Origin of the sequence: Chryseobacterium binzhouense (genome assembly GCF_007474545.1) — a bacterium.
GTDB classification, from domain to species: Bacteria; Bacteroidota; Bacteroidia; order Flavobacteriales; family Weeksellaceae; genus Chryseobacterium; species Chryseobacterium binzhouense.
Genome location: NZ_VKOG01000007.1, coordinates 57,672 through 159,239, shown reverse-complemented (window position 1 = coordinate 159,239; position 101,568 = coordinate 57,672). Strand labels below are relative to the sequence as shown.

The 101,568-nt window shown below is 35.1% G+C and carries 95 protein-coding genes, 2 tRNA genes and 1 pseudogene (1 of these 98 cut by a window edge); 40 read left to right on the top strand and 58 right to left on the bottom strand.

What is annotated here, in order from left to right:
- Positions 1-567: 567 nt before the first annotated feature.
- From fmt to folK, 5 genes are all read right to left on the bottom strand, one after another.
- Positions 568-1,515, bottom strand: a complete 948-nt coding sequence (gene fmt / locus FNE73_RS15265; RefSeq protein ID WP_143885421.1) for a methionyl-tRNA formyltransferase — start codon at positions 1,513-1,515, stop codon at positions 568-570.
- Positions 1,516-1,590: 75 nt separating this feature from the next.
- Positions 1,591-3,492, bottom strand: coding sequence for a RecQ family ATP-dependent DNA helicase (locus FNE73_RS15260; RefSeq protein ID WP_143885420.1), 1,902 nt, complete (start codon positions 3,490-3,492; stop codon positions 1,591-1,593).
- A gap of 72 nt (positions 3,493-3,564) precedes the next feature.
- Positions 3,565-5,028: an OmpA family protein gene (locus FNE73_RS15255; RefSeq protein ID WP_143885419.1), complete on the bottom strand. Its 1,464-nt coding sequence runs from the start codon at positions 5,026-5,028 to the stop codon at positions 3,565-3,567.
- 33 nt (positions 5,029-5,061) lie between these two features.
- Complete coding sequence (locus tag FNE73_RS15250) at positions 5,062-6,555, bottom strand: OmpA family protein (protein WP_143885418.1); 1,494 nt, start codon at positions 6,553-6,555, stop codon at positions 5,062-5,064.
- A 24-nt stretch (positions 6,556-6,579) separates the two neighbouring features.
- The gene (gene folK / locus FNE73_RS15245; protein WP_143885417.1) at positions 6,580-6,993 is read right to left on the bottom strand and encodes a 2-amino-4-hydroxy-6-hydroxymethyldihydropteridine diphosphokinase; all 414 of its coding nucleotides are present in this window, start codon (positions 6,991-6,993) and stop codon (positions 6,580-6,582) included.
- An 18-nt stretch (positions 6,994-7,011) separates the two neighbouring features.
- Here folK and sppA point away from each other — a divergent pair, with 18 nt between their 5' ends.
- Positions 7,012-8,766: a signal peptide peptidase SppA gene (gene sppA, locus FNE73_RS15240; protein WP_143885416.1), complete on the top strand. Its 1,755-nt coding sequence runs from the start codon at positions 7,012-7,014 to the stop codon at positions 8,764-8,766.
- A 56-nt stretch (positions 8,767-8,822) separates the two neighbouring features.
- Here sppA and FNE73_RS15235 read toward each other — a convergent pair whose 3' ends face one another.
- From FNE73_RS15235 to lnt, 6 genes are all read right to left on the bottom strand, one after another.
- On the bottom strand, positions 8,823-9,074 hold the full coding sequence (locus tag FNE73_RS15235; RefSeq protein WP_143885415.1) for a GlsB/YeaQ/YmgE family stress response membrane protein: 252 nt from the start codon (positions 9,072-9,074) through the stop codon (positions 8,823-8,825).
- A 52-nt stretch (positions 9,075-9,126) separates the two neighbouring features.
- Positions 9,127-10,080: a signal recognition particle-docking protein FtsY gene (gene ftsY, locus FNE73_RS15230; protein WP_143885414.1), complete on the bottom strand. Its 954-nt coding sequence runs from the start codon at positions 10,078-10,080 to the stop codon at positions 9,127-9,129.
- A gap of 174 nt (positions 10,081-10,254) precedes the next feature.
- Positions 10,255-10,404, bottom strand: coding sequence for a DUF4295 family protein (locus FNE73_RS15225; RefSeq protein WP_089742301.1), 150 nt, complete (start codon positions 10,402-10,404; stop codon positions 10,255-10,257).
- A gap of 20 nt (positions 10,405-10,424) precedes the next feature.
- A complete protein-coding gene (gene rpmG, locus FNE73_RS15220; protein ID WP_027379950.1) occupies positions 10,425-10,607 on the bottom strand; it encodes a 50S ribosomal protein L33 in 183 nt (60 codons plus the stop codon).
- A 3-nt stretch (positions 10,608-10,610) separates the two neighbouring features.
- Positions 10,611-10,853 (bottom strand): 50S ribosomal protein L28, encoded by a 243-nt coding sequence (gene rpmB / locus FNE73_RS15215; RefSeq protein ID WP_002976757.1) that lies wholly within the window; start codon positions 10,851-10,853, stop codon positions 10,611-10,613.
- Between the two features lie 191 nt (positions 10,854-11,044).
- Positions 11,045-12,685 carry an apolipoprotein N-acyltransferase gene (gene lnt / locus FNE73_RS15210; RefSeq protein ID WP_143885413.1) on the bottom strand — a complete coding sequence of 547 codons (1,641 nt, stop codon included), beginning with the start codon at positions 12,683-12,685 and terminating at the stop codon, positions 11,045-11,047.
- 55 nt (positions 12,686-12,740) lie between these two features.
- On the opposite strand from lnt, the gene FNE73_RS15205 reads away from it, so the two are divergent.
- Positions 12,741-13,166 carry a VanZ family protein gene (locus tag FNE73_RS15205; RefSeq protein WP_143885412.1) on the top strand — a complete coding sequence of 142 codons (426 nt, stop codon included), beginning with the start codon at positions 12,741-12,743 and terminating at the stop codon, positions 13,164-13,166.
- A gap of 25 nt (positions 13,167-13,191) precedes the next feature.
- Here FNE73_RS15205 and proC read toward each other — a convergent pair whose 3' ends face one another.
- From proC to FNE73_RS15180, 5 genes are all read right to left on the bottom strand, one after another.
- The gene (gene proC / locus FNE73_RS15200; protein WP_143885411.1) at positions 13,192-13,995 is read right to left on the bottom strand and encodes a pyrroline-5-carboxylate reductase; all 804 of its coding nucleotides are present in this window, start codon (positions 13,993-13,995) and stop codon (positions 13,192-13,194) included.
- A gap of 17 nt (positions 13,996-14,012) precedes the next feature.
- Positions 14,013-14,573 (bottom strand): hypothetical protein, encoded by a 561-nt coding sequence (locus FNE73_RS15195; RefSeq protein ID WP_143885410.1) that lies wholly within the window; start codon positions 14,571-14,573, stop codon positions 14,013-14,015.
- 103 nt (positions 14,574-14,676) lie between these two features.
- Positions 14,677-15,690 carry a UDP-N-acetylmuramate dehydrogenase gene (gene murB, locus FNE73_RS15190; protein ID WP_143885409.1) on the bottom strand — a complete coding sequence of 338 codons (1,014 nt, stop codon included), beginning with the start codon at positions 15,688-15,690 and terminating at the stop codon, positions 14,677-14,679.
- Positions 15,690-16,190 carry a hypothetical protein gene (locus tag FNE73_RS15185; protein ID WP_143885408.1) on the bottom strand — a complete coding sequence of 167 codons (501 nt, stop codon included), beginning with the start codon at positions 16,188-16,190 and terminating at the stop codon, positions 15,690-15,692. The genes murB and FNE73_RS15185 overlap by 1 nt, the downstream gene beginning before the upstream one ends.
- 11 nt (positions 16,191-16,201) lie before the next feature.
- Positions 16,202-17,407: a pyridoxal phosphate-dependent aminotransferase gene (locus FNE73_RS15180; RefSeq protein WP_143885407.1), complete on the bottom strand. Its 1,206-nt coding sequence runs from the start codon at positions 17,405-17,407 to the stop codon at positions 16,202-16,204.
- A 263-nt stretch (positions 17,408-17,670) separates the two neighbouring features.
- On the opposite strand from FNE73_RS15180, the gene FNE73_RS15175 reads away from it, so the two are divergent.
- Positions 17,671-20,157 carry a fibronectin type III domain-containing protein gene (locus FNE73_RS15175; protein ID WP_143885406.1) on the top strand — a complete coding sequence of 829 codons (2,487 nt, stop codon included), beginning with the start codon at positions 17,671-17,673 and terminating at the stop codon, positions 20,155-20,157.
- A 148-nt stretch (positions 20,158-20,305) separates the two neighbouring features.
- Here FNE73_RS15175 and FNE73_RS15170 read toward each other — a convergent pair.
- Both FNE73_RS15170 and FNE73_RS15165 read right to left on the bottom strand, forming a co-directional pair.
- Positions 20,306-20,392 (bottom strand) — tRNA-Ser (locus FNE73_RS15170).
- Positions 20,393-20,450: 58 nt separating this feature from the next.
- Complete coding sequence (locus tag FNE73_RS15165) at positions 20,451-21,467, bottom strand: asparaginase (RefSeq protein WP_143885405.1); 1,017 nt, start codon at positions 21,465-21,467, stop codon at positions 20,451-20,453.
- Positions 21,468-21,522: 55 nt separating this feature from the next.
- Between FNE73_RS15165 and FNE73_RS15160 the strand changes: the two genes are divergently transcribed.
- Positions 21,523-22,194 carry a TrmH family RNA methyltransferase gene (locus tag FNE73_RS15160; protein ID WP_143885404.1) on the top strand — a complete coding sequence of 224 codons (672 nt, stop codon included), beginning with the start codon at positions 21,523-21,525 and terminating at the stop codon, positions 22,192-22,194.
- On the opposite strand, the gene FNE73_RS15155 is transcribed toward FNE73_RS15160, so the two are convergent.
- From FNE73_RS15155 to tsaD, 3 genes are read right to left on the bottom strand one after another with little or no spacing between them, the layout of a single operon-like run.
- The gene (locus FNE73_RS15155; RefSeq protein WP_143885403.1) at positions 22,191-22,886 is read right to left on the bottom strand and encodes an RsmE family RNA methyltransferase; all 696 of its coding nucleotides are present in this window, start codon (positions 22,884-22,886) and stop codon (positions 22,191-22,193) included. The genes FNE73_RS15160 and FNE73_RS15155 overlap by 4 nt on opposite strands.
- A 56-nt stretch (positions 22,887-22,942) precedes the next feature.
- Positions 22,943-23,353 (bottom strand): hypothetical protein, encoded by a 411-nt coding sequence (locus FNE73_RS15150; protein ID WP_143885402.1) that lies wholly within the window; start codon positions 23,351-23,353, stop codon positions 22,943-22,945.
- Entirely contained in the window at positions 23,353-24,369 is a 1,017-nt protein-coding gene (tsaD, locus tag FNE73_RS15145) for a tRNA (adenosine(37)-N6)-threonylcarbamoyltransferase complex transferase subunit TsaD (RefSeq protein WP_143885401.1), read from the bottom strand. The genes FNE73_RS15150 and tsaD overlap by 1 nt, the downstream gene beginning before the upstream one ends.
- Before the next feature lie 4 nt (positions 24,370-24,373).
- On the opposite strand from tsaD, the gene FNE73_RS15140 reads away from it, so the two are divergent.
- From FNE73_RS15140 to FNE73_RS15125, 4 genes are all read left to right on the top strand, one after another.
- On the top strand, positions 24,374-29,161 hold the full coding sequence (locus FNE73_RS15140; RefSeq protein WP_143885400.1) for a translocation/assembly module TamB domain-containing protein: 4,788 nt from the start codon (positions 24,374-24,376) through the stop codon (positions 29,159-29,161).
- Positions 29,162-29,295: 134 nt separating this feature from the next.
- Complete coding sequence (locus FNE73_RS15135; protein WP_089742365.1) at positions 29,296-29,766, top strand: Lrp/AsnC family transcriptional regulator; 471 nt, start codon at positions 29,296-29,298, stop codon at positions 29,764-29,766.
- Positions 29,767-29,835: 69 nt separating this feature from the next.
- On the top strand, positions 29,836-30,225 hold the full coding sequence (locus tag FNE73_RS15130; protein ID WP_143885399.1) for a hypothetical protein: 390 nt from the start codon (positions 29,836-29,838) through the stop codon (positions 30,223-30,225).
- A 75-nt stretch (positions 30,226-30,300) separates the two neighbouring features.
- Positions 30,301-30,858, top strand: coding sequence for a thioredoxin family protein (locus FNE73_RS15125; RefSeq protein WP_185147362.1), 558 nt, complete (start codon positions 30,301-30,303; stop codon positions 30,856-30,858).
- A 69-nt stretch (positions 30,859-30,927) separates the two neighbouring features.
- Here the strand turns inward: FNE73_RS15125 and FNE73_RS15120 are convergent, their stop codons facing one another.
- On the bottom strand, positions 30,928-31,347 hold the full coding sequence (locus tag FNE73_RS15120; RefSeq protein ID WP_143885397.1) for an SH3 domain-containing protein: 420 nt from the start codon (positions 31,345-31,347) through the stop codon (positions 30,928-30,930).
- A 6-nt stretch (positions 31,348-31,353) separates the two neighbouring features.
- Positions 31,354-31,836: a BON domain-containing protein gene (locus FNE73_RS15115; protein ID WP_143885396.1), complete on the bottom strand. Its 483-nt coding sequence runs from the start codon at positions 31,834-31,836 to the stop codon at positions 31,354-31,356.
- Positions 31,837-32,045: 209 nt separating this feature from the next.
- On the opposite strand from FNE73_RS15115, the gene FNE73_RS15110 reads away from it, so the two are divergent.
- On the top strand, positions 32,046-33,296 hold the full coding sequence (locus tag FNE73_RS15110) for a dicarboxylate/amino acid:cation symporter (protein ID WP_143885395.1): 1,251 nt from the start codon (positions 32,046-32,048) through the stop codon (positions 33,294-33,296).
- 154 nt (positions 33,297-33,450) lie between these two features.
- On the opposite strand, the gene FNE73_RS15105 is transcribed toward FNE73_RS15110, so the two are convergent.
- Positions 33,451-35,598, bottom strand: a complete 2,148-nt coding sequence (locus FNE73_RS15105; protein ID WP_143885394.1) for an endonuclease MutS2 — start codon at positions 35,596-35,598, stop codon at positions 33,451-33,453.
- A gap of 188 nt (positions 35,599-35,786) precedes the next feature.
- On the opposite strand from FNE73_RS15105, the gene FNE73_RS15100 reads away from it, so the two are divergent.
- From FNE73_RS15100 to FNE73_RS15090, 3 genes are read left to right on the top strand one after another with little or no spacing between them, the layout of a single operon-like run.
- Positions 35,787-36,314: a GNAT family N-acetyltransferase gene (locus FNE73_RS15100; protein WP_143885393.1), complete on the top strand. Its 528-nt coding sequence runs from the start codon at positions 35,787-35,789 to the stop codon at positions 36,312-36,314.
- Entirely contained in the window at positions 36,315-36,986 is a 672-nt protein-coding gene (locus FNE73_RS15095; protein WP_143885392.1) for a hypothetical protein, read from the top strand. It begins immediately after the preceding gene.
- 3 nt (positions 36,987-36,989) lie between these two features.
- On the top strand, positions 36,990-37,631 hold the full coding sequence (locus tag FNE73_RS15090) for a uracil-DNA glycosylase (RefSeq protein ID WP_143885391.1): 642 nt from the start codon (positions 36,990-36,992) through the stop codon (positions 37,629-37,631).
- Here the strand turns inward: FNE73_RS15090 and FNE73_RS15085 are convergent.
- Together FNE73_RS15085 and FNE73_RS15080 are read right to left on the bottom strand one after the other, a co-directional pair.
- Positions 37,618-38,103, bottom strand: a complete 486-nt coding sequence (locus FNE73_RS15085; protein ID WP_143885390.1) for a hypothetical protein — start codon at positions 38,101-38,103, stop codon at positions 37,618-37,620. The genes FNE73_RS15090 and FNE73_RS15085 overlap by 14 nt on opposite strands.
- A 3-nt stretch (positions 38,104-38,106) precedes the next feature.
- Complete coding sequence (locus FNE73_RS15080; protein WP_143885389.1) at positions 38,107-38,598, bottom strand: DUF456 domain-containing protein; 492 nt, start codon at positions 38,596-38,598, stop codon at positions 38,107-38,109.
- Between the two features lie 359 nt (positions 38,599-38,957).
- On the opposite strand from FNE73_RS15080, the gene FNE73_RS15075 reads away from it, so the two are divergent.
- Both FNE73_RS15075 and FNE73_RS15070 read left to right on the top strand, forming a co-directional pair.
- Positions 38,958-39,656 (top strand): TIGR02117 family protein, encoded by a 699-nt coding sequence (locus tag FNE73_RS15075; RefSeq protein WP_143885388.1) that lies wholly within the window; start codon positions 38,958-38,960, stop codon positions 39,654-39,656.
- On the top strand, positions 39,657-40,079 hold the full coding sequence (locus tag FNE73_RS15070; protein ID WP_143885387.1) for a murein L,D-transpeptidase catalytic domain-containing protein: 423 nt from the start codon (positions 39,657-39,659) through the stop codon (positions 40,077-40,079).
- On the opposite strand, the pseudogene FNE73_RS15065 reads toward FNE73_RS15070, so the two are convergent.
- The 7 genes and pseudogenes from FNE73_RS15065 to FNE73_RS15035 form a co-directional block, all read right to left on the bottom strand.
- Positions 40,076-40,537 (bottom strand): annotated as a pseudogene (locus FNE73_RS15065) (IS982 family transposase); the annotation flags it as partial. The gene FNE73_RS15070 and the pseudogene FNE73_RS15065 overlap by 4 nt on opposite strands.
- 269 nt (positions 40,538-40,806) lie before the next feature.
- Positions 40,807-40,953 (bottom strand): hypothetical protein, encoded by a 147-nt coding sequence (locus tag FNE73_RS16940; RefSeq protein ID WP_228430158.1) that lies wholly within the window; start codon positions 40,951-40,953, stop codon positions 40,807-40,809.
- A gap of 85 nt (positions 40,954-41,038) precedes the next feature.
- Positions 41,039-42,925, bottom strand: coding sequence for a molecular chaperone HtpG (gene htpG, locus FNE73_RS15055; protein ID WP_143885385.1), 1,887 nt, complete (start codon positions 42,923-42,925; stop codon positions 41,039-41,041).
- 133 nt (positions 42,926-43,058) lie between these two features.
- Entirely contained in the window at positions 43,059-43,442 is a 384-nt protein-coding gene (gene speD, locus FNE73_RS15050) for an adenosylmethionine decarboxylase (protein WP_143885384.1), read from the bottom strand.
- Position 43,443: 1 nt separating this feature from the next.
- A complete protein-coding gene (locus FNE73_RS15045; protein ID WP_143885383.1) occupies positions 43,444-44,049 on the bottom strand; it encodes a hypothetical protein in 606 nt (201 codons plus the stop codon).
- Between the two features lie 10 nt (positions 44,050-44,059).
- Entirely contained in the window at positions 44,060-45,208 is a 1,149-nt protein-coding gene (locus tag FNE73_RS15040) for a glutathionylspermidine synthase family protein (RefSeq protein ID WP_143885382.1), read from the bottom strand.
- Entirely contained in the window at positions 45,198-45,761 is a 564-nt protein-coding gene (locus FNE73_RS15035) for a nuclear transport factor 2 family protein (RefSeq protein ID WP_143885381.1), read from the bottom strand. The genes FNE73_RS15040 and FNE73_RS15035 overlap by 11 nt, the downstream gene beginning before the upstream one ends.
- A gap of 38 nt (positions 45,762-45,799) precedes the next feature.
- Between FNE73_RS15035 and FNE73_RS15030 the strand changes: the two genes are divergently transcribed.
- Both FNE73_RS15030 and FNE73_RS15025 read left to right on the top strand, forming a co-directional pair.
- Positions 45,800-47,320 carry a polyamine aminopropyltransferase gene (locus FNE73_RS15030; protein ID WP_160812179.1) on the top strand — a complete coding sequence of 507 codons (1,521 nt, stop codon included), beginning with the start codon at positions 45,800-45,802 and terminating at the stop codon, positions 47,318-47,320.
- Positions 47,321-47,372: 52 nt separating this feature from the next.
- Positions 47,373-48,221, top strand: a complete 849-nt coding sequence (locus FNE73_RS15025; RefSeq protein WP_143885379.1) for an alpha/beta hydrolase family protein — start codon at positions 47,373-47,375, stop codon at positions 48,219-48,221.
- Between the two features lie 94 nt (positions 48,222-48,315).
- On the opposite strand, the gene FNE73_RS15020 is transcribed toward FNE73_RS15025, so the two are convergent.
- Genes FNE73_RS15020 through FNE73_RS15005 form a run of 4 tightly spaced genes read right to left on the bottom strand, consistent with a single transcriptional unit; the run spans position 48,316 to position 53,387 of the window.
- Positions 48,316-49,722: a TolC family protein gene (locus FNE73_RS15020; RefSeq protein WP_143885378.1), complete on the bottom strand. Its 1,407-nt coding sequence runs from the start codon at positions 49,720-49,722 to the stop codon at positions 48,316-48,318.
- Entirely contained in the window at positions 49,706-51,022 is a 1,317-nt protein-coding gene (locus FNE73_RS15015) for an HlyD family secretion protein (RefSeq protein ID WP_143885377.1), read from the bottom strand. Before FNE73_RS15015 ends, FNE73_RS15020 begins: the two co-directional genes overlap by 17 nt.
- Positions 51,023-51,026: 4 nt before the next feature.
- Positions 51,027-52,700 (bottom strand): peptidase domain-containing ABC transporter, encoded by a 1,674-nt coding sequence (locus FNE73_RS15010; protein WP_143885376.1) that lies wholly within the window; start codon positions 52,698-52,700, stop codon positions 51,027-51,029.
- Positions 52,701-52,709: 9 nt separating this feature from the next.
- Positions 52,710-53,387 carry a TetR/AcrR family transcriptional regulator gene (locus tag FNE73_RS15005; protein WP_143885375.1) on the bottom strand — a complete coding sequence of 226 codons (678 nt, stop codon included), beginning with the start codon at positions 53,385-53,387 and terminating at the stop codon, positions 52,710-52,712.
- Positions 53,388-53,603: 216 nt separating this feature from the next.
- Between FNE73_RS15005 and FNE73_RS15000 the strand changes: the two genes are divergently transcribed.
- The 9 genes from FNE73_RS15000 to FNE73_RS14960 all read left to right on the top strand — a co-directional run bounded on the left by FNE73_RS15000 (position 53,604) and on the right by FNE73_RS14960 (position 67,190).
- The gene (locus tag FNE73_RS15000) at positions 53,604-54,260 is read left to right on the top strand and encodes a hypothetical protein (protein WP_228430150.1); all 657 of its coding nucleotides are present in this window, start codon (positions 53,604-53,606) and stop codon (positions 54,258-54,260) included.
- Positions 54,261-54,372: 112 nt separating this feature from the next.
- Complete coding sequence (locus FNE73_RS14995) at positions 54,373-55,023, top strand: leucine-rich repeat domain-containing protein (protein WP_143885374.1); 651 nt, start codon at positions 54,373-54,375, stop codon at positions 55,021-55,023.
- Positions 55,024-55,485: 462 nt separating this feature from the next.
- On the top strand, positions 55,486-56,055 hold the full coding sequence (gene rdgB / locus FNE73_RS14990) for an RdgB/HAM1 family non-canonical purine NTP pyrophosphatase (RefSeq protein ID WP_143885373.1): 570 nt from the start codon (positions 55,486-55,488) through the stop codon (positions 56,053-56,055).
- 144 nt (positions 56,056-56,199) lie between these two features.
- Positions 56,200-57,114 carry a ribonuclease Z gene (locus FNE73_RS14985; protein ID WP_143885372.1) on the top strand — a complete coding sequence of 305 codons (915 nt, stop codon included), beginning with the start codon at positions 56,200-56,202 and terminating at the stop codon, positions 57,112-57,114.
- A gap of 7 nt (positions 57,115-57,121) precedes the next feature.
- Positions 57,122-57,889 (top strand): TIGR02757 family protein, encoded by a 768-nt coding sequence (locus tag FNE73_RS14980; RefSeq protein ID WP_143885371.1) that lies wholly within the window; start codon positions 57,122-57,124, stop codon positions 57,887-57,889.
- Between the two features lie 19 nt (positions 57,890-57,908).
- Positions 57,909-58,439 carry a DUF1003 domain-containing protein gene (locus FNE73_RS14975; protein ID WP_143885370.1) on the top strand — a complete coding sequence of 177 codons (531 nt, stop codon included), beginning with the start codon at positions 57,909-57,911 and terminating at the stop codon, positions 58,437-58,439.
- A 159-nt stretch (positions 58,440-58,598) separates the two neighbouring features.
- Positions 58,599-60,959, top strand: a complete 2,361-nt coding sequence (locus tag FNE73_RS14970; RefSeq protein ID WP_143885369.1) for a choice-of-anchor L domain-containing protein — start codon at positions 58,599-58,601, stop codon at positions 60,957-60,959.
- 155 nt (positions 60,960-61,114) lie between these two features.
- Positions 61,115-64,720 (top strand): choice-of-anchor L domain-containing protein, encoded by a 3,606-nt coding sequence (locus tag FNE73_RS14965; protein ID WP_143885368.1) that lies wholly within the window; start codon positions 61,115-61,117, stop codon positions 64,718-64,720.
- 214 nt (positions 64,721-64,934) lie between these two features.
- Positions 64,935-67,190: a choice-of-anchor L domain-containing protein gene (locus tag FNE73_RS14960; RefSeq protein ID WP_228430147.1), complete on the top strand. Its 2,256-nt coding sequence runs from the start codon at positions 64,935-64,937 to the stop codon at positions 67,188-67,190.
- A gap of 57 nt (positions 67,191-67,247) precedes the next feature.
- Here the strand turns inward: FNE73_RS14960 and rsmA are convergent, their stop codons facing one another.
- Positions 67,248-68,018, bottom strand: coding sequence for a 16S rRNA (adenine(1518)-N(6)/adenine(1519)-N(6))-dimethyltransferase RsmA (rsmA, locus tag FNE73_RS14955; RefSeq protein WP_143885366.1), 771 nt, complete (start codon positions 68,016-68,018; stop codon positions 67,248-67,250).
- Positions 68,019-68,109: 91 nt separating this feature from the next.
- On the opposite strand from rsmA, the gene FNE73_RS14950 reads away from it, so the two are divergent.
- The 5 genes from FNE73_RS14950 (at position 68,110) to rluF (ending at position 71,863) form a co-directional block, all read left to right on the top strand.
- On the top strand, positions 68,110-69,006 hold the full coding sequence (locus FNE73_RS14950; protein ID WP_143885365.1) for a cell division protein FtsX: 897 nt from the start codon (positions 68,110-68,112) through the stop codon (positions 69,004-69,006).
- 3 nt (positions 69,007-69,009) lie between these two features.
- The gene (locus tag FNE73_RS14945; protein ID WP_143885364.1) at positions 69,010-69,306 is read left to right on the top strand and encodes a DUF3098 domain-containing protein; all 297 of its coding nucleotides are present in this window, start codon (positions 69,010-69,012) and stop codon (positions 69,304-69,306) included.
- A 95-nt stretch (positions 69,307-69,401) separates the two neighbouring features.
- Entirely contained in the window at positions 69,402-70,220 is an 819-nt protein-coding gene (locus FNE73_RS14940) for an undecaprenyl-diphosphate phosphatase (protein ID WP_143885363.1), read from the top strand.
- A gap of 176 nt (positions 70,221-70,396) precedes the next feature.
- Positions 70,397-71,095, top strand: a complete 699-nt coding sequence (gene truB, locus FNE73_RS14935; RefSeq protein ID WP_143885362.1) for a tRNA pseudouridine(55) synthase TruB — start codon at positions 70,397-70,399, stop codon at positions 71,093-71,095.
- Between the two features lie 45 nt (positions 71,096-71,140).
- Entirely contained in the window at positions 71,141-71,863 is a 723-nt protein-coding gene (gene rluF / locus FNE73_RS14930) for a 23S rRNA pseudouridine(2604) synthase RluF (RefSeq protein ID WP_143885361.1), read from the top strand.
- Positions 71,864-71,890: 27 nt separating this feature from the next.
- Here rluF and FNE73_RS14925 read toward each other — a convergent pair whose 3' ends face one another.
- Positions 71,891-72,976 carry an endonuclease/exonuclease/phosphatase family protein gene (locus tag FNE73_RS14925; protein WP_143885360.1) on the bottom strand — a complete coding sequence of 362 codons (1,086 nt, stop codon included), beginning with the start codon at positions 72,974-72,976 and terminating at the stop codon, positions 71,891-71,893.
- 174 nt (positions 72,977-73,150) lie between these two features.
- Between FNE73_RS14925 and FNE73_RS14920 the strand changes: the two genes are divergently transcribed.
- A complete protein-coding gene (locus FNE73_RS14920; RefSeq protein WP_143885359.1) occupies positions 73,151-73,603 on the top strand; it encodes a nuclear transport factor 2 family protein in 453 nt (150 codons plus the stop codon).
- The gene (gene gloA2 / locus FNE73_RS14915) at positions 73,600-73,977 is read left to right on the top strand and encodes an SMU1112c/YaeR family gloxylase I-like metalloprotein (RefSeq protein WP_143885358.1); all 378 of its coding nucleotides are present in this window, start codon (positions 73,600-73,602) and stop codon (positions 73,975-73,977) included. The genes FNE73_RS14920 and gloA2 overlap by 4 nt, the downstream gene beginning before the upstream one ends.
- Before the next feature lie 73 nt (positions 73,978-74,050).
- Here gloA2 and FNE73_RS14910 read toward each other — a convergent pair whose 3' ends face one another.
- Both FNE73_RS14910 and FNE73_RS14905 read right to left on the bottom strand, forming a co-directional pair.
- Positions 74,051-74,434 carry a DUF1634 domain-containing protein gene (locus FNE73_RS14910; protein ID WP_143885357.1) on the bottom strand — a complete coding sequence of 128 codons (384 nt, stop codon included), beginning with the start codon at positions 74,432-74,434 and terminating at the stop codon, positions 74,051-74,053.
- On the bottom strand, positions 74,431-75,261 hold the full coding sequence (locus FNE73_RS14905; RefSeq protein ID WP_130915219.1) for a sulfite exporter TauE/SafE family protein: 831 nt from the start codon (positions 75,259-75,261) through the stop codon (positions 74,431-74,433). Before FNE73_RS14905 ends, FNE73_RS14910 begins: the two co-directional genes overlap by 4 nt.
- Before the next feature lie 74 nt (positions 75,262-75,335).
- Here FNE73_RS14905 and FNE73_RS14900 point away from each other — a divergent pair, with 74 nt between their 5' ends.
- On the top strand, positions 75,336-75,896 hold the full coding sequence (locus FNE73_RS14900; RefSeq protein ID WP_143885356.1) for a DUF1543 domain-containing protein: 561 nt from the start codon (positions 75,336-75,338) through the stop codon (positions 75,894-75,896).
- A 44-nt stretch (positions 75,897-75,940) separates the two neighbouring features.
- The gene (locus tag FNE73_RS14895; protein ID WP_143885355.1) at positions 75,941-77,050 is read left to right on the top strand and encodes a 5-(carboxyamino)imidazole ribonucleotide synthase; all 1,110 of its coding nucleotides are present in this window, start codon (positions 75,941-75,943) and stop codon (positions 77,048-77,050) included.
- Positions 77,051-77,095: 45 nt separating this feature from the next.
- On the opposite strand, the gene FNE73_RS14890 is transcribed toward FNE73_RS14895, so the two are convergent.
- Together FNE73_RS14890 and FNE73_RS14885 are read right to left on the bottom strand one after the other, a co-directional pair.
- Positions 77,096-77,455: a hypothetical protein gene (locus tag FNE73_RS14890; RefSeq protein WP_143885354.1), complete on the bottom strand. Its 360-nt coding sequence runs from the start codon at positions 77,453-77,455 to the stop codon at positions 77,096-77,098.
- Positions 77,456-77,476: 21 nt separating this feature from the next.
- Complete coding sequence (locus tag FNE73_RS14885; RefSeq protein WP_143885353.1) at positions 77,477-78,382, bottom strand: DMT family transporter; 906 nt, start codon at positions 78,380-78,382, stop codon at positions 77,477-77,479.
- Positions 78,383-78,558: 176 nt separating this feature from the next.
- On the opposite strand from FNE73_RS14885, the gene purE reads away from it, so the two are divergent.
- Complete coding sequence (purE, locus tag FNE73_RS14880) at positions 78,559-79,062, top strand: 5-(carboxyamino)imidazole ribonucleotide mutase (protein ID WP_143885352.1); 504 nt, start codon at positions 78,559-78,561, stop codon at positions 79,060-79,062.
- A gap of 192 nt (positions 79,063-79,254) precedes the next feature.
- On the opposite strand, the gene FNE73_RS14875 is transcribed toward purE, so the two are convergent.
- From FNE73_RS14875 to ahcY, 4 genes are all read right to left on the bottom strand, one after another.
- Positions 79,255-79,464, bottom strand: coding sequence for a helix-turn-helix domain-containing protein (locus FNE73_RS14875; RefSeq protein ID WP_143885351.1), 210 nt, complete (start codon positions 79,462-79,464; stop codon positions 79,255-79,257).
- Between the two features lie 65 nt (positions 79,465-79,529).
- Positions 79,530-80,858 carry a metal-dependent hydrolase family protein gene (locus FNE73_RS14870; RefSeq protein ID WP_143885350.1) on the bottom strand — a complete coding sequence of 443 codons (1,329 nt, stop codon included), beginning with the start codon at positions 80,856-80,858 and terminating at the stop codon, positions 79,530-79,532.
- A 455-nt stretch (positions 80,859-81,313) separates the two neighbouring features.
- Entirely contained in the window at positions 81,314-81,706 is a 393-nt protein-coding gene (gene yiaA, locus FNE73_RS14865; RefSeq protein ID WP_143885349.1) for an inner membrane protein YiaA, read from the bottom strand.
- 298 nt (positions 81,707-82,004) lie between these two features.
- Entirely contained in the window at positions 82,005-83,318 is a 1,314-nt protein-coding gene (ahcY, locus tag FNE73_RS14860) for an adenosylhomocysteinase (RefSeq protein WP_143885348.1), read from the bottom strand.
- A 157-nt stretch (positions 83,319-83,475) separates the two neighbouring features.
- On the opposite strand from ahcY, the gene FNE73_RS14855 reads away from it, so the two are divergent.
- Positions 83,476-84,090, top strand: coding sequence for a 4'-phosphopantetheinyl transferase family protein (locus FNE73_RS14855; RefSeq protein ID WP_143885347.1), 615 nt, complete (start codon positions 83,476-83,478; stop codon positions 84,088-84,090).
- On the opposite strand, the gene FNE73_RS14850 is transcribed toward FNE73_RS14855, so the two are convergent.
- From FNE73_RS14850 to porU, 3 genes are all read right to left on the bottom strand, one after another.
- Complete coding sequence (locus FNE73_RS14850) at positions 84,071-86,332, bottom strand: FUSC family protein (RefSeq protein ID WP_143885346.1); 2,262 nt, start codon at positions 86,330-86,332, stop codon at positions 84,071-84,073. The genes FNE73_RS14855 and FNE73_RS14850 overlap by 20 nt on opposite strands.
- Before the next feature lie 173 nt (positions 86,333-86,505).
- On the bottom strand, positions 86,506-87,669 hold the full coding sequence (gene porV, locus FNE73_RS14845; RefSeq protein WP_143885345.1) for a type IX secretion system outer membrane channel protein PorV: 1,164 nt from the start codon (positions 87,667-87,669) through the stop codon (positions 86,506-86,508).
- A gap of 56 nt (positions 87,670-87,725) precedes the next feature.
- Entirely contained in the window at positions 87,726-91,619 is a 3,894-nt protein-coding gene (gene porU / locus FNE73_RS14840) for a type IX secretion system sortase PorU (protein ID WP_143885344.1), read from the bottom strand.
- 165 nt (positions 91,620-91,784) lie between these two features.
- Here porU and gldJ point away from each other — a divergent pair, with 165 nt between their 5' ends.
- The 3 genes from gldJ (at position 91,785) to FNE73_RS14825 (ending at position 95,402) form a co-directional block, all read left to right on the top strand.
- Entirely contained in the window at positions 91,785-93,374 is a 1,590-nt protein-coding gene (gene gldJ / locus FNE73_RS14835; RefSeq protein ID WP_143885343.1) for a gliding motility lipoprotein GldJ, read from the top strand.
- A 130-nt stretch (positions 93,375-93,504) separates the two neighbouring features.
- The gene (locus tag FNE73_RS14830; RefSeq protein ID WP_143885342.1) at positions 93,505-94,776 is read left to right on the top strand and encodes a UDP-N-acetylmuramoyl-tripeptide--D-alanyl-D-alanine ligase; all 1,272 of its coding nucleotides are present in this window, start codon (positions 93,505-93,507) and stop codon (positions 94,774-94,776) included.
- Between the two features lie 74 nt (positions 94,777-94,850).
- Entirely contained in the window at positions 94,851-95,402 is a 552-nt protein-coding gene (locus tag FNE73_RS14825; RefSeq protein WP_143885341.1) for a DNA-3-methyladenine glycosylase I, read from the top strand.
- A gap of 2 nt (positions 95,403-95,404) precedes the next feature.
- Here FNE73_RS14825 and FNE73_RS14820 read toward each other — a convergent pair whose 3' ends face one another.
- From FNE73_RS14820 to FNE73_RS14785, 8 genes are all read right to left on the bottom strand, one after another.
- Positions 95,405-95,776 carry a glyoxalase gene (locus FNE73_RS14820; protein WP_143885340.1) on the bottom strand — a complete coding sequence of 124 codons (372 nt, stop codon included), beginning with the start codon at positions 95,774-95,776 and terminating at the stop codon, positions 95,405-95,407.
- Between the two features lie 95 nt (positions 95,777-95,871).
- A tRNA-Cys gene (locus tag FNE73_RS14815) sits at positions 95,872-95,942 on the bottom strand.
- 48 nt (positions 95,943-95,990) lie between these two features.
- Positions 95,991-96,395: an RDD family protein gene (locus FNE73_RS14810; protein ID WP_185147361.1), complete on the bottom strand. Its 405-nt coding sequence runs from the start codon at positions 96,393-96,395 to the stop codon at positions 95,991-95,993.
- Between the two features lie 125 nt (positions 96,396-96,520).
- Complete coding sequence (locus FNE73_RS14805; protein ID WP_228430144.1) at positions 96,521-97,882, bottom strand: DUF4403 family protein; 1,362 nt, start codon at positions 97,880-97,882, stop codon at positions 96,521-96,523.
- A 26-nt stretch (positions 97,883-97,908) separates the two neighbouring features.
- On the bottom strand, positions 97,909-98,295 hold the full coding sequence (gene folB, locus FNE73_RS14800) for a dihydroneopterin aldolase (RefSeq protein WP_143885338.1): 387 nt from the start codon (positions 98,293-98,295) through the stop codon (positions 97,909-97,911).
- 113 nt (positions 98,296-98,408) lie between these two features.
- On the bottom strand, positions 98,409-99,428 hold the full coding sequence (nadA, locus tag FNE73_RS14795) for a quinolinate synthase NadA (protein ID WP_143885337.1): 1,020 nt from the start codon (positions 99,426-99,428) through the stop codon (positions 98,409-98,411).
- 70 nt (positions 99,429-99,498) lie between these two features.
- A complete protein-coding gene (gmk, locus tag FNE73_RS14790; RefSeq protein ID WP_143885336.1) occupies positions 99,499-100,062 on the bottom strand; it encodes a guanylate kinase in 564 nt (187 codons plus the stop codon).
- Between the two features lie 91 nt (positions 100,063-100,153).
- Entirely contained in the window at positions 100,154-101,011 is an 858-nt protein-coding gene (locus FNE73_RS14785; protein WP_143885335.1) for a YicC family protein, read from the bottom strand.
- Positions 101,012-101,204: 193 nt separating this feature from the next.
- On the opposite strand from FNE73_RS14785, the gene miaA reads away from it, so the two are divergent.
- Positions 101,205-101,568: the start of a tRNA (adenosine(37)-N6)-dimethylallyltransferase MiaA gene (miaA, locus tag FNE73_RS14780; protein WP_143885334.1), read on the top strand. The gene runs 557 nt beyond the window's last position; 364 of the gene's 921 nt are visible here — the first part of the coding sequence; its start codon is at positions 101,205-101,207; its stop codon lies beyond the right edge, outside the window.

Sequence of the window (101,568 nt, the reverse complement as noted above, 5' to 3'; positions counted from 1 at the left end):
GCGACAAGCGGGAGAGTAGGTCGCCGCCAGTTTTTATTCAAAAGTCTCATACAGTATTTGTATGAGACTTTTTTTATGCCCTTTTTTTACCTTCTCTTTCCTTTTCCTTTTCCTTTTCTTTTTCCTTCTTCTTTATTCTTTCTTCTTTGTTCTTTGTTCTTCTTTATTACTGTCAGGCTTGTCTACTCTGCTATTCTATTCTCCTGTTCAAAACTATTGAAACAACGATACTGCCGGAACTGGATTACAGACCTTCCAAAAGTTTAAACTAAGATTTAATGAAGTTTAAGAAGCTAATTCAAAATTTATACGAGCCTTTGAATCAGAATGAGATTAAGTAATATATTATTGGACATTTTCTATAGCATGGATTTATCTGAAAATAGATTCTTTATCAAGTCGTATAAAACACTCTAAAACAGTATTAATCCCAATAAAAAACCGCCTTGATGACAAAGCGGATATACATTACTTGAAATTTTTAGTAAAAGCTATTACTCTAAGATTATATATTAATAGGAAAAGAATGGAATTGGTTTCTCTATCAAGTTAAAAGAAAAGATACTATTAAGCTAATTTGATTTCATCAAAATTTCTAAAGCCGTTCAGAAAATCTTTTAAATTCATTCTTTTTTTGCCTTCTAATTGTACTTCTAGTGGAAAATATACTCCATCTGTAGTATAGATCTTAAACTCGCTTTTTGAAATTTCTAAACTTCCGCTTTCTTTGTGATGATCGGCAATTTCATATTTTCCTGAAAATATTTTTAAGCTTTTATCTTCTTCAGAAATTTTTAAAACTGTAAAAGCAGCAGGGTATGGAGACATTCCTAGAATAAAGTGATGGATTTCTTTAGAACTTTTCTTCCAATTGATTTTTGTATCTTCTTTAAAGATCTTAAAGGCATTTTTAGGATTACTAACCTCTGGCTGTGCCTTTTCTCTAATTGAGTTTTCGGCGAGACCATCAAGCGTTTTTATGACAAGATCAGCTCCGATCAACATCAATCTATCATGAAGGCTTCCTGCATTCTCATCGGGCAAAATAGTAAGTTCGTGCTGTAGTAGAATATTTCCTTCATCTATTTTTTCATTAATAAAAAAAGTAGTTACTCCTGTTTTTTGTTCACCATTTATAACAGCATAATTAATAGGTGCAGCACCTCTGTAATCTGGCAAAAGTGATGCATGAAGATTGAAGGTTCCCATTTTAGGCATCTCAAATAGAACTTTTGGCATCATCCTGAATGCAACTACCACAAAAATATCAGCTTCTAATTTTTTCAATTCGTCTAAAAATTCGGGATTTCTTAATTTTTCAGGCTGAAAAACGGGAATGTTATTTTCAACCGCAAAAATTTTGACAGGTGATTGGTTTATTTTTTGTCCTCGTCCACTGGCTTTATCGGCAACAGTTACGACACCTACAACTTGGTGATGAGATTTGTGAATGGCTTCCAATGTATGTTTTGCAAACTCCGGAGTGCCTAAAAATACTACTTTCAGTGATTTCATTGTACAAAGATAAAGTTCCTTATTATAAGGAAAAAATGATCGGTTCTAAATTTTAAATTTATTTATCATTAAAAACTATGTTAAAGCATAGGTTTTAAAATTGAGCATTCTTACTTTTCCTGAATCCAGAAGATAAATTAAATGCTCCAGAATGTTTTCTTTAGAATGGAACTGCAGCTGAATAGAAATTTCCTCTATAGTTGAAGATTTTTTGCTTAGTACCCGTATGATTTCTTCAGAAATATTCTTTCCGAATATTGATTGTTTATTTTTTTCACAGACAGTACATTGACCACAGTTTTTTGAATTTTTTTCTCCAAAATAGGACAGGATAAGTTTTATCTTGCAGTATTTGGTATCCTCTACTAAAAACTTCATTTCTTCCCATTTCTGGATTTTATTTTTCTGGATATGTTCGAAAAGTTTCCAGTATATTCCACTATTAGCTCTTTCATCTCTGGGTTTTAGAAATTTGATACTCGCTAAAGCACCATCAATATATTCCAGATAGTTTTTTTGCTGCATTTCTTTTAATCTTTCTTTGATTAAATGAGCACTGATACCAATTTTACTGCTCAGATTTTGTTCGCTAAACATTATTTTATGACTTGTAATCCCTGATAGCGAACGAAGAAGTAATTCAATAAAATAAGCATCTTTTGAAGGAAGCTGATCTATTTCAGAATGATTGATCAAAAGCTCTACAGAAGATAAGCTTTTGTTGTTATTATAGTAAATAATCTCCTGTGTGTGCAGGAAATTGAGTACATTCTTGATTTTTGCCGTTGATAATTTTGTAAAATTCTGTATGCCAGTTGTGTTGAGCTGAAAAACTTTTTCAGGAAGTTCAAACTCTGCGATCTGAAATTTTGAGTATAAATAGCTGATAATCTTTAGAAATTCTGCTTTATTAGGAATCTGATTTTTTAAAATCTGATCGAAATTTGATAGCTCCTGTTGATTCCATAACAGAAAAGCAAAACTTTTTTTACCATCTCTTCCGGCACGACCAATTTCCTGATAATAATTTTCTATTGACTGTGAAGGTGATAAGTGAATTACAAAACGGACGTTGTCTTTATCAATACCCATTCCGAAAGCGTTGGTAGAGATCAATACATTCTCATCGCTGTTATTCCAGAAATTCTGTTTTTCGTGTTTTTCTTTGGCAGTAAGACCGGCATGGTAATAGTCTACATTCTGTATCTTATTTCGATGCAGATATTCTGTAAGTAACTCGGCTTCTTTTCTTGTTCTTACATAGATAATTCCGGATTCTTTAGCATATTTCAGAATATTAAAAACCTTTTGATATTTATCTGAAATTTCTTCTATAAAGATTTTAATATTGTCTCTTTTGAAGCTTTTCTGAAATACATTAGGATTCTTAAGCTCAAGTTTATTTTTTATTTCATTTAAAACTTTGGGTGTTGCAGTAGCTGTTAATGCTAAACATGGAATTTCAGGATTATTCTTCCTAAAATCTTTTATGTTCTGATAGCTAGGTCTAAAATCTTGTCCCCATTCTGAAATGCAGTGCGCTTCATCTACTGCAATAAATGAAAGTGGTATTTCTTCAATATTTTGTACAAATTGTCTGTTGGTTAACCTTTCAGGAGAAATGTAAAGTAACTTTGTTAAGCCATCTTTGCATCGATTGTAAATTACTTCAGCATCAAATTCATCAAGATCAGAACTCAGATATTCTGCTTCAATTCCTCTGAATTTTAACTGATTTACCTGATCTTTCATTAATGCCAGTAAAGGGGAAATTACCAGGCAGGTTCCATGTTGCAAAAGTGCAGGTAACTGATAACAAAGTGATTTTCCTGCGCCTGTAGGAAGCAGAACAAGTGTATCTTTTCTCTGTATAATAGAATCTATAATTTGTTCCTGAGTATCGCGGAAATGATCATAACCCCAAAAATGCTTGAGGGTTTTATTTTTCAATTCATTAAAATCTTGAGAAGAAATCATAAGTAAATGTAAGGAAAGAATTTAAACAAAAAAAGCCACGCATTGCGTGACTTTCTATAATACTATAGTTTATTATTTAGCTTCAAAATAAACTCTTCTGTTTGCTCTGTTTTTCCATTCAGGACATTTTGTAGCCGGGTCACATTCAGGATATTTAAGGTCTTTTTCACCTCTTCCTACTGCATTCAGCTTAGAAGCATCAACTCCGTTTTTGATTAAATAGCTTTTAACGCTGTTTGCTCTTCTTTCGGAAAGTTTTTGGTTATATGCATCAGAAGCTCTGGTATCAGTCGCTCCAATTACCGTATACGAACCATTAGATGAATTAATATAATTTACTGCATTGTTTAGAATCGGAGTATTATTTGGTAAAATTCTGTCAGAATTTAAATCAAATTCAATTCCTTCAAGATTCATTTCACTTATCGTAACCCCACCATTATTTGGTAATGGTTCAGGAGTTAATGGACAACCTTGGTTTTCTACCGGTCCAGGAACAGTAACACACTTATCGTAAAGGTCAATTACCCCATCTAAATCTGTATCAAGAGCTACACCAGCACCATCAACTCTTGCTCCTGCAGGAGTATCAAGCTGTCTGTCCCAGTCATCACACACACCATCATTATCTGCATCACCTTTTTTACAAACTTCAATATCCTGATTTTTGTCAGCCAAAACATCAAGCTTGTAGTACATTTCTTGTAGCGGGTCGTGCCACATCAAGTGAGATTCATGTTTTCCTAGCTTCAAAGACAGACCTAAAGTTGCATTAAAGAAGTTATCTGAAATCTGGTCTTCTCTCTTATTGATAGAGCTATATTGTGCACCACCACCATCAAATTCATCATCACCTGTATAAACATACATTAATCTTGTTTCAAGATCTAATCTTCTGTTTACTTTAAATTTAAGACCAGCTCCGGCTTGTCCGAAGAATGATCCTAATTTGAATGGTTTTATTTCTGTAGCTAATCTCTGACCATTAAGATCTTTTTGATAAGCTCTGTATGCTAAAGTTCCAATACCTGCATAACCGTGTAATGCCCATCTGAAAGTAGATTTGTTATCAACTCTTCTTAATAAATTTGAAAAGTTAATATCACCTAACAAAGAGATTGCATCATACTGAGTTCTTGCACCTACCTGTTGATAAGTTGAACCCGCAGGAGCAGAATCTTTTGTATTGAACCAACCTTGTCTTGTTTCTCCTCTGTCATACTGTAAATTGATACCAAAAGCATGAGTAATGGCTTTATCAATACTTATATAGGCAGAATACCCAAAAAGGTTTTTACCGTTACCGTTTTTAATAGAAGTTAAATCTCCTGACTGAAGTAATGGAACACCCGCTCCGGCAGAAATTGCCCAGTCATTAAACCTTTTTGATTTTTGTGTAAAAGGAGATACATTGGCAGATCCGGAGGAAAATGTATTGGGATAAGTATCATTAGATACTACCATTATTGAATCTTGTGCATAACTTGCCGTAGGTACAGCTAGAGCTAATGCAACAATGGCTAAACTTAATTTCATAGTGTATTTTTTATTTAGTTAATTAAATGATTGTTATTTAGATTTAAAATAAACTCTGCGGTTTGCTTCATTTTTCCACTCAGGACATTTTGTAGCAGGATCGCATTCAGGATATTTCAAATCAGATTTTCCACGACCTTCGGGGATTAACATACCTGCTGGAACGCCTTTACCTGTAAGATAAGAAACAACAGCATTAGCTCTTTTTTGAGATAGTGTCTGATTATATTTTTCTGAACCTCTTGTATCTGTAGCACCAATAACTAAGTATTGAGTATTTTTATCTAAAGTTTTGATAACTTCAACAGCATGGTTTAACTTATCAAAAGATTGTGGTCTTATTTTGTCACCATTTAATTCAAATTCAATTCCTTCAAAATCTTTATTGATTGTTTCTTCGATTGTGGGACCCATATTCTGTACAATTGGAGTAGTAGGACATCCTTGGTTATCAACAGGACCAGGAACTGTTACACATTTGTCATAAAGGTCAATTACACCATCTAAATCCATATCTAAGGCTACCCCTGCTCCGTCAACTCTTGCTCCGGCAGGAGTATTAAGTTCACGATCCCAGTCATCACATACACCATCATTGTCATTATCTCCTTTTTCACAGACAACTAATTCTGTTGATGTATTTTCTAAAACATTGGCTCTGTAGTATACTTCCTGTAAAGGGTCGTGCCATGCGAGATGAGAAATATGTTTTCCAAGTTTAAATGAAAGACCTAAATTGAATGAGAGCATTGAGTCTGAATAAGAATCATTGATCAGGTTATAATTTATTCTGTCTCCGGTCGGTGTTTCTAAAGCTCTCCCTTCGCCACCGCCATCAAACTCTTCGTCAAAACTGTTCAGATACATCACTCTTCCTTCAATATCAATAAGTCTTGATATTTTGTACTTCAATCCTACACCGGCTTGCATGAAGAAAGATTCAATACCGAGTTTTTGATCAATCATGATTGGAATTCTTGGAGGGTTTGTACTCCATCTTGAAGTATCATTGTCAATGAGTTCTGTGTTATAACCCATGAAGCCAATTCCTGCATAACCATGTAAAGCCCATCTGTATGGGGAATGATTGTCTACACGTCTTAGAAGATTAGATAAATTTATATCTCCTAATATTGAAACCTGCTTAAACTCTGTGTAAGCATTAGCAAGTCCTGCAGCGGGGTTGTTGGGTAACATTCCTCTTTGGTTTGTTTTACCCATTTGGTACTGTAAACTCAATCCAAAAGTATGGGAAATCTGTTTGTCAAGACTTACATAAGCATTCCAGCCCCAGTTAATTTTACGATCATAAAAAGAAGTAAGATCAGCAAAAGCCATAAATGCAGGACCTCCTCCTACAGATATAGACCAGTCGTTAAATCTTCTCGCTTTGTTGTCAAATTTCTGAATGTCTGCGGATCCCGATGAGAATGTATTAGGAAATTCATTAGTAGAATTTACGGCAATACTGTCCTGCGCATAAGTAGCAATAGGCAATGTAGCCAATAATAATAAACCTAATTTCATACAATATGTTTTATGTGTTGTTTTTTAAATAATATCTTTTAATAAAAATTTGGAAAATTCTCTATCGTTAAGATGTCTCTGGTGAGGGATTTCTAATCTTTCTGATGAGAATTTCAATTCATTAAACTTTACAATATCAATGTCAATTACCCTGTCTGTATAAATTTTTGTGACCGACGAGTCGTTTTTTCGACCCATACTTATCTCAATTTTTTTCACATAATCAAGCAGTTGAACGGGTGATAAATGAGTCTGTATTATCGTTGCAATATTACAAAAAATATTAGAACTGACAAACTCTACCGGTTCAGATATTAAATATTCACTTTTTTTTAATATTATATTGTCCTGGGATATTGCTTCCAAAGCCTCATCAATATTATTTTTTGTATCACCGATGTTACTTCCGAGTAACAAAACTGCTGTATGTTGCGACATATTAAAAAATGATTATTTATGAAGAGTTTCTTTAAAAATGTATTAGCAAATATAGTAGCTATTGTTATACTATGCTTCGTATTTTTCTTCTTTTTTGTGGTAATGATTGCTTTCGGATCAATGAGCAATAAAGAATCTGTAAAGGTGAAGAAAAATTCTGTTCTGACTATTAATCTTAAAACAGATATTATAGATAGTCCTACAGAAGAGCAGCAAAGTATTTTTGATATTAACAGCAAAAGCACAAATATTCTTATTTATGATGCTATAGAAGCCATTCAGAAAGCTAAAACCGATGATAATATAAAAGGAATAAGTATAGAGGTTGATAATCTGAATGCAGGTATTACTCATATAGATGACTTAAGATCCGCTATTGAAGACTTCAAAAAAACCGGAAAATTTGTTTATGCTTACGGAAATGCGGTTTCTCAGGCTTCTTATTATCTGGGTTCTGTTGCTGATGAATATTATCTGAATCCTGCTGGTGGAATTGAACTAAAAGGACTTTCTACGGAAGTTATTTTTTTTAAAGATTTTGCTGAAAAATATGGAATAGGGATTGAAGTTATTCGTCACGGAAAATTTAAATCTGCGGTTGAGCCCTTCTTAAGAAATGATATTTCACCTGAAAATCAAGAACAGTTAAGTACACTTTTAAATGATATTTGGGGTAACACTTCTTCTAAGATCGCTGCATCCAGAAAAATGAACACAGAAGATTTCAGAATGGTGGTTGACAGTCTTTATGGTATGATTCCTGATCTTACTGTGAAATATAAACTGGCAGATAAACTGATCCAGAAAACTGAATATGATAACATTATCCGTAAAAAGCTTGCTCTGAAAGAAAAAGATAAGCTTAATAAAATTACATTACATAAATATGTAGATTCTTTTAAAGATAAAGATTCGGATAATGAAAAAGTAGCAATCTTATATGCTTCCGGTTCTATAAACAGTGGTAATGAGTACAACCAGATTTATTCTGAAAAATATATTAAATACATAAAAGAATTACAGGAAGATAAAAAAGTAAAGGCGGTTGTTCTAAGAATCAATTCTCCTGGCGGAAGTGCAAATGCGTCTGATGAAATTCTTTTTGAGCTTCAGCAATTGAAAAAAAAGAAACCTTTAATTGTTTCGTTTGGTGATTATGCTGCTTCCGGCGGTTATTACATTGCAATGGCAGCAGATAAAATTTATTCTGAACCTAATACTCTTACAGGATCAATTGGTGTATTTGGTGTCCTTCCTTATTTCAAAGATATTGCTAATAAAAACGGAGTGCGTTCAGATATTGTTTCCACTAATGCCAATTCAGCTTATTATTCTTCTCTTCATGGTCTTACACCTTATGGAGTTAATCTGATGACGAGAAGTGTGGAAGGTACTTATAAAAGGTTTGTACATTTTGTAACTCAAAACAGAAATAAAACTTTTGAGCAGGTAGATAATGTAGGTGGAGGAAGAGTCTGGAGCGGAACACGTGCTAAAGAGATTGGTCTGGTCGATGAATTGGGATCTCTTCAGGATGCAGTGAGATTTGCGGCTCAGAAAGCTAATTTAAAATCTTACAAAGTATCTTCTTATCCGAAAGAAGTAAGTGCATTTGAGCAGTTTTTCAGTAATATGAATGAAGATGATATTTCTGCAAAATTAATTAAGAATAAAATTGGAAAAGCCAATTATGAAATATTGCAGCAGCTTACTGATGAAAAATTAAAATCTGAGGTGAAAATGGAGATGCCTTATAAGATTAATATCAAATAAAAAAAACAATCCCGGTTTGAATTTCAAATCGGGATTGTTTTTATAAAGTATTTAAATTACTTTTTTGTAACCATTCTGTAAATTGCCAGTAATAAAACTGAACCTCCGATAGCTACCAGAAAACTTGAGAAGTTGAACCCTGTAACATCAACTCCGAAAATCATTGATCCGAGCCATCCTCCAAGCATTGCTCCCAGAATACCAATAATGATTGTTATGATCCATCCTCCCGGATCTTTACCGGGGTGTAGTGCTTTTGCGATTGCTCCTGCGATAAGTCCGAAAATTATCCATGTTAAAATTCCCATAGCTTAAATTTTTAATGTTAAAAAGTTGGTTTAAATTTGTTCTCAGAAGAATTTATCTCTTCTTAAAGAACGAATCTACAAACTCTGTACCATTAAAAAGCTGAAGATCCTGCATCTTCTCGCCAACGCCAATGTATTTTACAGGAATCTGGAACTGATCTGATATACCGATTACCACACCGCCTTTTGCTGTTCCGTCTAGTTTTGTTACAGCTAAGGCATTTACTTCTGTAGCTGCGGTAAATTGTTTTGCCTGTTCAAAAGCATTCTGACCGGTAGAACCATCCAGAACCAATAAAATCTCATGTGGAGCATCAGGAATAACCTTCTGCATCACTCTTTTGATTTTGGAAAGTTCATTCATCAGATTAATTTTATTGTGCAACCTTCCTGCGGTATCAATAATGACTACATCTGCATTTTGGGCAACAGCGCTTTGCACTGTATCAAAAGCAACCGAAGCAGGATCAGAACCCATTTCCTGTTTCACAATCGGTACACCCACTCTCTCGCTCCAAATCACAAGCTGGTCTACAGCCGCTGCTCTGAAAGTATCTGCTGCTCCTAAAACTACTTTTTTGCCTTCAGACTTAAACTGATGAGCCAGTTTACCGATGGTGGTAGTTTTGCCTACGCCGTTTACTCCAACAACCATAATAACGTACGGTTTTTTTGAAGCATCAATGTTGCCTGTTCCTCTGTGCGGATTTTCAAGTAAAAGTCCTGAAATTTCTTCACGAAGAATTTTATCCAGTTCATTTACACCCACATATTTATCTCTGGCAACACGTTCCTCAATTCTTTCGATGATTTTGATGGTGGTAGATGCTCCTACGTCAGAGGCAATAAGTATTTCTTCAAGATCATCAAGTACTTCGTCATCTACTTTGCTTTTGCCGACTACGGCTTTCGTCATTTTTTCAAAGAACCCCTGATTAGATTTTTCCAAACCTTTGTCTAAAGTTTCTTTTTCTTCTTTTTTGAAAATGTTTTTAAACCAACTCATCTTAGTCAATTATGGAATTTAATTATTGTTGGATGCAGGATATTAAAAGCTGTGTAATCGCAGCTTCAATATTTATAAAGATCCGGCATCAAGCATCCGACGTATCAAAAGCAAAGATAACAAAAAAACTACCCAATATATGAGTAGTTTTTGTATTGTAAATAAAGTAAATGATTATTTTTTCAAATAAGCGTCTACTTCGTCTGCATTCATTACTTTTTCTTCGAAAATGTAAGCATCAGATTTTGATGACTTCACCATTTTCACCACTTTAGTCATTTTTTTTGACCCGGTTTGTAGAGTTGCTACTACTTTTTTTGCCATGGTAAATTATGTTTTATAAATTACTTGATTTCTTTGTGAACGGTAACTTTTTTAAGAACAGGATTGTATTTTTTCAATTCCAATCTTTCTGTAGTGTTCTTTTTATTTTTTGTAGAAATGTATCTAGACATTCCCGGCATTCCGCTTTCTTTATGCTCTGTGCATTCAAGAATTACTTGAACTCTGTTTCCTTTTTTTGCCATGATTTAGTTCTTTTTAATCAATCCGTTTCTTGTAGCTCTTTCGATAGCTTCCTCGATTCCAATCTTGTTAATTACTCTCAATCCGTGAGCAGAAACTTTTAGTGTTACGTGCTTATCTTGCTCTGGAAGGTAAAATTTCTTCTCCAATAAGTTAATTTCAAAACGACGCTTCGTTTTGTTATTAGCGTGAGAAACGTTGTTACCAACCATTGCACGCTTTCCTGTTATCTGGCAAATTCTTGACATATCTCGATGTTCTTATTTGTATAATATTTGAGGTTGCAAAATAACAAAGAAAAATTTAGATAGACAAGTTTTCTTTAATATTTTTTGTAATATTTATCTGTGATTACAGCCTGATTTGCTGAAATATTTTGAAAGATCCCTTTCTTTAAGGTATTTCAAGTAAATATATCTGTAGCAGGACTACAAATAATTTAATTCTTCTTTTTCTGAATTTTATCCTGAAACCATTTAATCAGAAAATAAAACAATAAAAATCCTAATGAAAACATAGAGATCCTAGAAAGCAGATCTCCTGATCTTACATAAAAAGTTTCGCCTTCATAAAGATTTATTTTGGCAAATAAAGCGGTTTGATCGCCGTAAAAAGTATCTTCAAGTATTTCTCCTTTTGCACTGATATGAGCCGAAATTCCGCTGTTGGCAGACCGGGCAATTTCTCTTCGGGTTTCAATAGCTCTGAGTTTTGCATAGGAAAGAAGCTGCCTGTGACCTTCTGTGACGCCCCACCAGGAATCGTTGGTCATAATAGCCAGAAAATTGGCACCTTTTTTCACGTATTCTGTGGTAAATTCACCGTAAATACTTTCGTAACAGATGATAGGAGCTAGTTTTCCTCTATTGAAAGGGTTTTTGAAGGCAACTCTTTCTTTATCTGTTCCCAATGAGGCTACAGTTCCACCCAGATTGATCATAGCGTCACCCAAAAGAGGCTTCAGAACATTCATGTAAGGAAATATTTCAACACCGGGAACAAGTTTTCCTTTGTGGTAAACTTCTACCTTTTGGTTTGGTATAATCTGCACTGCAGAGTTGTAGCTTTCTACCCAAACTCTGTCGTTGATTTGATAAGCATCTTTTGGTAATTCTTCTTTATTAAAAAAGTATTGATGAGAAGAAATTCCCGTTGCAAAAACAGATTGCGGGTGTTTTGAAAGGAAGTCTTTTACGCTGTTGAGCAGTTCACTTTTTTCAAAAGCTGTTTCGGAAATAGATCCGCGTCCCGGAATGGCTGTTTCGGGAGCAATATAATAATCAATTTTTCCTTTTGAATTATTTTCTGCTAAAGCGAGAAGTTCTTTAAGAATGGTAATGCTGTCTTTGGAATATTTTTCTCCGTAAGGATTAAGATCGGGCTGAAGCAGCAAAACATTTACTTCTCCAATAGGTTTTTCGTCAAACTGATTATATTTGATGGTAGAAATGATCATTGGGAGACCGATAATAACGGTCACAATTGATGCATTAATGATTAAGCTTTTTCTCTTTCGTCCTGCTTCCCAGATTCTTACGGTATAGAAAATTAAAACATTTATAAGTAAGATCCAGAAACTTCCGCCGGTTGCTCCCAATGTATCGTACCATTGAATAATTTTAGGGTAATCTGAAAAAACATTGCCCAGATTCAGCCATGGCCACGTCAATTCCCAATTAAGATGAAATTTTTCAAAACACATCCATATTGCTACAAAAAAAGCCAGTCCCCAATAGGTTCCCTGTGCGTTTTTATACCAGTGATAGCATTGGAAAACCAAAGAATATAAGAATGAATTTACCAGAACCGGAAACAAAACTGCCATCATCGAATGGCTGCCGTCAGGATTTTTTGAACCGTAAAGCCAGCCTGTTGTAACTATATTCCAGATGACAAAGCACAGATATGAAAGCCCGAAAACAATCCAGCTTTTTCTTTTGTAATCTGAGAATTTTGAAACACCGTGTTCCATCATCAGAAGGGGAACCAAAGCTGTAAATATAAAAAACGGGATCCCGTAAGTCGGCCAGGATACAGAAAGCAGCATCGCTGAAATCAACGTAAGCAATAGGTATTTCATTCAAATATTTTAATACACAAATTTACTATTTTTGAAATGAATATTTTTGTGATTGATGTTAAAGAAAATTTATAAGTTAATAATCATTCCTTATACGCTGTTTCTTCTTTACCTGATGTTTTTGGGAATGGGTAGAACGCAGTACGATGATAACCTGATAAGGGTAGAACCTATATTGGCAACGCTGAGTTTTATAGAAAATACGATTCGCTGGTCAGATATCATTAAAATAGTTTTAGGAAATGTAGTCATGTTTATCCCTTTTGGGTTTTTAGGTTGGGTTTTTCCCAAGTTTAATGATCTGAAAAATAATCTTTTTGTTTTTATTTCTGTAATTACGATTGTAGAGGCTCTTCAGTATTTTAGCAGAATGGGGATTTTTGAAATAGATGATATCATCCTAAATACTTTTGGAGTGTTTTTAGGATGGCAGATCAGGAAAATGCTTGAGATCAGATTCTCAAAATATACAATGGAGTAATTTGAAATTTATTATTTAAAATAAATTATCCATTCAACTGCTTTGCCCGTTTTTCAGCGTTTAAAATTCCGTTCAGTAAAATATCTTTTAGGTGATTTTCGTTGAAAGTTTTAAGGGCAGCTTCTGTGGTTCCGCCTTTTGAAGCAACATCTTTTATTAGTTCTTCAAGATTTTTTTCAGAATTATTGATGAGGTGATAAGCTCCTAACATGGTTTGTTTTACAAAAAGTTTTGACAGATTTTCATCAATTCCCATTTCTACACCTGCTTTGATCATGGCATCAACAATATAATAAAAATACGCAGGTCCGCTTCCGGAAAGTGCAGTAACACCGTCCAGAAGTTCTTCATTTTCGAGGTAAACCGATCTTCCTGTTGAATTGAGCAGTCTTTCTATATTGATTAACTGGCTGAAAGAAATTCCCTGAGCTGCAGTGTAGCCGGTAATTCCCATTCCAAGAAGGGTAGGAGAGTTGGGCATGGCTCTTACAACTAAAGGATGATTTAATAATTTCTGAATTTTTTCGATCTTAATTCCAGCCATAATTGATAAAATCATCTGATTTTCTTTTAACTGAAATTGAAAATTTTCCGCTGTGTGTAGGAAATCCTGAGGCTTTACGGCGATGATGACTAAATCTGCATCCAGATTCTTTACTTCTTCAAATACGGAAATTTCAGATTTTGGAAACTCTTCTTTTATTTTTGGGATTTTTGAAATGTTTCTTGTAACCAGATGAAGATTTTCAGGTTTTATCAGTTCATATTTCAGAAACGATTTAGAAAAAGATAAGCCCATATTTCCGGCTCCGATGATAGCGATTTTCATATTTGTGTGTTTGAGATTTATTTAAATATATATTTTCTGAAAACGATAGAATAATTATCATTAAAGTTAATAATCTCTATATTTTTGAAATTAATTTTTCTGGGTTTTTTATTAATTTTACCGGTCGGATTATAGTTATTAATAACGATAGATTTTTCATTTACTTCTAAAATCTCGCCAATTGAAAATAATTCCTGTTCTTTCTTTCTGCTTTCAACAATACAATGAAAATTTTGTTTTCTGATAGACTTGAAAATAGCTTCAAAATCCGTTAACAAAGTATTTTTGATTATCTTCTTGTTAAATCTGATTAATCCTTCTTTAGAATAAATCATTTTTGACACTTTATCAGATAACCCATGTCGAATTCCAGAAACTCTTTCAAGGGGTATAATTTTGATTCCTGCCAAAGAAAAATCGTAGGTTTCTTCGATCATCAGAAAATGATCTGATGCTTTTACTAGAAAACCTGATATTGATGAATCGTCCTTAAGATTAACCTTTACAAAATCAATTCTGTAGATGTGTTTTTGCACTATTTTTCTGAATTCTTTATCGGAATATGTTTTTTCAGCCATGATTATTTAAGAAAAATGAAAACCAAAATACAATATTCTTTTTAAAATGAACCGGAAAATTAATTTTAAAAAACGCTAATTTATAATCTTTATTAAGTATGCTTTAAATAATATTCACCTCTCTTTCCAATTCAATCCCGAATTTTTCCTGTACAGAATTAATAATTTCTGTAGAAAAGTCAAAAATTTCCTGTCCGGTTGCGTTTCCGGTTGCGTTTACAATCACCAAAGCCTGTAATTTGTGAGAGGCTGCATTTCCGATTTGTTTTCCTTTCCAGCCACATTGTTCGATGAGCCAGCCAGCCGGGACTTTTACAAAATCTCCGTTCGGATATCCCGGAATGTTGTTGAATTTCTTTTGTAATTTTTCAAACTGAGCTAAAGGAATAGTCGGATTTTTGAAAAAGCTTCCGGCGTTTCCTGTTTGTTTCGGATCAGGCAACTTGCTTTGTCTGATATTGATGACTGCTTTGGAAATATCCTGAATCGTTGGATTTTTAATACCTAAGTTTTCAAGTTCCGATTTTATGGCGCCGTATTCTGTTTTGATCTGATGATTTCTAACAGTAAGCCGAAACGAAACTTCTAAAATCACATATTTTTCTTTACCTTCCTGCTTGAAAATAGAATCTCTGTACCCGAATCTGCATTTTTCAAGATCAAAGATTTCAATTTCCAGCGTTTCAAGATTTAAAACCGTGCAATTATAAAAAACATCTTTGATCTCTGTACCATAAGCTCCGATATTCTGCATTGGAGAAGTTCCTACATTTCCGGGAATTAAGGAAAGGTTTTCTAGTCCGCCCAAATTTTTCTCCAGACAGAACAAAACGAATTCGTGCCAGTTTTCGCCTGCTTTTGCTGTGACCAAAACTTCATCTTCATTTAAAGGCTGCACAGTAATTCCTTTAAGGCTTAGTTTAATCACCAATCCGTCAAAATCCTTGGTGAATAAAATATTGCTTCCGCCCCCTAGAAATAGAATCGGGAGCGTTTGGGTTTTAGAAATTTTGAGAGTTTCTATTAATTCGTCAGCAGAATTTACCTCAGCAAAATATTTTGCTTTAGCATCAATTCCGAAAGTATTATAAGGTTTTAACGAAAAATTTTCCTGCATTATGGTTGAGGTTTTTTTACGGTTGCCGGCTGTTTTTGAGAAAGAATTTTTTCCAGTTTTTGTTTGAAATTTTCAAACTGGTAATAATTTACATCGTTGTATGCATTTACGTAGATGTGAGATTTTTTATTGGTTTTGATGATAAAAGTTTCATCAATTCCGTCAAGATGCTGTATGCTTGGAGAACTTCGGATGCTGTCAAGGTTTTTCAGCTTAAACGAAGATGTAAGAGCGTCCCATGATGAAATATTTACTGCATTTTTCCAGTTTGTATTTTTGGCTGGCTTTGAAGTTCCGCTTTCAAAAAATAAAGAATCTCTGCGGATTTTTATGATTTCGTAAAAGCCGTTTCTTCCGCCAATATGAGAAACGCTGATAGATTCTATTTTTTCTTCTTTTGTGTTTTGTTTTTGTGTGTTTTTATTTTCACAAGAAAAAAAAATCAGCAGTAAAAACATTGAAAAAAAACTTTTCAAACCTTTTATTTTTACTGCTGACATTGATCTGTTTTTTAGATGTTAAAATCCAATTTATATTTTTCCAGTGCATTTCTAAGAATTTCTGCACTTTTTATCAAATCTTCTTCTTTAAGGACGTAAGCGATTCTTACCTGCTTTTTCCCAAGTTCGGGATTGCTGTAAAATCCTCCTGCAGGAGCAACCATAATTGTTTCATTGTTTAATGAATATTTTTCCAGCAGCCATTGAGCGAACTTTTCGGTATCATCTACCGGAAGTTCTGCTACACAGTAAAATGCACCTTTAGGTTTTGGACAAATTACTCCCGGAATAGAGTTAAGAAGATCTACCAAAACATTTCTTCTGTGAGTATATTCTTCTCTTACTGATCTTATGTAGGCACCGTCATTTTGGTGAGCTGCTGTTGCTGCAATTTGTCCTAAAAGTACCGGACTCAATCTTGCCTGCGCAAAAAGCATTGCTGCATCACGTATTTTTTTGGAACGGGTAATCAGACATCCGATTCTTACACCGCACATAGAATATCTTTTTGATTCTGAATCTATGATAATGCAGTTTTCGCTCAATTCAGGAAATGCAAGCATGGAAACCTGCTGTTTTCCATCGTAAACGTATTCTCTGTAAACTTCGTCAGATATAACAACAATGTCATATTTCAGAGCAATTTCGGCTAATTTTTGTAATTCTTCACGAGTGTAAAGGTATCCGGTCGGATTTCCGGGATTACAGATGACAATTGCTCTTGTTTTTGGGGTGATTTTTTTCTCAAACTCTTCAATAGGAGGCAGGGCAAATCCGGTATCTATAGATGAAGGGATTGCCACCACGTTGACATTGAAAGTGCTTGTGAAACCGTTATAATTAGCATAATAAGGTTCCGGGATAATTACTTCGTCACCGTCATCACAAAGAGTGGATATGGCAAAATTCAACGCTTCTGATCCTCCGTTGGTCACAATAAAATTGTCTGGCGTAAGATCTGTAAAATCTAAAGAATGATAATATTCCGTAAGTGCTTTTCTGTATTCAATATTTCCTTCTGAAAGCGCATATTCTAAAACTTTTAAATCAATATTTTTAAGAGCGTTGATAGCGGTTTCCGGTGTTTCTATGTCTGGCTGACCAATGTTGAGGTGGTAAACTTTTGTACCTCTCTGTTTTGCCTGTAAAGCAAAAGGAACCAGTTTTCTCACCGGTGAAGGCGGCATGTTTTGCGCTCTGTTTGAAATGTTTGGCATTGTCTAAAAATTTGTATGGCAAAAATAGGAAATTATTTTATCTCTGATGATGACTTTTAATGGCTAATTGTTGTTTATTAAGTTTGAATTTTGAATTATGTGATAATTGTTAAATGTTCTCTTTTAAATTATTTGTTTTTATTGTAATGGTGTTTATATTGTTTATATTTTATTAATATTCATTTAATTTTAAAAATAATTTAATTTGCTATGTGTTCGATAAGATTTTATTTATAGTTTTGTGTCAAACTAATAAAATATTTATGAAAAAAATTCAACAAGTTTCTGTTATGGGCTTTTTGGCTTTATTTGCCAGTTCTTCAATATTTGCTCAAAACTTTCAGCCGATGCCTGTACAATCCGGTTTTAACGCAGACGTAATTGCAAATGGAGTTGGATCTTCTATGCTTTCTACTTCTTCGGACGTAGATGGTGTTTCGTTTGCTTTTGTTTCTAAAGACTTTAAACTCACTGCTACAGATGCAGCATTGGCTTATGGATTGCCCGCTGATGGAATTGTGAATAGTGAGGTTGCTACTACTCCCGGCCTTATGTATAATATGGCGAGTTACGGCAGCAATAATTCTCTGAAACTTTCTAATCAAAACGACAGCGGTACTTTAACTTTTGCTGTACCCAAAGCTGCTTTTAGACTGTATATGCTTGCTACCAGCGGAAGCGGGGCATCTACCGTTTCTGTGGTTGTTAATTTTACTGATAATACTTCTCAGACTTTTACAGGGATCAGTATTTCAGATTGGTATAATGGTTCAGGTTTTGCCATTCAGGGATTTGGAAGAATTAACCGAACCAATGATGTTTTAGAGTCAGGAAGTGGTACTAATCCAAGGTTATATCAGTCTTTACTGAGTATTGATGCTGCCAATCAGACTAAGTTAATTCAGAGTGTAACAGTCACCAAAACGTCTACAGCTCAGGGATATTCAAATATTTTTGCGTTTTCTGCAGATGTATATTCAGATTGTCTTCCTCCAACAGTGCAGCCGGCAACCAACATTACAGCAACCAGTGCTACAATAAACTGGACAGCTTCACCAAGTTCTACAGCTGTTTCTTATGATGTCTATTACAGCACAAGTCCTGTAATTCCTACTTCTGCAACAGTTCCCACTTCCAGTAATATAACGGGGTTATCTGTTCCTACAGGAGTTTTGGCATCTAATACGACTTATTATGTCTGGGTAAGATCTAATTGTAATGGTTCTTCAGGGCAAAGCTCATGGTCATTTAGTGGAAATTTCAAAACATTATGCGGTCCAATGGCTGCAATGTTTGAAAATTTTGACTCTATGGCGACCGGAACAAATTTACCTGATTGCTGGGTAAGAAATTACGTTAATGGAACAATGTCTATTTCATCCACAAGTCCGGCTTCGGGAACAAGAAATGTTTATCAGACTAATACATCAGCTCAAACTCCAAGTACAGTAGTTTTACCGGAATTTAATAATATAAACGCGGGTGCACATTGGCTTAAATTAAAAGCAAGAGTTACTTCAGCGAACGGGATTCTGAATGTAGGGTATGTCACCAATCCTTCGGATGCTTCTACTTTTACATTAATTCAAGCATTGAATATTCCAAATACATCATATGGTCCGGAATATTTTGTAAATGTACCCAATACAGTTCCAGCCAATGCGAGATTAGCCATAAGAAATACTGCAGACGGAAAAGGATACTATTGGGATGACGTAAAGTGGGAAGTTATGCCTGCGTGTACACCGCCATTTAATATGATTACATCAAACGCCAGTCCGAATTCCGTAGATGTTACGTGGGGAGCTGCAGGAACGGGAGCAGCTAATGGTTATGAATATTATTATTCTCCGGTAAGTACGGTTTCGCCCATAGCAACAACAACGGTAAGCGGAACATTTTCTCCGAATTCGGTTAATGGAATTGTAACAGGTTTAGTTCCTAATCACACATATAGTTTGTGGATTCGTACTGTTTGCAGTGCTACAGAAAAAAGCGAATGGTCAGGTCCTGTAATTTTCCGTACTACCTGCGCTCCGGGAACTTCTCTTTTCGAAGATTTTGAATCTTATACTGCTACTTCTATCGTTCCTGACTGTTGGGCGAGAATTGTACCAAGCGGTTCGCAGACAATCACTTCTACAAGTCCTGCTTCAGGAATAAGGAATATATATCAGTATGCATCGGCATCCAATACTCCTTCAGTTGTTATTTTGCCTGAATTTTCAAATGTTAATGCAAATACTCACAGATTAAGATTCAAAGCCAGAGTCGCAACGGCAACAGGAAATCTGCAGGTTGGATATGTTACAAGTACCACTGATGCATCAACATTTGTAAGTATAGAAAGTTTAAGTATTCCAAACACTTCTTACGGTGTGGATTATATCGTTGATGTTCCTGCAACAGTTCCTGCAACAGCAAGATTGGCCATAAGAAATACCAATGATGCAAAAGCGTATTATTGGGATGATATTTATTGGGAGCCTAAGAACTCCTTAAGTGTTGCTGAGGTTTCTTCTAAAAAGAAAGTGTCTGTTTATCCCAATCCTTTCAATGATGTATTGTTTGTTTCCGACACAGAGAACATCAAGACAATTAAAATAACTGATGTCTCTGGCAGAGTTTTAAAAGTGATTGATAATCCTACTAAAGGAATTAATCTTAATTCTTTAAACGCAGGATTATACTTGGTTACAATGTATTTCAAAGACGGGTCAGTAAATACTGTAAAAGCAATCAAAAAGTAAATTTTACAACCATAATTTTTAAAAAGCTGTTCTGCAATATTGCTGAGCAGCTTTTTATGTAAAGTAAGATTGCAAATTAGATTTTGTTCTTGCCTTTTTTTGAATTTAGTGTAAATAAAAAAGCGTTGAAAAATCAACGCTTTTTTTGCAGAAAGGAAGGGATTCGAACCCTCGATACAGTTACCCGTATACTACCTTTCCAGGGTAGCTCCTTCAACCACTCGGACACCTTTCTATTTTGAAGACTGCAAAAGTATACTATTTTATCGAATAAAACAATTGAATTTTACAAATTATTCAGTTATTTCGCCACAAAGGTTCTTAGAAAAATTTTCGGCAAAACTTCCCTGATAGTTGGGATTGTCAATCAGGTGCATTGCTTTGGTAATCGCAGATTCTGCAGTCATGTCTTTCCCGCTGATGGCTCCAATTATGGAGAAAATATTACTGTTTTCATATTTTCCAAAAGAAATTCCGCCAGAAATACACTGGCTTACGACGACAATTTCAGTCCCGTTGTTTCTGATCTGCCGAAGGGTTTCCAGTGTTTTTTCGCTGCTGAAAATAGTTCCGGAGCCGAAAACCTGTAAAATAAGCACTTTCATTTTAGGAATTTCCTTAAAATGGTTCAATTTCATTCCAGGGAATATTCTCCAGAACAAAACATCTTCTGAAATATGCTCGTCAATATGAAAATTCTCGTTTTTTGTGTTTCTGAAAAGATTATCCTTATTAATATTAAGGTGTACACCAGACTGTCCCAGAATAGGGTAATTTGGGCTTGCATAAGCATCAAAATATTCCGCAGAATATTTTAAAGTACGGTTTCCTCTCAGTAGTTTATATTCAAAATAAATGGCAACTTCCTGAATAACAGCTTCATCGTTTTCATATAAACTTGCATAATAAATGCTGGTAAGAAGGTTTTCCTTCGCATCAGTTCTCAGATCTCCAATGGGAAGCTGTGAGCCTGTGAGAATAACAGGTTTTTTCAGTCCTTTCAGCATAAAGCTAAGAGCAGATGCCGTGTAAGACATTGTATCTGTTCCATGTAGTACCAAAAAGCCATCGTAATCATCATAATTTTTAAAGATATAGTTGGTGATTATTTTCCATTCATCAGGTCCCATATCTGATGAATCTAGTGGTTTGGCAAAAGGGTGTACAAAAACTTCGCATTCCATCAGCTTCATCTCCGGCATTTTCTCAAAAATATTTCCAAAATCAAATGCGCGTAGACTTCCGGTTTCATAATCTTTTTCCATACCAATTGTTCCACCGGTATATATCAACAGGACTTTTCTTTTCATGTAAACTTTTCTTAGAATTTCAAAATTACGTTAATTTGCAAAGATTTGAAAGAAGATGAAAGATTTAGAAAAAACTTACGAATATTTACAGCAGTTTTTAACAGAGGAAAGGCTGAGGAAAATAGAGCATTTCGCCCCTGAAAGTTCAGATTTTATCCTGCCGGTAATTGAAGATATTTATCAGTTTAGAAATGCGGCGGCAATCGTACGCTCTGTGGAAGCATGTGGATTTCATAAAGTGGTTGCTTTACAGGAAGAATACAGTTTTGAACCTAATTTAAGGGTTACCAAAGGCGCAGATACATGGGTTGAGGTAGAAAAACTTCCCCGGAATATGGAATCTTTTCAGAAAATAAAGGACAGAGGTTATAAAATGGTTGCGGTTTCTTTAGAGAAAAATGCAAAATTTTTACCTGAATATGAAATTAAAGAACCCATTGCATTGGTTTTCGGAACTGAAATGGAAGGTGTTTCGGAAGAAATTTTAGATTTTGCAGATGAAACTCTGGCAATTCCAATGTATGGTTTTACGAGAAGTTTCAATGTTTCGGTTGCAGCTTCCATCTGTATGTATGAACTAAAGCAAAAGCTGATAAAATCTGATTTAGATTACAAACTGAATGAAGAAAAACTTTTGAGAATGAAAATCCGCTGGGCGGTAAACTCTATGCGAAGTGGTGAACAGATTTTTAATAAGTATTTGAAGGATAATAATTTGAATTACTAAAACATCTTATTATAATTCCAGGCGGCAACAAAAATTCCTGCAGTTTCCGTTCTTAATCGTTGATTTCCCAATGAAACAGCTTTAACTCCTTTTTCTGCTAAAAATGTAATTTCTTTATCCGAAAAATCTCCTTCGGGACCAATCAGAAAAGTATAATTTTCTAATTTTGGAATTTCGTTCAAATTAATTCGCTCTAAATTTTCGTTGCAATGTGCTACAAAAATATTTTCTGAATTGATATTTCTTAGAAATTCGGGTAATTTAATCAGATCATTAATGATGGGAAAATGAAATCTCAGACTTTGTTTTGAAGCCGCAATTGCCTGCTTCCTGATTTTATCATTGTTGATGTTTTTTCTTTCTGTTTTTTCGGTTTGAAGAATGGTGATTTCAGAAATTCCCATTTCTACTGCTTTTTCCACGAAAAATTCAATACGGTCAATATTTTTTGTCGGCGCAATCGCAATATGAAGTTTTGGGCTGAAATCAGGAGTTTCAGTTTTAATGTCGGTAATTTCAATTCCTGCCTTTTTTCCTTCGATAATTAGAGTTCCGGAAGCAAGATTTCCTTTTCCGTCGGTCACGTGGATTTCTTCGCCATCTTTCATGCGCAGAACTTTCACAATATGCTGTTGCTCTTCTTCGTTGATGATTGCTTGACCGTTATTTATTTCTCCAAAAAAAAGTTTCATTATTTAGAATTATTTAGAATCTGACAGAGTTATTAAACTGATTTTTGCGAAACTGATTAGAAAAATATCTCATTTTCGCTAATAAATGCCACTCCGGTTTTTATCGTGGTATAAATATCGCCTTCACAATCACGATAAGAACACATGTAAATTTCTTCTTTCCATGAATTATTCATAAAAATCAGATTCAGATATTCATTTTTTCTTAAATTGTTTTTAATCGACAAATAATCTCCTTCTTTTGGTTCATAAGCAAAGCTGAAAACATTTTCGGAATTTATCTTTTCAATAATTTCTTCCTTTACATTCTGAATAAAACCTGTTTCTGAACTCGTCATCTGAAAGTCATCTCCTTCAAATTCTTGTGTAACTTCATTTTTTCCTGTGACTGTTTCTAAAACCCAATAGTATTTTGAGTTCTTTTTAGATTGTGTACCAAGTACTTTTTCTTCTAATAATATTTTCATTACAGGTCGTATTTAGAAGTTGCGGATGTTCTCAAATCAGTAAATTCGCCACGTTCAAATTTTAGCTGGGCAACCATTGCGATCATTGCGGCGTTGTCAGTAGTATATTCAAATTTTGGGATGTAGATATTCCAGCCCAGTTTTTTGTGATTCTCCTGCATTACTTTTCTTAATTCGGAATTGGCAGAAACTCCGCCTGCGATAGCAACTTCTTTTATGTCTAAATCTTTTGCAGCTTTTTCCAGTTTATTCATCAAAATCTCAATAATACATTTCTGAACAGAAGCACACAAGTCATTGATGTTTTCTTTGATGAAATCAGGGTTTTTCTTCACTTCTTTCTGAATGAAATAAAGCACAGAAGTTTTAATTCCGCTGAAAGAATAATCGTATTGATCTAATTTCGGTTTATTAAATTTAAAAGCATCGGGATTTCCCTCTTTTGCCAAACGGTCGATAATAGGACCTGCAGGATAATCAAGATCAAAAATTTTCCCGATTTTATCAAATGCTTCGCCTGCTGCATCATCAGTGGTTTTACCAATAATTTCCATGTCAAAATAATCTTTAACGAGAACAATCATGGTATGTCCGCCGCTTACGGTGAGGCATAAAAACGGAAATTTGGGCGGCACAGGATTTGCATCGTCGATGAAGTGCGCTAAAATATGTGCCTGAAGATGATTTACTTCTATTAAAGGAACATCCATACTCATGGCAAGTGATTTGGCAAAAGACGTTCCCACAAGAAGAGAACCCAAAAGTCCGGGACCTCTTGTAAAGCCTATGGCAGAGATTGCATTTTGTTGTATATTTGCTTTGAGTATCGATTTTTCCACAACAGGGATGATATTTTGCTGATGTGCACGGGAAGCAAGTTCAGGAACCACGCCGCCATATTCTTTGTGGATTTCCTGATTGGCGGCAATATTCGAAAGGATACAATTTCCTTTGATAATAGCAGCTGAAGTGTCGTCACAAGATGATTCGATACCTAAAATTATAGAGTCGCTCATAATAATGGCAAAGTTAGAGAATAATAACGAAAATGAGAACAAAAAATCGGTAGCTGAAAACTTGGGCGATCAGGTACAGAAAACGGTTGAAAATGTTCAGGGAACGGTAAAAGAAGCTGCTGAGTTTGCTTCTGATGCAATAAACCACCCCATAGATACAGCTCAGGAATTTGGAAAGCAGGCTGCAAAAGATGTAGTCAGCTACTCGTGGTGGGCAAAACTTTTGCTGATACTCTTCTGGAAAGTATTATCGCTTGTTATTCTTATTCTTATCGCCATTAATTTACCTGTAACAAAAAGATGGGCGGCAGATCAGGCACTGCAGATTGTTAACAGAGACTTTAAAGCTGAAATGTCTACCGAAAGTGTTGAGGTTAATTTTTTTGGAGATGTAACAATTAAAGGTCTGAAAATAAAAGATTATAAAGGTTTGGATTTTATTACATCCAAAGAATTTATTGCAGATTCTGACTGGTTTTCATTAGCAACAAATATCGGTAAAAATAATTCTTTAAGTTTCAGCAGGCTTACCCTCAACAATGCCGATGTTAAAGTAATCACATACAAAGAAGACAGTATTTCCAATTTCATAAGATTTACACAGCTTTTTGACAGTGGGAAGAAAAGAGATCCGAAAAAGCCTCCATTTCAGCTTAATGCAAGACTAGAGATTCTTAACTCAAAAGTTTCTATTGTTAATCAAAACTCTTCCGGTGAAGCGGGGAAGTGGCTTACTGCAGATAATGTAAATTTAATTGCTCCGAAAGTTAAAGTTAACGGAACGGATATTACCGCACGTATTGATAATTTCACATTTGTCACCAAAAGATGGGGGAAATCTCATTTTGTTGAAACTTTTTCTACCGATTTTTCCATGACTCAGGATTATCTGTCTTTGGCGGATTTAACATTAAATACAGATCATTCGCTTCTTCAGGGATATATTAAATTTAACCTGAATAAAGGTTCATGGGCAGATTTTACAAATAAAGTAAGCTGGGATATGAATATGAAACTGGGAAGTCAGTTAAGCGGATACGATATAAGCTACTTTGTTACCAGTTGGGATAATTTTATTCCGTTTAATGCAAGCGGAAAAATGACGGGACCTTTAAATAATTTTACCCTGGAAAATTTCCTGATACGAAACCCAAGTGTCAATATCGCAACAAAAAAGCTTAAAGCGAAAGATTTATTGAAAGGCAATTTTCTCATTGAAACCAATGATCTTTCAACAGATTTTACTTACAAAGATCTGAAAGCAATGATGCCGACATTTGTTTCGTCAAAAATGAAAAACTTTGCTGATGATTTTGGTAAACTGAAATACAATGGTGCAGCAAGAGTTACACCGAAACAGGTGTATGTATCTTCCGGTAATCTCATGACAGGAATCGGGCAGGCTAAAATTTCTAATTTTTCTTTATCTGATTACAGCTCGGCTCTCCCTAAATATAAAGGATATGCAGAGGTAAATGATCTGAATACTTCTGTAATTACTAAAAATAAATCTTTAGGACTGATTTCGGGTAAATTTAATCTGGACGGACAAAGTTTTGATGTCAATACAATGCGGCTGAGTACAAAATCTCAGATTTCGAGTATTGAAATTATGGATAAAGAAATCAATAATGTGGTATTGGATGGTCTTTTAGATCATAAAAAATACAACGGTTTGATTACAGTAAATGATGAGCAGGCGAAAGCTACAATAAAAGGACTGATAGATTTCAGCACATCAAGAATTTCAGCTAATGTAGATGCCGATATTGCTCATTTAAATATCAATTATTTCTCAGGTGAGGCCGGAAGTCAGATTGTAAGCGGGAAAGTAAATGGCAAAATGGCAATGTCAAACATTAATGATCTTACGCTGGATGTAGAGGCTTCAAACGTAAATTTTGCAACAGCAGATCAGAAATACTATATTCCGACGGCTCAGCTAAAAACATTTACTGAAAACGGCAACCGATCAATCCTGATCAATGCGCCCGGAGCTGTAAACGGAAAAATTTCAGGGAAATACAATCTTGCAGACCTTGCCGGAATGCTAGAAAACGGTCTTGGTAAAATTTTAGTTGGTCCAGAGCCGAGAAAACTGTACCGCGGACAGGATTTTGTAATGGATTTTGATGTGGAGCAAGGCGTTATTGCTTACTTTCTCCCGGATCTGAAGCTGCCACAAGGCGCAAAAGTACAGGGAGAGTATGATGGCGATTCCAACAATCTGATTTTAAACTTAGATGCATCTTCGCTTAAGTACATCATGACAAAAAAGGAAGAAATTTCCGAAGCAGACAGACTTTTAGCGGAAACCAATCCTGAATACAAAATTGATGACCGGATCAGGATAACGAGAGACAGCGCTATGGTTGACAGTGTCATGGTGAGAATTAATACTGCAAATGCAGATCAGCAGCTTTATGCTAAAGTCAACAGATTAGAATACAATAAAAATATTTTCAGAGATCTTATCCTTACCGGGAAGAATGATAATGGTTCTCTGCTCAGAATATCTACAAGTTTTAATCATGGAAGTCCGCAAGATGAAATAGAGGAAAACCTGAAGTCTTACGCTGTTAATTTTAATCAGTCTACCAATTCGGCAGGGGATTATATTTTTAGGTTTGAACCTACAGAAATAACGCTTAACAATACAAAATGGGCAGTTGACACCAGTCCGGAACTGGATCATTACATCAGTTACAGAAAAAATACCGCAGATTTTGAAATCAGAAATCTTAAAATTTATTCTGATGACAGCTCACTGATGATTAATGAATCTACATTCAAGTCAGCAAAAGATTTTTATGTAGATGCTGAGGTAGAAAATTTTGCTATTGAAAAATTGTTTGAAATGCAGGCAGAAGGAAATCTGATGGATATAAAAGGTCTTGCAAACGGAAATGTGAAGATTAAGATGGATCAGAATACATTGCAGCCTTTGGTAGATCTCACGGTAGATAACATTATGATGAATGGTAATGATATGGGAGATGTTACTATTTCAGCAGTTAACGGATTTTCGCTTAATGTATATGATGTAGACGTAAGAGTTGCTTCTGCAGGAGTATTGGGAGGGAATAATCTTCACTTAACAGGTACGGTAAATAACAATACCTCATCACCAACCATTGATTTTAATACCGAACTCAGAGACTTTGATCTTTCTTTTACTCAGCAATTTGTACAGTCTATATTCGGTAATCTGAGAGGTAAGGCTACCGGCGATCTTAAAATCAACGGAACATTAAAAAATCTTGATTATAGTGGTGATATTGCCTTAAAAGATTTTGGACTGAAACTTCTTTTTACAGGGGTAGACTATTCTTTTGATGACACGGTTATTTCGCTTTCGCGTGGTCTTGCAATCTTAAATAATATCGGAGTTCGTGACGGAAGAGCCAATTCGCAAGGAACAATTTCCGGAGCAATCCAGTTTGAAACCCTGTCTTCAATGGGAGTTAACCTTGTAATGAGAGCAGATAATCTTTTGATGCTTAATACTACTCAAAAAGACTATGATTTGTTCTGGGGAAGAGTTTTTGGTCAGGGTGATCTTTATGTGGACGGTCCGGTTTCAGCACTTAATCTTTCCACACCTAACATGAAAGCCTTGAACGGAAGTACCTTTACATTCAACTCCAGTTCTACTTCTAATGTAGATGAGTTTAAGATGCTTCGTTTCTTAAAAGAGGGGAAAGATGGTCTTATTACTTTAGAAGAAAAGAAAAAGACAGGCGCCAATATGAATATTGATTTCAATGTAGATGTAGATAAAGGAACTACGGTGAATGTTTTAGTTGGAGACGATGCAGGAAACATCAGCGTGAAAGGTGCGGCAAGAAATTTGAAATTCCAGATGAGCAGACAGGGAAATATTGCCATGAATGGAGCATATATGGTAGAAAGCGGAACTTTTGTTTCTAAGGCTATCCTCAACAGAACATTTCAGATTCAGAAAAACAGCAGTATAAGATGGGATGGTGATGCAATGAGACCCGCTCTTGATATAACTGCAAACTATGTGAGAACGGTTTCTAACGCAGGACAATATTTGAATATGGGTCAGTTACAGCCAATTAATGTTTTGCTTCAGGCAAAAATTACCAATACTCTAAATGATCCTAAGATTGATCTGAATGTTACGGCACTGGACGTATCCAGTCAGGTAAAAGAAACTTTGGCAGCCAGAATCAATCAGACTGAAGGAGAAAATGTTTTGCAGTTTGGGTCTATTCTTCTTCTTAATTCTTTTAATGTAACCAACTCAGGAGGTGTCAATATTGATGCCGTTGGTGTTGCTGAATCTTCGGGATACAATATGCTCCTGAAACAATTAGGATCGGTTTTGAATACAATGAGTAACGAATTTCAGATTGATTTGAATTATGTAAGAGGAGATCAGTTATCCAATTTTGGTGACAGAGCCAATGCAGGAGTAAGTTTTGATCTTTCTTCGAGGGTTACGGTAAAAACTGGTTTGGGAATTCCTTTAACCAGAACTGAAACTGCCAACAACAATTATTTGTCCGGTGAAGGTTCTATAGAATATGATATATCTAAGAAAAACGACGGAACGCTTGTTGTAAGAGGTTATTCAAAGCCAACCAATATCGGAATGGGAGTGGGAACTGTTGGGACAAATGGTGCTGCAAATCAGGCGTATGGAGGTGGTATTGTATGGAGTAAAAGCTTTAATTCTTTCTTCAAAAAGAAGAAAAAAGATAAAAAGAAAGGAGCCGACTCCGTCTCAATAAAAACAGATTCTGTAAAATCAATGCTTAAATAGTTAGAATTTTTTAATGATTTTTATCATCCGTGTTAATTATTGTTAATGTTTAATATAATTTTTTTAGTTTAATTATTTTTTTTAATTTTGTAAAAAAATTAAAGATTTTTTAGGAAAAATATAATTTCACTAATATGAACTATCAACTGGACGAAATAGACAAGAAAATTCTTGATTTTCTGGTAGAAAATACAAGAATGCCTTTTACAGAAATTGCTAAGCAGATGGACGTTTCTGCGGGTACAATTCACGTAAGGGTAAAGAAAATGGAAGATGCAGGTATTATTTTAGGATCATCTCTCAACCTTGATTATGGTAAATTAGATTATCATTTCACGGCTTTTATAGGAATTCTTTTAACGAAATCAAACCGTACTCAGGAGGTTTTGAAAGAGTTATCAAGCATACCAAATGTTATCGAAGCAAGCGTTATTTCCGGGAAATATAACATTTTCTGCAAAGTAAAAGCTAAGAATACTAACGATGCTAAGAGAATTATTTATCAGATAGATGACATTCAGGATGTAATGAGAACTGAAAGTATGATCTCTATGGAAGAATATCTTAGTGATAAAAACAGATTGATCAACGCAATCTCAATTTAGTCTAAACTTCAAACGATATAAATACCAAAGAACTTATGAAATCATTCATAAGTTCTTTATTTTTGCATTATGGAAAAGGAATATAAAGAATACAGTTATTTTGACGAAGATCCAAAAAAAGGATGGGGTTTTATTCTGGCTCTGGCTTCTCTGCTTGTATTTACATTCATGGGAATCGGACTGGATTTTGACGAATATCTTCAGCATGAAAGCCTGAACATTCCTAAAGGATATTTTTATCTGATTTTCTCGGTAGATATCTTGATGATTGTAGGAATTGTTCTGATGTTTTTTTACCGGAAAGCAGGAATTGTACTGTTTCCTGTAATGCTTCTTGCGCATTTTTTTATGCATAACTATTATCTTTCCACATTTTTATATTCTGATGTTACCAATCTGTTTCTCTTTACAGGATTCGGAATGTTGGCAATTATTCCGAAGTGGAAGTTTTTCAGATAGGAATATAAATTGTTGCATTTAACTAATCTTGGTACTCTCCGTCAGAATCTTTAATTTTGACATTATAAAAATAAAATTATGAACACGCCCTCTAAAATGATAGATCTGGGAACAAGAGCTCCCTTTTTTGAGCTTCCAAACCCATCAAAAAGTAATGAAGTGCAATCTCTTCATGACCTGAAAGGAGAAAAAGGAACACTGGTAATTTTTATGTGCAATCATTGTCCGTTTGTTCTTCACGTTATTGATAAACTGACGGAACTTTACGAGGATTACAATGAAAGAGGAATTGAGTTTATTGCAATCAACTCAAATGATGTAGAAAAATATCCTGCAGATTCTCCGGAAAAAATGATTGAATTTCAGATCGAAAGAAAATTTGATTTTCCTTATTTATACGACGAAAGTCAGGCAATTGCAAAAGCTTATGATGCAGCATGCACCCCGGATTTCTTTTTCTTTGATGAAAAACTGGATCTTGTCTACCGAGGGCAAATGGATGATTCCAGACCTGGAAATAACAAAGATGTAACTGGTGAAGACTTGATCATTGCTTTTGAAAATTTATTATTGGGCGAAGCACAGGAAGAAATTCAGAGACCAAGTATGGGCTGTAATATAAAATGGAAATAGCTATTTTATCCATTAAAATTAAAAATACCCTGAAATTTTTTTCAGGGTATTTTATTATAATTAGAAATACTAAGCTCTCAAATATCTTGAATAAGCATAACCTTCTTCTCCGTCTGCGGTTTTCACTTTCCACCAGTCATCAGAAGTCTGTTCAACCAAAGTAATGGTTTCTCCTTTTGCTGCTTTCCCAACAACAGCCGCCTCAGTAGAAGGCTCCTGTCTGATGTTTAGATTAGATTCTTCGGTAGCAACAGTAAGGCTTGTTCCTGCTGCAAGACCAGTAACCTGCACATCAATATTAATATCTGAAGCAGAGTAAGTAGAATCTATTGCTCCCAAAGCATTCCATACCGCATCTTTCGTCGCAGTATTGGATGCACCTCCGGAAATATAAAGGATTCCGTCCTGCTCCTGAACCTGAAGATTGCTTACTCCGGCAGACTGAGCTGCTGAAACTACGCTTGCATATTTATCTTGTAATGTACTCATGATTTCTTATTTTACAACTAAGTTATTGTTATACTTTCCGATTTTTAAAGCATCTACAGATTCTTTAATTTTTCTAGCCTGAGCAGAAGATACATTTCCTGTCAGAGTTAATTCACCGTTAATTACTTCAACTTTTACAGAAGGGAAATCTTTTACGGCATCCTGTACTTTTTGCTGAATCATAGGGTCTACAGCAGATGCGGTTTCTACCGGCATTGGAGCTGCTTCTACTTTAGCCATATCATGTACATCTTTCACTCCTTTTATTTCCTTCAAAGATTTAATTGCAGCATCTTTTTCTTCCTGCGATGCAAAAGTTCCGCTCAGGTGTGCAACACCATCTTTTATTTCCACACTTGCTCCCGGATTTGCCGTTACAACTGTTGTCGCCTGAGTCTGCAGATCAGCATCAGAAACTTTCTTTTTACACGAAATAGATCCAAACGATACTGCTAAAGCTAAAGCAGATATTGCGATTGTTTTTTTCATAATTGATTAATTTAATGTTTTAATTAGAACCAAATGTAATAATAAATTTTGTACCAACAGATCAAAAATGAAAGAAATATATGGTAGCATTGCTGTAAGTTTTTCATTTTCTGTGTTTTTAATTTATTATTTATTTGGTGAGCAATTTTTTATAAAAATTCAGGCTTAAATAATTAAAGCATTATATTTGCCTTTCTTGAACTATATATATGAAAGGACAAAATAAATTATTCGTTGCTATTATTGTAGCATTAGTAATTGGTGTTGCCATCGGCGGTTTGGTGCATATTAATTATCCTGAAAGCGCAGAGCCGTTTTCTAAAAACATCAAGCTCTTGGGAACCATCTTTATCCGTTTAGTACAAATGATTATCGCTCCGCTTGTATTTACAACGCTTGTTGTGGGAATCGCAAAAATGAGCGATATCAAGATGATTGGAAGGGTAGGTACAAAAGCAATGCTGTGGTTTATTTCTGCTTCATTGGTTTCTCTCTTCATTGGTTTGGTTTTGGTTAACTGGCTTGAACCGGGACATGTTACCAAACTTCCTATTCAGGATGCTTCATCCGCAGAAGAATTAGTGAAATCCAGCAAAGGTTTTTCTCTGGAAGATTTTGTAAAGCATATTATTCCTAAAAGTTTGTTTGAAGCTTTTGCAACGAATGAAGTGCTGCAGATCGTAGTATTTTCTATCATGTTTGGAGTTGCTTTAGCCAACTTAGGGGATGATTATGCACAGCCTGTAATTAAGCTGTTTGATGTTGTGGCACACGGGATTTTGAAAATGGTAGGCTACATTATGTGGTTTGCTCCTTTGGGAGTTTTAGGAGCTATTGCGGCAGTTGTTGCGACCAATGGTTTTGAAATATTTAAAGTCTACGCTATTTATCTGCGGGATTTTTTCTTTGCTTTAGGAATTTTGTGGCTGGTTCTGCTCTTGGTAGGATATATGATTTTAGGACGCCGTCTTTTTGATCTATTAAGAAGAATAAAATCACCGTTGCTTATTGCTTTTTCTACGACAAGTTCAGAAGCAGTTTTTCCAAAACTGGTAGAAGAGCTGGAAAGATTTGGCTGTAATAACCGAGTTGTATCATTTATTTTACCTTTAGGATATTCTTTCAATCTGGACGGAAGTATGATGTATATGACCTTTGCTTCCATTTTTATTGCTCAGATCTACGGAATTGATATGTCTGTCGGACAGCAGGTGACGATGCTTCTAGTTTTAATGCTTACCTCAAAAGGAATTGCAGGAGTTCCGAGAGCGAGTCTGGTAATCATCGTGGCAACTTGTTCCATGTTTGGAATTCCGCCTGAAGGGATTGCGTTGATTTTGCCGATTGATCACTTCTGCGATATGGGAAGAAGTATGACGAATGTTTTAGGAAATGCTTTGGCAACTTCAGCCGTTTCAAAATGGGAAGGTCAGCTTGACAGCCACGGCGGAGATTTGTAGCAGTTCTAAATTTTAATATAAAAAGGCAAAGCTAAATTAACTTTTAAGCTTTGCCTTTATTTTTTGAAATACTACATTATTAACAAGTCGAATGCTTTTAATGTATGCTAGAGTTCATGTTTTCCAATCTAGATTTGCAAATTTTTTTATGTAATTAAATTCTTTCTAATTCGTCTCCGTCAATCGTCGTTTTAAAAGTGCCGTAATTTACAACTACTTTATTTTTAGATATTTTTTCAATCGTTCCCACACTGGTACTTCCGGTTATTCTCACACGCTGACCTATCTTCATCCAGACAGAGCGATCGGTTTTACGTTTTTCCTCAAGCTTTTCGTTGGTTTCAGTAATTTTTTCAATCACATCTTCTTTTTTCAGCTGTTGGGTAATTTTTCTTTTAACAACTTGAAGCCTTTTAGATTCGTCTTTATCCGCACCGATTTTTCTGAATTTTTCCTGTTCCAGAATTTTCACAAAATCTTTTACCACATCTTTTCTGGATTTTCCTTTTACATAGCTGTCAATAAAAGATTCTATCTTATTGCCAAACTGTAATTTACGATGCTCTTCTTCATACAGTTTCTGAAAGTTGAACAGCTTTTGCTGAAGCTGGTCATTCAGCTTTTGCAGATTGTCACGCTTGTCTTCTACAGATTCCTTTCTTTCAGCAAGATCAGTCTTCAGCTTTTCGACCTCGTATTTTTCCTGTTGAAGTTTTACAATGGTTTTATCTAAATTCACAATATCATGTTCCACTTTTTTCTTGGCAGAATGAATGATAAATCTTGGGATTTTATTTTTCTCTGCCACTTCAAAGGTAAATGAACTTCCGGCTTGTCCTACTTCCAGCTTATACATAGGTTCCAGAGTTTCTTCATTGAACAGCATTGCCGCATTTTGAGCATTCGGAAGCTGTTCTACAACCAGTTTAATGTTGGTGTAATGGGTTGTGATGATGGCAAAACTTTTTTTATCATAGAAAAATTCCAGAAAGCTTTCTGCCAAAGCACCACCCAATTCAGGATCTGAACCTGTACCAAATTCATCAATCAATAAAAGGGTTTCGGCATCAGCTTCACGGATGATTCCTCCCATCTTTTTTAATCGTGACGAATAGGTGGAAAGATGATTTTCGATAGATTGATTATCACCAATGTCCGTCATGATTTTGTCGAAGAAAAACATTTCCGACTTCGGATGTACGGGAACCAGAATGCCGCTCTGAATCATTAACTGGAGCAATCCAACAGTTTTCAGGGTGATTGATTTTCCGCCCGCATTCGGTCCCGAGATACAAATAATTCTGTTATGCTCGGTGAACGTTAACGATTGAGGGAAAATCACTTTATTTTCCGCTTTATTTCTTAGAAACAATAATGGGTGGAAAGCATCTTTTAACCTTAATGTTTTATGGCGGTTTATTTTGGGTAAAATTCCGTTGATAAGATTGGCAAATTTTGCTTTGGCTCTAGTTAAATCAAGATCAAAAATGTATTGCTGATATCTCCAAAGCTGAGGTTGAAATTCTGCTAATTCCGCTGTAAGCTGTCTTAAAATTTTATCAATTTCTTTTTTTTCTTCTTCCTGACTTTCGCGAAGTTTAAAATAATGCTTCACTACGCTTTCAGGCTGAATATAAGTAATGGAACCGGTTTTTGAAAGTCCTAAAACCCTTCCCTGAACTCTTTTCTTGAATCCCGATTTTACAGCCAGAACTCTTTGATCGTCAATAATCGTTTCCCGGATATCATCTAAAAACTCACTTTGACCGTAATTGAATAAAGCTCTGTTGAAATTCTCGGTAATCGCTTTTTTAGCATGCTGAATCTCCGTTCTCAGTCCTTTCAGAATAGGGGATGCCTCACTTTTTACTTCTCCGAAACGGTTGAATACTTTATCAATCTTATCAATAATTTCCTTTTTAAATTCCAGCACAGAAACATTCTGCATCAAAGTAGGAAATGTTTCCGGCATTGTCGGGAAAAATTTCTGCAGTTTTCCGATTTGCTCCGTAAGTGTTTTTATTTTGATGAAAGCAGCGTTTTCTAATCGGTAATTTTCGATCAGCATCAATTTTAGCTCACTTTCAATATCTTCGTATTCACTAAACGGAATGGCGTTGGAGCTTTCAAAGCTTGAAAGATATTCTGAAGTTTTTTTCAGGGACAGCTCAGCCTCATCTATTTTCATCGGACGGAGCTGAAGGATTTCTTCTCTTGTTTTCGGAGAATATGCAAAGGGAGAAATTTCCGCGAGCAATTGCGGAAATTCCAATTCGTCTAAATCTTCTTTATCTATATACACATTGCAAAGATAATTAATTTGAAAATTTGAAAATGAGTTAATTTGATAATTAAAAATTCAAATTTTGTTAATATGAGTATTAAAATCAAAAAATATTCTGAAATTCTTATGAAAATTATTAGGGTCGTTTTTAAACTCAGAAAGACGAAATAAATTTAAAGTAACCGTAATATCTGTATATTTGATTGATGAAATTAGAAACAGAAAGACTAAGTTTAAAACCCATTAACGAAAGCCATGTTGAAGATATTTTAAAGATCAGAAGCAATGAAATGGTCAATCGGTTTGTACAAAGAGTTTCGCCAAAGACAAATTACGATGCGCTGGATTTTATTTTGACCATTAAAAAAAGAGTTCAGAATAATGAAACTTTTTACTTCGGAATTACTTATAAAAACCAACAAAATCTTTTAGGAACCATTTGTCTGTACAGATTTTCCGAAGACCGGACTGAAGCAGAAGTCGGTTACGAATTATTGCCCGATTATCACCGAAAAGGAATTATGTCTGAAGCTTTGTCTGCGGTTTTAGATTTTGGTTTTAATGAATTAAATTTGAAGGAGATTTTAGCTTTTACCAATATGTTTAACGAAAATTCAAAAGGACTTCTCTCGAAACATGACTTTGTTTTACAAAAAGGCAGAACTGATGAAGGTTTTCCGGATAATTTGGTTTTTAGTTTGAGGAAGAAAATAATTGATAATTATTCACTTTAAATGTCGAAAAATATTATTGCAATTCTAATAAGTATTCTCATTCTCCTTTTTTCAGTACAGGATTTTGGATATATGTTTATTTCTCTACCATTTTTTGTTTTATTGTCGTACAATTTATCAGATTTAATTCTAAAGTTCAATAATAAAAAATTAGGAAAAAGAACAGATAAAAATTTTGAATGGATACCTTTAATACCCCTATTTATTATTTTGATATTTGGCAGATATTTTGAAAATACCATCGGAGGCTATGAATTGTTTTGGAGATCTGCTTTCGTAAGTCTTATTTTTAGCGTTTTAACAGTTTATATTCTTTCATTTTACTACACCTTTAATGATGATAAATTAAAAAGAAATAATATTCTGGGTCTTTGTTTGTTTTTTTTATTATTGATACCATCTTTAAGTATTTATATTAATTATAGATTTTCTATTTCGAGCGATAAAAAAGAGAGAATTGAAATCAATAAAAAATATATTAATAAAGGCTCAAAAGGAGGTACATCTTATGAGATATTTATTAAAACTGAATTTGACAAAGATGAGCGACTGGATATTGATAAAGAACTTTATGAAAAAATTTCAGATAATCAACTGATTGAGCTGACTCTTTCTGAAGGGATTTTAGAATATAACTATGTTGAGAATATAAAAGCAATTAATAAATATTAAACAATGACCTGGACAGAAATTTTAGCCCCGATAAAAAACACAGAATATTTTACCAATCTTTGGGAAAAAGTAAAACAGGAATACGCCACAACAAAAGTTTTTCCGCCAAAAAATCAGATTTTCAGAGCATTGGAAATCACACCATTTGAAGATATTGAGGTGGTTATCATTGGTCAGGATCCTTATCATAATGATTTTCAGGCAAATGGTTTATGTTTTTCGGTTTCCGAACAGGTAACAGCGCCGCCATCGCTTAAAAATATTTTTACTGAACTGAAAAATGATCTGGGAATTGAAAGAACTTCAAAAGAGCTGGATGATTGGGGAAAACAGGGCGTTTTATTGCTGAATGCTACTTTAACGGTTCGTGCACATTCTCCCAATTCACATAAAGATTTAGGCTGGGAAAAATTCACAGATTTTATTATTAAAGAAATTTCAGATAAAAAAGAAAATGTAGTTTTCGTTTTATGGGGCGCTTTTGCACAAAAAAAAGCCGAACTGATAGATCCAGCTAAACATTTTATATTAAAGTCTGCACATCCTTCTCCGTTTTCTGTTCACAGAGGATTTTTCGGGAGTCAACCTTTTTCAAAAATCAATGAATATTTAATTTCAAAAGGAAAGAAATCTATCTCGTGGTAGTTGTATCTCGTATTTCCGGATCTTTAGTAAGAGAAATCCCTATTTTGTATTGTCCGGGTAACGATTTTACATTACTTTTTTCCGTTGGATAGGGCGTGAGTTTCATCAGCGATATTTTATATCCGTTAAAATAATGCGATTTATGATAGTCTTTTCCTGCAACCTCCTGCGTGGAAAGTCTTACCATTACAGGACGGCTCGTTGTGCTCATCAGTTCTATATCTGCAACAGCAACTCCCGACCAGATACATTGTGTTCCCTGCGGACAACGGCTGTCTTCAGAAATTCCCCTGAAAGTTACATTCATCTGATATTCTTTCAGAAATTTATTTTCACCTTCCTTTAAATAAATAATATTTTGACCTTCCGTAGAAGATTTTTCTGATGCTGCAGATCTTTGAGAAACACTTTTTTGAGAGCTGCAGTTTACCAATAGGATAATCGCAAATAATAAGAGTTCTTTTTCTTTCATAACTTATAAAATATTAAAAACGTCAAGCAAAACTACCAATAACATGGCAATCCCAACTACAAGATTGAATCCTGTTCCGTAAAGAAAACCTATAAAAGCTCCTTTAGTAGATTTCCAGGCTTTGGTAAGATCTTTACTGTCATGCAATAATTCACCTACAAAAACTCCCGCAAACATTCCAAATAGAAAACCCAGCGGAATCGGTAAAAACATTCCTACAATAGTTCCTATCACAGATCCTATGCTTCCCCAACGTGTGCCGCCATATTTCCTGTTTGTTTTTGCCGGAATAACATAATTAAGAACCGCTGAAGCAAGAGTTAAAATAACAAATGCCCAGATATAAATCATGGAGAGATCGGAATCTGTTCCGTATTTGTAGATTAAAAGACCGGCAAGACTCAGTACCAATCCGGGTAAAATTGGTAAGAATGTACCCAAAATTCCTAATATTAAAAGAATAATGCTGAATAAAGTAATTAATGAATGATCCATAAATGTAAAAATAAAATCAAGGTTGTTTCACAAAAAGTATGCTACGGTTTCAAAATAGGAGTTAATAACGAAACATTAATTATTTTCAGGAAATTAAATTCCCTAAAAAATGAGTGATAAGAGACGATGGTATTTGTTGATCTCCGAAAAGATCCGGAGAAATCAGGAATAGGTTTGTATTAAAAAATTAAAGTCAGCGTTTTTTCTGCGATCTTTTGGGAGCTGTTTTTACTCTGATTTTAAACCTTTTCTGAGATTTTGGTTTTTTATGCATATTTGTGAATGTTTGATAACTAAATTTAATCAATTTCTCAATTAAAATAAATACTTTTAGCAAAAAATAAAATTAAATTTTGTTTATGTACATTAAAAATTTGAGTATAAAGTCGGTTGTAATTGTCCTGCTGAAAGTTACTGGTATTTTAATCGGAATTATCCTCATCTACGCACTGTTAGGATATTTGCTGCCGTTTATTGAAGTTTCGGAGAAAGATGATGGAGAAACTAAAGAAATTCCGATTTATATTTATACAAACGGTGTGCATACCGATATTGTGATGCCTGTAAAAAATGATATTCATGACTGGAGTTCCAAAATTCCTTTTTCGGATACAAAATCTGAAAAGACAGATTATCAGTTTGTGGGAATAGGGTGGGGTGACAAAGGCTTTTACTTGGACACGCCGACCTGGGCAGATCTGAAATTTTCAACAGCTTTCAAGGCTGCTTTTTGGATGAGCGAATCTGCAATGCACTGTTCTTTTTATCGAAATATGACGGAAGCTGCTGATTGCAAAAAAATAATGGTCAGCCGAAGTCAGTACAGGAAACTAATTGATTTTGTGGATGCTAAATTTGATAAAGACGATCTGGGAAATTATATTCTTATTCCTACGAATGCTGTCTACGGTGATAATGATGCCTTTTATGATGCTAAAGGCAGGTACAGTTTTCTGAACACCTGCAATACCTGGGCAAATGACGCACTGAAAGCCGCCGAACAAAAAGCCGCATTTTGGACACCTTCTGATTATGGAATATTTTTACATTACAAATAGATGATCTTAAAGTCATATTTTATTATCATATTTTCTTTAGTGCTTTTATCATGCACAAAAGATCAGCTTATCAATACTCAGAAAAAAATAGTTTTTGAAGACGCCAGTATTGCAGAACTGGAAAAACCAAGTATTGATTTAGTTAAAACAACAAACAAAGCAAATGAGGCTTTGGAATTTGCTAAGTCTAAAAAACTAAGCACTGAAATCTGCATCCTGATTGATATGAGCCTCCATTCGGGAGTCAACAGGTTTATAGTGTGGGATTTTAAAAGCCAGAAAACGCTGGGAAATTATCTTGTTGGTCACGGCTGCGGAATAAACTCATGGAGCAAAGACGAGTCAAAAGACCAACCCAAATTCAGCAATGAAGATGGCAGCCACCTTTCCTCTTTAGGTAAATATAACCTGAGTTCGGTTTAAGCGAAGTTTAAAAATAATTGACCGTCATTTACTTTTTTTAAATTGAGTGACGGTTTTTTGGGAAAGAAGCAATAAGCAGTTAGTGCTCCCAAAATGTTGATCATAAAATTATTAACACTTCGATGTCTGGTATGTTCTACTTGACAATGGTTTTTTAATTCATCATTTATAGTCTCAATGATGGCTCTTTTTCTAAGCAAAATCTTGTCTTCCATTTTCATAATATGATTTTTCATATTCTTTCTAAGTTTTGTAAATAGTTGAATTCCATCTGCAAAAAGCACCTCCCAAAGGGCTTTTGAAAGGTATCCTTTATCTGCAAATAATTTTCCAAAAAGCTGCATGGTCATACTCTTAATGTGCTTAAGATCTCTGTCGTCAACATTTCCTTTCGTTACATAGAAGGATAAAAGTTCCCCTTTTTCATTGCATACCAGATGTAATTTGAAGCCATAAAACCTCAAACTCCTTACAAAAATCATCAATTTGTACAAAAATATTTGTAATTTGGTCTTTCAAATCCATAGCAGTAATTCGTTTAAATATTTGAATGTCAGAAACTTAAATATACGAATTATTGCTATTTTATGAAAATTTTATTCACTTTTCTTATCCCGAACTCAGGTTAAATATAAGTTGTCGGGAAGAGGCTACAGCGATTGGGGTATTCATGTAAAATATCTGATGCACGGCATGGAAGATTCAAACAGCAATGCGCTGAAAAGATTTATCGTGTTCCATTCCTGGGAATTGATGAGCGATGAAGAAATTTTCCAAGCGGCTCACCGGAAGGATGGGGCTGTCCTACAGTTTCCAATAACGCCATGAAGGAAATTGATGCGCTTCTGCAAAAACAGAGTAAACCTGTTCTCATGTGGATTTATAAGTAATGTAATCTGAATATTAAAAAAAGAGCCTCGACAAAGTCGAGGCTCTTGCTGATTATAAGTGTATAGTTTTTATAGCTGCTTATAACTTCTCTGGATAAAATCCGTAAGTTCTTTACCTTTCAGCAAATTCTGCGATAATTTTGCGAGATCCAAAGCGTATTTTATCTGATTATTCTTTTCTTCAGCATTTTCGTTTGCTAAAATTTTTGAAGCAAACTCACTGTTGGAGTTTACCACCAAATTGTACATTTCAGGAAAACCTCCCATTCCGAACATTCCGCCGCCTCCTGTCGCCTGCATGTCTTTCATTCTGCGCATAAACTCAGGCTGGGTAATAGTGAAAGGAGCATCTGTACTGTCTAAATCTTCAAGCTGTACGGTGAATTTTTTATCATTGATAGATTCTTCAACCGTTTTCTTTAAAGATTCTTTCTCTGTTTCGTTGAGTTTTGAGATAACAGGCTCATCTTTTTTAATCAGATTATTGATGTGGTCTGCATCCACTCTTGCAAACTGGATCTTCTCTTTAGATGTTTCCAGTTTTTGAATAAGATGAGGAACAATAGGAGAGTCTAATAACAGTACTTCATAGCCTTTATCTTTAGCCGACTGAATGTAAGAATGCTGCTCGTCTGCATTGGTAGAATATAAAATTACCAGATTGCCGTCTTTGTCGGTTTGTATCGGTTTTATTTTTTCTTCCAGTTCGTTCCAGAGGAAATATTTGCCTTCGCTGGTAGGATATAATGCAAATTTGTCTGATTTTTCGAAGAATTTTTCTTCAGAAATCATTCCGTATTCAATAACGATCTTAATGTCATTCCATTTTTTCTCGTAATCTTCGCGGTTTTCATTAATCAATGAAACCATTTTGTCGGCAACTTTTTTGGTGATGTAAGAAGAAATTTTCTTTACCGCACCATCTGCCTGAAGATAAGATCTGGAAACATTCAACGGGATATCCGGAGAATCTATAACTCCGCGAAGCAGCATCAAAAAGTCAGGAACAATGCCTTTTACCTCATCCGTTACAAAAACCTGATTCTGATAAAGCTGAATTTTGTCTTTTTCAATATTCAGATTATTGCTGAGTTTTGGGAAATATAAAATACCTGTGAGATTGAAAGGATAATCTACATTCAGGTGAATATTAAATAAAGGCTCTTCAAACTGCATAGGATACAGCTCATGGTAAAACGATTTGTAGTCTTCGTCTTTTAATTCACTTGGAGCATTTGTCCACGCCGGAGTAGGATTGTTAATAATATTATCAACGTCAACAGTTTCTGCAACCGCATCTTCTGCTGCTCCTTCAGGTAAAGGAAGCGTTTCTTTTTTTGTTCCGAATTTAATTGGAACAGGCATGAATTTGTTGTATTTGGTCAGTAATTCACGGATTCTGAATTCTTCTAAAAATTCGGTAGAATCTTCAGCAATATGAAGAATAATTTCTGTTCCTCTGTCAGTTTTTGCAGTTGTCTCTTCTAAAGTAAACTCAGGACTTCCGTCACAAACCCAGTGTACAGCCGGTTCGTCTTTATAAGATTTAGAAATGATTTCTACTTTTTCTGCCACCATAAATGCAGAATAAAAACCAAGTCCGAAATGCCCGATAATTCCTGAATCTTTAGCAGAATCTTTGTATTTTTCTAAAAATTCTTCAGCACCCGAAAAAGCTACCTGATTGATGTATTTTTCCACTTCTTCGCCGGTCATCCCGATTCCCTGATCAATGATATGAAGTTTTTTGTTTTCTTTATCAATCTTCACTTCAATTTTAGGATTTCCGTACTCTACCTTTGCTTCACCAATTGAGGTTAGATGTTTCAATTTAAGAGTTGCATCTGTTGCATTGGAAATTAATTCTCTTAAAAATATTTCGTGATCGCTGTAAAGAAATTTCTTAATCAACGGAAAAATGTTTTCCACTGAAACATTAATATTTCCTTTAGTCATAATTATTTGATTTTAAATTTTCTTATGTTTCTCAAAAAAAATACCATGGCTTTCAATCTGCCATTTTGACATAACTAATAAAAAAATCACCCGCATTCAGGTGATTTATGTTTTAATTTTTATAAATCGGTAATCAGTTCGGACTTGCAGTTTTCATCCTGGTAAGTTCACCTCTTGTAATGACCTTCGTATTGATCTCGTCAGTTTCAAAAAAATCTTTTAAAATAGAATTAATTTTTTCCGTATCAAAAGGCTTACAGGAAAATACATCTATTGCAGCAAACTCTTTTTCTGGCCATGTATGAATGCTGATGTGGCTTTCTTCCAACAAGATAAAGCCTGTTGCACCAAATGGCTGAAACTGTTTATATGCTTCCTGCACTTTCCCCAACTTTAACTCTTCAACAACTTTGTTGAGAATTATTTTTATTTCCGGAACAAAAGATGACTTCTGAATATTACATCCGTAAATATCCCAAATCGTATGGTAGCCGATGGTATGATAATCTGAAATCATATTAGTTGGTAGATTGGCTTACGGGCGGCGCTGCATTGATGCTGTCGGAAGATATTGAATCTTCGCTGTTGAGTTGTGCTTCTTCAGACGCTCTGGTAATTAAGTTGGCAAACTCATTCAGGTCATATAATTTGACCATAACCTCATATTGTTCTTCCATTTCAAGCATTTCCGGCAGCTCTTCTCTCGGTCCGTAATCCCATGAGATAGGATTGATAAGGTCTTTTACCACATCGAAATTTCCTTCAAGCGGCATTCCGTAAAATTCTATTTTTTTATTGGGAAGTTTATGCGCATAACTGTTCTGAAAAGAAGGACTTCCATAGAATTCTTCAGTTTTCAGATATTCATTTCTGGTCGGATTAAGAAAATAGGCATTCTGGGTAAAATTGTATTTTGTTTTAGTATTGTCTTCCAAGGTTATAAGATGTTCACCTTTTCCCATTTCTACCCATACCACTTCTTTTGCGGGAACTTCTACTGTAAGGGTGTCTACTTTTACAATTATTGAATGATCGGTAGGATTATCAATAGCAAGATCTACACTTCCTTTTCCGCAGGAACACAATGCAAAGGCTGCAAAAAGTATTAAGAATATATTTTTCATGTTTTTAATTTTAAATGATATAATGTGATACAAATTCACAATTATTGGTAATGATTTCTCTGTTTTCTGCTCTGAAATTAATGGCAGATGGCTGGAAAGTATAAAAAATGCCTGCCTGATAATAGTAGTTTTCCCGATCCTTATCTAAAGGATAATATCGCTGATAGATTTTTTTCTGTCCTGCAAAATCTCCTTCAGACTGAATGTTTTTATGCACAATTTTTACATTTTCTCCCATTCTTCCGTAAACAGGTTTTTCTACATAGTCTTTTCCTGCAAGAAAGGAAGAACTGTCGTAAGTTTCTGCAATAAAAGTATTGGGGAAATGCTGGGTAATGTAATTCAGAAATAATTTATTCTGCCATACAGCGGTGTATGGAGGATTAAGAATAATTGCCAGATCTTTTTCAATAATTTCGATAAGCAGCTTTGCGAGTTCAGGTTCTTCGTTGAACATCCAGTCCCACGGAACCATTTTAAACCAGACATCTACAGGCTGAAACTCTCCGCCAATTTCAAAGAAAATGCCTTCGTCAGAAAATGTTACTTTTTCCAAATCAGTATAAAAAACATCATAACCTGCTTTATACGCAGCGTTCAGAACCATATCACAGTTGAGCCTGTCTTCTTTGTGACCAAATGAAGATGCCAAAAAATAGGGTTTTTCGTACGGGATATTTTTCTTAAGATCTGAAAGTGTGCTTTCAAGATCGCGCTCCAGTCTATTCAACTGCCCCATCGGAGATTTGATATGTTCCAGCTGAAGTTTTTGCCATAAAATGGTTTCAGGGAGAGTTGAGCAGGTGTCTGCATTGAATTCGATAACTTTTGCGTTTCTTTCATCAATTCCGCCATTGATGTCAAATCTTCCGTACAAAAGAGGATGCTTTTTTCTGTCATTCCATGTTTTTTCAATGATTCCATGGAAAAACTGCGGGATATCCAAAAGATGGAGATTTCTGTCCCGAATGATTTTATCAGTCGCTTTTTCAAAAACTGAATACGCTTCCTGTGCGATGAAGGTAAATTTGCTGACCTCAGAAGTATGAAGACCCAATACTTCTTCAAACAGATAATCTTCATCTGCAAACCACTGCAGCTGAACCGGCATATCTTTTTTGCGGATCTTTTTTATTTCCTGAAACCTGTTATCCTCCATAAGATCTGAAAGATTTTCCTGCGCCGTATCCTCTGGATGCTCTTCCCGGAGTCATTACTCTGCGGGAGGTTGCTGTTTTTACCATATCATTTTTCAGACCGGTAGATTTGTTATATGCATCTGCACTTTTGTAATAGCTTGAATTGGGAGTTGTGTTGGCGAGATTTCTGCTGAAGAATGCAGAAGCAAGCGAATACATTAATACTCCTCTGAGTGCTGAATGAGTGTGGTTGCCGGATTGTGACTCACTTTTCAGTTTCTGAAGAGACAGGGTGTCTGTTTTTCCGTTGAGATAATGTACTATTGCGGTAGATTTCGTTTTATCGTCAATGATTTTTTCATCAATAATTTTAAAATCATCACCGGGTTTTACTTCTTCAACCTCGGTAACTGTTCCTTTGGATGATTCTTTAATGGTAACCGATTCACCGTCTTTAATTCTGGGACTCCCGTCTCCGCCGCAGCTTTGTAAACTAAGCAGGCTGAATGCCATTACCGGGAAGAGAATATTTTTTTTACAAAATATAGAAATAGTAAAAGAATTTTTCTTCATATTTGGAAATAAGTTTAAAATCAAATATAAAGATTATTTTGAAACCGAAAATAAAAATTTTAGCTTTTTCAGTTTTTGTTGCAGGATTATGCTCAATTATTTACGAGCTGCTCATCAGTGCTACTGCAACGTACTTCCTTGGTAATGGGGTAATGCAGTTTTCTATTCTCATAGGTGTTTATATGTTTTCAATGGGAATTGGGGCTTATTTATCAAAATTTTTCAAAGAAAAGCCATTGGATTTTTTTGTTTTTATTGAAGTCATTTTGGGTTTAATAGGCGGAATTTCAGTTCCTCTTCTTTATTTTCTTTTTGTGAATGTAAGTCCGGGAGTATTACAGGCTTTTTGTCTGGTGATCATGTTTTTTATCGGATTAATTACGGGAATGGAGGTGCCGCTTCTTACCTTTATGAATGAAAGTGAAGAATATAAGGATAATCTTTCCAATTTTTTGTCGCTGGATTATATTGGTGGGCTTATTGCCACCCTTATTTTTCCTTTTATTCTGCTTCCTTTTGTAGGTCTGTTTTATTCATCACTTCTTTTTGGGATTGTGAATATTGTATTGGGGCTTTGGCTGAGTCAGAAATTATTAAAGAAAAGAAACAAAACTTTTTATTTCGGAATTTTCGTTTTGGCTTTTCTTATTGTAATGGTCGTCACTACAGGATCAATGCTTAAAGTATGGGAAGAAAAAATATATAAAAGTCCGATTGTAGAAAACATTCAGACACCGTACCAGAAAATTGTCATTACAAAAAATAATGATGATGTAAAGCTTTTTTTAAACCGCTCAATACAGTTCAGCTCTAAAGATGAATACCGTTATCATGAAATGCTGGTTCACGTTCCGTTACTGATTCATGATAATCCTGAAAATATTTTAATTCTTGGAGGCGGTGAAAATCTGGCGAGTCGGGAAGTTCTGAAGCACCCTACTGTGAAGAGTGTTGATGTGGTAGATATAGATCAGATGATGTTCGATTTGTCAAAAAAAAATAAACATCTTCTAAAAATAAATGATAAAGCTTCTCTGAATCCTAAAGTAAATCTGGTTGCTGATGACGCTTTTACTTTTCTGAAAAACAATATTAAGGAATATGATGTCATCATTGCAGATTTACCTGATCCTTCTGTTGATGCCATTGCAAAACTTTACAGCAAACAGTTTTTTGGTCTTGCCAAAAGAAATCTGAAAGCAGACGGAGTTTTTGTAACGCAGTCCGGAGAAGTGTATTATTCTAACACGGCTTTCAGCTGTATTAAAAATACGGTGAGTTCTATTTTTAATTATACCAAAACCTATCAGGTTTACGTGCCTTCTTTTGGATATTGGGGGTATACTATTGCAAAAAATACTGATTTTAACGAAAAAAAACATCGCAAAATTCCCGAGAATCTGAAATTTCTTACCGAAAATGTTTTTATCAATTCATTTGAACTTCCTAAAGACATCAGCATTGTTTCCACAAAGATCAATACCATAGATAATCCTGTAGTTTTGGACTATTTTCTTGATGACTGGTACAAATGGAAGACAGATATGACGACCAACTGACAGCATGAAGTTTTATTTTTACTAAATTTACATACATTCAAAAAAGATGAGTATGGAAATTATTATCAGTAAAAATAATATACTTTCAAATCCTGAAACAAAAGATTTTCTGGCGGATGCATTTTATCCAAAAGTTGATCATCAGTTGCCGCTGATCATTTTTGTTCATGGATATAAAGGCTACAAAGATTGGGGAGCATGGGATCTGATGGCTGAAAAATTTGCTGAAGCAGGTTTTTACTTTGTGAAATTTAATTTTTCGCACAACGGAACCACCGTTCAGAATCCCGAAAATTTTGAAGATCTTGAAGCCTTTGGTAACAATAATTATTCTAAAGAGCTTTCAGATTTAAGTTTTGTTTTAGATCATTTTGTCAAAGAACCTCAGGTAAATCCCGAGAAAATTATTCTCATAGGTCACAGTAGGGGTGGTGGAATTTCTTTAGTGAAAACTTCTGAAGACACCAGAATAAATGGTCTGATTACATTGGCAAGCGTTGATTCTCTTGCACGTTTCCCAAAAGACGAAGCACTCGAAAACTGGAAAGAAAATGGTGTCTACTATGTTGAAAACGGAAGAACAAAACAGCAAATGCCTCATTATTACCAGTTTTTTGAAGATTTTCAAACCAATAAACTCTGTTTTGATGTGGAAAGAGCTGCCGAAACAGCAAAAGCACATTTTCTGATCATTCATGGAACAAAAGATGACAGCGTAAGTGCAAAAAATGCTGAACATCTCCGGTTTTTAAATCCCAATTCCGAATTGTTTTTAATTGAAAATGCCAATCATACCTTTGGGGCTTCAGAACCATGGAAAAGTAGAGAATTACCTGCAGATCTTAATACAGCTGTAGAAAAATCAATAAAATTTATTCAAGAGAAAATGGTGAATCAATAATTTTAAAACAACAAATCATTTAGATTTTAAAATAGCAAAAGGCTCTAGCGAAAATTGAAATGCTAAAGCCTTTTAGTTTAATATTATTAGAAATTTATCTTAAAAAATTCTCGTTAAGCCATTTTAGTTTGTTATAGCTTTTTAGAAATTTGGCTTTCAGATCCAGGTTTTTTTCACGGGCTTCCAATAATTTGTTTTCCCTTGAGTTGATGAGAAATAAGGAACTTTCACCGTTGCTGAACCTTGTTTCCTCAGCGTTTAATAGTCGCTCATAATTGTTGAGGTTCTGGGATGAAATATCAATCTGGGTAAAATAATTGCTTACTTCGTTTCTGTAAGTTTCAATTTTTGTATTAATTTCTCGAAATTTCAGCTGCGAATCCTGTTGGTTTTGCGAAATTTTCAGTTTGGCAATCTGGTAATCGGCTCTTGCCTGACGCATGAAAACAGGAATTTCCAGTTTTAGTCCGTATTGAAAATTATTATCAAAAAAAGGAAGATAATCTGGTCTGTAATTTTCTTTGTTAAAAAAATTGTAGGTAAAATCTATTTTAGGAAGAAAGCTCTGCCATTTCAGTCGCCGTTCACTTTCCAGAATGTTTTGTTTCTGAAAATAATACTCCAATGACGCATGATTTTCCACCTGTCTGGATTTTACGTTTTCTACCAGGAACTCATAATCATTGTACCCTGAATGCTCATCCAGACTTGATGATGGGAAAATGAGCTGTGAAATTTCATAGAATTCCTGATTTTCTTTCCAGAGAAACATCTGCAAATCTTGGGTACTTTTTACAAAGTTCAAAAAAGCATCCCGTTCCTGAAGTTCAAAACTCTGCAGCTGAGATGCGGCTTCAACAGTATCAATTGCCGGTCTTTCGCCAAACTCGTATGTTTTTTTTGTTAGATCCAGACGTTTTCTATTGATCTGAACGGCAGATTTTTGCAGCTTATATATTTCATAATTTTTTACCCATTCCCAGAACGTATTTTCTGCATCTAAAAGAAGTTCGTTGGTAAGTACCGTCTGTTCTGCTTCTGTCATTCTCAACCCGAATTTCGCCTGATCCAGCATGGCTCTTCTTCGGTCATACAAAAGATTTTTGGCTAACGGAACTGTAATTCCGAACTGGTATAACCCGCCCGGTGTTTCGCTGCTGTTGAGTTTTTGACCTTCCAGATAATTGTAGCTTCCTGTAATGTCTATCCCGTACCATGTGGGAATACCAAGTTCAATATTTCTCTGGGAATAATATCTTGTCCCGTCAATATTTTTTTCGCCCAGTTTTCCAGCAATTACAGGATCGAAATTTCCTCTGGCGCTGGTAATCTCTTCTCTGGCAATCCTGTTTTGAAGCTGATATTTGAAAGCTAACGGATGGTAATTTTTAACAATATTCATAAACTCCTGATGCGACAGTTTCAGAGAATCCTGCGCAAAAGAAAACTGGATAGAAAACAGAATTAGAAAAGCTGGAAATAATTTATTTACTTTTTTCATTTCCTGCAGATTTATCAGTTGTGTTCACTTCGTAATAATCAGGCGGGAACCCGTTGATGTTTCGCCACAATTCGTACCAGATCGGCACATCATTTAAAATAGCAATTCCCTGAACACCGGTTCCTATCTTAATTTTTGGCGGCCATTGTTTTTCATCTTTATCCTGAATGACAAGTGCTTTAAACAAACCATTTGTACTGATGTTGCTTTCTACAGCAATTACTTTCCCTGCAAAAGTTCCGTAGCTTGAGTTGGGCCATCCCGAAAATACAATTGCCGGAAAACCATCAAAGATACACATCACACGCTGTCCTTCTTTTACCAAAGGCAAATCAACGGGTTTAATGTAAATTTCTACTGCATAATCTACATTTTCAGGAACAATTACTCCTATACTTTCACCGTCTTTAAGGATTTCACCGATTCCAGCTTTATTGATCTGTACAACCTGACCATCCTGCGAAGCAATTACGAAATACAGACCTTGTCTTGCTCTGTAATTGGCAACCTGATTCTCAAGTTTGGCAATATCGCCGTCACTGCCTTCAATTTGTCCCATACTCTGGAATCTGTCACCTTCCGTTTTGCTTAGTTTCTCATTATAATCCTGAATAGTTGCATTCTGCTCAATGCTTACGTTTACAATTTCCTGTCTTGTTTGAGCGAGTTTATTTTCAATGGATGTTTTCTTTGCCAAAGCATTTTGGTAAGAAACACTTCTTTGCTGGAACTGTGTGAGTGAAACCAAGCCTTCATCATACATTTTTTTCTGTCGGTCATATTGGTCAGCAGACATTCGAAGCTCATTTCTTGCAGCCTGTAATTCCGCTTCTTCACCTTCTAATTTGTTGTTCAGCTGGCTTATTTTTACTTTAAGCTGGCTCAGTTTCAGATCTCTTGCAGAGTTCAGTGCGTCAATCTGACTGTTTGTAGTTCCTACTTTGGCTTCGTAATAATCTCTTACTCCTTTTTTTGCCTCTACCTGCTGCTCGGTTCGTTTAACCAAGAGCGGATCCAGATAATCTTCTTTTACTTCGGAAAGCTGAAGAATGGTATCTCCTTTTTTTACATAATCACCGTTTTTTACATACCATTTGATGATTCTTCCAGGAATTGGTGAGTTCATTTGCTGCGGACGCTGTTCCTGATAAAGCGTGCTTACATTTCCTTTAACCTGGATATTTTGCGTCCAAGGTAAAAATAAAACGATAATACCGCCAAGAAGGATGAAAAGAAACCATCTTTTCACTCGGGATTCTTTATTGATAAGATATATTTTATCTACTGATTGCAGTTTCATTGTCTTAATGTTTATTAAATAAAATTTTCACCGTTCCGTCTTCTATATGTAGATGTTGATCAGCATCATTGATGAGACTTTCATCTTTCGAAACAATAATGATGGTAGTGTTTTCTTTCAGTTTCAAGAGATAGTCTCTCATTTTTATTTTAAATTCATCATTCATTCCGTCTAAAGGATCTTCCAGAATTAATAGTCTCCTTGCACCAACTACTGCTCTCAGAAGCAGGATTTTCTTTTTGGAGCTGAATGATATTTCCGTATCAGTCTCACTGATGTTGGTGAAGAAACCGTTGCTGAACTGGCTTGAGAAGTTTTCAATTCCTATTTCTTCGGAAATATCCAGAATTTGTTCGGCAGATGTCTCATTGTGACCGAGAATGATGTTTTCATAAACAGTTCCCTTAATGATCGTCATGTCTTCAAGATACATTCCTATCTGATTTCTCAGCGATATTCTGTCGATATTTTTAATTGGAATTTTATCAAATAATATACTTCCGAAACTTGGCTCATAAAATCCTGTCATCATATTAAGCAGTAGCGATTTTCCTGCACCCAATTCTCCCGTAACGATATTAATGCTATTTTCAGAGATTTTAAAATTAACATTTTCCAAAATTTTCTGATAATCGTTGAATGCGAAATTTACATCCCGAAATTCAATTTCAAAACCGACATTTTCTTCTTCAAAATTGATGGCTCCCATATTTTCTTCCGGCAGATCTGTTACTTTATTCAGTTTTGCCAGTGATGCAATTACGTCATAATAGCTTTCCAGACTTATGATAAGCTTTTCAACCGCCATCATGATACTCAAAACTACAATCTCTGTTGCAATGAAAGCACCAATATTCAGCTGTTGATTAACGAGAAGGTAAGTTCCAATTGCGAGCATTACCAATGTAATGATGACCTTAAAGGCAATAATTGTTTTGTATTGGAAAACCAAGACTCTGAAATGTTTTGTACGTCCATTAAGATATTTTACCACTCTCTCATCGGTTCCTGCAAGATGAATTTCTGTCTTGGAATTGAGTTTGAATGTTTTGATAGACGCTGCAATATCTTCAATCCAGGATGCTACTTCGTATTTTTTATCACTTTCTTCGATACTTGATTGGATACCACTTTCCATTGTAAACCTAAAGATTACAATTACACAAATCACAACTAGTGCACCAAAAACCAAAAACCACGGATGATAGAAAGACAACAGTAAAATTCCAAAGAAAATCTGGATTAGTGCTGTCGGAATTTCAAGTAAGATTTTAGAGATTCCTTTCTGGAGGTTTTGTGTATCAAAAAAACGGTTAACCAATTCGGGAAGATAATATTTTCTTGTGGCTGAAAGATTGACCTTAGGGAGCTTTTCTGCAAAGGCAATGGAAAATTCAACAAAAATCTTTTGCTGAATTTTTTCTATAATCTGCATTACTTTCAGCCTGAAATATCCTACAAGCCACGTTCCCAAAACTACAAATCCTATCAGAATATAAATGGATGTTGCCATTGTGGCTCCCATTACAAAACTCACAATTGATTGAATCCCAAGCGGAACACTAAGTTGTACCAAACCGTTCAGAATGGCATAAAAATATATATTGGTAACATCTTTCTTCTCTTTAGTAACGTACTTAAAAAGATTGTAACCGTGCTGTTTAGGAGAAGTTTCCATCGTTCAGTATTATTTTATCAAATTAAAGGTGATGAATCTCAAGTAGTTTAGAACATATTGCTTATGATCTATTCTATCAATATGATTATCGGTAAGTTTAGGAAGATGTTCGCTGAAAAACTGCTGATCATGGGCTGTTTCCAGAAGTGTGCTTGCAAAAGATTTCGGAAACTGAAAATCAGGTTTTGCCTGAATAATCACTTCAGCTAAAAAATTGCAAAGGCTTTTTAGCGGGCTGAAAACCATTTCCTGATTAATCTCATCTACTTCTTTTACAAGATAAGATTTGCTGCTTTCTGCAATCACAATGCTGTGAAGCTTATTAAGGTCATAATCTTCAATCTTATCATCGGTTTCATTATTATGAGTGATGATCTCAAGCATTTTTTCAATTCTTTGGTAAGGATCTTTTATTTCCTGCAGTTTAATATTAGAAATAAATTCTATATAAGACCAATACCAGTTGAGGATATAGGTGAGAAGTTTATGCTTAGAAGAGAAGTATCTGTAAACAGTAGCTTCTGTCGAGCTGATCTTTTGAGCCAGTTTTTTGAAGGTAAAGCTTTCAAAACCGGTTTCATAAATCAATTCGATAGAATTTTTCACAATAGCTTTCCCGATCTCACTGTTTTCGGGATCTTTTAAATATAGTTTTTCGTTGACCTTAAATTTAACCTGAAATTCCATTTTTCAATATATATTGCAAATTTATAACTATTATCAGGTGTAGCAAAACTTATACCAAAAAATATTTTATAATTACATTAAATAGTAATACTATCAATTGGCATAGTATTTGATTTTGTTTTTAAAATCTTACTATCATAAAAAAAGCAACGAGACTTAGATAAAGCACAATAAAAAATCGAAAAACATATACTAACAATTTAAATACTTACAATTATGAAAAAAGCAAAATTATTTTTAGGAAGTTTAATGGTGGCAGCTGCGGTGTATTCCTGTAATAAAGTAACGGAAAAAGCTCCAAGTCAGCCTGTCCAGACAAATGAAAAAGTGCAGAAAGTGATAGATGAACTGGGATTGGTATATGTGGAAGAAGGAGCGCAGGATATTATTACCTATGATGAGGTAAATGCGGCTCAGCAGGCTTGGTGTGATGCACTTGTGAAGATTGGTCAGATAAAAGAAGAAGGGGGCGATTATAAAAAATTTGCAGAACAGGTATTGTCTGATGCTTACAACTATGATCAGGGTAAAGTTTTCTTTAAACCTACTTTGGCGTACGGAGATCAAACTTTCAGAAACGACAAAAAAGGAGCTTTGGCTTATTTTGTAGGAGGAGATCCGGATTATCCTAATGATAAAGGTTTTGCTTTAAAACCATGGGTGAAAGCGAGATACGACAATGCCGGAAATAATAATGAGGGAATCCAGATTTACGGTTCGGTAGCAATTACCATGGGAAATGTCTGGGTAACCGATAAAGAAGGTGATGAGGTAATGGTAGACAAAACATGGGTTTTCAGAAAAGGTGAAGACGGAAAGTTGAGAATTATTGTTCACAAGTCTTCTCTTCCTTACAAACCGGAAACAAAGTAAACTTGAACTTAAAATCCGGCTGAGAAAAAAATCTCTGCCGGATTAATACACTTACAATTGTCAGTAAAATAAGAAATAAAGGCTGGTTAATTTAACAACAAAAATATCCGAAATGAAAACATCTACACTATTATTGATGTTTTTGTGTTTAAGCTTTTTCAATGTAAGCTTTTCACAAAACACGGACTTTTCTCAGGAAACAAAGACCTATACTTCAATAGAAGAAGCATTAAGAAATCCTGAAACAGTAAGAAAACTTGATCTGAGCAATCAGAAGATTGATTTTCCTGAAGGCTTTTGGTCACAATTTAAAAATTTAGAATATTTGAGCCTGAAAAACGACGGTCTCACTTTTTTACCGGAAGGAATTTCGCAGCTTCAGAATCTCAAAATATTAGATATCAGCGGAAATAATTTTAAGAATCTTCCCAAATCTTTCCGCAGTCTGCAAAATCTGGAAGAGCTGTATCTGAATGAAGAAAAAAATATGAATCTGGAACAAACAGTAGAGACACTTTCACTATTACCCAAATTAAAAATTTTACATCTTGAAAATGATCATCTGACGAAACTTCCTAAAAATTTTTCAAAAATTAAAAATTTAGAATCCTTGTATCTGAACAATAATGATTTTAAAAATGTACCAAAAGAAATCATCAATTTGAAAGATCTTAAATATATGGACTTTCAGAATAACCAGATTCGGGATCCGTTGAAAATCAATCAGATTATGAATGACTATGGTGTTGTCATTACATTTTAATACAGAATGCAGATTATAAGATTAAAAGAAAGATTTCCAGTTACAGATGAAAATTTTGGATGCTAAAATTTATATTTGTATCAAATTATAAATGATGTATAGATTTCTGCTCTTTTTTTTAGTTTCATTATTTTCTGCATTTCAGGATTCAGACTATTTTCCACAAAAACCTTTTGAAAATCTTACACCAACAGAAAAGATACTATCTGCTCACAGCTAAGAAAATCAGGACGGTCTGACCAGTCATTTCTCCAAATTCTGATCATTCTCTGCGGTTTCTGATAAAAGAATTGAAACTGATGGTTGATAAAAAATATTCAACTTATAAAGAGCAAAAGGCTTCATATTCCTGTAGAATTTTTATTTAATAAATAAAGTACTAATAAGAATTGTCCTCTTTCAAGCCTTAAAACTCTAATAAAGTTATAAATTTGCCGGACTTAATATCATTATCAATCAAGAATGGAATTATTAGTAGCTACACACAATATTCACAAGAAAGAAGAAATTCAGCAGATTCTGGGAGACAGATTTTTGGTTAAGAGCCTTAGAGATTACAATATTCATGAAGAAATTGTAGAAGACGGTGATTCTTTCCATGCCAATGCTTTAATAAAAGCAAAGTACTGCTTTGAAAAAACAGGAATTCCAAGTTTGGGAGATGATAGCGGTTTGGCTGTGGAGGCTTTAGACGGTAGACCGGGAATTTTTTCTGCCCGCTATGCAGGAGATCATGATTTTGCTAAAAATATTGAAAAAGTTTTGGGTGAAATGGAGGATATTGACAACAGGAAAGCTTTTTTCATTACCGTTCTGTGCTATTATGATGAAAATGGGGCTCAATATTTTGAAGGAAGAGTTTATGGTAATCTTTTGAATGAAAACAAAGGTTTTAAAGGATTCGGATATGATCCTATTTTTGTTCCGGAAGGATATGAAAAGACTTTTGCAGAGATGAATCCCGAAGATAAAAACAAAATTAGTCACAGAAAAAAAGCACTGGATTTGTTTCTGGAATTTTTGAATAAATAAATTTTTGTCGGACAAAGACATTTATCTGGTTGAAAAGCTGTCAGATTTTTTTCTGAAAAATTATTGATTTGAAACAGTCTTAATTTCAGGTCGATTTTCAACCTCAACCTTTTATCGTACATTTGCGTCCTATAATTTTTTGATTTGAGTACTTATTTAACGATATTGGGCTTTAATTCTGCTATTCCGACGGTGAATACATCACCGACGTCACAACTTCTGGAAATGGAAGAACGATGCTTCCTGATTGATTGTGGAGAAGGAACGCAGGTGCAGCTTAGAAAAGCCAAAGCAAGATTTTCAAAGATTAATCATATTTTTATTTCGCATCTTCATGGTGATCATTGTTTTGGTTTGCCGGGACTCATTGCGTCTTTCAGGCTTTTAGGAAGAGAAAATCCGCTTCATGTCTACGGTCCGAAAGGAATAAAAAAAATGCTTGAAACAATTTTTACCATCACTGAAACCCACCGAGGCTTTGAGGTCATTTATCATGAGCTGGATAAGGATTATTCAGAAAAAATTTATGAAGATAACCGGGTAGAAGTGTACACCATACCGCTGGATCACAGGATTTACTGCAACGGATATTTATTTAGAGAAAAACCTAAAGAAAGACACATCAATATAGAAGAAGTCTCTAAATACAGTGAAATTGAAACTTGTGATTATCATCATCTGAAGGCAGGAAAAGATTTTGTATTAAGCGACGGATATGTTTTGAAAAATGAAATTCTGACAACAGATCCTGCACCGCCGGTTTCTTATGCATTTTGCAGTGATACAAGATATTTAGAGTCTGTTGTTTCTATTATTAAAAATGTAAGTGTTCTTTATCATGAGTCTACTTTTCTTCATGATTTGAAAGAAATGGCAGATTATACCGGTCACGCTACGGCTTTGGAAGCGGCTACAATTGCTAAAAAAGCTGAGGTCGGAAAATTGATTTTAGGTCATTTTTCCAATCGTTATGGTGACTTAACGGTCTTTACTGATGAAGCAAGAAATATTTTTCCTAATACGTATCTTCCTAAAGCGCTGGAATGTGTGAAAATTTGATATGGAAATGAATTTTTCAGAATTAAAAGATTTTCTGAACGAGAAGGCAGATTTTTACAACAATCTGGATTTTATTCAGGATGATCCTGTACAAATTCCGCATCGTTTCAGCTTGAAACAGGATGTTGAAATTGCAGGTTTTCTGGCGGCAACTATAGCTTGGGGAAATAGAAAATCTATCATAAGGTCTGCAGATAAAATGTTGGACATAATGGGAAATTCGCCTTATGACTTTGTGATGAACCATACCGAAAGTGATTTGACCTCTTTACAGGATAAAAATATCCACAGAACTTTTAATGGTGAAGATTTTATTTATTTCATCAGGCAGTTTCAAAAAATTTACAGTGAAAATGAAAGTCTGGAAGATTTGTTTTTGATTAATAACGAAGAAACCAATTTCCAGCATTCTATAGAAAGGTTCAGGCAGAAGTTTTTGGGAACAGAAAAACACAGAACGCATAAACATGTAAGTTCGCCCTATAAAAATTCTTCTTCCAAACGGATCATGATGTTTCTTAGATGGATGATAAGAAAAGATAACCGCGGTGTAGATTTCGGAATCTGGCAGAAAATAGATCAACGGTTTTTATCCATTCCTTTAGATGTTCATACAGGGAATATCTCCAGGAAACTTGGTTTGATTTCCAGAACTCAAAATGACTGGAAAACGGTAGAAGAACTTGATATTATTGTGAGAAAGCTGGATGATAAAGATCCTTCAAAATATGATTTTGCACTTTTTGGATTAGGAGTAACCAAAGATTTACTGTAAACAAAAACGAACTGAACTGATGAAAAAGTCACACGAAAAAATAGAATTGCTGGAAAAAATAGCCAACGGAATTACCTGGTGGATAGGCTCAATACCTTCTTTAATTGCTCATACTCTGTTTTTTTTAATTTCATTTTTACTTCCCATTCTCAATATAGTTGAGTTTGACAAAATGCTTTTGATACTTACTACGGTGGTTTCTTTGGAAGCTATTTATCTTGCCATTTTTATCCAGATGTCGGTAAATAAAAGCCATGAAAAAATTGAAGATATCCAGGAAGATATTGAAGACATTCAGGAAGATATTGAGGAAATCAGCGAAGACATCGAAGAAATTAGTGAAGATATTGAAGAGATTAACGAGGATATTGAGGATATTCAGGAAGATATTGAAGAGATCAATGAAGAAGAAGACGAGGACGACCATAATGAACGTGCAAAAAACGTAATCCTGAAAAGTAATGTCAGCAGTAATAAAAACGAAATAAAATTTCTGAAAGATAAAATTACAGAGCTTCAGAATAAAATTGACGAGATGAAAAAAGATTAATCATCTCTGTTTCTAATATAAATTCCTTATTTAGAGATTAAAAAAAGGTTAAATTTTTAAGTTAAAATTTAATTAAATTACTATCTGATTATCAATAATTAGCATATAAGAGTATTTTAAGTCATAAAAAATTGGTATTTTTGGACAAACAATTCCAAAATGTTAAATTATAGATTAAATAATTACTCTAAATTAAGTTTTTTTCTACTTTTTCTTATTGGGTTTACTTCTTATGCCCAGAAAAGATCAGTTAATGATAAGAAAGCAAAGCCTTCTGCTGCAAAAGCAGGCGATTTAATTGATGTAAATGTTGCTTCTTATCCTCAAAGTGCTTTTACTCCTACTCAATTGGTTACCAATGTGCTTGTAGGTGCCGGTTCCACTTGTGCTGCTCCCAATATTTCAAACGTAACAGTTTCTCCTAATCATCCTGTAACTATGAATGACAGATTTTGGGGATACTTTAATAAAACAACGTCTAATTTTCCTTTTCAGGAAGGTATTGTTCTTACAACAGGTTTTGCCAGAAAAGCGGGGAATAATCCTGAGGCAAATGTTTTGAGTGACGGGAATGGTGGAGGAAGTGATCCCGATCTGATTGCAGCTATTGGAACTACTACCACCATTAATAATGCAGCCATTTTAGAATTTGATTTTGTTCCTTCCAGTACGCAAATGAAGTTTAATTATATTTTTGCTTCTGAGGAATATACCGGTTCATTTCCATGTCCGCCTACGCAGTATGATGATGCTTTTGCATTACTGCTGAAGCCTAATACGCCAGGTTCAACTTATACCAATCTGGCTGTTTTGCCAGGAGGAGCAGGACCTGTTTCTGTAACGAATATTTTACCATCAAGTTTTTCTTGCGGACCCATTAATGGAAATTATTTCGGATCTCTTTCTCCTAATGCAACCAATTACAATGGTATTACTGCACCACTTACGGCAGAAGCAACAGTGATACCGGGTCAGTCATACCATATCAAAATGGTTGTGGCAGATGCAAGAGATTCAATATACGGTTCTGCTGTATTTCTACAGGCAGGCTCTTTTGATATAGGACTAAGTATTGTAGACGGGGCAGGAAATCCTTTGCCTGAAACAATTAATGTTTGCGATAATACTCCACAGGTTTTAACGGCTCTTACCTCTGCTGTTCCTGGAACTACATATCAATGGCTGAGAAATGATATTCCTATTCCGGGCGCAACAAATGTATCTTATACAGCGACATTACCGGGAGTCTATAAAGTTCAGGTAACACTTCCGGGATCTACATGTCCTGTAGAAGCAAAGATTACCATTATCGGGGGTACTTCACCGGCTGCACAAAACGCAACATTGAAGCTTTGTGCTACTCCTGCTGTAAGCAGTTTTAATCTGAATGATGCAAAGCCGCTAATCAGTACAGCGACGGGTGCGGTATTCCGTTTTTATACCAATCAGGCAGATGCACAGCTTCAGAACAATAATTTTATTCCGGAAGCTGCTTTGTTATTATATAATGCAAACGATGGTCAGGTTCTGCATGTTGTTGTTTCTGATGGAGGTTTTTGCAGCAGGCTGGTTACTTTAACATTAAGAAAAGAAGATACTCCTGTTGCTCAGCTTGTGAGTACAAAACTCAGCATCTGTGTAGGAGAATCTGCAACACTTACTGCATCTGGAGGCGTTACTTATCAATGGGAAGGATTCTCCGGAACGGGAGCTGTAAGAAATGTTTCTCCAACGCAAACGACAACATATACTGTCTATGCAATCGGAGCTCAGGGCTGCAAATCTTTACAGCCTGCAATAGTTACAGTGGAAGTAGTCCCTGCAATTAAATCAAATTTAGCAGGAGGCTACATCTGTGCAGGTGACAGGATTACTTTAGATGCAGGTGCAGGACCAGGTTATTCTTATACATGGAGTAACGGAGCAACAGGTCAGACTCTTGTTGCTGACAGTCCGGGACTGTATTTTGTAGATATCACCAACGGAGTTTGTACCAAGAGATTTACTACAGAAGTAAAATTAGCTACAATTCCGGAAATTGTAAACGTAGATTACAATCAAAACGGGACTTTAATTGTAACTGCTTCAAGTCTAGGCGGCGGAGTTTTAGAATATTCTGCAGATAATGGGGTAACATGGCAGAATTCAAATTTATTCAATAATATTCCAAGCAACACGATTGTTTATATAAGAGTTAGAGTAAAAAATACAAGCTGTGTAGGTTATCTTGAATACTTTACTTTTATGATGCAGAATGTGATTACGCCTAACGGAGATAATGTGAATGATAAAATTGATTTCAGAGGAATAAGTGATTACAATAAATTTCAGGTAGTTATTTCAGATCGTTACGGAAGAGAAGTTTATAAATCTGATAAAACAAGACCTTTCTGGGACGGATATTTTCAGGGAAAAAAATTGCCAACCGCATCTTATTGGTATCAGATTACATTTGAAGATCCTGCCAGTAAACAGCTTACAGTAAAAACAGGCTGGATTTTACTTAAAAATATAGAATAGCATTTATAAAAATTATTAAAAAGACCGAGAATATCGGTCTTTTTTAATATTATAATTTCAGATAATTTATATTGAAGCTTATAATTGCGATAATGTAATTGATTTTCAACTAAATTTTAATTAAAAAAATAGTATTTTTGTTCAAAATAGCTAAAATGTTGAATAACATATTTAAAAATATACTCTATATTTTCGTTTTTTTACTAATTGGTAATCAGGCTTTTCTTTCACAACAGCGTTCAGTTAAGCAGTTAAGCAAAGCTTCCAGTCAAACAATGAAAGCAGGAGCATTTATTGATGTTAATACTCCTGCTTATGTGGAGTCTTCATACAGTATTACTCAGCTTGTAACAGATGTTTTAATTGCAGGTGGCTCCAATTGCTCTACAGCAAATGTTTCCAATGTTGTTGTTTCTCCCAATCTTCAGGCAAGCAGTCAAAACAGAAGTTGGGGATTTTTTAATAAAGGAACGACCAATTTTCCTTTTGCTAAAGGAATTGTTCTTACCACTGGGCATGCAAGAAAAGCAGGAAATACATTTCAGGCAGCACAGTTGGGTGACGCATTAGGAACACAGGGAGATATAGACCTTGCTACAGCATTAAATATTCCTAATAATATGCTCGAAGATGCAACTTATATAGAATTTGACTTTGTACCTACTTCCACAGAGGTAAGTTTCAGATATTTGTTTGCTTCTGAAGAGTATGACAGCAACTTTCCGTGTCAGTTTGTTGATGGTTTTGCGCTTTTATTAAAGAGAGTCGGCGATCCTACTTATACCAATCTGGCAGTTTTGCCGGGCGGTGCGGGTCCTGTGAGTGTTAGAAATATTCGTCCTGCAACACAGTTTAGTGGTGCACCTCTTTCCTGCGGAGCTTTAAATGCTGCATATTTTGGAGGGTATAATAATGCCGCCATTGAAACGAACTTCAATGGTCGTACAGTTCCATTAACTGCTACGGCAACGGTAATTCCGGGTCAGACTTATCATTTTAAAATGGTCCTTGCAGATTATGATGATTCCACTTATGACTCCGGTGTTTTCTTAGAAGCCGGATCTTTTGATATTGGTGTGAAAATTTTAGATCCTGCAGGGGTGCAGCTTCCTGATTCAATCAATGTCTGCGATAATACACCAACAACATTTACTGCTTCAACGCAGATTGCGGGAGCAACTTATCAGTGGTTTTTGGGTCCTAATCCAATTCCAGGAGCAACGAATGCTTCTTATACCGCCACTCAACCGGGAGTTTATAAAGTTGAGGTTACTATTCCTGGAAATTCGTGTCCCGGAACAGCTACTATAACAGTCATTGGAGGCACATCTCCTACAGTTCAGAACGCTACACTTACAAGCTGTTACGCAGCAGGAAATGTAAACTTTAATCTTACCGCTGCTCAGACAGCTATAAGCACAACTCCGGGAGCAACATTTTCATATTATCTGAATCAATCTGATGCAAACCTGGGAAATACAAATACCATCAATTCTCCAACGACTTTTTCAAGCGCAGGAGGTCAGACTATTTATGTTTTGGTGAAAAATGGATTTTGTTCACGTGTTGCTCAGCTTCAGCTGGTTAAAGCTCCTGAAATTGCTGTAAATATTGCAAATCCGGCAGTTTTAACATGTACTACTAATCAGGTTACGCTCAATGCTTCAGGATCTGTTTTTCCTGCAGGTTCTACATTTTCATGGACTGCAGCAGGGGGAGGTAATATTGTTTCCGGAGCTAATACACTAAATCCTGTAGTAAATTCTGCGGGAACTTATACATTAACAATTTCCAATACTTATCAGCCTGGAAATGTAAGCTGTACAGCTACAGGTACGGTAAATGTGGTTGGAAACAGTACTCCGCCGACTACAGGTCTTACAGCGAGTAAAATATTGATCTGTCAGGGAGAATCTGTAATACTTACTGCAACCGGAGGAGCTACCTATAATTGGGCAACACTTCCTGGAACAGGAAATACACAAACAGTAACACCGGCTACAACTACTACCTACAGTGTAACGGCCGTGGGAGCAAATGGTTGTGTTTCTACTGCACCTGCAACCATTACCATTGAAGTATCACAGCCAATTACAGTACAAAACGCAACAATTTTAAAATGTTATCAGCAGGGAAGTATTACTTATGACTTAACATCAGCACAGAGTAATATCACAACTTCTGCAACGGCAACTTTTGCATATTACATAAATCAGTCAGATGCTAATTCAGGTAATACGAATACAATCGGAAATGTGACTAATTTCCAAAGTGCAGGAAATCAAACGATCTATGTAGTGGTAAAAAATGGTGGTTGCAGTTATGTTGTAACTTTACAGCTATTAACGACAGCGCCTACCAATTTATCTATTGCAGCTCCGCAAACCATTACATGTACTCTTCCTCAGGTTACACTCAATGCATCTGGATCTACTATACCAACAGGATCTACAATTCAGTGGACTACTACAGGCGGAAATATAGTTTCCGGTGGAAATTCTCTTAATCCTGTAGTGAATGCGGGAGGTACTTATACATTAACGGTGTCTAATGTTACAGCTCCTTCTGGATTAAATTGTACATTTACTGCATCAGTTACTGTGACTGAAAATAAAACGCTTCCGGTTGCAAATGTTGGTGCATCTGTTCCGCAAATCTGTCCAGGCGAATCAGTGACACTCACTGCGACTGGTGGAGTTTCTTACATTTGGTCAAATTTAACAGGAACAGGGAATACTCAGGTTGTATCACCTGCAACAACTACAACTTATACAGTTACAGCAATCGGTGCTAATGGATGTGTATCTGCGAATCCCGCTTCTGTTACAGTGATCGTAGGACCTCCTACTGCAATTGTTGCAGCATCCAAATCAAAAATATGTGCAGGTGAATCTGTTACATTAACGGCAAGCGGTGGTTTTACTTATAATTGGGTAGGACTTACGGGAACCGGTAACACACAGATTGTTTCACCAACAGTAACTACAACGTATCAGGTTTTTGCTTTGGGAGGGAATGGCTGTGTTTCCAATACTCCGGCAACAATAACTATTGAGGTTGTTCCGGCAATTGTCTCAACATTAAAAGATGTATACGTTTGTCAGGGTGATGCAGGAACTTTAGATGCAGGAGCAGGACCAGGGTATACTTATGTATGGAGTACAGGTCAGACTACTCAGACTATTACAACCAATGTGCCTGGTTCATATTCTGTAACCATCAGCAACGGAACCTGTTCCAGACTTTTTACGGCACAGATTATCAATCCGGACTTACCTCAATTCAGCAATATCGTATATAATGATGGGGTATTGACGCTCACTACAACAAATCCTACCGGTGGAATTCTAGAATACTCAATTGACGGAGGAGTTACATGGCAGCAGTCTAATATTTTTTATAATGTAATGAAGAATATCAGTTATAATATTCAGGTAAGGGTTCAGGGAGCGCAGTGTAGTACTTCAATAGAGTTTTTCACGTTTGTTATCAGCAATGCAATTACTCCGAATAGCGACGGAATAAATGATTACATTGATTTTAGCGGAATAAGTGGATACAAAAACTTTGCAGCATCTATTTTTGACAGATATGGAGCAGAATTATTTAAAGCGGATAAATCAAACACAAGATGGAATGGTTCTCTGAAAGGAATAAATCTTCCAACAGCTACCTATTGGTATCGGGTACAATGGGAAAATCCTGCAAGCAAAAAGCTTGAGCTAAAATCAGGATGGATTTTGTTAAAAAACAGAAATTAATTATAATAAAAGAGTTGTTCACTATGAATAACTCTTTTTTTTTATAAAAAATACAGTTATTAATGATGTTTTGTCAAAAAATAATTAAATTTGATGAAACAATATTATTATGAGGAGAATTTTACTAATTTTTTCATTATTGCTAATAACAACGAACCATTACTATTCTCAAACTCCTGAGTCTAGAAAACAGCAGAAAAAAACGCTCTCTGCAATGTCAAAAAAAGCAGGGGCTTTTATTGATGTAAATGCACCAGGCTATCCGGAAACAGATTTTTCTCCGTTGCAGCTTGTGAAAGATGTATTAATATCATCAGGGACAAATACATGTTTAGTTCCCAATGTTTCTAATGTAACAGTAACTCCTAATTTACCTGTTACCAACAACAACCGATCTTGGGGCTATTTTCACAGAGGAACTACCAACTTTCCTTTCAAAGACGGGATCATCCTATCCACAGGCTTTGCTAGAAATGCAGGAAATACAGGCGCAACCGGAACATTAAGTGATAATAATACAGGGGGAAGTGATCCTGATCTTGCCGCAGCAATAGGAGTCTCTGGTACTCTTACGAATGCTGCTGTACTTGAATTTGATTTTGTACCTACAACTTCTCAGATTAAATTTAATTATTTACTGGCATCTGAAGAGTACACAGGTTCTTTTCCGTGTAGTTATGCAGATGCTTTTGCATTGTTATTGAGACCGGTAGCTGGAGGACCTTATGTTAACATGGCTGTTCTTCCGGGTGGAGCAGGTCCGGTGAGTGTAACAAATATTCGTCCTGAAATTCCGGGATCTTGCGGAGCAGCAAACCCAGCTTATTTTGGAGGTTTTAACACAGCCAATATTGAAACTAATTTTTACGGAAGAACGATTCCGCTTACTGCAACTGCAACGGTAGTACCGGGACAGGCTTATCATTTTAAAATGGTTGTTGCTGATTTCGGACCTTTTGGTGCGGATTCCTCTTATGATACAGCAGTATTTTTAGAGGGCGGCTCATTTAATATCGGGGTAGAATTATTAGATAATACAGGGGCAACTTTACCTAATGAAATTAATGTATGTGATAAAGTTCCTACTGTCTTGACGGCTTCTGTTAATGACCCTATTATGACTTTTCAGTGGTTCTACGGAACGACTCCTATTCCTGGAGCTACTACCAATACAATTACAGCAATAGAACCGGGAGTATATACTGTTGAAGTAAGTGTTCCGGGGAATCCGTGTCCAGGAAAAGCATCTATAACGATTAACGGAGGAACTACACCTCTCGGGCAGAATGCAACGTACCTGCTTTGTAGTACACCGGATATTACCACCTTTGATTTGAACGGAGCAAAACCGCTCATGAGTCCAACGCCCAATGCTACATTTCATTTTTACGAAAATTTAGCTGATGCTCAGGTAAAAAATAATGCTTTCATTACTAATGTAGCCAACTATAACGGAGCTGACGGACAGATTTTATATGTCGTTATTTCCGATGGAGGATTCTGTAGTGTTTTGGTTGAACTTACGCTACACCGTGAAGTTACCCCTGTTGCAGGATTATTGCCAGACAGAATAAGGGTTTGCGCAGGAGAAACTGTTACGCTTACAGCATCAGGCGGTGTTACTTATGAATGGGTAAATTTTACTGGAAGCGGAAATACACAAACCGTTCCTGTTTATCAGACCACTACATTTGAAGTTTATGCAATCGGAACAAAAGGTTGTAAATCATTACAGCCTGCCAGATTTACGGTAGAAGTAATTCCTGCAGTAAGCACTACTTTGCAGGATGTTGAGATGTGTATTGGTGACAGTTTAGTCTTAGACGCGGGTGCGGGAGATAATTATTCTTATTTATGGAGCACAGGTGCCACTACACAGACGATTACGGTTACAGAATTAGGTATTTATAAAGTTATTATTAAAAATGGAATCTGCGAAAACGAATTTACTGTTAAAGTTCACGGAGCAGCATCTCCTTATATTACCAGCCTGAATTACGAAAACAATATCCTTACTGTAACTGCAGCAAACCCTACCATAAACAATATTTCTGTAAATCTGGAATATTCTTTAGATGGAGTTTTGTGGCAGGATTCTAATGTCTTTACGGGTCTTTTAGATAATACAAACTACACAGTAAGAGTTCGTTCCAAAGGCACAAGCTGTGCCGGAAGTATTGAATTCTTCACTTTACAGATCAACAATATCATTACCCCTAATCAGGATGGTGTGAATGATGTTTTAGATTTAACGTCTTTAACGGGCTTCAAAAATTTCAATGGTTCTATTTATGACAGATATGGAGTTGAGGTTTTCAGATTTACAAAAGAAACGCCAATCTGGAACGGAACCGTTGGAGGTAAAAAATTACCTACTGCAACCTACTGGTATAAATTCAACTTTGAGTACAGCAAGTCTAAAACTCAAATGAACAGGTCAGGATGGATTATGCTGAAAAACAGAGAATAAAAATAAATTTTAACAAACAAAAAATGCCTTTCAAATCTGAGAGGCATTTTTTTGTTTTTAGATGTTGTCTTTCCAGAGTCTTGTAAACAAAATAAAGTCTGAAACACTGAGTTCTTCAGCTCTTTTATCTAAAAATTCATGAGTTTTTAAAGCATCAGGAATAGTAAGAATTTTCAGGGCATTGGAAAGTTTTTTTCTTCTTTGGTTAAAACCTGCTTTTACAATTTGTTTAAAAAGAATTTCGTTTCCGGTAAGTCCTTCTTTGGGATTTCTTGTCAGTTTAATCACCCCCGACTTTACTTTAGGAGGAGGATTGAATACATTTTCATGTACTGTAAAAAGATATTTCACATCATAATAAGCCTGAATCAAAACTGACAGAATGCCATAATCTTTCGTTCGCGGCACCGCTGCCGTTCTTTCAGCCACTTCTTTCTGAAACATCCCTACCATTTCGGGAATCAGCTCATAATGATCTATAATTTTGAATAAAATCTGAGAAGAAATATTGTATGGAAAGTTGCCGATAATTGCAGTTTGTTCCTGAGGAGAATCCAAAAAATCATACTTCAGAAAGTCACCTACAAAACTTTTTTCGGTGATTTTAGAATAATTGTCTTTAAGATATTCAATAGATTCATGATCAATCTCTGCAAGATAAAGGTGCTGTTCTTTTTCGATGAGATATTTGGTAAGAACTCCCATTCCCGGACCCACTTCAAGGATGTTGCTGTAATTATCAAAACTCAGTCCCTCAACAATTTTCCTTGCGATATTTTCGTCAGTCAAAAAGTGTTGACCGAGATGTTTTTTTGCTTTTACACTCAAAGTTTTTTATGATTTCGTTAACAATGATTTTCTTTAATTCGTCCCAAATTTCGGAAGTTTTTTTCTAATTTAGCCAAAAATTTTAATATTAATGGCTAAATCGGTAGATGACTTTAATAAGAGAAGGCTTAGATCCAGCAATATTACCGTAGTAGTAAGTATTGCTCTGGTATTGTTTTTACTGGGATTAATGGGACTTATTCTGATCAATGCACAGAAATATTCGGATTACCTTAAAGAACAGCTTGTAGTAAACGCATACTTTGATGAAAACTATGATATTAAAGATTCTGCTAAAATAGCTAAGCTGGAAGCTGATGCAGTACAGCAAATTCAGAAAATGGAATCTGTAAAGCGTACCAAGTATATTTCAAAAGCAATGGCAACCGCTGAAGCCAAAAAAAGTCTGGGAATTGATACAGAAGCATTGTTTGAAGACGATATTTACCCTGCTTCCGTAGAAATTGCACTGAAACCGGAATATAATGATTCTATTAAAATTACAGGTGTTCTCCAGCAGATAAAGGCGGTTCCGGGAATCACCGATGTAAAAAACGATTCAGATTCACAACAGATTTATGATAAGCTTAATAAAATTTTAAAGTGGATTTTAGCTTTTTGCGTACTGTTTTTAGTATTGGCAATTGTTCTGATTAATAATTCTATTCGTCTTAAAGTTTTCTCAAAAAGATTTATTATCAAAACAATGCAGCTTGTAGGAGCTAAACGCAGGTTTATTTTAACACCATTCATTAAAGAAGCTGTTATTTTAGGATTATTGGGAGCTGTGATTGGATTAATGGCATTGTCAGGAATCTGGTATTACTTTACAACAACCATCAAGACGCCTTTTGTACAGGATACCAATCAGTATATCTGGCTCGTTTCGGGAGTATTTGGAGTAGGAATATTCATTACGGTTTTAAGTACAATCATTGCAACATGGAGGTTTCTGAGATCTAATGTTGATGACTTATATTATTCATAAAAAATGAGCAAAAAAACAAATAAATTCTCTGCTACAGACTTTGGAAGCGAGACGGAAGCACCGAAGGAAAATAACTTTTATTTCGGAAAAGATAATTTCAAGTGGATGCTGATCGGCATTGCATGTATTGTAGCCGGTTTTCTGCTGATGATGGGACCAGATGCCAATACTGTTGACGGTAAGTTTAATCCTGATGTCTGGAATGATGATATTTTCTCCATCAGAAGAATAAGAATAGCACCGCTGCTTATCGTCATAGGATTTGGAATAGAAGTCTACGCGATTTTGAAAAGAAAATAGAAATATAATTTTTTTTATAGAGATTAAGAAGTTCAGAATTTAAGGCAAGTGTCTTAATACCTAAATTTCTTAATCTTTTAATTTAATCACCAAAAATGGATTTAGTAAAAGCAATCATTATTGCCATCATAGAAGGACTTACAGAATATTTACCAATTTCATCTACTGCTCACATGGGATTTACAGCCAGCTTATTAGGGCTGAAAGAAGATGAATTTCTCAAAATGTTTCAGGTTTCCATACAGTTTGGTGCCATTCTGTCTGTGGTAGTAGCTTATTGGAAAAAGTTTTTTGATCTGAAAAATCTGCAGTTTTATTACAAACTCGGCTTTGCCGTAATTCCGGCTTTGGTTTTAGGATATATTTTTGATGATATGATAGAATCTGTTCTTGGCAACCAGATTGCAATTTCCACAGTTTTGGTTTTAGGAGGGGTGATCCTGTTATTTGCAGATCAATGGTTTAAAAATCCTGTTATTCATGACGAAAAAGGAATTTCTATTAAAAAAGCAGTGACGATTGGCTTTTGGCAATGTCTTGCAATGATGCCGGGAACCAGCAGAAGTGCTGCTTCTATTATTGGTGGAATGACGCAGGGATTATCAAGAAAAGCAGCCGCCGAATTTTCTTTCTTTCTGGCAGTACCTACCATGTTGGCGGTAACAGTATATTCGGTTTTTGTGAAAACCTGGGGCAAAGAAACAGGAAACCCGATGAAAGGTTACGAAATGATTTTAGAATCTCAGGAACACATCACCATCTTTATTGTAGGTAATATCGTAGCATTTGTGGTGGCATTAATTGCCATCAAAGCGTTCATCGGAGTTTTAAACAAATACGGTTTCAAACCTTGGGGATGGTATCGTATTTTTGTAGGAATTGCTTTGCTGATTTATTTTTACTGGTTCAAATAATACTTCCGGAATAAATTATTAATAATGATTTGGGCAGCAATTTCCGTCTTCCACTCCCGCTTTTTTGCCTTCGTTTCTCTTCGGCAAAAAGAGCTCCGTTCAAGCCGGCTGCAAAGTAGTGCTTATCAATATATGAACTTCAATAATAGTACAGATCTAAAGATATTAACATAGAAATGACAGCCGAAGAATTACAGTCAGGACACATATTTTTATTAGACAAGCCTTTAGATTGGACTTCTTTTCAGGCGGTCAATAAAATGAAATATAAGCTCAAAAGAGAATTTAATCTGCCGAAAAAATTCAAAATAGGTCATGCCGGAACCTTAGATCCGAGAGCAACGGGACTTCTCATTGTATGCACAGGTAAATTCACCAAAAAAATTCCCGAAATTCAGGACGCACCTAAAGAATACTGGACAGAAATTAAAATCGGTGTACAGACTGAATCTTACGACACCGAAAAACCTGAGATTCTTCATCAGGACATTTCAAATATCACAGAAGATAATGTAAAAAGTGTTTTAGATCAGTTTTTAGGCGAAATAGATCAAAAGCCACCCATCTTTTCTGCCATTAGAATTGATGGCGCAAGAGCGTATAATCTGGCAAGAGCAGGAGAGGAAGTAGAGATGAAATCCAGGAAAACAACCATTCATTATATAAAAGATGTTGAAATCAATTTTCCTCTGGTGAGTTTTACGGTAGGCTGTTCAAAAGGTACTTATATCAGAAGTTTAGCCCACGATATTGGTCAGAAACTGGATGTTGGAGCTTACCTTACTCAATTGAGAAGGACAAAAATCGGGGATTATACCGTTGAGGATGCCACAGATCAGTTTTTAAGTAATGATTACAGATTTAGTCATGAATAAATTTTGATAAGTTTTAAATAATTATTCTACGAAACAATTTTTCTAATGGAAAAAACACGTATCAACAAATATCTTTCAGAAGTAGGTTATTGCTCAAGAAGAGCTGCGGATAAACTTTTAGAAGAAGGCAGAATAAAGATTAATGGTAATATTCCTGAACTCGGAACAAAAATTTCAGACGAAGATCTTGTAGAAGTTGACGGGAAACCTATCCGTGAACCTCAGGAAAAGCATGTGTACATTGCATTCAACAAACCTGTGGGAATAGTTTGTACTACAGACACTAGGAGAGAAAAAAACAATATTGTAGATTATATCAATCATCCGAAAAGAATTTTCCCGATTGGGAGGTTAGATAAACCAAGTGAAGGTCTTATCCTTCTTACTTCGGATGGAGATATCGTTAATAAAATTCTTAGGGCAAGAAATAATCACGAAAAAGAATATCTTGTAAGAGTTGATAAGCCCATCAATCCTAAATTTCTGGAGAAAATGAGGAACGGAGTTCCTATTTTAGACACTGTTACCAAAAAGTGTGAAGTAGAAAAAATTGATGATATGACCTTCCGTATTGTATTGACACAGGGCTTAAACCGTCAGATCAGAAGAATGTGTGAATATCTGGGATTTGAAGTAAAAAAACTGAAGCGTATCAGAATTATGAATATCAAATTAGATTTACCTGTTGGAAAATGGAGAGATCTTTCAGATGAGGAAATGAATACGCTTAACCATCTTTTACAGGATTCCAGCAAAACTTTTAATTAAACTAAAAACGAATACAACGATTGTTCATCAATCTTCTTTCACTACTGCTTCACGTTCTCCGTCTTCGTTTTTTCCTTCTTCAATCATTTCTTCAGCTTCCTTTTTTTCTTCAGGATCGGCTGTTTCAATCTTTTCTTCCTGTTCAGTGTTTTTATAATCAATAAAGAATTCACAATAAACCGGAAGATGATCTGAACCAAAATTTTCTAAGGTTTTTAGTTCTTCAATAAAAATATCTTCGCTGTGAAACATCAGATCAATGGGAAATCTGAATAATTTATATTTTGCATGAAATGTTGATACAAAAGCACGACCAATTCTGGGATCAATCAGTTCGCTGGTTTTTCTGAATAAAATGGAAGATTTAGACCACGCTACATTATTAAAATCTCCTACAACAATTACTGGCTTGTTAATTTCTATAACTCTTTTTGCGGTACATAAAAGATCGCCGTCTCTTTCCTTAGATGTTTCTTCCTCAGTAGGACTTGGCGGTGGCGGATGAATTCCGAAAAATACGAATCTAAAACCGTCATCAGTTTTCAAATGTGCTTCAATGCTCGGAATATCATCTGCAACGAAAAAGTGGGTTGTAGATTCTTCAATTTTAATTCTGGAATAAAAATGCATTCCGTAGGTATTTTCCAGCGTTACTTTATGGTGATATGGATAATCTTTCTCCAAAACCCGTAAAGCGTTTTCCCAATCGCTGTTACTTTCCATTGTTAAAAACATCTCAGGTTTACAGTTGTTGATAAGATCAATAAATCTTTGATAATCTGTATTGAACTGATAAATATTGGCAGATATAAAATGAACTTTTTTAGATGAATTTTTTCCACGCTCATGTTTTCTTACCCGGTAAAGTGGTGTGTATTTGACGAGAATCAGACCGTGATAGACAATAAGCAACAGAAGAAACCCCTGAAAATACCAAAAATATGAGATTGAACTTTTGATCGCAAAACCCATCAGAAAAACCAAAAATGTAATAATAGTTACCTGAATTTTTCCAAAATCAGGAACTCTGAAAACCCAATGCTGACTTGGGATTCTGGGAAATGCAGAAAAAAGAAACAACAGTATAACAAGAATATAATAAACAGTCGGCATGTAATTTAATAAAGAGATAAATTTAAGCTATTTTTGGCTGATTTTATAATAATCAGATTTAAACTTTATTCATTAAAACAAAAACTGTTCTCAAATTTTTTTAATTTTAAACTTTTAATGATTATTTCAAGAAATTACATTATTTTGAATAGTAACCTAAAAAATATCCTTGATATGAGAAAAAAAATGCTATATATATTTATTCTGGTAAGCAGTTTCTGCTTTGGACAGACTTCTGATGAGCATTCTGTGAAAGAAGTCATCAATTCGTTATTTACAGGAATGAAAAATACAGATGCTGAAACAGTAAAAGCTTTGTTTACAGATCAAGCGATACTGCAGACAATTACCAAAGATGGGAATGTAAAAACAGATGATGTGAGAGAATTTCTTTCCTCATTTTCTAAATTTTCTAAAAATGATCTGGACGAAAGAATAGTTTTTAAAAGTATCAGCATTGATGGTGATTTGGCGAGTGTTTTCACGCCATATTCGTTTTACTTTAAAGGCAATTTTTCACATTGCGGAGCCAACAGCTTTCAGTTGATAAAACAAAATGGAACATGGAAAATCCATTATTTGATTGATACCAGAAGAAAAGAAAACTGCAAAGAAATTTTAAAATGAAAATCCATCATATCGCTGTTATCTGCTCAGATTACGAAGTTTCTAAAAGGTTTTATACTGAAACTTTGGGCCTAAATATTCTTCAGGAAGTTTATCGCAAAGAAAGACAGTCTTATAAATTAGATTTGGGAATAGGAGAGGAGTATGTCATCGAACTTTTTTCATTTCCCAGTCCACCAAAACGACCCTCAAGACCGGAAGCCTGCGGATTAAGACATTTGGCATTTTCTGTAGAAAACATTCACAATAAAAGAGAAGAATTGATTGGTAAAGGCTTAAAATGCGAGGAAATCCGTATTGATGAATTTACCGGAAAAGAATTTTTCTTTACGCAGGATCCTGATGAATTGCCACTGGAGTTTTATGAATCATAGACCTGAACATACAGCGCTCAGAGATTGATTTATGATTATTTAATATCGAATATTAAAATTTTAAAATCAAATTTTAACTTGCGTATCCTGTAAAAAAACTAATTGCCATAATTGCCAAAACAATCATGGAAATTACAACATATACATAATCTTTTTCTTTCAAATATCCAATCAGGGCAAAAATAATCCTCATTAACGGGGTAAAGATCAGCATCAGAATTCCAAGCTGTATAATTGCCATTCCCTCACCTTTCATCAAGGTTTCCCAAAAATGGCTCCAGACCTTTTCTGAAGAATTTCCCATATCGAGCATGGTGTACTTTCTCGGCATCTTAAAGCCTTCCATAAAAAGCTTTACAAAACCGATTAAAGAAGTGGTAACCGACAAAATAACTCCTAAACGAAGAAGATTTCCTACGGAACGGTTGAGGTCTATATCTGTAAAATCTTTGCTCATGAGAAATTGCTTCTGATCCCGTTATACATCATATATACCGATAGAATCGTAATTACGATGGCGAAAAATGTTTTCAGTTTTTTTGTTTTGGAAACCATTAATGTTTTAGATCCTATAAAACTTCCTACCACTACACCCACCAAAACCGGAGCTACAATGACAGGGATGATTTCGCCTCGTTGAAAATAGATCAGTGAGCTTGCAACCGCAGTTACTCCGATCATAAAATTACTTGTTGTCGTAGAAACTTTGAAAGGAAGTCTCATCATATTGTCCATTGCCAAAACCTTCAACGCCCCGGAACCGATTCCTAAAAGTCCGGACATAGCTCCTGCAAACATCATCATAAAAAAACCGGGAATTGTATTTCTTGCAGCATAGCTTTTTATAACTCCTTTATCGGGAAAAGTTCCGTATAATTTAAGTCGGTCTTCAAGACTTCCTTTGATTAAAGGTTCCTGATGATCCGGCTTTCCTTTTAGATTCAATATCACGGTCAGCAAAAGAATGCTGGCAAAAATAATTCCGATGGTATTGGGATTCAGCATTCCGGAAACCAAAGCTCCTACGATAGCTCCTGCTGTAGTGGCTATTTCCAGAAACATTCCGATCCGCATATTGGTAAATCCTTCTTTTACAAAAGCCACCGCAGCTCCGGAAGAGGTTCCGATTACCGAAATAAGAGATGCGCCAATTGCATAATGCATCGGAACTCCGAAACCCAGTGTCAATAAAGGGATGATGATAACCCCGCCTCCTAAACCTGTAAGTGAACCTAAAAGACCTGCTGAAATAGCGCCAAGAAAAAGTATGATAATCTCCGACATGTTACAAATATAAAACTATTGAGGTTTTCAGACAAACAAACTTCAAAGTTTATTTTTTGCCGTATTTTTGCACCATGAATACTTCATTAAAACTCTTCTACGTGATTTTGGGAGCAACTCCCCAAGGCAGAAATATTGAGCAGCACGATGTTTTTTTTGGCATTGCAGAAAGCCTTAGAGAACTTGTTCCGGACATGAAAGAATTCTGGAAGGAAGCGAAAGGGAATATTCATATCGACGGTTATCAGGAAGTGCGGTTTGCGGATGGATTTGAGATTAATATTATTGAAAAGACTGATCAGGTGTCAGAAAACCAACTGTATTTTATCAATCTGGGTGGTTATAAAGCAGGCTTTTTTCAGGAGTTTCACGAGCAGCATTTAATGGTAGGAAATTCTATGGCTGAAATTGTAAAAAAAGCAAAAAAGACCCAGTTCTATAAAACGATGGGCTTTGAAGGTGCAGTAAGTCATATTGACGACAAACACGGAGTTGATATTGATGATATCTTTAAAGTAAACGATATTCTTCCTCAAAAAATGAAAGAAAAATATTCAATTGTTTTGACAAAACCTGAGGCAGAAAACCAGGAGAATATAACAAAGATCGGATATTTTAAAATTGACAAAGTATAGTTTCTTTGATCATTAAATAAACTTAATAATAAATCATAATAAAAATGAAAATAGGAATCTTAGGAGGCGGTCAGCTGGGACGAATGCTGATTCAGGAAGCGTTGAAATACGACGATGAATTTTATACATTAGATCCGGCTTATGATGCGCCTTGTCATAATATTTCATATTTTACTCAAGGAAACTTCAATGATTACGAAACTGTTCTTGAATTTGGAAAAGATAAAGATGTAGTTACCATCGAGATAGAACATGTTAACGCTGATGCTTTGGCTGAACTTGAGAATCAAGGAATAAAAGTAGTTCCCAATTCCAAAATTATTAAAACAATTCAACAGAAAATACTTCAGAAAAAATTCTATCAGGAGCATAATATTCCAAGCCCTGAATTTGAAGTGATGGATGGAAGCTCTGACGAGATAAAAATGCCGCTCCCTTTCGTACAGAAAATGAATACAGGCGGTTATGACGGAAAAGGAGTTCAGGTAATCCGTACCAATGAAGATATGAAAAACCTTTGGACTCAGGATTCCGTTCTTGAAAAACTGGTGGATATTGATAAAGAACTTTCGGTAATTGTTGCCAGAAACGAAAACGGAGAAACCCAGACTTTCCCGGTAACGGAAATGGTGGCAGATCCGAAATTAAATTTGCTTGATTTTAATATTTGTCCGGTATTGTTGAGTAAAGATGTTGAGAATCAGATTAATTCTATAACTGAGAAATTTCTTAATGCAGTCAATTCTCCGGGACTTTTTGCCATTGAATTGTTTTTGGATAAAGAAGGAAAAGTCTGGGTAAATGAAACTGCTCCGAGGCTTCATAATTCGGGACATCAAAGTCAGGAAGGAAATGCCAATTCACAGTTTGAGCAGATGTATCGTGTTGTGAAAAATTTACCTTTAGCAGATACCGATACTCTTACATTCAGCGGAATGCTTAATCTTGTAGGAGCAGAAGGATATTCCGGAAAAGTAATTTATGAAGGAATGGAAGAAGTGTTGCAATTACCCAAAACCTACGTTCATCTGTATGGAAAAACAGAAACCAAACCGGGACGAAAAATGGGACACATTAATGTTTTGGCAGATTCCAGAGAAGAACTGATGGAAAAATTGATTAAAGTAAAAGCAATGGTAAGAGTCATTGCTTAGAGAATTATAATATATTGATAGAGACTGTTTTTTGAACAGTCTTTTTTATTTATCAACTATTTTAGGATAATCTACCGACCATTTTTTTTCCTGCGAAATATAAATCAGATAAGGACCTTCGAAGCCATTGGGATAATAGAGTTCGTAATTTCCCATGTTGTCTTTCCTGTAAATTGGTCTTCCGGTCTCATCTTTCTGTAATCCTATTTTTTCTAAAGTCTGCCAGTCATTTACTTCAGGGAGTTTACTGCTGGTTTTTTTATAGTTTTCTATATTCTGAATAATGATATTTCCATTTTCAATATCAGATTTTCTGGTGATTTCTATCGGAAGATTCCAGTAAATAGTCAAGGAAATGATAATTAAAACTATAACGGAAAGGGTGAAAATCAATGTTTTTTTCATTGCAATTGAGTTTTTATAAAGCTATTCAATTTTTTTCTTTTTAAACATTTCACGATTATAATTGATCACAAAAACTCCCAAAATAATAAAAAATGCGGCAATAATAAATTTAGCTGAAATTTGTTCACCTAAAAGAAGCCAGCTCAGAAATATGGAAATAATAGTATTCACATAGGATAAAATAGAAACCTGTACTGCAGAAACTCTCGTTAATGCATAATGAAATGCAAAAAAAGCAGCTACTGATCCAAATATCGCCAGATAAATCATAGCCGAAATACTTTTTGCACTCCATTGGTCAAACTGATAATCATCTGTTAGCGAGAAAGCAAAGCAGAGCTGTATAATTCCTGCAAATATGAACTGGTAAAATAGATTGAGTGTAATATTTTTGCTCTGAATATTAAGTTTTTTGGTAAAAATGGTTCCGGAAGCCCATCCTCCGATGGCAATAATAAGATAAAAAATTCCCATTCTGTAGGCAGGATTTGCCATATCTGAAATTCCGTCCCAAAAGATAAACAGGATTCCGAAAAAACTTAATGCAACTCCTATTAAAGCCCGAATGCTGAATTTTTGCAGTCCGAAAGCGACACTGCCGAGGAAGACAACAATTGGCGAACACGCACTTATCAAAGATGTGAGGCTGCTGGTAACTTCTTCTTCAGCTACCGTAGTCATACCGTTGGCTACGATCAGCATTAATATTGAAAAAATGATTTGATAGCCAAAGTTTTTCCACCCGATCCATTCTAGTTTTTTCTGATACAGTAAAATGATAAGCATGATAATTCCTGCCAAAAACTGTCTTATTCCTGCAACAAACCATGCCGGGATCGTTTCCACCGCCACTCTGATGCCCAAAAAAGTAGTTCCCCAGACAATGGCAACGGTAAAAATCGCTAAAGTGAGTTTGTAATTTTTCAAAGTAAAACGAATCAAAGTGAAGCTGCAAAGGTATTTATTTTAAAATGAATAAAATATGATTGTCAGTTTTGTATCGGTTACCTGTATGTTAATATTACCCAATTTTAGTTAAAATTTACTGTAATTTGTAAATCAGTCCATTTTCTTATCTTTGAACATCTAATAAATTTAAAAAAATGATTGGAATCATCATGGGAAGTCAGAGCGACTTACCGGTAATGGAACAGGCAGCAAATTTTCTGAAATCTTTAGACATTCCGTACGAACTGACCGTAGTTTCTGCGCACAGAACTCCTGAAAGAATGTTTGATTATGCGAAATCAGCCAAAGAAAGAGGTCTTAAAGCAATCATCGCAGGAGCAGGCGGAGCGGCGCATCTTCCGGGAATGGTGGCAAGTTGTACTACTTTGCCTGTAATTGGGGTTCCTATTTTATCCAGCAATTCTATTGACGGATGGGACTCTGTTTTATCTATTTTACAAATGCCTGGTGGAATTCCGGTAGCAACAGTCGCTTTAAACGGAGCTTTGAATGCCGGTATTTTAGCCGCTAAAATTTTAGGAAGCGGAAATGAAAATGTAGCCGAAAAACTTCGGATTTATCAGGATTCTTTGAAAGATAAGGTTTTAGGAACTGTGGATGACATTAAAACGAAACATCCGAATTTGTATGATCTTTAACTTCGGACTATTTTTATAATTAAGATTATTTTTTACCACAACGAACACAATATTTATTCATAAAACTTATAAGTATTGTGTTTTTGGTGAAATCTTTCTTGCGACTGGTTAACCCATAGTGTGATAAATAACGAATATTCAAATTTTTGAAGTTAATACACAAGGAACACAGCATTTAAAATGTAGAAAGGTTTAGCTCATATCTTTCTTTAAATTCGTAATATAATAAGAAGGAGTTACGCCCGTTAATTTTTTGAAAGCAGTTACAAAAACTTTAGGCGAAGAAAAACCGCTTTCTTCTGCCAGATAATTAATCTTAAACTCTCTGTATTGCTTATTTTCATACAATTTATGTATAATATATATGATTTTTAGATCATTAATATATGTGTTGAATGTTATTTAAGTACATGATTAATTTTAATTACTTTATCAAATTAAACTCAAAATATTTTTCTTGATAACAATTATTTAGTTCCAACCATGTTTTTATAAATCTTTCCATCCTTGATGATCAGAAGAAAATTCTTTTCAGGATCAGCAATCAACGATAGGTCTTTTAGAGGATTGCCATCAACCAGTAACAAATCTGCCAAAGCTTTTTCCTCCACTACACCAAGCTTACCGGGATAAGGACTTCGCAAACCTGAAAGCTGTAAAAGCTCAGCGTTATCTTGTGTAACCATCTTTAAAATTTCAGCATTTGAAAACCATTTCTGAAGTCGTAATATGTAACTGTTTTGATCAGTGTTAAGTTCTGGTTCGAAGAGAAAATCTGTACCCCATGCCAATTTCACACCCAGTTTTTTTGCCAGTGGCCACACTCTATCCTGACCTTCCAAAACTGGTTTGCGTTTCTCCTTTCTCTGCTCATCCATATTGTCATTATTGTCCATTAAATTTTGAAGACTTAGCCAAACCTTTTTTTCTGCAAGGAGTTTCAAAGTTTCTTCATCAAGCATCTGACCATGCTCAATACACTTTACACCAGCTTCCACAGCTCGTCTTACAGCTCTTGGAGTGTAAGCGTGTACCATAACATAAGTTCCCCAGTCTTCTGCCGCCTCTACGGCTGCCTTCATTTCGTCCAAAGTATATTGTGTGACATCAATAGGATCATAGGCTGAAGAAGTACCTCCGCCAGCCATTAATTTAATTTGGCTTGCACCGAAACGAAGATTCTCTCGGGTAGCAGTTAGCACATCATCGCGTCCATCAGCAATAAAAGTAGCACCTAAAAGTTCTGCACGAGAAGCTTTACCAAAAAAACGGCGGGATCGTTCATTAGAAGTTCTGAAATCACCATGACCCGCAGTCTGGCTGATTACAGCTCCTGAAGGCCAAATGCGAGGACCTACTGTTTTACCTTTATCAATAGATGCTTTTAACGGAAAGATAGGACCTCCTGCGTCTCTAACACTAGTAAATCCACGCATTAGCATTTTTTGAGAAGATAATGCAACATTGTTAAGCAGGGTTTCTTCTGATATATCAGAAGAAGTCATTTGTGCCATAGTTAAAGCTCCAAATACCATATGAACATGAGCATCTATAAGTCCTGGCATCAGTGTTTTTCCTCTACCATTAATTTTTGTCAAATCTTCACTTTTTACCTTGATATTTTGATTGCTTATTTTTTGAATTAAGCCGTCATAAATCAGAACATTCATTGGAGCAGTCAATTCAGAGTTTTGATGATCCAATAATCTAACATTCTCGATTAGAATTTGCTTCGTTTGAGCAGTTGTTATACTTGTTGCGATAAAAAATGATACAATTAATAGTTTGAATGCCATTGTGGTAAATTATTTATTACTAGTACTAATATAATTAAAATTTAATAAAAATGCCACATAAATAGAATTTAAAAAATACTAAATATCAAAACTATAGATGTCAATTTAACAATCAATAAAATTAGTATTATTGATCTTATTGAAGTAGCTTTATAATACAGTATTAAAGATTTGCTGGAAAGAAATGCGCCAAGTTTGGTAAATGTATCTAATGATACTCGACGGAAAGTTTTTAGATAAAGCAACAAGCAGAAACTGTTATTATCAATTCTATATCAAAAGAAAAGACAGCTTGCGTTTTATAATAGTACAGTCAAGCCATTTTGAAAATTTTAAAATCCTATTTAGAAAAGTGATTTCATCATTTTTGATTCTGATTTTTTATACAAAAACTGCCTCGTAATTTACGAAGCAGTTTTATAAACGGTATTCACCAATCAGATGGGTTTATATATTTAATCTTCCATCATATTATCTCTTGTATTCTTTTGTACAGCAATTGCTCCGAATAATGCCAGTAAATATGCAAAACCATAAAATCCTTTTTCGCTGGGAAGAATCGTTGCATTCCAAAGCCCTACAGCCAGCAAAACGATAGAAGAGATTGTTGCAAACCAGCAAATTCCGTAATAGATGTCGGTAACTTTGATGTTTTCCATTCTGTCCCGAACGGCTTTTTGTAGAGAAACTACGGCAAATAATCCGTAAAGAAGGATAGTAAAATAATATCCTTTTTCGTTCAGCTCCATTTCAGCTCTTACCAAACCTACAATGTAGCCCACCATTCCTGCTCCCAAAGCAATCCATGAAGCTGCCACAAAAGCTCCTGAAACATTTTGTTTTTTCATAATCTGTTTTTTTTAGTTTATACTGACCCAAATATATTATTTTTAATTGAGAGTCTGTAATTTATCTTGTTTTTGTCACTAATCTTTGAAGAATATGATAAATATATAAATCATGCTGTATTTTCCATAGCCACGATAGAAGCGGCATCCTTTTTTGCTGTTTTCGGAGCAGAGCGGAGGGAACAGCAAAAAAGATATAGCGGATAGCGTGATAAAGCTCCTAAAAAATATAATGATAAAAAAACGCTCCGAAAAATTCCGAAGCGTTCTATTTTTGCTAATTGCTAATTATTAACTATTAATATCTGTAATATTCTGGCTTGAAAGGACCTTCCACTTTAACACCAATATAATCAGCCTGTTCAGGTGAAAGAACTTCAAGTTCAACGCTTAATTTTTTAAGGTGAAGAGCCGCTACTTTTTCATCTAAATGTTTTGGCAGCATATACACTTCGTTTCCGTACGCTTCAGAATTGTTCCAAAGTTCGATCTGAGCCAAAGTCTGGTTAGAAAAAGAGTTAGACATTACAAAAGACGGGTGACCTGTAGCACATCCAAGGTTTACCAATCTACCTTCAGCAAGAATGATAACTTCTTTGCCATCAATGTTATAGATGTCAACCTGTGGTTTCACTTCAGATTTTGTGTGACCATAGTTTTCGTTTAACCAAGCCATGTCGATTTCATTATCGAAGTGACCGATGTTACAAACGATTGCTTTGTCTTTCATTTTAAGGAAATGTTCTCCTCTTACAATATTGAAGTTACCCGTTGTTGTAATGATAATATCTGCGTTATCAACAACGGTATCCAATCTTTTTACTTCGTAGCCGTCCATTGCGGCTTGTAAAGCACAAATTGGGTCGATTTCTGTCACCGTAACGATAGAACCCGCTCCTCTGAAAGATGCAGCAGTACCTTTACCTACGTCTCCGTATCCGCAAACAACAACTCTTTTTCCGGCAAGCATTACATCTGTAGCTCTTCTTACTGCATCTACCGCAGACTCTTTACATCCGTATTTGTTATCAAATTTAGATTTTGTAACAGAATCATTTACATTGATTGCAGGCATTACCAAAGTTCCGTTCTTCATTCTTTCGTATAATCTGTGAACTCCGGTTGTTGTTTCTTCAGAAAGACCTTTGATTCCTGCAGTCAGTTCAGGATATTTATCAAAAACCATATTGGTTAAATCTCCACCATCATCCAAAATCATGTTCAGTGGTTTTCTGTCTTCGCCAAAGAAAATAGTCTGCTCGATACACCAGTCAAATTCTTCTTCATTAAGACCTTTCCACGCATAAACAGGGATTCCGGCAGCAGCAATAGCAGCAGCAGCATGATCCTGTGTAGAGAAGATGTTACAAGACGACCAGGTAACTTCTGCACCCAAAGCAACTAAAGTTTCAATTAAAACAGCAGTTTGAATCGTCATGTGAAGACATCCGGCAATTCTGGCTCCCTTTAATGGCTGAGACGGACCGTACTCTTCACGGATCGCCATCAAACCAGGCATTTCAGCTTCTGCTAATGTAATTTCTTTTCTTCCCCATTCTGCTAAGGAGATATCCTTCACTTTGTAAGGAATGTATTGTGTTGTTGTACTCATATCTTAATGATGATTAAATTATAAATTGAGCAACAAAATTACAACATATCTTTTAGATAAAAAAACACTGCATCAAGTTCATATACATGACATTATACATGAAATTTTATTTTTAAAGAAAATAATTTTTTTATTAATTTTATCACAAATTTACTGAATGCCTCTATACAGAGATTTTTCTGATGATAACGCTTCCATCCTTGTCTGGAAATACGATGAGAACGATAATTTGGATATCAACGCACTTCTTGAGCCTGAAAATGCTGAAAAAGTAAAAGATTATCACCCGAAAAAATTGCTGGAAGTACTGATGGTGAGGAAGCTTTTGAAAAGTCTTAAGCCCATGTCGAAGATCTTGTACAAAGAGCGTGAGCCATTTCTCTTTCCGAAAGATGCTGAAATTTCAATCACGCACTCTTTCCCCTATGCAGCCATAGCCGTTTCCAAAAATAAAATTGGAATTGATATTGAAAAATTCAATCCTAAAATTTTAAGGGTAATAGATAAATTTACTTACGAAAACGAAAGAGGTTTTATTCCGTTTGATAATGAAGTTACTTTCTATACAATTATCTGGAGTGTAAAGGAAAGTATGTATAAAATTCACCATTCTAAACACTGGTCTTTGAAAAAGCACTACGAAGTACGTCCTTTTGAGCTGAAGCATCTTCATCACATTAAATGCAGAGTGCACGATGATAAAATTTCTGATGAATTGAAGGCTAGAGTAGAGTTTTTTGATGATTACTGCTTCACGATTGTGGAAGAGTAGTTTCTTCATTTTTGTATTTCTCAATCACTTTTCTTTGTTCTTTGGCTACATCATAAATGAGTTCCAACACGTCATGAATGTTTTTAAGCTCGGTTAATCTGGAAATTTTATCCGGATCACGACGGTCATAAAATTCATTTTCCATGATTTCTTTTTTTCTTTTCAGGATCAGATCTTCCAGTGAAGAATCTTCCGGCTCAATACGGCTTTCCATTTTGAGCGTTTCACTTATTTTTTCTCCGTTGAGCAATACGGAAACCTGATTCATTTCAGATTCAATTTTCTTTGTCCAGCTTTCGGCATCTATTTCGGTGTATACCTGATCTTTTTTTGCATATTGAGAAAGTGAAGCCGTGTAAGCTGTAATCAGATGTGAAGTTGTTACAAACTGATGCACAACTTCCAGTTTTTTCTGCTGATTTTTGGGATCTGAAATCATTCTCTGGAAATTATCTGAAAGATTTGCCAAAGAAATGATTGCATTTTTTCTGCGGACTTTGTATTCTTCCAGACTATATTTATCATTGAGGAATTTAGACATTACACTATGAAAATACGTAAGGTTGGCTTGCGCAGATTTTTTCATTAAATCTAAATTCTGAGTATGTTCCCACACAGGAAGAATAGTATAAGAAACACCAAAAGCAATGATGCCTGCAATAACGGTATCAACAATCCTGTCTTTAAAAATGATATTAATGTTTCCGGGATTCAGAAAATTAAAGCTTAGAAAAATATAGATCGTCATAAAAAGTACTGCCCAGAAATATTTTGCTTTCAGGAAAGTAAAACAGAGTACCATACTGACGAGAAGAATGGTAAACAGTACAGCATTGATTTCAATGAAATAAAGAACTCCATACGCAATGACCGCTCCTGCAACCGTTCCGTAAAATCTTAGGAGATTTCTCTGTTTGGTAATAGAGTAGGCAGGTTTCTGGATGGCAATGATTGTAATCAGGATCCAATAAGTATGACCAATTTGTAAAAATGGCATGAATGAAAACAAATATCCCAAGAGCAAAGCAACCGTTACCCGGACTGCATGACGAAAATGAGATGAATTGAGCGAAATATTACTTTTCAGAACTTTAAAATTAATTTTTTCCTGATTGGGAAGAAACTTTTTTAAATCTAATCCTGTGGAAAGACTTTTGGCAAGTTTTACATTTTGAGAAAAAACCTTATAAATTTCCTGTATTTCTCGGGTAATTTCATGGATTCTCATCATAATCTGACGAAGGATCATAAAATTTTCCAAAGTTTCTGAGGTCATCTGTCTGTTTCTGAGATCAAAATATTGGATGTTAAGTTCCTGAAATTCAAGATCAATATTGTGGATAGCTCTTGCTCTTGTACTGCTTTGAAGTGCAATGCCAATATTAGAAATTTCATCCGAGAGAATGTTGAGGTAGTCATGGATTTTTACCAGAATGCCTGTTTCCTCAAAACTTTCCTGAAGTTTTTTATAATCACTTTCTGAGGTCATCAGTTTTTCGTGAAGATCCATAGAATTCAGAAACATCAGCATAAGGAGTCTGCTTATGGTGGTAGACTCGTTGACGATGGTTCTTGTTTTAAAAACAGTTTCGCGGGTCTCTTCCTGAAGGTTCTTAATTTCAATCTGTTTTGTAATAACCTGAGAGTACAGCTTGTCAAAATCCGGATTTTTCTGGTAAAAATTCGCTTTAATTTTCAGAAACTCTGCAAGCTGTAAATAATTTTCGCCAATCATCTGACTTGCCAGTTTATAAGGCTGTATCGTAGTGACAACAAGAAATATCAATAAAAACCAAATACAACCGGCTGCAAAAATCAGCAGACTTTTGATAATATTGGCTCCTGTTAAGTGTCCGTCAACAAATATTGCCAGAACGACTAATGCTAAAGATCCAACTGCGGCTAATCTCTGTCCGTAAACGCCTATCAGTGAAAAAAACATTCCGAATGTTATGATTTCCACCAATACAAGCGGAATGATACCTTTGACTAGGCTAGCAATTGATGCCACAAAAACGAAACAGAATATAGCAAAAGCAAGTGAGTTTCTACGTCTTATAAACGGACCCGGCTGATCCGTCAACGCAACGAAACTTGTTCCTAAAGGAAAAAGAAAATATTCTTTAAGAATTCCGAAATAGGAGAGAACCAGACACGGAAGCACCGTTGCCAGTGTAATTCTGATGGCAGAATACACATATTGGCTGGTTACGATTTTTTTTAGCTCCGAAGAATAGTTCATACTGCAAAAATAAGGTGAATATGTGAATTGTCAATTTTACATTTCAGGTAAATGATAAATTTATAGATAGATTAAAACTAACCATTCATTGTTAACTCTGAATTAATTATGTTTTATTGGTCATAAAAAAAGCCTCATGAAAAATGAGGCTTTTACAAATATGTGGAATATTTTTAGTTATCTATGTTAGATGTTTCATCACCAATATTCCATGTCAAGCCAAAACGTAAGGTGTTATCCAAAGCAGTATTGATTTTAGACATGTTGATTAAGTAAGAAATATCAAGACCGAAAGAACGGTATTTCAAACCAATACCTGCAGTTGCAAACTGTCTTGCTCCCTGCTGCTCACTTTCGTGGAAATAACCTCCTCTTAGTGCAAATGCATTATCATAAGAATATTCCACTGCACCACTGTACATGATAGAATTCGGATTATTGAATGATTTTCCGATTCCGGACATTACCCCTACATTCGGTACAGCATAAATAGGCTGTCTCGTGTTAGGATCTGTTCCTACCAATTCTGATCCAGGAACCAAGATTTTAGAACCTTCTACAGAAATTCCTACTCTGTTCATATCATCAAGATACATATCATAACCTACCCCTAATCTTGCCATGGTAGGAAGATAAGATCTTGAGTTTTCATCTCCTGTATAATCTAATTTAGGACCTAAGTTCTGAATAGAAAAACCAGCATTCACTTTTCCGTCCATTCCTCCAAGACTAGAGAATCTAGGAGAAGTATAGTAACCGGAAACATCTACTGCAAATGAGTTTGCAGGTTTCAGAGTAGTATCTGTGTTGAATCCTCCGGCTAAATCTGAACGGATGAATCTACCGGTTACAGCCATTGAGTAAGAATCCGATAGTTTCAAACCATAGGCAACGTCAATAGAGAATTCATTTGGTTTTGAAGTTCCCAATGAAGTTACATCATTACCCACCAAAGTAGTAAGGTCTACCTCACCCATATTGAAGTAATAGATACTCGCAGAAATTGTAGATCTTTCTTCCTGACCTAAAAATTTGTGGAAAGCACCATACAATAAAAACACATCATTGGTAAGTTTTCCCATATATGGAGTGTAGTTCAAACCTACAGAAGAACTTGTTCTGCTAAAAGGATATTTTGCAGCATTCCAGAATTGTGAAAAAGCATCAGGAGAGGTTACAACCCCCTGATCTCCCATACCTCCTGATCTTGCATCAGGTGCAATTCTTAGGAAAGGTGCTCCTGTTAACACAGGTCTTACCTGACTCAAATCTTGTGCATAGCCTAGAAACCCAGCACTCAAACCAATCCCTAAAAGCAGTTTAGTAGTTAAATTCATATGTTGTCTTTTATATATTATCAGTTTTTTATTGATATTCTTAATTAATTATTTATTTACTTCAAAAGTACCATTTTTTCTACAGCTGTAGCACTTCCTTTGCATTTTTCTTGATTTTGACTTTTTGCAAATATCTTAAAAATATACGTACCTTTTGCAACTGTATCGCCAAAATCGTCTTTTCCGTCCCATTCTATTGCCTGACGTGGCGTTCTAAAGCCCTGTAGGAACGGTTCTGCGATTACAACATTGGTTAATGTTCTTACTAATTTTCCTGTAATCGTATAAATTTGAACATTCACATCCAGAATATCATCACAATTATGCTCGAAATGAATGTAGGTTTTGTTGGTAAAAGGATTTGGCCAGTTCAGTGGACGGTTGATAATCAAACGCTGATCTGTTTCATCTTTAACCTCAAAGTTTAACGTCTCGGTGGTCGAATTATTGTTTATATCCCAAACTTTAAATGTCAGCTGATGCTGTCCTACTGAAAGATTTCTGAAAGGGTAGGTTACATTACCTTTTTGATAATCTGCCAAAGATGGATTTACACAGCCGTTTCCTTCACCGGAAGAGTAAAAATCATTCAAAACAATGGTGTTGATAATTTGACCGTCCAAATATACAGTAATATCGTGACCAATACCAGAACCCGTAGAATTTATTCCTGTATCATCAGTAATACAAGCCAAAAGCATTGGGTTTTGGTCGGTAATTCCCCCATTGGCAAAATTAGTATTATTCATGTATAATTTCACTTTCGGTGGCTCGTTATCATTAATTCCGTTCGGATTGATGTCTCCAACCTGTACAAACTGATTATTGAATACATCAAAAGATCTATTATCAGCATATCCTAAGATTCTTCCTTGTCCCACAGCATAATTAATGTCTTTAGGAACATAAAATTCAACCGTAAAAACACCGTTTACAGCCGTTCCCGAAGCTTTCACGATAGCGCTTCCTTCTTCTGTATACTGAAGAACAGGAGTTAAACTGCCATCATTATTTAAAGTACTTTTATTTAATCTTTTATCAAAAATATTTATAACAACTCTGCCGTTAAAAGTAGTATTTATTGTTCCGTTGGTATTATTGATATGACCGGTTACTTTCACAAAATCCAAACCTCGGATTAATCCCGGAACAGGTGTTTCAATATTATCAATAACAAGCAATCTTTGAGGTCTGCTCAATTTCATTGCAGGATCTCCCAATACATTTACTTTAAGATGATTGGCATCAACTCTTAGTTTTTTTGCATTTAGATGAGCACTTCCTATAGATATAAAATCATCATTTACCATTCTGAACATTTCTTTTGTATAAAGATTGGTGAAATCTACACCATATCCTACACCTACTGCGCGGCTGGAAGTAATCATTGCAGCAGGACCGCCTTGTTTCAGTTTAATAAACTGCTCTCCCGCAGAAAAAGTAGATGGCTCATCCCAAAGTGTAAATTCGCAGGTAATTGTCGATACAAATGGGAAGCGGCTGTATACATTAGAAAAATTATTGGAATTCTGAATTTCGTTAATGGTAAGCACTCTTTCCTGTGCCCATCCATTGATTCCTCCGTGTCCAAAATAGAATAAATATAAACTGTTCCCAATATCGTTAGAAATTGCCTGGTTAACCTGCGGATAACGCTGTCCTCCAGCACTGCTTTGCGCAGCGAATGCATCTAAGTATAATTTTCTTACATTATATTCTTTAAGGGTATTATCTGCAGGAACTTCAAAAGTAGTTTGTAAAGTATTGTTCATCACCGTATGGAACGGTTCTCCACCATCATTGTCATCATCTACAACAAAATCAAGCTTCATTCTCCACTCTCCGAAAGGAGTAGATTGTCCGGGTAATGAGTTGTAGTAAGCTAATGTTTTGTCAATCATATTGGTTGCTTCCGTCGGATTTGCTGCCGGTATACGTCCTACAGGCAAATCCGGAATGTTGTTTGACAAAAACTGAGAAGTCTGAGGTTTTGTCATTACAATATAGTCATCCGTAACGAAAGAACTTACAAAATCTGCCGACTCTTCGCTCTGATAACTTGAAACAATGTTGGAATTGCCCGAAATTCTGTTTTTGTAATCATAAGAGCCATCGCCGAGAATCAATACATATTTCAGACTTCCCAGCGGAGTATTAAGTTTAGTGACAAAATCCCTGATTGCTGTCAAATCTCTGCTGCCGCTTCCAAATTCATTGTAAATTTTATCAGTATCTACAATCTCAACAGTAAAATTACTTTTTTGCTGATGATAATTGGCGATTCTCTGAGCCTGAGACATCATTTGTGGAGTCGTAATAATAAGATAATCTATATTTTGAAGTGCGGAAAGATTCTGATTGCTGATTCTGCCAACAAATTGAGGTGAAAATGCAGCGTCTGCACGGAAAGCAACAAATTCATTATTGAAATTGGGATCTGTGGCGGCATAACCAAAATTAAAATTACCGCTTCCGATAGCCTTATTTACTCTTCTGTTGGCATTTGTAATATCGGTAACATCCCAAACCTGTTCCATATTTCCGACACTGGAAATGCTGAAGCCATATGATAAATTTGATCCGCTGTCAATAGAGAAATCTCGGAAACTCATCTGAGAACCATTAAAGACTAAATCCTGTTTATATTGAACTTCTACATAGTCAAGATAAAAAACTCCATTAGGATTGGTAGTGATATTAGGTGTATAGTTAAATGTAATTGTATTTCCAGACAAATTTGAAATAGTACCGGAATATCTTAAAGGAAAATAATCAAAAGCATAACCCGGCTGATTGGCAGGAACACTAGGAGAAGCAGGATTTTGGTTATTGATATTAAATTCTACGCTGTTTTGCTGCGATTTCCATCCTATAACCTGCGTTCTGTATCTTACCACATCGCCACCCTGAATTGGGGAGGTTAGGTTAAATGTTACTGCTTTTGGCGTTGTAAATGCCAGATCTTCTACCCAGATTCTGCCTACCTTTAATAAATTTCGCTGATCATTATTAAGAACCTGATAATCATCATATCTGGAAATTAAGGGAGACGAAGGTAAATTTACATCCACATTTTGTACTCTTTTCCCTGCTCCTTTGTCGAAATTGATGTAATAATAAGAAAAATCCTCATAAATATTCTTTACATTTTCACTCTGGTCATTTCTGGTATCAGTTCTTTTGAAACCACTCCCGTTAGAATTATTATAAAGATTATATCCATTAGGTCCTTGTGCGTAGAAAAGTGCATAATCCCCGTCATTCCAGACTCCATCATCTTCCCCTACAACCTGAATGGCATTTTCCTGTAATGCGCTATATTTTGTATCCTGATTAAATTCTGGAAGCATTATGCCGCCATTTCCATAGATTCTGAAGTTCTTCGGATTAATATTAGAAGGATTGATGCCATTATCTCTTAAAAATTGTGAGGTGATTCTGAAAATCCCTGATTTATCAACTCTTATCTTGTAAAAAGTTCCTGTAGCCAAAGGATTCTGCGTGCTTCCCACCTTACTTGCGGCTAAAGGAGCCGGTGAATTGTTTTCAGAAATATCGAATGAAGAAAGCCTTTGTATAGTTCCTTTTACATTTTTAAATAAACTTACATAAATGCTTGCGTACCTTTCTCCTTCGGAATAATAGTAATTGATATCCGTAATGTCTCTTTCCTGAAGAAGGTCTTTATTAAGATCATATAAGTCTCTTACAGATACGGTTTCCCATGCCAGATTAGAAATACGAAGCTGTTTGTCTCCTACTTTTTGTGTATTTATAATAAAAATGTTATTTTGGCTGAAAGAAAAACCTTCATTTTTAAAATTCGGAAGATTCTTTTTAGTATCACCAAAATCCTGGATCTTAGCTCCGTCCCAGCTGATGGAAACTCGCTGAGCCCAAGCCATTGATACAAAAGCAAATACAAATAAAAGCGCTATTTTTAGTTTCATGTTTGTTTTTGAAATTTCTGAATTACAAAATAAATGAAAATTTTATAATTAATTTACGATACCATAAAATTAATTTGTTAAGATTTTTCAAAAAAATCAAATCTTTATTTGATTTATTGAATAATTTATTTTTTCTTTGTACTTTGAATAATATTTATATCGACTATGAAAAAACTAAAGTTGTTTTCATTAATAGCATTGAGTTCTACACTTGCATTAACCAGTTGTGGCGGTTCGGGTACCAGCAAAGGCGGTGGTACTAAAAAATTTGTCAGCAAGACAGGTTGGAAACCAAACGAGAAACAGGGTTGGTTTTTTGCAGGAAAGCAACAAAAACAAAAAGGTTGGCCTGGAATGGTATATGTGGAAGGTGGAACTTTTACCATGGGATTAGTGAAAGATGATGTAATGCATGACTGGAACAATTCGCCTCGCAGAATGCAGGTAAGTTCGTTCTTTATGGGTGAAACTGAAATTACTAACTACGAATACCGCGAATACCTTACATGGTTGAAGTATGTATTCCCGCCAAGTGATCCTAGTTACAAAGAAATTTATAACGGTGCTCTACCGGATACCCTTCTTTGGGATAACAAATTATCCAGAAATGACTACAACGAAACTTATTTCCGTTCTGCGGAGTATGATTATTATCCGGTTGTAGGTGTTTCCTGGACACAAGCTAACAGATACTGCGAATGGCTGACTGACAGAGCAAATGAAAAAGCTTTGATGCAGGCAGGAGTAATTTCAAAAGATTTATATATTAACGAATCTAATAATCAGGGAGGTACAGCATTTAATATGGATAAATTCAAATCGAATGATCCTGAAATGCAAGGGTACATCAATGAGAAAAGAATGCAGCAGAAAAACGGTATTAAGACTACCAATCAAAGATTGCTTGCTGCCAACAGATCTCCTTCTTCTGCAATGGTTACCAAATTCAGACTTCCTACAGAGGTTGAATGGGAATTTGCAGCATTGGGTATGGAGAAAAACAGAGAATACAACAACTATCTTGAGAAAAAACCTCAGATAGAAATGTTGAGAGATAAAAGAGGAGAAATTCTTGCCAACTTCAAACAGGGTAGAGGAGATTATTCAGGTCCTGCAGGATGGAAAAACGATGGAGCTGCTAATACTTCAGATGTAAGACAGTTCCCTTCAAACAGCTTAGGGATCTACGGTATGTTTGGCAACGTAGCAGAATGGACTGCAGATGTATACAGACCAATCATTGATACAGAAGCAAGTGACTTCAACTATTACAGAGGAAATGTGCCTCAGGCAATTGTAAGAAACGGTGACGGAACATATAAAATGGTTGAGGAAGGTTCTATTCAGTATGATACTTTGGCAGACGGACGTTTAGTTTACAAAAAGCTACCAGGTCAGTTTGAAAGAGAGACTATTGCAGATTACAGAAATTATAGAGACGGGGACAGAATGTCTTCTCTGGATTATAGAAATGCAAGTGATTCTGCTTCTTCTTATGATATGTATAACTCACCAAAGACAAGATTTATTGTTGATGGTAACGGTAGAGTAGTAATGCAGAAAGATACTAAAGACAGAACTTCTGCTATATCTAATGATGTAAGAGTTGTAAAAGGTGGTTCTTGGCAGGATTCAGCTTATTGGCTAGATCCGGGTCAGAGAAGATTCAAAAACCAGAATACAGCTTATGGATGGATTGGTTTCCGTGTTGCTCAGGATGCAAGAGTAAGCGACAAATCTAGAACTAGAAGATAAAATATTTATCAAAATACTTTCAAAAAACCTCCCATATATTCGGGAGGTTTTTTATTTTTGAACATAATTTAAGCTTGAGATTCACAACTCAAATAGTATTAGGCTTTCACCCATAACCAATGATAATTTTATGAATCCTGAACAGTTTTATCCTATATATTTAAATGCAGAAAAGGTAACAATAGACAGCAGAAAAGTTTCTCAAAATGATGTTTTTTTTGCTTTTTCCGGTGAAAATTTTGATGCAGCGACTGTTGCTGAAAAAGCTGTTGAAAACGGAGCTTTAGCTGTAATTGTTGAGAATAAAGAGTTTGAGAATAAAGATAAAAACATATTTTATGTTCATTCTACTTTAGATTTTCTGCAGAGTCTTGCAGTTTATCACCGCGATCAGATCCATATTCCCATTATAGGTCTTACGGGAAGTAATGGCAAAACCACGAGTAAGGAATTAATTCATGCTGTTCTTTCTCAAAAATATCATGTACAGTACACTCAGGGAAATCTAAATAACCATATTGGTGTTCCGCTTACCTTACTTTCAATAAAACCAGAACATGAAATGGCAGTGATTGAGATGGGAGCTAATCACCAGAAAGAAATTGAATTCTTGTGCAGTCTCGCTAAACCGAATATAGGTTACATTACCAACTTCGGTAAAGCGCATCTTGAAGGATTTGGAGGATTTGAAGGAGTTATTAAAGGAAAATCTGAATTATACGATTACATCAAAAATCATAATCAGGTAGTTTTAGTCAACGAAAAAGATCCTATTCAGACAGAGAAAACGTTAAATTACCCTTCTAAAATCACTTTTGGAAACAAAGAATCAGATTATTATTTTGATTTTTTCTCGGAAGAACATTTTGTGGGTTTGGAATATAAAGGCATAAAAATTATTACCCAATTAACAGGCGATTATAATTTTACCAATCTATGTGCAGCTGCAAGTTTAGGACTTCACTTCGGAGTTGATATTTCTAAAATAAAATCTGCATTAGAAAATTACACTCCAAATAACATGCGGTCACAAATCGTTAAGAAAGGCAATAAAACATTGGTTCTGGATACTTACAATGCTAATCCCAGTTCTATGACTGCGTCTTTACTCAATTTTAATACGTTTGAAGGGTCAAAAACCATTATCATAGGAGATATGCTTGAGCTGGGCGATCAAAGTGAGACAGAGCATCTAAATATTCTTAATCTTGCAAAAAAATTAGATTTTGATCAGGTAATAACAGTTGGTCATCAGTTTGAAAAAATAAATGATTTTTCGTTTTCTTTTTTAACGACAAATGATCTTGTTAGTTATTTAAAGAGTAATCCAATAGTATCAGATAATATTTTATTAAAAGGATCACGAGGAATTGCTTTGGAAAAATCAATTGATTTTATATAAATTAAGTTCGCTGCTGACATACTGTTGTCGTTCACGCAAATTATATTTGTGAAAATATTAAAATATTTCTTAAAATGAGCTACTGTTCTGCTATTGAAAATATGCAGCCTGAAAGCAGGAAAATGCTGCATAAAAAGTATCATGACAACCATTACGGGTTTCCTATTCATGATGATGATGAATTATTCGGAAGGCTTGTAATGGAGATCAATCAGGCAGGACTGAGCTGGGAAACTATTTTGAAAAAAGAAGAAGGCTTTAGAGCGGCTTACGATAATTTCGATATAAAAAAAGTTGCGTCTTATACGGAAGAAGATCGGGAGCGTCTTTTAAATGACAGTGAAATTATCAGGAATAAGCTCAAAGTAAATGCAGCTATTGAAAATGCCAAAACCATTCTGGAACTTCAGAAAGAATTTGGATCTTTTGAAAAATGGCTTGAGCATCATCATCCAAAAACTTTACAGGAATGGATGAAGATTTTCAAAAAAACATTCAAGTTTACAGGGGGAGAAATCGTTAACGAATTTTTAATGAGTATCGGCTTTCTAAAAGGGGCTCATGAAGAAAGTTGCTGGGTAAATCGTGAAATTATACAGCATAAACCAATGTGGAAAAAAGAATAGTTCTATTCTACAATCTGGCTTTTCAGTCTTTCAGTAATCATGTTAATGATTCTTTTATTAAACATTTTATTTTCTGTGTAATATATCTGCAGTTCTTCGACATTCATCATCCCGATAACCATTCCGATATATGTATTTTTTAATATATTGTCTTTCTGAAAACTATTTTTGATAAATGTATTCCGCTTTTCGCTGGAAAATGATTCCCAGTTTATCTTCGTATTTTTCAGATAATGAAAAAAGTGTGTCAGCAAAATATCATTTTGTAATTTGATAATAGGACGAAGTACAGTGTTTTGAAACAATTCTTCTGCAGTCACAGATTCAGAAATCTCTATATTCAGATTTTCTCTAAGTTCTATTTTTGATGCCATTTTTTATTATTGAAGCTAATTAAAATTTAGATAGAAAGATAACTATAAAAGATTGATAAAACAAAAAAAGCTTTCTCCTGTTGAGAAAGCTTTTGAGGTGCCTAGCGGATTCGAACCGCTGTAGATGGTGTTGCAGACCACTGCCTAGCCGCTCGGCCAAAGCACCGTTTTAAGTGGTGCAAATATAGCAAAAATTCCATTTGATACAAATTTTTCAGGCAATTTCTTTGCTGCCGATTTCATCAATTTCTCTTTTGTGCTGTAATTCAGCGTTATATTTTTTAAGGTTAATTACTCTTGTGTCACTCCACGAATCATGCCACCCGTTTACGCCAAAAAATGAAAGAGCGTCAAAGGGCACAATTCTGGAAAGTGTTCTAATCAGATACTGATAAAATATTGGGCTTGACCCATCAAGACTCATTACTTTTTTACCGGTAATATATTTTCCTAATGTTCTTCCTTTTGTAAAATATTCCATAATAAAAATATATACAAGATACGTTGTCAACATTATCAGAATGTCTTCAAATTTACTTAAAGATGCTAATTGATAAGTAATATCAATAAAAAATTCTACGCCGAAAAATTCAAATAATCCTGCAGAAAAATAATCCAAACAAAAAAAATAATATATAAATTACAATTCTGTCAATTACGAAATTTATAAATCTGATTCCTATCGACGCTTTATGATGTTCTATAATTTTAAGATGTTTTATCATGTTATTAGTTATTATTGTATCAGAATGCTTTTAAAGTTAGTTTTAAATTAGCTTTGGTATCTATGACGGCGGTGATGCCATTATCATTCAGTAGAATTTGGTTAGGTTTTAAATTAAAGACTTTTCCGTTCAATTGTAACCCTTTATAATATTCTTTATTAAAGGCTGCTTCAATGCTTTTTTTAGATGAATTTTCAATATCATCTGTCGGGATTCCATATTCATCTTCAATCATCTTTACAATTTTCCCTCTGAATAAAAGTGTGGCGGTTTTTTGAAGAATATTGTTTGTTTTAAGTTTAAATTTTGTTTCTGAAAGTACAATTTTTTTCTTTGACTCATCATAAACAGGAATTCCGGATATATAAGATGTACCGTTTATATAACCTTCTGTCTCTGCTTCTATCATAATTCTGTTTTCGTCTTTATAGACCTTAATATCAGTGATTTTAACTTTAGAATTACGAACATCATATTCTTTATTCTGAAACATTCTTCTAGCAATATTCGTAGCTTCTGAAAATGGAATATTGGCGGTCGTCTGCAAAAGAAATTCGTTGGCAAGTAAAGGAACAGAATTGAAATTCATCACCGCTTTTACCGGTTGTGAAGATTCTGGTTTTGTTCCGGTAAAAGTTTCAGAAAAAATATCAATTCCAATATTGGTGTCAATCTGATTTCCATAAAATTTTAGTGGAGTGATATTGACGTTTACAGGCGTAATTTTGAGCCAGGTATTATATTCTTCAGAAATATTAAATGGTTGTGAAAAAGCATTCCATGCTAAGACAGCATACTCCTGGAAATTGAGCTGCGAAGCCATTTGCTGATCCATAGTTTTACAAAAATTATACTGCTGTTCTTTAAGGCTGGTTTCCACCAAAGAAGTAATCGGTATTTTTATTTTCCCGAAATCTAGAACAGGTTTTGTTACCCATTTAAAGCCCATTGGCTGGGTAAATGTACTTACCGACCAGTTATTTCTTAAACTGACTGCGGTTTTAAAATACATCACGGTTTCAAAAGTTGTCTGCTGGTAAGAGTATATTCCGAGTGTGCCGATGCCTTTTTCAGCCCATATTTTCAAAGGAACTTCAATCATGATGTTTCCGTTGGTATCACCAACCAGTCTGATAGGACGGGTTTTCCATACTTTTACTTTAAACTGATCATTATTGTTGTCAGTATAAGAATCATCCTGAAAGATAAGATCTTTCACAGAGGCATTTACCATATTGCTGATTTCCGACAGCGGAATCGTTACCGGCATGGTAATGCTTGATTTTATTTTTGGAAAATTATAGGCAGCCGAAATATTGCTGTTTTGACCTAATAATCTAATGCAGAAAAATAATGCAACAAAAAAATAACTAATTTTCACCCAAAGAGTTTTTTATTGATATGAAATTAATTATTTTCTGCAATTCCGCCTAATAAAAAACTCTTTTCTAGCTCAATGCTTGCTCCTTTCATTTCACCTTTCATTGGCGGGCTTGTTTTGGTTATTTTAAGTTTAATATAGGAAACCTGATCAAATTTTTCACGAATTTTTGTGATAATTCTTCCCGCAACGTGTTCCAGAAGTTTAGAATTGATTTTCATCTCTTCGTGTATAATTTCATTGATTTCTGCATAGCTTATCGTGTCGTTCAGATCATCAGATTCTGCGGCAATCCATAAATCGGTATGAATTTCCAGATTCAGAATATAATAAGTTCCGATAATATTTTCTTCTGGTAAAACGCCGTGGTAAGCGTAGATTTTTACATCTTCAAGATATATTTTGCTCATGATTAGGTATTTAATGTAATTAAGTTGTTACAACATAAACTGTTCGTTCTAAAAAATATGCATTTTATTTAACAAAAGACATTTAAAAAAGCGAGCCAAAACCCGCTTTTTAAAATTTATTTTATACTTTTTGAAAGATCAAGCATTGCTTCAATCGGTTTCAGGGCTTTCAGCCGGAGTTCTTCATCAATCAGAATTTCCGGAAGCTCATATTTCATGCACAGATACAGCTTTTCCATAGTGTTGCGTTTCATGTAGAAACATTCTGAGCAATTGCAGCTTTCATCAAACACAAGAGCCGGAACAAGCTCTTTATGCGGAGCTCTTTTTCTCATTTCATGCAAGATGCCTTCTTCTGTTGCGATAATGAATTTCTGACAATCATCTTTTTCAACAAAATTTAATAATGCAGAAGTCGAACCGATAAAATGAGCCAGTTTTAAAACAGCTTCCTCACTTTCCGGGTGCGCAATCAGCTTGGCATCGGGATTGTCTGCTAATTGTTTTGCAATTCTTTCCATGGAGAACGCTTCATGTACGATGCAGCTTCCGTTCCAAAGAATCATATCCCGACCCGTTTTTTGAGATAAATATCTTCCTAAGTTTTTATCAGGAGCAAAAATAATAGGTCTGTCTTTTGGCAGAGCTTCTATAACTGTTTCTGCATTGGAGCTTGTAACAATAATATCACTTTCTGCTTTTGTTTCTGCATTACAATTAATGTATGTGGCAATTAAAGCATTTGGATGCTGTTCACGCATCTTTCTTAAACCTTCACCGGAACATCCGTCTGCCAGAGAACATCCTGCCATTGTATCCGGAAGAACAACTTTCTTTGTAGGATTCAGAATTTTTGCAGCTTCTGCCATAAAATGAACGCCACAGAAAACAATCATATCGGCGTTGGTTTCTTTTGCCTGTCTTGCCAATTGCAGAGAATCCCCCAGAAAATCAGCAATATCCTGAATCTCTCCTGGCTGATAATAATGTGCTAAAATAACTGCATTTTTTTCTTCTTTCAGCTTCAAGATAGCTTTCACCAATTCTTCTCCCTGCGGAATCTGAATTTCCTTGATGTCTAAAAATCCTTTTACAGGTAGATTTGCTTTGGCTTTATCTAATGTTTCTGTGCTCATATAAGTCAGTGTTTTTTTAATGCAGGAATCGGCAATTAGTATTAAATTTCCGGGTTTCCTCATTAGGATTTTACTTTTTTATAAAATTTTCTATTAAAGTTTTTATTTCCTTTTTCGCCTGATCCAGATTTTCATTAATCACAATTACATCAAAATCCTTGGCATACAGCATCTCTTCTCCAGCTTTTGCCACTCTTGTTTTGATGGTTTCTGCATCATCTGTATTCCTGCTGATCAGTCTTCGTTCCAATTCTTCAATGGAAGGCGGTTCTATAAAAATAGACAAAGCTTTTTCTTTAAAATATTTTTTTAATGAAATTCCGCCTTTTACATCTACATCAAAAATAACAACTTTTTGATTATTCCAGATTTTTTCAACCTCAGATTTTAAAGTTCCGTAATATTTGTCAGTATAAACTTCTTCATATTCCACAAAAGCATCGTCTGAAATTTTTTGTCTGAATTCATCAGGAGAAATGAAATGATAATCTACGGCGTGAATTTCGCTTCCTCGCGGCTGTCTCGTTGTGCAGGAAATTGAAAATTCCAGTTCGGGAAACTGTTCCAAAGCATATTTTACCAATGTGGTTTTTCCGCTTCCGGATGGTGCTGAAAATATGATGACCTTATTCATTTTGTTGTTTCGGGTTTCGAGTTTTAAGTTTCGAGTTTCAAATTCCACCTTTTAATGATGAATCAAGAAACACATATCATCAATCTCGTAACTATAATACGTTTAATGTCTGTTCTTTAATTTTTTCCAAATCGTCTTTCATCATCACCACCAGTTTCTGAATTTCTGCGTGATTGGCTTTAGAACCCAATGTATTGATTTCTCTTCCGATTTCCTGAGAAATAAATCCTAATTTTTTTCCGTTGAAATCTTCGTTGTCCATCACTTCTTTATAATATTTCAGATGCTGTGCAAGCCTTACTTTTTCCTCTGAAATATCCAGTTTTTCTGTAAAGTAAGCCATTTCCTGATAGAAACGGGTTTCGTCCACATTTTCAAATTCTTTTAAAGCCTTTTCGTAGCGCTCTTTTACAGAATTGATTCTTACTTCTTCAAAAGGCAAAACTCTGGAAAGATAAAGATCAATATTCTGAATATTTCTTTCAAGTTCTTCATGCAGGATTTTCCCTTCCGTTTTTCTGAATTCCTGAAACTTATCAACAGCAGTATTCACGATTTTTGACAGAGCTTCCCATTCACCTTCATTAAGTTCATCGGGTCTTGATGTTACCGCATCAGGAAGTCTTACAGCCATTTTCAGGTATTCAAAATCAGGTCCGTCATCTGCAATTTTGCGGAGTTCAGAAATATAGGAGTCAATAAGATTTTTATTGATTTTCACATCGCTGCTTTCTTCCAGATTCTCCAGATTGATATAGCAGTCTACTTTCCCGCGGATAATTCTGTCGTTTAGAATTTTTCGGATTTCAAATTCTTTCTCTTTATAACGCAAAGGAACTTTGATGTTGAGGTCAAAACTCTTAGAGTTGAGCGATTTAATATCTATTGAAATTTTTTTTCCTTCAAAAACATCTTCGGCTCTACCAAAGCCGGTCATTGATAAAATCATACTTTTTTATTGTTGTACAAAGATAAACATTTCAGTCTATAGTTTTGCTAAAGACATTGACTGGAAGCTGGAGTAGAAAGAAGGAATATTGTTTTGAAAATAAATTAATCACAATATTGCATTTCGGTCTTAGAATTCCATTCTTCAGATAAAATAGAAAAGAAAACTTCATTCATTTTCGTAAATTAGCGGTGTGAAAAAGAAAAGCTTGATCTCTGTAGTTGGTCCTACGGGAATCGGAAAAACCAAACTGGCAATAGAACTTGCAAAACATTTTAAGACGGAAATTATTTCGTGCGATTCGCGTCAGTTTTTTAAAGAAATGAAAATTGGTACAGCGTCTCCTTCTAAGCAGGAATTGGCTGAAGCACAACATCATTTTATCGGAAATCTCTCGGTAGAAGAATATTATTCTATCGGACAATATGAAACAGATGCCCTGAAAAAGCTTGATGAGCTTTTTGAAAAGCATGATTTTGTAATTCTCGTTGGCGGAAGTATGATGTATGAAAAAGCAGTAATTGAAGGGCTGAATGATCTGCCTGAAGCGAGCGAAG

What these genes read in the sequence shown, in the direction of transcription:
- fmt (WP_143885421.1), bottom strand. Translation starts at nt 1,515, where the DNA reads ATGAAATCACTGAAAGTAGTATTTTTAGGCACTCCGGAGTTTGCAAAA.
- FNE73_RS15260 (WP_143885420.1), bottom strand. Translation starts at nt 3,492, where the DNA reads ATGATTTCTTCTCAAGATTTTAATGAATTGAAAAATAAAACCCTCAAG.
- FNE73_RS15255 (WP_143885419.1), bottom strand. Translation starts at nt 5,028, where the DNA reads ATGAAATTAAGTTTAGCCATTGTTGCATTAGCTCTAGCTGTACCTACG.
- FNE73_RS15250 (WP_143885418.1), bottom strand. Translation starts at nt 6,555, where the DNA reads ATGAAATTAGGTTTATTATTATTGGCTACATTGCCTATTGCTACTTAT.
- folK (WP_143885417.1), bottom strand. Translation starts at nt 6,993, where the DNA reads ATGTCGCAACATACAGCAGTTTTGTTACTCGGAAGTAACATCGGTGAT.
- sppA (WP_143885416.1), top strand. Translation starts at nt 7,012, where the DNA reads ATGAAGAGTTTCTTTAAAAATGTATTAGCAAATATAGTAGCTATTGTT.
- FNE73_RS15235 (WP_143885415.1), bottom strand. Translation starts at nt 9,074, where the DNA reads ATGGGAATTTTAACATGGATAATTTTCGGACTTATCGCAGGAGCAATC.
- ftsY (WP_143885414.1), bottom strand. Translation starts at nt 10,080, where the DNA reads ATGAGTTGGTTTAAAAACATTTTCAAAAAAGAAGAAAAAGAAACTTTA.
- FNE73_RS15225 (WP_089742301.1), bottom strand. Translation starts at nt 10,404, where the DNA reads ATGGCAAAAAAAGTAGTAGCAACTCTACAAACCGGGTCAAAAAAAATG.
- rpmG (WP_027379950.1), bottom strand. Translation starts at nt 10,607, where the DNA reads ATGGCAAAAAAAGGAAACAGAGTTCAAGTAATTCTTGAATGCACAGAG.
- rpmB (WP_002976757.1), bottom strand. Translation starts at nt 10,853, where the DNA reads ATGTCAAGAATTTGCCAGATAACAGGAAAGCGTGCAATGGTTGGTAAC.
- lnt (WP_143885413.1), bottom strand. Translation starts at nt 12,685, where the DNA reads ATGAAATACCTATTGCTTACGTTGATTTCAGCGATGCTGCTTTCTGTA.
- FNE73_RS15205 (WP_143885412.1), top strand. Translation starts at nt 12,741, where the DNA reads ATGTTAAAGAAAATTTATAAGTTAATAATCATTCCTTATACGCTGTTT.
- proC (WP_143885411.1), bottom strand. Translation starts at nt 13,995, where the DNA reads ATGAAAATCGCTATCATCGGAGCCGGAAATATGGGCTTATCTTTTTCT.
- FNE73_RS15195 (WP_143885410.1), bottom strand. Translation starts at nt 14,573, where the DNA reads ATGGCTGAAAAAACATATTCCGATAAAGAATTCAGAAAAATAGTGCAA.
- murB (WP_143885409.1), bottom strand. Translation starts at nt 15,690, where the DNA reads ATGCAGGAAAATTTTTCGTTAAAACCTTATAATACTTTCGGAATTGAT.
- FNE73_RS15185 (WP_143885408.1), bottom strand. Translation starts at nt 16,190, where the DNA reads ATGTCAGCAGTAAAAATAAAAGGTTTGAAAAGTTTTTTTTCAATGTTT.
- FNE73_RS15180 (WP_143885407.1), bottom strand. Translation starts at nt 17,407, where the DNA reads ATGCCAAACATTTCAAACAGAGCGCAAAACATGCCGCCTTCACCGGTG.
- FNE73_RS15175 (WP_143885406.1), top strand. Translation starts at nt 17,671, where the DNA reads ATGAAAAAAATTCAACAAGTTTCTGTTATGGGCTTTTTGGCTTTATTT.
- FNE73_RS15165 (WP_143885405.1), bottom strand. Translation starts at nt 21,467, where the DNA reads ATGAAAAGAAAAGTCCTGTTGATATATACCGGTGGAACAATTGGTATG.
- FNE73_RS15160 (WP_143885404.1), top strand. Translation starts at nt 21,523, where the DNA reads ATGAAAGATTTAGAAAAAACTTACGAATATTTACAGCAGTTTTTAACA.
- FNE73_RS15155 (WP_143885403.1), bottom strand. Translation starts at nt 22,886, where the DNA reads ATGAAACTTTTTTTTGGAGAAATAAATAACGGTCAAGCAATCATCAAC.
- FNE73_RS15150 (WP_143885402.1), bottom strand. Translation starts at nt 23,353, where the DNA reads ATGAAAATATTATTAGAAGAAAAAGTACTTGGTACACAATCTAAAAAG.
- tsaD (WP_143885401.1), bottom strand. Translation starts at nt 24,369, where the DNA reads ATGAGCGACTCTATAATTTTAGGTATCGAATCATCTTGTGACGACACT.
- FNE73_RS15140 (WP_143885400.1), top strand. Translation starts at nt 24,374, where the DNA reads ATGGCAAAGTTAGAGAATAATAACGAAAATGAGAACAAAAAATCGGTA.
- FNE73_RS15135 (WP_089742365.1), top strand. Translation starts at nt 29,296, where the DNA reads ATGAACTATCAACTGGACGAAATAGACAAGAAAATTCTTGATTTTCTG.
- FNE73_RS15130 (WP_143885399.1), top strand. Translation starts at nt 29,836, where the DNA reads ATGGAAAAGGAATATAAAGAATACAGTTATTTTGACGAAGATCCAAAA.
- FNE73_RS15120 (WP_143885397.1), bottom strand. Translation starts at nt 31,347, where the DNA reads ATGAGTACATTACAAGATAAATATGCAAGCGTAGTTTCAGCAGCTCAG.
- FNE73_RS15115 (WP_143885396.1), bottom strand. Translation starts at nt 31,836, where the DNA reads ATGAAAAAAACAATCGCAATATCTGCTTTAGCTTTAGCAGTATCGTTT.
- FNE73_RS15110 (WP_143885395.1), top strand. Translation starts at nt 32,046, where the DNA reads ATGAAAGGACAAAATAAATTATTCGTTGCTATTATTGTAGCATTAGTA.
- FNE73_RS15100 (WP_143885393.1), top strand. Translation starts at nt 35,787, where the DNA reads ATGAAATTAGAAACAGAAAGACTAAGTTTAAAACCCATTAACGAAAGC.
- FNE73_RS15095 (WP_143885392.1), top strand. Translation starts at nt 36,315, where the DNA reads ATGTCGAAAAATATTATTGCAATTCTAATAAGTATTCTCATTCTCCTT.
- FNE73_RS15090 (WP_143885391.1), top strand. Translation starts at nt 36,990, where the DNA reads ATGACCTGGACAGAAATTTTAGCCCCGATAAAAAACACAGAATATTTT.
- FNE73_RS15085 (WP_143885390.1), bottom strand. Translation starts at nt 38,103, where the DNA reads ATGAAAGAAAAAGAACTCTTATTATTTGCGATTATCCTATTGGTAAAC.
- FNE73_RS15080 (WP_143885389.1), bottom strand. Translation starts at nt 38,598, where the DNA reads ATGGATCATTCATTAATTACTTTATTCAGCATTATTCTTTTAATATTA.
- FNE73_RS15075 (WP_143885388.1), top strand. Translation starts at nt 38,958, where the DNA reads ATGTACATTAAAAATTTGAGTATAAAGTCGGTTGTAATTGTCCTGCTG.
- FNE73_RS15070 (WP_143885387.1), top strand. Translation starts at nt 39,657, where the DNA reads ATGATCTTAAAGTCATATTTTATTATCATATTTTCTTTAGTGCTTTTA.
- FNE73_RS16940 (WP_228430158.1), bottom strand. Translation starts at nt 40,953, where the DNA reads ATGAGAACAGGTTTACTCTGTTTTTGCAGAAGCGCATCAATTTCCTTC.
- htpG (WP_143885385.1), bottom strand. Translation starts at nt 42,925, where the DNA reads ATGACTAAAGGAAATATTAATGTTTCAGTGGAAAACATTTTTCCGTTG.
- speD (WP_143885384.1), bottom strand. Translation starts at nt 43,442, where the DNA reads ATGATTTCAGATTATCATACCATCGGCTACCATACGATTTGGGATATT.
- FNE73_RS15045 (WP_143885383.1), bottom strand. Translation starts at nt 44,049, where the DNA reads ATGAAAAATATATTCTTAATACTTTTTGCAGCCTTTGCATTGTGTTCC.
- FNE73_RS15040 (WP_143885382.1), bottom strand. Translation starts at nt 45,208, where the DNA reads ATGGAGGATAACAGGTTTCAGGAAATAAAAAAGATCCGCAAAAAAGAT.
- FNE73_RS15035 (WP_143885381.1), bottom strand. Translation starts at nt 45,761, where the DNA reads ATGAAGAAAAATTCTTTTACTATTTCTATATTTTGTAAAAAAAATATT.
- FNE73_RS15025 (WP_143885379.1), top strand. Translation starts at nt 47,373, where the DNA reads ATGGAAATTATTATCAGTAAAAATAATATACTTTCAAATCCTGAAACA.
- FNE73_RS15020 (WP_143885378.1), bottom strand. Translation starts at nt 49,722, where the DNA reads ATGAAAAAAGTAAATAAATTATTTCCAGCTTTTCTAATTCTGTTTTCT.
- FNE73_RS15015 (WP_143885377.1), bottom strand. Translation starts at nt 51,022, where the DNA reads ATGAAACTGCAATCAGTAGATAAAATATATCTTATCAATAAAGAATCC.
- FNE73_RS15010 (WP_143885376.1), bottom strand. Translation starts at nt 52,700, where the DNA reads ATGGAAACTTCTCCTAAACAGCACGGTTACAATCTTTTTAAGTACGTT.
- FNE73_RS15005 (WP_143885375.1), bottom strand. Translation starts at nt 53,387, where the DNA reads ATGGAATTTCAGGTTAAATTTAAGGTCAACGAAAAACTATATTTAAAA.
- FNE73_RS15000 (WP_228430150.1), top strand. Translation starts at nt 53,604, where the DNA reads ATGAAAAAAGCAAAATTATTTTTAGGAAGTTTAATGGTGGCAGCTGCG.
- FNE73_RS14995 (WP_143885374.1), top strand. Translation starts at nt 54,373, where the DNA reads ATGAAAACATCTACACTATTATTGATGTTTTTGTGTTTAAGCTTTTTC.
- rdgB (WP_143885373.1), top strand. Translation starts at nt 55,486, where the DNA reads ATGGAATTATTAGTAGCTACACACAATATTCACAAGAAAGAAGAAATT.
- FNE73_RS14980 (WP_143885371.1), top strand. Translation starts at nt 57,122, where the DNA reads ATGAATTTTTCAGAATTAAAAGATTTTCTGAACGAGAAGGCAGATTTT.
- FNE73_RS14975 (WP_143885370.1), top strand. Translation starts at nt 57,909, where the DNA reads ATGAAAAAGTCACACGAAAAAATAGAATTGCTGGAAAAAATAGCCAAC.
- FNE73_RS14970 (WP_143885369.1), top strand. Translation starts at nt 58,599, where the DNA reads ATGTTAAATTATAGATTAAATAATTACTCTAAATTAAGTTTTTTTCTA.
- FNE73_RS14965 (WP_143885368.1), top strand. Translation starts at nt 61,115, where the DNA reads ATGTTGAATAACATATTTAAAAATATACTCTATATTTTCGTTTTTTTA.
- FNE73_RS14960 (WP_228430147.1), top strand. Translation starts at nt 64,935, where the DNA reads ATGTCAAAAAAAGCAGGGGCTTTTATTGATGTAAATGCACCAGGCTAT.
- FNE73_RS14950 (WP_143885365.1), top strand. Translation starts at nt 68,110, where the DNA reads ATGGCTAAATCGGTAGATGACTTTAATAAGAGAAGGCTTAGATCCAGC.
- FNE73_RS14945 (WP_143885364.1), top strand. Translation starts at nt 69,010, where the DNA reads ATGAGCAAAAAAACAAATAAATTCTCTGCTACAGACTTTGGAAGCGAG.
- FNE73_RS14940 (WP_143885363.1), top strand. Translation starts at nt 69,402, where the DNA reads ATGGATTTAGTAAAAGCAATCATTATTGCCATCATAGAAGGACTTACA.
- truB (WP_143885362.1), top strand. Translation starts at nt 70,397, where the DNA reads ATGACAGCCGAAGAATTACAGTCAGGACACATATTTTTATTAGACAAG.
- rluF (WP_143885361.1), top strand. Translation starts at nt 71,141, where the DNA reads ATGGAAAAAACACGTATCAACAAATATCTTTCAGAAGTAGGTTATTGC.
- FNE73_RS14925 (WP_143885360.1), bottom strand. Translation starts at nt 72,976, where the DNA reads ATGCCGACTGTTTATTATATTCTTGTTATACTGTTGTTTCTTTTTTCT.
- FNE73_RS14920 (WP_143885359.1), top strand. Translation starts at nt 73,151, where the DNA reads ATGAGAAAAAAAATGCTATATATATTTATTCTGGTAAGCAGTTTCTGC.
- gloA2 (WP_143885358.1), top strand. Translation starts at nt 73,600, where the DNA reads ATGAAAATCCATCATATCGCTGTTATCTGCTCAGATTACGAAGTTTCT.
- FNE73_RS14910 (WP_143885357.1), bottom strand. Translation starts at nt 74,434, where the DNA reads ATGAGCAAAGATTTTACAGATATAGACCTCAACCGTTCCGTAGGAAAT.
- FNE73_RS14905 (WP_130915219.1), bottom strand. Translation starts at nt 75,261, where the DNA reads ATGTCGGAGATTATCATACTTTTTCTTGGCGCTATTTCAGCAGGTCTT.
- FNE73_RS14900 (WP_143885356.1), top strand. Translation starts at nt 75,336, where the DNA reads ATGAATACTTCATTAAAACTCTTCTACGTGATTTTGGGAGCAACTCCC.
- FNE73_RS14895 (WP_143885355.1), top strand. Translation starts at nt 75,941, where the DNA reads ATGAAAATAGGAATCTTAGGAGGCGGTCAGCTGGGACGAATGCTGATT.
- FNE73_RS14890 (WP_143885354.1), bottom strand. Translation starts at nt 77,455, where the DNA reads ATGAAAAAAACATTGATTTTCACCCTTTCCGTTATAGTTTTAATTATC.
- purE (WP_143885352.1), top strand. Translation starts at nt 78,559, where the DNA reads ATGATTGGAATCATCATGGGAAGTCAGAGCGACTTACCGGTAATGGAA.
- FNE73_RS14870 (WP_143885350.1), bottom strand. Translation starts at nt 80,858, where the DNA reads ATGGCATTCAAACTATTAATTGTATCATTTTTTATCGCAACAAGTATA.
- yiaA (WP_143885349.1), bottom strand. Translation starts at nt 81,706, where the DNA reads ATGAAAAAACAAAATGTTTCAGGAGCTTTTGTGGCAGCTTCATGGATT.
- ahcY (WP_143885348.1), bottom strand. Translation starts at nt 83,318, where the DNA reads ATGAGTACAACAACACAATACATTCCTTACAAAGTGAAGGATATCTCC.
- FNE73_RS14855 (WP_143885347.1), top strand. Translation starts at nt 83,476, where the DNA reads ATGCCTCTATACAGAGATTTTTCTGATGATAACGCTTCCATCCTTGTC.
- FNE73_RS14850 (WP_143885346.1), bottom strand. Translation starts at nt 86,332, where the DNA reads ATGAACTATTCTTCGGAGCTAAAAAAAATCGTAACCAGCCAATATGTG.
- porV (WP_143885345.1), bottom strand. Translation starts at nt 87,669, where the DNA reads ATGAATTTAACTACTAAACTGCTTTTAGGGATTGGTTTGAGTGCTGGG.
- porU (WP_143885344.1), bottom strand. Translation starts at nt 91,619, where the DNA reads ATGAAACTAAAAATAGCGCTTTTATTTGTATTTGCTTTTGTATCAATG.
- gldJ (WP_143885343.1), top strand. Translation starts at nt 91,785, where the DNA reads ATGAAAAAACTAAAGTTGTTTTCATTAATAGCATTGAGTTCTACACTT.
- FNE73_RS14830 (WP_143885342.1), top strand. Translation starts at nt 93,505, where the DNA reads ATGAATCCTGAACAGTTTTATCCTATATATTTAAATGCAGAAAAGGTA.
- FNE73_RS14825 (WP_143885341.1), top strand. Translation starts at nt 94,851, where the DNA reads ATGAGCTACTGTTCTGCTATTGAAAATATGCAGCCTGAAAGCAGGAAA.
- FNE73_RS14820 (WP_143885340.1), bottom strand. Translation starts at nt 95,776, where the DNA reads ATGGCATCAAAAATAGAACTTAGAGAAAATCTGAATATAGAGATTTCT.
- nadA (WP_143885337.1), bottom strand. Translation starts at nt 99,428, where the DNA reads ATGAGCACAGAAACATTAGATAAAGCCAAAGCAAATCTACCTGTAAAA.
- gmk (WP_143885336.1), bottom strand. Translation starts at nt 100,062, where the DNA reads ATGAATAAGGTCATCATATTTTCAGCACCATCCGGAAGCGGAAAAACC.
- FNE73_RS14785 (WP_143885335.1), bottom strand. Translation starts at nt 101,011, where the DNA reads ATGATTTTATCAATGACCGGCTTTGGTAGAGCCGAAGATGTTTTTGAA.